The following is a 103,005-nucleotide window of genomic DNA, read 5'->3' as shown; positions in this document are numbered from 1 at the left end:
CCGGTGGAGGGTGGCTGGTGGCGGGGGCCGGTGGGGGCAGGTGTGGGGCGTGGGGGCGTGGTCGGGGGGCTCAGTGCGGTGAGTACGGCCACCGCCGAGTCGGCGGTGTCGCGCAGGAGTGCGCTGAGTTCGGCGGCGGCCGGGATGCGTGCGGCGAGGTCGTCCAGCGGCGCCGGGCCGGTGCCGGCGGACGGGGACGCGGCGGCAGGGCCGGTGCCGGCGGGCGGGGGCACGGCGGCCCCGACGGGCGTGGCGCCGCGCAGCTCGGTGCGGAGTGCGGTGAGGGCCGGGCCGGCCAGGGACACCAGCGCGCCGTCCAGGTCCAGCCGTACCGGGGGGCGGTGCCGTACGGACGCCGTCGCCGTCGTCGCGGCCGTGTGCTCCTGGGCGGGGGTCGCGGCCGTGTGCTCCTGGGCGGGGGCCGCGGCCGCCACCGGTGCTCCGGCCGCCCACAACGCGGTGGCTACTCGGCGTAGTTGGGCCATCCCCGAGCGGTGCGGGGAGTTGGCGGCGACCGCGAGGTGGTCGCGGTCGCCGAGGACGTCACCGATCAGGGAGGCCAGTTGGCCGGGCCCGGTCTGGACGAAGGCGCGGTGCCCGGCGGCGTACAGGCCCTCGACGAGCTGCCGGAAGCGGACGGGTTCCAGCAGGTGCCGGACGAACAGCTCCCGTACCTCCGACTCGGCGTCCGGGAAGGGGGCCGCGGTGGTGCCGGACCAGACCGGCACGGCCGGCCGGTGCAGCCGGAAGCCCTCGGCGGCCTCCCTGATCGGGGTCAGGTAGGGCTCCAGCATCGGCGTGTGGAAGCCGGACCGGAACGGCAGCACCTGGCACAGCACACCGTCGGCGCGGAAGGCTCGGACGAACTCCGCCACCGCCGGGTCCGGTCCGCAGACCATGGACTGGCCCGGCGCGTTGTCGTGGGAGAGGACGATCCCGGCGTCCGCCCAGTCCTCGCGGAGAGCTGTGACGACACGGTCGGCGGGGGCGCCGACCGCGGCGAACGCGAGACCGGGGACGGTGACCGCGTCCGGGTCGAAGTCCGCCATGAACGCGTCCACCTGGGCCCCCGAGTAGAGCCCGGCGACCACCATCGCGGTCCACTCGCCGACGCTGTGCCCGGCGACCGCGTCCGGCACCACGCCCATCCGGCGCAACGCCGAGTCGAGGAGCCGCCCCACGCCGACGACACCGAACCCATGACGGCCTACGTCGCCGACCCGCAGGTCCCCGGTGGCGGGTGCGGTGACGGTGGGGAGGCCGAAATGCGTCGCGATGTCGTCGACGCGAGGAGTGAACTCGCCTTCCAGGCCGGGGAAGACGAAGGCCAGCTTGCCGTGGGCGGCGTCGCCGAGCAGAGGGGCGGGCCGGAACCACACGTCGTTGCGGCCCTGCCAGGCGCGGCCCCGGGCGACCGCGCGGCGGGCCAGGGCGAGCCGCTTGGCGGTCGGGTCGACGACGCCCAGCCGCGCCGGTCCGGCATGCGCGTGCGTGCGGTCGGGGGCGAGACCGGCGGCCAGCACGGCGGAGTCGTCGGCGGCGAGAACGGCGGCCAGCCGCTCGGGAGTACCGGCGGCCAGGAGGAGGATGCGCTCGGGCTCGGTGACCCGGGCGGCGGCAACCCCGCCGGGGGCTCCGAGCGGGTCGGCGGCCTGGACGGGACGTCCGCCGGGGGCTCCGAGCGGGTCGGCGGCCGGGGTGGGACGTCCGCCCGGTGCCTCTTCGAGCACCACGTGGGCGTTGATGCCGCCGAACCCGAAGGCGTTCACCCCGGCCCGGCGCACCGGCTGCTCCGCGGTGGTCTCCCAGGGGCGGGCCCGGTCCAGGGTGCGGAACCGGGTGGCCGCGAGGGCCGGGTGCGGGTCGTCGCAGTGCAGGGTCGGCAGCAGGGTGGCGTGGTGCAGGGCGAGGGCCGCCTTCACCAGCCCCGCCACTCCGGCGGCCGGCATGGTGTGGCCGATCATCGACTTCACGGAGCCGAGCACCGCGGGTTCGTCGGCGGGCCCGAACACCTCGGCGAGCGTGGCGAGTTCGGCGGTGTCGCCGGCCGGGGTCGCGGTGCCGTGCGCCTCCAGGAGCCCGATGGAGTGCGGCGCGGCCGGGTCGAGTCCGGCGGTGCGCCAGGCCTGGCGTACCGCGTGGGCCTGGCCGGCGGGGTCGGGGTTGACGAGACCCGCGGTACGGCCGTCACTGGCCACGCCGGTGCCGCGGATCACGGCGTAGACCCGGTCGCCGTCCCGTTCGGCGTCGGCGAGGCGCTTGAGGACGACGACGCCGGTGCCCTCACCGATCAGGATGCCGTCGGCCTCCCGGTGGAAGGGGCGGATGCGCTGGCTCGGGGAGAGCGCGCGCAGCTGCGAGAACACGCTCCACAGGGTGATGTCGTGGCAGTGGTGCACTCCCCCGGCGAGCATCATGTCGCAGCGCCCGGCGGTCAGTTCGGTGACCGCCTGGTCGACGGCGACCAGCGAGGAGGCACAGGCCGCGTCCACGGTGTAGGCGGGGCCGCGCAGGTCGAGGCGGTTGGCGATCCGGGAGGCGGCGAGGTTGGGCACCAGGCCGATCGCGGACTCGGGGCTCGCGGGGCCCAGCCGCTCGGTGAACGCCGCCCGGACCCGGGCCAGTTGACCGGCAGTGAGGTCCGGCACCAACTCGCCGAGTGTCCGCACGAGTTGGCCGGCCGTCCGGACCCGTTGGTCGAGCCGGACCAGGCCGGGCGTGAGATAGCCGCCCCGGCCCAGCACCACACCGATCCGGTGCCGCTCGGGCAGCCGGTCCGCGCCGCCCGCGTCGGCGATCGCGGCGGCGGCCACGTCCAGGGCGATCAGCTGGTCGGGTTCGGTTCCGGCGACGGAGTTCGGCATGATCCCGTACCGGGTGACCTCCACCTCGGCCAGGCCGTCGACGAAACCGCCGCGCCGGCAGTACACCTCGTCGGGCACGGCCGGGCCGGCCGCCGAGCCGGGGCGGTAGTAGTCCGCGTCCCAGCGCCCGGCCGGCACCTCCGTGATGGCGTCCGTGCCGTTCACCAGGTTCCGCCAGTACGCGTCGAGGCCGGCGGCGCCCGGCAGCAGCACCGCCATCCCCACGATCGCGACCGGTGTCCGCCCGCCCGCACCTGTCCCCACCGGCCCACGACGGCCGTCGTCCGGCTTCCCGCTGTCGTCGGTCATCTCACCAGCCCGACACGGTGTAGACGACGGCCCGCGTGGACGGCTCGCCCCACGCGAGTTCGCGCAGCAGCGCGGCGGTGCCCTCCTCGGGGTCGATCAGCCGCACCCCGCGCCGCGCGTACTCCCGGCCCAGTTCGGGGCTGACCATGCCGGTGTGGCCGCCGACGGGCGCCCACGGACCCCAGTGCACGGTCAGCGCCCGGTTGCCGGTGCGTTCCGCCCAGCCGGCGCCGAGGCTCTCCAGTGCGTCGTTGGCGGCGGCGTAGTCGGCCTGGCCGCGGTTGCCGAGGACGGCGGAGACGCTGCCGAACAGGACCGCGAAGCCGGGCCCGGCGGGGAGTTCCGCCAGGGCGGCGAGGAGCGTGGCGGCGCCCGTGGTCTTCGTGCCGTACACCCGCTGGAAGGACTCCGGGGTCTTCTCCGCGATCAGCCGGTCCTCGATCACCCCGGCCGCGAAGACGACCCCGTCGAGGCGGCCGTGGTCGGCGTGGATCTCCTTGACGGCCTGGAGGGCGGCGTCCCGGTCCCGGAAGTCGACGGCGCGGTAGCGGGCCCCGCTGCCGAGCGCGGCGAGTTCGGCGAGGGTGGCGGTGATCTCCCGCTGGGCGAGCAGGAGTTCGGCCTCCCGGTTGACCTCGGCGGGTTTCGCACCGCCCCGGGCGGCGAGGGCCGCGCGCAGTTCGGCGGGGGTGCGGGCGGCGGCGGTGTCCGGGGCCTCGGGGCCGGTCGGCGCGGGTGTCCGGCCGAGCAGTTCGAGGCGGCAGCGGCAGGCGGTGGCGAGGGTGGCCGCGAACTTCGCGGTGATGCCCCGGGCCCCGCCGACCAGCAGCACCACGGAGTCCCGGTCGAGGCCGAGCGCGGCGGCCTCGGCGGCCCCTTCCCCGGCCGGTCCGGCCCCGGTGGTGCCGAGCGCGCCCAGCGGCGTCTCGACCGGTTCGAGTCCGTACCGGCCGGCGGCCGTGCGCAGGACGACGGGGGCCGGGCCGGGGGTGAGCAGTTCGGCGAGCAGCGCGTCGGCGACCGCGGCGGGCGCGGTGTCCTCCAGGGTCACGACCCGGGCGACGGTGTCCGGGTATTCCCGGGCGACGGTGCGGAACAGCCCGTGCAGTCCGGCCGAGCGTGCCGCGTCCTCGCCGTCGGCGGGCCGGGCGGCGAGCAGCCAGCGCGGGCCGCGGGCGAGGGCCGCGCGCAGCACGGGGAAGGCGTCCGGCAGGACGGGCGTGTCGCCGCCGGGCAGCGCGGCCAGGTACAGCACGCCGTCCAGGGGTCCGTCGGCGTCGTCGAGCAGGTGACCGGAGGCGAGGGAGATGGTCTCGGCACCGTACCCGGCGAGCCGTTGGGCCACCTGTCCGCCGTCACCGAGCACGGCGAACCGGCGGCCGGCCAGGACGGCGGCGGGATCGGCCACGTCGTCCGGTTCCGCGAGCGCGACCGGCCGCACCACGAACCGCTTCGGCGCCTCGCCGGCCGGGATGCCGTCAAGGACGGCGGCGGCGCCGGAGGCCCCGGCCCGTTCCGCCGACCGGCCCGAGGGGTCCGGCCCGAGAGCCACGGCCGTCGCCCCGCCGACGCCCGGGGCCGCCACAGCCATCGCCGTACCGGTACCGACACCGACGCTGCCCGTCCCGCCGACACCGGCGCTGTCCGTCCCGCCAAGGCCGACGCTGTCCGTCGCACCGACACCGGCGGTGTCCGCCCCGCCGACACCGACACTGTCCGGGCCGCCGACATCGGGGTCGTTCCTCGTCGTGCCGACCCTGGCCTTCAGCCATCCTGTCACCGCCGCCGCGGTGCGGGCCTTGGCCAGTTCCTCCAACTCGCTGTCGTCCAGGGCCCGGGCCGCGCCCGCGATCCCGAGCCGCTTCGCCAGCTCCCCGGCGATCTCGGCCCGTTTGATCGAGTCGATGCTCAGGTCCGCCTCCAGGTCGAGATCGGGCTCGATCATGTCGACGGGGTAGCCGGTGCGCTCGCTGATGATCTCCAGCACCACCCGCTCGACCTCGGCCGGTTCCCCGGCCGGCTCCTCGGGCGCGGCTTCGAGTTCAGCGGGGGCGGGCGCCGTCCGCGGTTCGGGGGCGACCGCCTCGGCGGGCGGCAGCAGCACCGGCCCGGGAGCCGCGGGCGCCTGCGCCGCCCCGAAGTAGGTGAGCAGCACATCGCGCTGGGCGGCGATCATCTCCCGGCTGGTGCGCAGGTATTCGGAGATCAGCGCGTCCCGGTCGGCCGGGGTGCCGTGCGGCTGGTTCGTCGTCACAGTCGTCGTCTCCACGACTCGTCGGGCCGGCGCCAGGGCACCGGGCAGCAGGTCTCCGTCGGCGGTGCGCACCAGCTGCCCGTCGACCGTCCAGCCGGGCCGCCGGGGCGCCGGGGTCCGCAGCGCGTCCACGGCGTCGCGGCCGCGCAGCAGCCAGGCGGTGCGCACCGGTACCCCGGCCACCGCCAGCCGGGCGAACGCGTCGAGCCAGCCGGGCAGTCCGCTGTCGGCGCGGGGCTCACACGCCACGGTGGTGTGCGGCCGGTCGCCGAGGATCTGTGCCACCAGCCGGGTCAGCACGGTCCCCGGCCCGGCCTCGACGAAGACGCGGGCCCCGGCCTCGTACATCGCCTCGATCTGGGTGGCGAAGGCGACGGGTGAGCCGATCTGGGCGGCGAGTCCGGCCCGTACGGCGCCGGCGTCCGGCGGGTAGGGGGCGGCCGTGCGGTTGGACCAGACGGGGAACTCGGGCGGCCGTACGGTCCGTTCGGCGAGGGCCTTGGCGAACCGCTCGCCGGCCGCCGCCACCACGGGGCTGTGGAAGGCGCAGGCGACGGGGATGCGCTTGGCCCCGAGGCCGTGCTCGCGCAACAGCCGCACGGCTTCGGTCACATCGGGTGTGGGGCCCGAAATCACCGTCTGCTGGGGCGAGTTGTGGTTGGCGAGGACGACCGAGTCCGGCGCCCCGGTGGTCCGCAGCGCCCGCTCGACGTCTCGTGCTCCGGCGGCGACGGCGGCCATGGTGCCCGGTTCGTCGCCCGCGGCGGCCAGGATCGCCGCCGCGCGTTCGGCGCTGAGTTCCAGGAGGGTCTCGGGGGTGAGGGCACCGGCCGCGCCGAGGGCGACGAGTTCGCCGTAGCTGTGCCCTGCGGCCATGTCGGGGCGGACGCCTGCCGCCGTGAGCAGGGCGTGGGCGACGAGCCCGGTGATGCCGAGGGCGGGCTGGGCGGCCCGGGTGTCGGTGAGGGCCGCCCGGTGGCGCTCACGGGCTTCGTCGTCGAAGGCGGCGGGCGGGTACAGGGCGTCGGCGTGGGCGCGGCCCAGCCGGAGGTAGTGCTGGAGTTCGGGGAAGGCGATGAGGACGTCGGCGAGCATCCCGGGGCGCTGGCTGCCCTGGCCCGGGAAGAGGAAGGCGACCTTCCCCCGGTCGTCGTCGGTCCGGTCGGCCAGGTGGACCCCGGCGCGCGGGTCGGGCTCGCCCGCCAGTACCTTCCGCAACTGTCGGGCGAGCCCCGGCACGTCGGTGGCGACCACCGCGGCCCGTACCGGCTCGTGCGCGGTGTCCGAGCGGCGGGCGGCCGCCAACGCCAGGTCCCGCAGCCGCCGGCCCCCGGTCTCGGCGGCCTTCAGGATCTCCTCGACGCCTCGCCTGGCGGCCCGCTCGTCCCGCCCCCGGAACAGGAACAGCTCGGCGGGCCAGGCGTCCAGGCCCTGCTCGGGCGGTACGGGGCTGTCGTACGCGCCGATCACCACGTGGAAGTTGGTGCCGCCGAAGCCGAAGGCGCTGACGCCGGCGACCCGTTCGGCGGCCGGGGCCGCCCAGGGCCGGGCCTCGGTGTGGAAGGCGAACGGGCTGGCGTCCTGCTGCCAGGCCGCGTTGGGCCGCTCCAGGTGCAGGGTGGGCGGTTTGACGCCGGTGTGCAGGGCCAGGGTGGTCTTGATCAGGCCCGCGAGTCCGGCGGCGCACTTGGTGTGCCCGATCCCCGACTTGACCGATCCCAGCGCACAGCCACCCGTCTTGGCGCCGGCCTCCGCGAACACCTCGCTGAGGACGGTCAGTTCGGTGCGGTCGCCGACCACGGTCCCGGTGCCGTGCGCCTCGACCAGGCCGACCCGCGCCGGGGAGATCCCGGCGTTGCGGTACGCGCGCAGCAGGGCGGTCCGCTGGCCCTCGGGGCGGGGTGCGGTCAGGCCGAGGGAGCGGCCGTCGCTGGACGAGCCGAGTCCCTTGATCACGCCGTAGATCCGGTCGCCGTCGCGTTCGGCGTCGGCCAGCCGCTTGAGGACGACGCATGCCACGCCCTCGCCGAGGGCGATGCCGTCGGCGGAGCCGTCGAAGGCGCGCGAGCGGCCGGTCGGGGACAGGGCGTGGACCGAGGAGAACAGCACGTAGTCGTTGATGCCGTTGTGCAGGTCCGCGCCGCCGCACAGCACGACGTCGCTGGTGCCGGCGGTGAGTTCCTTGCAGGCGACGTCGACGGCGGCCAGCGAGGAGGCGCAGGCGGCGTCGACGGTGTAGTTGGCGCCGCCGAGGTCGAGCCGGTTGGCGATCCGCCCCGAGATGACGTTGGCGAGCATGCCCGGGAAGGAGTCCTCGGTGAGCCCGGGCAGCTGGTCCGCCAGTCCCTCGGGCACCTTGCCGTAGTACGAGGGCAGGACGGCGCGCAGGGTGGCGGCGTTGGAGAGGTCGCTGCCCGCCTCGGCGCCGAACACGACGGAGGTCCGGGAGCGGTCGAACTCCCGCCCCCGCTCGCCGTACCCGGCGTCCTCGAGGGCCCGTCGGGCCGCCTCCAGGGCGAGCAACTGCACGGGTTCTATGTGGCCGAGGGAGGCGGGCGGGATGCCGTAGCCCAGCGGGTCGAACGGGATGGGCGGCAGGAAGCCGCCCCATTTCGAGGTGGTGCTGCCGTCGGCGTGGTGGACGGCCGGGTCCCAGCGCTCCGGTGGCACCTCGGTGACCGCGTCGTGTCCGGCGACCACGTTCGCCCAGAAGGCGGCGAGGTCGGGAGCCTGCGGGAACATGCAGGCCATGCCGACGACGGCGACGTCCAGCGGGGCGGGCGCGGGAGGTTCGGGTTCCCGTTCGGGCGCCGGCCGTCGGGCCAGGAGGCCGGCCGCGCCGTCGGTCACCGCGTGGTGCAGGGCCGCGAGCGTGGTCGTCTCCGAGCGCAGCACGGCGACCGCTCCTGCCATGAACATCCCGTCGTTGAGCTGACGTCGCTCGTCGACGGGTGTCAGCTCGCCGCTCTCGGCGCGGTCGACGCCTTTGCTGGCGATGCGCAGCCGGCCGACGTTCAGCCGCTCCAGTTCCTCCCACACCTGCCGGTCCGGGGCCCCGCCGGCCCGCAACTCGGCCTCTCTCTTGTGGTAGTTGAGGGTGAAGGGGCTGGGCACACAGCGGGTGGCGTGGCCGGGCGCGGTCTCCAGGAGGGCGGTCGAGGCGGCCGCCATGACCTGGCGCTGGAAGAGGGGCCGGATCGCGCCCCGGTGCACCGCCTCCTCGGTGAAGAGGTAGGCGGTGCCCATGAGGAGGCCGACGGCGGCGCCCCTGGCGGTCAGCGGCGCGGCGAGGGCGGCGACCATCGCGGCGGAGCGTTCGTCGTGGACGCCGCCCGCGAAGAACACCTCCAGTCCCTCGGCGTCCGGGAAGTCCTCCAGTACGGCGAGCTGCGCCTCCCAGAGCGGGAAGCTCGCGCGTGGGCCGACGTGGCCGCCGCACTCGGAGCCCTCGAACACGAACTTCCGGACCCCGGCCTCCAGGAACTGCCGCAGCAGCCCCGGCGAGGGCACGTGCAGGAAGGTGCTGATCCCGGCTCGTTCCAGCGCCTGCGCCTGGGCGGGCCGGCCGCCCGCGACGATCGCGTGGCTGGGCCGCAGCTCCCGTACGGCTTCGAGCTGGGCGTTCCTGAGTTCCTCGGGCGCGAACCCGAGCACGCCGACACCCCAGGGTCTCCCGTCGAGTGCCGCCCTGGCCTCGGTGAGCAGTTCCCGGGTGCGGGCGCCGTCCGCGAGGGCCAGCGCCAGGAAGGGCAGCGCCCCGTCGGCGGCGACGGCCGCGGCGAAGTCGGCCCGGTCGCTCACCCGGGTCATCGGGCCCTGGGCGACGGGCAGCCGGGTGCCGAGGGCGCGGCTCATCGCGGAGGTCCCGGGCCGCAGGGCCGCCGCCGCGGCGGTGCCGTCCCCGCGGATCGCCGCCCGCAACTCCCTGATCGTGCGCGGCACATCACCCCAGCGCTCGGCGAAGCGTGCGGCGAGGAAGCCGTCCTGGCCAACGGGCAGCAGCCGGCCGCGCGGGTCGTCGGCGCCGAGCAGCGCGGCAACGGCGGCCGGGTCGTCGGCGGGTGGGCGCACGGCGTCCGGGCCGCGCCGGTGCAGGACGCGGTGCCCGGCCACGAGCACGGTTTCGGAGCCGTCCAGGGAGCGCAGCGCGGCCGCGGTCGCCTCGGGCAGCCGGGATTCCGCCAGCAGGGCGAGTTGGCTGTCCAGGACGACCCCGGCCGCGCCGCCGGCCACCGCGGCCGCCGCGGTACGCGGTCCGATGCCCCCGCAGGCCCATACCGGCACGTCCAGGTCCGGTTGCCCGAGCAGTTGTTGGAGGAGGACGAAAGTGCTCAGCGTGCCGACCCGGCCGCCGCTCTCGCTGCCCCGGGCGATCAGTCCACGGGCGCCGGCCTCGACCGCCGCGCGTGCCGCGGCCAGGTCGGTGACCTCGGCCAGCACCCGGCTGTGCGGGGCGAGTTCGGCGACGCGCCAGGGAGCGTCGGCGGCCAGGACCACCGTGTCGGGGGCGGGGTCCAGGTCGTCCGGGGTGAGCGCGCAGCCCGCGGGCACCCGCACGCCGTACGGTCCCGGCGCGGCCCGGGTCAGCCGGGCCAGCGCCTCCCGGGTTCTTCGGTCACCGCGTCCGAGGTCGAGGACGCCGAGTGCGCCGGCGGCGCAGACCGCGGTGGCGAGCCGGGCGTCGGGTTCTCCGAAAGGGGTGACACAGATGATCAGGTCGACGGCACGCACAGGGGACGTCATGATGCTCCGAATAATCGGGAGGACAGCACGGTGGGGGACTTGTGCGGCAGAGAGGTCCGGGTGAGGCCACCGGAAACTAGCGAGTTCATTACTCGCGGGTCAATAACAGGGCGGCCCTATCCCGTCGGGTGGCATTGATTCGGCCAGCCGGGGAAATTCACCGCAAGAGCCGAAAATCCGAGCAATCCGATTCGGATCAGCGTCCGTCCGCCGCTGGAAGCACCGGCGCCACACCGCCACAAGCCCGTCAAAGCACCCTGGCCATTCACCCCGCACTCACCCTGGCGCAACACACCGTGCGAGGGCGCCGAGCTCTGTTAATTCGGGATGACTTCGGCCCGCTGGCTCGATCGTGGCACACCGGAATCCCGCACCGAACGGCCCTGCACGAACCCTGCACCAAGCCTGACAAAAACCTGTCGCCAACTGTATTACTTGAAATGAAACGCGCGGTGGGAAAAATTCTCGTAAACCCTTGAACCAAGCGGCCGGCGAGCAAGCGCTCGCCGGCCGCCTGTTGACGGGGATTCAGTGGTGGGCGGCCTCCACGCGGGCGCTGGTGCGCAACCGCAGGTCGCCCGAGGAGGCACCGACCCAGACGGTGCGCCGTCCGGTGCCGAGGGTCCAGCGGTGCCGCCGCGCGTCCCACGAGGACAGGGTGCGCGGAGCGACCCGCACGGTCACCCGCCGCCGCTCCCCCGCCCGCAGCACCAGCCGCCGGTAGCCGCCCAACACCCGTACGGCCTGGTCGAGTCGGAGGTCGGGCGAGCGTCCGACGTAGACCTGCGGGACGTCGATTCCGGTCCGGCGGCCGGTGTTGCGCACGGTGAACGTCACCTCCAGGCCGTCGCGCGTCCAGCGGGCCCTCGGGTCGGAATAGGCGAAGGAGGTGTACGACAGCCCGTGCCCGAAGGGGAACAGGGGCCGCACGCCCTGGGCGTCGTACCAGCGATAGCCGACGTGGATGCCCTCCGAGTACTCCTCCGTGCCGTCGACGCCGGGGTAGCGGCGCGGGTCGCCGGCGACCGGGTGGTGGTCGTCGTCGACCGGGAAGGACTGGGTGAGGCGCCCGCCGGGATCGCTGTCGCCGAACAGGACGGCGGCGGTGGCGGCGGCGCCCTCCTGGCCGGGGTAGTACATCTGGAGCACCGCGCCGGTGTCCGCGAGCCACGGCATCGACGTGGACGACGAGGTGTTGAGGACGACCGTGGTGCGCGGGTTGGCCGCGGCCACCGCGCGGATCAGCTGTTCCTGGTGGCCGGGCAGGGCGAGGGTGGTGCGGTCGAGGCCCTCGGTGGCGTCCTCGTAGGCGAACAGCACCACATGGCGGGCGGCACGGGCCGCGCGCACGGCCTCGGCGACGTCCTGGGCGCGGGTGGCACCGGTGATCCGGCGCAGCCGGAACAGCAGGCCCGCGTCGCCGCCGCTCGCCGAGATCCGCAAGGTATGGGCACCCCTGGCGAGTCGCAGCGTCCGGCGGCGGACGCCCAGGCCGTCGGGGGCCGTGGCGATCAGGCCACCGGAGAAGTACTCGCCGTACCCGGCCGCGAGCGGGAAGAGTTCCACGCCGTCCAGCAGGACGGTGGGGCGGGCGGTGGGCGCGGACGAGAAGTGCAGGACGAAGGTCCACTCGTCGTCCTCGGCGGCGGTGAGGGTGCCGTCGTACTCCCAGGTCTGTCCGGCGGCCACCCGCCGGCCCTCGCTCTCGAAGGCCGGGGTGAGCGCGGAGCCCGGGATCGCCTTGCCGAACAGGTCCTCGCCGAGGGCATGGGTGACGGTGCCGCGGGCCCGGGCCCGGATGGCGTCGAGGGGGCTGTCGGCGTGGTCGGGGACGACGTGGGCGCTGCCGCCGCCGCTGACGAAGGGGAGGCTGCCGGTCGGCCCGACCACCGCGACACCGCCGCCGTCGAGCGGGAGGGTGCCGTGCGCGTTCCGCAGCAGGGTCGCACCGGCCTTGGCGACCTCCAGGGCCACCGCCGCGCCCGCCGCCGCGTCACGGTCGGGCCGGGGCGGGGCGCTGCCGTCGAGGAGGCCGAAGCGGTCCATCACGGAGAGGATCCGCCGTACCGCCCGGTCGACGTACTCCTCGGCCACGCTCCCGTTCGCCACGGCCGACTTGAGGGCGGTGCCGAAGTAGGTGCCGTCGGGCATCTCCATGTCCAGACCGGCGGTGATCGCCGCGACGGTACTGTGCGCGGCGAACCAGTCGGTCATCACCCAGCCCTCGAAACCCCACCGGTCGCGCAGGACATCGGTGAGGAGGGTCCTGTTCTCGCAGGCGAAGGTGCCGTTGACCTTGTTGTAGGCACCCATGACGGCGCCGGTACCGGCGGCCACCGCCGCCTCGAACCCCCGCAGTTCGATCTCGTGCATGGTCTGCTCGCCGGCCCGCACGTCGATCGAGTTGCGGTCCTTCTCCTGGTTGTTGAGGGCGAAGTGCTTGACGGTCGCGATCAGGCCCTCGTCCTGGATGCCCCCGATCTCGGCGGCGACCACGTCGGAGGCGAGCAGCGGATCCTCGCTGAACGTCTCGAAGTTGCGGCCCGCGTACGGGGTGCGGATGACGTTGACCATCGGGGAGAGCAGCACGTCCTGGCCGAGGGCGCGCCCCTCACGGCCTATCACCCGGCCGTAGCGGCGGGCGAGTTCGGGGTCGAAGGCGGAGGCGAGCAGGACGGGGGCGGGCAGCGCGGTGGCGTGCCGGGTGACCCGGACGCCGGCCGGGCCGTCGGCGAGCCTGAGCGGCGGGATGCCCAGCCGGGGGACGCCGGGCACGTAGCCGGCCTGGCCGAGCGAGCCCGGGTCGGTCCCGCCGTGCAGCAGGGAGATCTTCTCGTCGAGGGTGAGCCGGGCGAGCAGCCCCTCGACACGGCGGCCGGCGCCCGCCCCGGGTCTGCCGGCCGCGACGGCGGACGTGAGGGGAGCGAGTCCTCCGGTGGCCGCGGCGGCGACCGCGACGGCGGACGCCACGAGGCGCAGGGTGGATCGTCGGGAGACGGTTTCGGACATGGGCCGTCACTCCTTCGGTGTGCGGGCACGACGATGTGGACCGCGGGCCGCGCCCGGGTGCCGCCCGGACCGTGTTCGGCCCCTGAACGCGGCACCCGCCGCGCGACCTTGACGACCCGTCGACCGCACCACCGGCGCGTCGGAAACGTAGATCCGGAGGTGACTCGTGTCAACGATCTGAACAAGAACCGCCCCGAAGCCGCCAAGACTCGAACCCGGACGACCAGTTGGCGGCACCGCCAAGCCGGCCGACCACCCGGCGGAGCACCCCCGGCGGGGGCACCGCCGGGCGGCCAGCCGTTACCGGACGGACGACGGACGACCGGAAGGAACAGGCGCAGCAGCGGAACTCACCGACCGGGCAGGCCGACTCACCGACATGGCAATCCCGGCCGGCCGACGAGGCAGACCACCTCACCCACCGCGCAAGCCTCGCCCGCCGACAAGGCAGACCAACTCGCCCGCCGGGCCAGCCCCGCCCGCCGGCCAGGCAGACCAACTCCCCCACTGCGCAACCCCCGCCCGCCGGCCGGGTGGGCCAACTCATCGACCAGGCGGGTCGGCTCGTCGGCGCAGGTGGGTGGGTGTGTCAGCCGAGCAAGCAGACCAACCCACCCACCGATCAAGCTCTGCCCGCCGGCCAGGCAGGCCGGCTCACCCGCCGGGCCGACCCTGCCCGCCGACTCGTAGGTCAACTCATCGGCCCAGGTGGGTCGGTGCGTCGGCAGAGCAAGCAGACCAACCCACCCACCGATCAAGCTCTGCCCGCCGGCCAGGCAGGCCGGCTCACCCGCCGGGCCGACCCTGCCCGCCGACTCGTAGGTCAACTCATCGGCCCAGGTGGGTCGGTGCGTCAGCAGAGCAAGCAGACCAACCCACCCACTGATCAAGCTCTGCCCGCCGGCCAGGCGGGCCGGCTCACCCGCCGGGCCGACCCTGCCCGCCGACTCGTAGGTCAACTCATCGGCCCAGGTGGGTGGGTGGGTCAGCCGAGGAGGGTTGTTGCTCCGGTCAGGGTGGCTGTGACGGTTTGTGGTACCGAGCGGAGGACGTCGTCGGTCGTCGTCGTGAGCGGGGTCGACGGGTCGGTGTGCTCCGTGGTGCCGACGGACGTGGGCGGGACGACGGTGACGGGGCGGTCGGGGGCCCCGGCCTGCGCGACCCGCGTGCTGTACGGCTGCTGCGACCCGCCGGGCGCCTCCTGTTCCGGAGCCGGGGCCTCGGGCGCCGCGGACGGCTCGTCCGGCTCCGCCGGGGGCGCCGCGGAGGGCGTGGCCCGGGGTGTCCCCGCCGGGCCGCCGCTCGCCGACTGGAGGTCCCAGCGCTGCGCGAACGAGCCGTCGCGCCGGGCCACCACCACCTGGGCTGCCTTCACGGCCAGCGCGAGGTCCTTGCGCCAGCGCAGCAGGAGTTCCCCGCGCACCGTCAGGTCGTACGACACCTCCCCCGCGTGCACCAGGCAGCCGGCGACCTCGACACCGCGCGCACCGGGGTCGGCGACCAGGCAGAGGGCGGGGTCGACCGCGCTGCGCAGCATGCCGTCGTCCTGGTACGACCACTGCTGGGAGCCGGCGTCGGAACACGTGCCGAGCCGCAGTCCGGCGCCCGCCCGCACCCGTCCGCCGCGCACGTCGACGCAGAGCCCGCTGTCCAGGCTGCGCAGTCTGCCGTGCGCGACCTCCACAGGCTCCCCGACGGAGGCCGGCGACGGGGAGGCCCCGGCGGACGGATCGGCGGCGGGGCCGGAGCGGGTGGCGCCGAAGCCGGGGGCACCCCAGGTGGTGGCACCGGGGTGCGGGACACCGTTGTCGTCGGACCAGCTCCTGGCCGCCAGCACGGTGGCGAGCAGCACGAGGGAGACCAGGCCGACACCGAGCGCCAGCGCCTTTCGCCGGCCGCCCTCGGACACGGTGCGGTGCCGTCCGCCGGACGCGGCCGGCTGCCCCGGTCCGACACCGGCACCGTCACCGGCGCTGACACCGGCACCCGCACCGGTCGGCCACGCCTCGACGGCGGCACCGCGGCCGGGCCGGGTGTCGAGGTAGCGGCGGGCGCCCCAGCCGAGCACGGTCTCGGCGAGCAGGTGTTCAAGGCCGCCGTCGAAATGGCTGAGCTGTTCGGCGGCGTACCGGCAGTACCGGCACTCCGTGAGATGCCGCTGCACATCGGGGAGCAGCGAGCCGCCCCGGCGTATGGGGACGTCGAGGAGGCGGTTGTAGAAGCGGCATTCCTTCGAGGGCGCGAGTTCCCGGTGGGCGCGCACCAGACCGGTCCTGAATTGCTCGCGGGCCTGGTCCAGAGCGACTGTCGCGGTACCGGTGTCGACACCCAGCAGACCAGCGGGTATGTTTATGGGTTCGGCTTCGACCTCGGTGTGCCACAGAAGGCATTGCGAGGCTCCCGGAAGTGCCTGGAAAGCACGCTCCGCGAGTTGCCGCCTTTCGGGGGTCCCGGGTCTCGCGGCACCGAGTCCACGGCCGCCGGTTGTTTTGCGCAGTTCCGGCACGACCACGGAAATGGCTTCGTCGGCGGCCCACGCGCGGACCGTCTCCCGTACGGCCACGAGCAGCTGCGGACGCAGGGCGCCGCCGACCGCGCCGCCGGCGAGCCGGCCGAGGACCCGCTCGAACGCGGCACTGGCGACCAGTTGCGCGGCGGGCGTGGCGGAGGCGAGACAGACGATGGCGTACTCGCAGGTGGCGCGCCAGTGCCGGGTCAGCAGCAGGGCGACGGCATGATGCCTCGCGGCGGGCTCCGTGGCGAGCTTGGCGACGAGATCGCGGTCGGACTCCCCCGGAGTCGGACCGGGGCGGGGCGGGTAAGGCGGGCGTGGGGGGTAGGGGGATTGCACTGAACCCTTTCCTTCCGAGCCGCAGGACGGCATGCGAAATGGCGCCCTGACGGAATGCAGTGCCTGATTGGTGCGTACCTTTTGAAGCCCATAAGGACCGGCGGTGCGACCCGTACCGGCCTCTGGACCCTCCCGCGCGGAGGCTCACCTTCGCACACGCCCCTCACAGGAAACAAGAAGTCAGGATGACCGAAGTTCAAAGTCGCGGGAATTCAGATAAGTTACCGGCGGTATCCGCGCTCTAAGGTCATTCAGCGGCCGCACAGGTTCAACTTGTGTGCGTCACGGACCCGATGAGACACGAAATCTTCAACTCTCGGCGCGCGTACCCGAAGTCGAGGGGCGCCGGCGTTCCACAGCCGCCTCCCATGTTTCTCTCGGCCCGCTCTCATCCCGGTGCACCACCATGTGCCGCATGATCGCCCCCCACTCCTCGTCCCCCTCCCCCGTCCCCGCGTCCGCCCGGCCGGTGCGCAAGGCCGTCGTCCCGGCCGCCGGACTCGGCACCCGGTTCCTGCCCGCCACCAAGGCGACACCGAAGGAGATGCTGCCGGTCGTCGACAAGCCGGCCATCCAGTACGTCGTCGAGGAGGCGGCCAAGGCCGGGCTCGACGACATCCTGATGGTGACCGGGCGGCACAAGCGGGCCATCGAGGACCACTTCGACCATGCCTTCGAGCTGGAGCAGGCGCTGGCCGCCAAGGGCGACACCGTGCGCCTGGACGCGGTGCGCGACCCGGCCCGGCTCGCCGACATCCACCACATCCGCCAGGGTGACCCGCTGGGCCTCGGCCACGCGGTGCTGTGCGCCAGGCACCACGTGGGCGACCAGCCCTTCGCGGTGCTCCTCGGCGACGACCTGATCGACGCCCGCGAGACCCTGCTCAGCAGGATGCTGGACGTCCGCGACCGCTACCAGGGCAGTGTCGTGGCATTGATGGAGGTCGACCCGTCACAGGTCCACCTCTACGGCTGCGCCGCCGTCGAGGCCACGGGCGAGGACGGGGTGGTCAGGGTGACCGGGCTGGTGGAGAAGCCGGCACCGGAGCACGCGCCGAGCAACTACGCGGTCATCGGCCGCTACGTCCTCGACCCGCGGGTCTTCGACGTCCTGGAGCGGACCGCGCCCGGCCGGGGCGGCGAGATCCAGCTGACCGACGCCCTTCAGGAGCTGGCCGCGGGCGGCACCGTGCACGGGGTGATCTTCGACGGACTGCGCTACGACACCGGCGACAAGGGCGACTACCTGCGCACGGTGGTCCGGCTGGCCTGTGAACGGCCGGACCTGGGGCCCGAGTTCACAGCCTGGCTCCGGGAGTTCGTGGCGGCCCTGCCGGAGGAGGAAGGGGCCGGACAGGAGGAGAGCCGCGCCGCCTGAACGGCCCGCACGAGGGACGGGGCGAGGATCCGGCGACCCTCACCCCACCCGAAGCCCGAAACCCGGCATCCGGCATCCAGCGCCCGAAGTCCCAAGCGGCGGCGCGCAAAGCCCGGCGTCCGACGCCCGAGGCCCCACGTCCGGCGCCCGAAAACCGGCGCTCGGGGCCCGAAGCCCCGAGTCCGGCGCGCGCAGCCCCGAGTCCGGGGCCCGCAGCCCAGCCCCAAGTTCGGGGCCCGGCGCTCAGCGTCCGGCGGGTCGCCTCAGTTGTTCGGGCGCAGGGTCCAGATGACGGTCATCTCGCCCGTCACCGCGCCGTCCTCGCGCGTGATGGCGACGGCGACCGGGAACTCGGGCCGCTTGCCCGCGTCGAGTTCGGCGACGACGTCGGCGATCGGGCGGCCCAGGGTCGCGGTGGCCGTGACCGGACCGAGGGCGACCTTCTTGTAGGCGATCTCGGCACTGACCGCGAGCGGCACGGCCCGGGAGAGCTGGTCGCCGAAGGCGGCGAGGACGATCGCCCCGCTCGCGGACTCGGCGAGGGTGAACATCGCCCCGGCGTGCGGGCCGCCGATGTGGTTGTGGAAGTCGCCCTGGTCCGGGAGCGCCAGCACGGCCCGCTCCGGAGTCGTCTCCAGGTACTCCAGGTTGAGGGTCCGCACCATCGGGACCGTGGCGGCGAGCATCTCGCCGATCGACATCTGGTCTGCGCTCATGACGGCCATGTTACTCACGGGTAGCCGGGCCTGACCAGAGCCGGGGCCCCGAAGAAGCCGTGCACCGGTCCGGCGAACCCGTACATCACCGCCGGGCCGGTGTTCCGGTACACCCCCGCCGAGGTCCGGTGACCGAACCGTGGCCTGGGCGGGACTAGGGTTACGAGCCATGTGGCCAGAACAGCAGCCGCCAGGGGGCGAGCAGAACCCGCAGCAGAACCCGTACCAGCAACCGGGTTACCAGCAGCCGAATCCGTACCAGCAGCCCGGCTACCAGCAGTATCCGCAGCCGGGCGGGTACGGGCAGCAGCCGCAGTGGGGTCCCCCGGGACCCGCCGGCACGCCGCAGGCACCGCAGGGCGGGGGCGGCGGCAACCGCACGAAGGTGGTCGCGATCGTGGCGGCCGCCGCCGTCGTGGTGGCGGCCGGCGTGACCGGTTTCCTGGTGCTCGGCGGCAAGAAGGACGACAAGGCGGACGGGCAGAAGAACCAGGGGACCAGTCAGTCGCCGACGCCTTCGGGCACCGCGTCCGCCTCGTCCTCCGCGTCGGCCGACGACAACCCGCGCGGTGACGACACCGGCGAGAAGCCGACGATCGCGGGCTGGAAGACCGTCGTGAACCCGAAGTGGGGCACGGCCTTCGACGTACCGGCCGACTGGGAGGTGCTCACCTCGGGCACGTCCGTCGGCTTCGAGGACAAGGCGGGCAAGCCGATCATCACGATGTCGGCGCCCGCCCAGTACAAGTCCCAGTGGTGCACGAGCGACGACGACAAGGACGGCAGAACCGAGGACACCGCCCTCGCGGCGGTCGGCACCAAGGGCGAGAGCGGCGCGAAGACCCCGGGCGACGCGGCCGTCCGTGAGGTGCCCTGGTGGGTGTACGGCGGCTACACGTATCCGGACAAGAAGAGCATCGGCTACGACAAGAAGGCCACCGCCTACACCACCGCCTCGGGCCTCAAGGGCGCCTACGCGTGGGCCCGTTCGACCAACACCCCGGACAAGGGCAAGTGCGCGAGCGACGGCAAGGCGATCACGTTCGGCTTCGAGAACTCGGCCGGGGACCTGGTGTCCTGGGACTTCTACGGCGCCAAGGGCGTGAACGGCGAGGTCCCGACCGCGACGATCATGAAGATACTCAGCACGGTCCGGCTGCACGGCACCCCGACCGGGAGCTGACCGGATCAGGGGCTTGACGGCCGGCACACGGTTTGGCAAGCCCGGTCCCGGCCGGGGATAGTCAGGCGGTGACCTCCACCTCCGACTCCCCCGGCAGCCCCGCCCGCCTGCGCAGACCCGCCTGGGCGGGCCGCAACTACAGTCTGCTGACCGCGGCGGCGATCGTGACGAGCCTGGGTGCCAACGGCTCGCTGATCGCCGCCGCGTTCGCGGTGCTGGACGCGGGCGGTGACGCCGGGGACGTCGGCCTGGTGGCCGCCGCCCGTACCCTCCCGCTGGTGCTGTTCCTGCTCGTCGGCGGCGCGGTGGCGGACCGTTTCCCCCGCCATCGGGTGATGGTCGCGGCCAACACCCTGAACTTCCTCTCCCAGGGCGCCTTCGCCGCTCTCGTGCTCGCCGGCCAGCCCCGGTTGTGGCAGATGATGCTGCTCACCGCGCTGGGCGGCACCGGCCAGGCGTTCTTCAGCCCGGCGGCGGAGGGCATGCTGCTGTCCTCGGTGAGCGGGGAGCAGGCGGGCCGGGCGTTCGCCGTGTTCCGGATGGCCATGCAGGGCGCGGCCCTGGGCGGTGCGGCGCTCGGCGGTGCGCTGGTGGCGGCGGTGGGTCCGGGCTGGGTGCTGGCGGTGGACGCGGCGGCGTTCGCGGTCGCCGGGACGCTGCGTTCGTTCCTCGACGTCAGCCATGTTCCGCCGCGCGCTCCGGGTGGCGGGATGCTGGCGGACCTGCGGGACGGCTGGCGGGAGTTCACGGGCCGCCCCTGGCTGTGGGGCATCGTCGTCCAGTTCTCGATCGCGAACGCCGTGCTGGGCGCCGCCGACGCGGTCTACGGGCCGCTCGTCGCCCGGAACAGCCTCGGCGGTCCTGGCCCCTGGGGCCTCGCCCTGGCCGCGTTCGGCGCGGGCACGGCGGCCGGTGCCCTCCTGATGACCCGCTGGAAACCCCGCCGGCTGCTGTTCGTCGGCACCCTGTGCGTCTTCCCGCTGGCCCTGCCCTCCGCGGCGCTGGCGGTACCGGTGCCGGTGGGCGTCCTCTACGCGGTGATGTTCGTGACCGGGGTCACGGTGGAGGTCTTCGGCGTCTCCTGGATGACCGCGCTGCACCAGGAGATACCCGAGGAGAAGCTCTCCCGCGTCTCGGCGTACGACTGGTTCGGCTCGGTCTCCCTGCTGCCGCTGGCGATGGCGCTCGCGGGCCCCGCGGAGCAGGCCTTCGGTCTCGGCCCCGCGCTGTGGGGCTGCGCCTGTGTGATCGTGGTCGTCACGGCCGCGGTGCTCCTCGTGCCGGACGTGCGCAACCTCACCCGGCGCACGGTCCCGGTGATCGAACGGCCGGCGTCCGCGTCACCCGATGCCGAACGCTCCGCCGGGGGGCTCGGGTGACGGCACCGCGTCCGCGTCCCCGACCGGCCGGGCGCCGCCGACGAACTCCCGCAGCGCGGAGCCGTGTTCGACCCGCGCCGGAAAGGCGTCGGCGGCCGTTCGACGGGCCAGCGCACCGGCGTCGATCGGCCGGTGCGAGGCGATGAGCACCGCGTTCCCGAACCGCCGGCCGCGCAGCACCGCCGGCTCGGCGATGACCGCCAGCTGATCGAACACGGCCCCGAACGTGGCGAGTTGCGAGCGCAGGAAGGCGAAGGGGGCGGAGTCCGCGAGGTTCGCCAGGTACATCCCGTCGCCGCGCAGCACCCGTTCGGCCTCCCTGGCGTAGCCCAGCGAGGTCAGGTGCGCGGGGATCCGAGAGCCGCCGAAGACATCGCCGATGATCACGTCGGCGGAGTCCCCGGGTGCCCCCTCCAGCCAGCTCCGGGCGTCGGCCGCGTGCAGCGCGATCCCGGCGCCGTCCGCCAGCGGCAGATGCTCGGTGACCAGGTCCAGCAGCCCCCGGTCGGCGTCCACGACGTCCTGCCGGGACCCGGCCCGGGTGGCCGCCACGTACCGCGGCAGGGTGAGCGCGCCACCGCCGAGATGCAGCACGTCGAGAGCGGCACCGGCCTCGGCCACGGCGTCCAGCACATACCCGAGCCGCCGCGTGTACTCGAACTCCAGGTACGTCGGTTCGTCGAGGTCGACGTACGACTGCGGCGCCCCGTCGACGGTCAGCAACCAGGCCCGCTCCCGATCGACGTCGGGCATCAGCCTGGCCGTGCCGTACTCGGTGGCACGGACGACGGGTATGGATTCGTTCACGCCCCCATTGTCGCCCCACGAACAACCCGCGGCGCACCGATACGAGGCCCACACGAACCCCCCAAAAGGAACGCGGGACCATGCCGGCACGCGGCCACTACAACACCCCGAAAGCAACGCGGAACCATGCCGGCACGCGGCCACTACAACACCCCGAAAGGGGCGCGGGACCATGCCGGCACGCGGCCGCTACAGCGCCCCGAAAGGGGCGCGGGGAACTGCGCGACAAGCCACGACGGCCCCGCAGTCCCCCACGCACCGCAACCCGCTACGAACCCTGGACGGCGGTCACGGTTCCCGCGCCCACGGTCCGGCCCCCTTCCCGGATCGCGAACCCCAGCCCCGCCTCCAGCGGCACGTCCCGGCCCAGCTCCACGGTCATCTCCACCGTGTCCCCGGGCCGGGCGACCGCCACCTCACCGAGGTCGACGTCCCCCACCACGTCCGCGGTCCGGATGTAGAACTGCGGCCGGTACCCCGTCGCGACCGGAGTCGTACGACCCCCCTCGCGCCCCGACAGCACGTACACCCGCGCCGAGAACCGCCGCGCCGGCACCACGCTCCCCGGCGCCGCGACCACGTGCCCGCGCCGGACCGCGTCCCGCGGCACCCCGCGCAGCAGCAGCGCCACGTTGTCCCCGGCCTGCGCCTCGTCCATCGGCTTCCCGAAGGTCTCCAGACCGGTGACGACCGTCTCGACGTCCGCGCCGAGCACCTCGACCCGGTCGCCGACCCGCACGGTCCCCCGCTCGACGGCACCGGTCACGACCGTGCCCCGGCCGGTGATGGTCAGCACGTTCTCCACCGGCAGCAGGAACGGCGCGTCCAGATACCGCTCCGGCATCGGCACATACGTGTCCACCGCGTCGAGCAGCGCCTCGATCGACGCCGTCCAACGCGGGTCCCCCTCCAGCGCCTTGAGCCCCGAGACCCGGACGACGGGCACCGAGTCGCCGCCGTAGCCGTGCGCGCTGAGCAGTTCGCGGACCTCCAGCTCGACGAGCTCGACCAGTTCCTCGTCGGCCGAGTCCGCCTTGTTCAGCGCCACCACCACGTGGTCGACGCCCACCTGCCGGGCGAGCAGCACGTGTTCGGCGGTCTGCGGCATGACCCCGTCGAGCGCGGAGACGACGAGGATCGCCCCGTCGAGCTGCGCGGCGCCGGTGACCATGTTCTTGACGTAGTCGGCATGACCCGGCATGTCCACGTGGGCGTAGTGCCGGGTGTCCGTCTCGTACTCGACGTGCGCGATGTTGATGGTGATGCCGCGGGCGGCCTCCTCGGGGGCCCGGTCGATGCGGTCGAACGGCACGAACGTGCCGGTGCCGCGCTCGGCGAGGACCTTGGTGATGGCGGCGGTCAGGGTGGTCTTGCCGTGGTCGACGTGACCCATCGTGCCGATGTTCAGATGCGGTTTGGTGCGGACGTACGCCGTCTTGGGCATGGCTGTGCCTCAAAGCCTCTTCGGTACGGAGAGACGCCTCGTCGGACGCGAGACGTGAGGACCCCGGGGAGCCGGCCGACCCTCCCCCTGCGGGGTCCGCCGGACGTTCCGGGGAGGGTCAGCTTCGGGCGCCGTCGGCAGCGGCCGGCGAGAGCGGGAAGGGAACGGCAGCCTTCGGCACATCCGCGACCGCGGATGCTGCGAGGAGGAAGGCGTACCGGAACATGACGCAGATCATTGCCGATGCGTCGCCCCACGTCGAACGGTTTTCCGCGCCGTGGTTCCGCCCGAAGGGCGGCGACCATACGGCGATCACACATCGGCTTCGGTTAGTGTCGCCGAATGCTCGATGCCAACCGCTCTGGCACCGCCACGGCCTCTCCCCGGGCCGCCGCCACGGAGTTCACCGTCGCCGCACCCGCCCCGGCAGGCTTCACCACGCGCTGCACGAGAGTGCTGCTGTCGCCGTGGTCACGGCTGTCCCTGCTGGGCGCCCTGCTCGCGGCGGCCGCGTCCTCGGTGCTGCTCTTCGAACCCCAGAGACTGCTGACGCAGGGCTGGCCGCCGCAGGTCGCGGGCGCCACCGCGGTGGTGGTCTTCGCCGCCGCGTACGGGCTGATCACGGTGGCGTTCGTACCGCGGCCGATCCTGAACCTCGCGGCCGGCGCGCTGTTCGGCTCGACACTGGGCATGGGCGCGGCGATGGCCGGCACGGTGCTCGGGGCGTGGATCTCCTTCGTGCTCGGCCGGATCCTCGGCCAGGAGGCGTTGCGGCCACTGCTGCGCGGGCGTTGGATGAAGGCGGCCGACAACCAGTTCAGCAGGCACGGCTTCCGCTCGATGCTGGCGGTGCGCCTGTTCCCCGGCGTCCCGTTCTGGGCCGCGAACTACGCGGCGGCCGTGTCCCGTATGCGCTGCGCCCCGTTCCTGCTGGCGACGGCCCTGGGCTCGATCCCGAACGTGGCCGCGTACGTGGTGGCGGGCGCCCGGGCCTCCACCCCCACGTCCCCGGTGTTCCTGATCTCGGTGGCGGCCATCGTCCTCCCGGCCCTGGCAGGAGCAGCAGTGGCCTGGAAGAAACGCCACCACCTGCGCACGAAATAAGCCTCGCCATCCAAGCGCCGCGCAGAGCGCCCCGTAGGGGCGCGGGGAACTGCGCGAACAGCCCCCACCGCCCCGCACCCGCCCCCCGACGCACCCAGGCACCCCACTAGGCGCACAGCCCCCGCCTCCTACCGAACCGCCTCCTACCGAACCGCCTCCAGAATCATCGCGTTGGCCAGCCCACCCGCCTCACACATCGTCTGAAGGCCGAAGCGGGCGCCGCGTTCCCGCATGGCGTGCACCAGCGTCGTGGTCAGCCGGGTCCCGCTCGCCCCCAGCGGATGCCCCAGCGCGATGGCCCCGCCGTGCACGTTCACCTTCTCCAGGTCGGCCCCGGTCTCCTGCCGCCAGGCCAGCACCACGCTGGCGAACGCCTCGTTCACCTCGAACAGGTCGATGTCCCCGAGCCGCAGCCCGGCCCTGCGCAGCACCTTCTCGGTCGCCGGGATGACGCCGGTCAGCATCAGCACGGGGTCGGAGCCGGTCACGGCGAACGCGTGCAACCGGGCCAGCGGCCGCAGCCCGAGCCGTTCCGCGGTCTCCCCCGCCATGATCAGCACGGCCGACGCCCCGTCGTTGATGGGACTCGCGTTGCCCGCGGTGACGTTCCACTCGATCCCCGGGAAGCGCTCGGCGAAGCCGGGGTCGTAGTAGGCGGGCTTGAGCCCGGCGAGGACCTCCGCGGTGGTGCCGGGCCGTACGGACTCGTCACGGCCCACCCCCTCCAGCGGGGCCACCTCGGCGTCGAACCGCCCCGCGGCCCAGGCCGCCGCCGCCTTCGCGTGCGAGGAGACCGCGAACTCGTCCATCTCCGCCCGCCCGATCGACCACTTCGCGGCGATGAGTTCGGCGCTGATGCCCTGCGGGACCAGCCCCTCCGGGTAGCGGGCGGCGACCCCGGGCCCGAAGGGGTCCTTGCCGGGCGGCACGTTGGACCACATCGGCACGCGGCTCATCGACTCCACACCGCAGGCCACCACGATGTCGTAGGCACCGGACATGACGCCCTGCGCGGCGAAGTGCACGGCCTGCTGGGAGGAGCCGCACTGCCGGTCGACGGTGGTCGCGGGGACGGTCTCCGGCAGGCCCGCCGAGAGCACGGCGTACCGGGTGGTGTTCATGGCCTGCTCGCCGACCTGGTCGACGGTGCCGCCGATCACGTCGTCGATGAGGGCGGGGTCGACCCCGGAGCGCTCGACGAGGGTGCGCAGGGTGTGCGCGAGGAGTTCCACGGGGTGGACGTGGGCCAGGGAGCCGTTCGGCTTGCCCTTGCCGACGGGGGTGCGTACGGCTTCGACGATGACTGCGTCGCGCATCTCGGGGACCTCGATTGCCAGTCTCGATTACCGGTGAGTAGGAAATCCGAACTCACCATAACGCGCAGAGTTGGAAAATCAAACCCTCACACGGAATGCCTCTACACTGGCGTGCATGGCCGCCCCCAAGGACCCCCGCCCCTGCTCGATCGCCGACACCCTGGCGCTCGTCGGCGAGAAGTACTCCCTGCTGGTCCTGCGCGAGGTGATGCTGGGCAACGGCCGTTTCGACCAGCTGGTGCGCAACATCGGCGCCCCGCGCGACATTTTGGCCACCCGGCTGCGCCGTCTCGTCGACGCCGGGATCCTCAGCAAACACGTCTACAGCGAGCGCCCGCAGCGCTTCGAGTATCGGGCCACCCCGGCCGGCCGGGAGCTGCACCCGGTGCTGATGACCCTGATGGACTGGGGCGACCGCCATCTGCACGCCGACGGCGACCGGCCCATGGTGCTGGAGCACAGCTGCGGCAAGGACCTGACCCCGGTCGTCACCTGCGCGGCCTGCGGCGACCCGGTGCGCCAGGAACACCTCACGGCGCACCCGCAGGCCCCGGGCTGGACGATCGCCGGACCGGCGGCCGGCTGAGCCTGCGCTACTGCCCCTGCCGGTACACGTCGAGCCGTCCGCACATCCCGAACCTGCCCTGCTCAAAGGGCTGTTCGGCCTGTACGACGGCATCGGCCAGGTGCGTGGCATCGCCCCGGGCCAGCCGGTCGAGCTGGTCCCCGGTGGCCGTGGCCGCGGCCCGTGCCCCGCGCCGCCAGCGCTCGCGCCACTCGGCGATCCGGGGCCGCACCAGCGCGGCGGCGGCCCGGTGGAAGGCGGCCAGCGGCTCCGGGCCGGTGGCCGCGCGCAGTCCGCGGTAGCCCTCCAGGGCCAGGTCACGGCGGGCGCGCGCGATCCGCTCCCGCTCGGCCTCGGGCGCGTCGGCCGGGACGGCGGTCACCGCCGCGTAGGTCTCCGGGTCGGTCAGGTACTCCGGCGGCAGCGTCAGCACCGCGTCCCCGGCCTCCGGGAGGCCGCTGTTCTGCATCAGGACGGTGATGCGCAGCTCGTCCTCGTTGACCAGGCGATGGATCGTGCCGGGCGTGAACCAGGCGACCGTGCCGGGCACGAGGGGCGTGACCCGGTACCCGGAGGTGGTGAGCGTCTGTACCGCGCCCCGGCCGCCGGTGACGACGTACGCCTCCGAACAGGCCAGGTGCAGATGGGGTGTCCCACCGCGCACACCGTCGGCGGCGGGCCAGTCGTACACGCACAGCCGGGAGACCGCGACGCCGCCCGGCAGCCCGGTGAACGCGGTCTCCCCGTCGCTCACCACGGATGCGCCGCCAGGTACTTGGCGATGTCCGCCCGCTCCCAGGCACCGTCCGCGACGACGACCCGGTAGCGGCGCCGCAGGGTGTCGCCGGGGGCGAGTTCGAGTTCGTCGTGGAAGGCCCAGGAGGGGGCGATGCCGGCGAACGGGTCGTTGCGTACGAACCAGTGCGCGGGGTGGGCGCCGTCCGCACCCGACTGGTCGTTCTCCGGGGCGTGTTCGAAGACCACGGTGGCGTGGCCGTCGACGCCGTCGTGCTCCCCGGAGAGGGCCAGCCAGGGGGACTGGGAGCCCATCAGGCCGGGGCCCTCGCCGTCCGGCCCGATGATCCGGCCGTCCCGGAAGGCGCGCGGGCCGCGCCAGAACAGGCCGGTGTACCCCGCCTGTTCGCGCCCCGCCGTGGTCGGGCTGCCGAACAGCAGGGGTTCCGGGCGCCGGTTGGTGATGTCGCTGCTCCAGGTGAGCGCCCAGGAACCGGAGCCGGGGTCGACGTCATGGACCTCGATCCGCCGCCGCTCGTCCGCCCACAGCGAGCCGTCGTACGGATGCCAGGTGAGCCGTTCGGCGATGACGAGCCGGCCGTCCCCGGACGACAGTTCGTCGAAGCCGACGTGCGCCATCGAGCCGACCCGCTCCGGAAGGGCGAGGTAACCCTGCCCGTGGACATAGGAGTTGCCGCCCCACAGGTTCGCGCCGGACAGGTGCGAGGAGGTCAGCGAGAGGCCCTTGTGCCAGCGGTGGTCGTTGGGCCGGTAGTCGGTGACGACGTCCCCGGCGAGGGTGCGCAGCGGGTGCAGATAGGGCCGCGGCGCCTCCCAGGCGGCCTCCGGCCGGTAGACGTACGCGAACAGCTGCACCCCGGTGACCGGCTCGGTCACGGTGACCCGGTCGCCGTGGGTGTGCGTGATCCGCAGCTCCCCGCTCACGCGGACACCTCCTCGCGCTCGACCGGCGCCCAGCCCGGTGCGCCCCCGTGCAGGGCCGTGTAATAAGGATCTCCAGGACCGATCTCGCCCGCACGTACGGTCGTGTCAGTGAACGCCGACTTGTACAGCGCGGTGATCAGCTCCAGGCTGGTGCGCCCGTCGGCGCCGCTGCTGCGCGGCCGCTCCCCGGCGCGCATGCTCGCGACCAGTTCGCGCAGCTGGGCCAGGTGCGAGCTGGGCACGTCGGGGCCGAAGTCCTGCCAGGCCGCCGCCTCGTCGGCGGGGACGTCCGGAGCCGGGGTGATCCGCCAGTTCGCGTTGCGGTGGCCGTACAGGTGGGTCAGCTCGACGGTGGCGCGTTCGCAGTCGATACGGATGCGACTCGTCTCGTCGGGGCTGAGCACGCTGTTCACCACGGTGGCCAGGGCGCCGTTCCCGAACCGGACCAGCGCGGTGGAGACGTCCTCGGTCTCCACGTCGTGCACCAGCCGCGCGGCCATCCCGCGCACCTCCTGCCACGGCCCCAGCAGGTCGAGCAGCAGGTCCATCTGGTGGATGCCGTGGCCCATCGCCGGGCCGCCGCCCTCGGTCGCCCAGCGGCCCCGCCAGGGCACGGCGTAGTAAGCGGTGTCCCGGTACCAGGTGGTCTGGCAGTGGGCCACCAGCGGGCGGCCCAGCGCCCCCTCGGCCAGCAGCCGGCGCACCTTGGCGGCGCCGGAGCCGAAGCGGTGCTGGAAGACGATCGAGGCGTACGGTCCGCCGTCGCTGCCCTCCTCCGCCTCGACCGCGTCGAAGTCCGCGAGGCTCGGCACGGGCGGCTTCTCGCACCACACCCAGGCCCCGGCCCGCAGCGCGGCCACCGTCTGCGCCTTGTGCAGGGTCGGCGGAGTGCCGATGGTCACCAGGTCGGGCCGCTGCTCGGCGAGCATCCGGTCCAGGTCGGTGTAGGCGTGCGGGATGCCGGCCTCCGCGCACATCGCCTCGACGGCGGTGGCATCGATGTCGACGGCGGCGACGACCTCGGTCTCGCCCTCCGCGGCCAGCCGCGCGAGCGCGGGCAGATGGGAGCCGCGCCCGATGGCACCGGCGCCGACGACGGCGGCCCGGATGCGCCGGCCGGTGAAGGGGGCTGGGGGGCGGGGCGAGCGGGGCATGGACGTGATCAGCACTCCTCGGGGTGTCTGCCGACGACGGGCGCGAAGCTCCGCCCGAATGCGCCGCACACGCACCCCGATGTGCGGGAGCAAGCGCTTTCTCCTGGGGAAACGTAAGCGGCGGTGCCATGACCGGTCAACACCCCCGCACCGCCGCCGTACCCCGGTCCGCCCGCCCAACCCCTGTGTCAGGGCTGTCGTCCGGGCCCGCTACGCTGCCGTTGCACACGCATGATCACGCGCGCCGCCGCGACCTCCAGCCGCCCCCTCACCCCTGGGACGCCGTACCTTCATGTCTTGGTTTGAATCGCTGATCCTCGGACTCGTCCAGGGGCTGACCGAGTTCCTGCCCGTCTCGTCCAGCGCGCATCTGCGGCTGACCGCGGCCTTCTCCGGCTGGGAGGACCCGGGCGCGGCCTTCACCGCCATCACCCAGATCGGCACCGAGACCGCGGTGCTGATCTACTTCCGCAAGGACATCGGGCGGATCCTCTCGGCCTGGTTCCGGTCGCTGTTCGACAAGGCGATGCGGCGCGACCACGACGCCCAGATGGGCTGGCTGGTGATCGTCGGCTCGATACCCATCGGGTTGCTGGGCGTGACGCTCAAGGACCAGATCGAGGGCCCGTTCCGCGATCTGCGCATCACCGCGACGATGCTGATCGTCGTGGGTGTCGTGATCGGCATCGCCGACCGGCTCGCGGCCCGCGACGAGACCGGCGGCAAGCACCGCGCGCCGAAGCAGCGCAAGACGCTGGAGAACCTCGGGATCAAGGACGGCCTGATCTTCGGTCTGTGCCAGGCGTGCGCCCTGATCCCGGGCGTCTCCCGCTCCGGCGCCACCATCAGCGGCGGCCTGTTCATGGGCTACCGGCGGGAGGCGGCGGCCCGCTACTCCTTCCTGCTCGCCATCCCGGCGGTGCTGGCCTCCGGCGCCTTCGAGGTCAAGGACTCGGTGAGCGAGGGCCATGTGGCCTGGGGCCCGACCCTGTTCGCGACGGTGATCGCGTTCGCGTCCGGATACGCGGTGATCGCCTGGTTCATGAAGTGGATCTCCAACAAGAGCTTCATGCCGTTCGTCTGGTACCGCGTCGCCCTCGGCGTCGTCATCATCGCGCTGGTCTCGGCGGACGTCCTCAGCCCGCACGCGGCGGAGTCGTCGAGCTGAGGCAGGCGCCTCAGCGAGCCGGCGCCTCGGGGGCGGCCGGGGTGCCCTGGTGGTAGTACAGCCGCCAGCCCGTCGCCGTCAGCCGCCACACGGAGCTGCGCCAGACGCGCCGCCCCTGGTTGTCGCCGAAGTACTTCAGCAGCACGACACCCGGGGCCAGCACCGTCCCCGACATCTCGCTGACCTTGACCGGCGAGTCAGGGGACACCGAGCCGCCGCTGGTCACGGTCAGGATGGAGGTCGCGTCCCAGCGCCGCCCGGACGCCCCGACCTCGGTGAACTCCGGGTCGAGCAGCTCCAGGACGAGGGCCGGCTCGGCCCGCACCGCCGGGTCGAGCAGTCGTAGCTCCCCGTCGATCGCCGCCCGCACCGCCCGCTCGTCCTCGTCCGTCATGCCCGGAGCCTACAAACTGCCGCTGTCCTGCCCCAACGAATTACCGTCGGGGTCAGGCCAGCTGGAGCAGCAGCGCGGTGAGCTCGGCCGGCATGGTGATCATGCAGTCGTGGCCGGTGGGGAGTTCCCACACCCGCCGGTCCGCCGGGACCGGACGGCGTACGATGCCCGGCGGTACGGCACCGACGCAGTGGACGTGGGTGCGGGGGACGCCGTGCAGCGCCGGGTTGTCCAGCCGTACCGGCTGCTGGAGGCAGCGCACCGGCATGTCGGACAGCATCGAACGCAACCAGGCCAGGTCCGCCGCCTCGGTGACCCCGAACAGCCCGTACGGCGGTGGCAGTTCGGGCAGCGGCGGGACACGCCAGCCGCTTTCGGAGGCCAGCGCGCGGTCGATCATGCCCTGGGTCGCGGGCTGCACGTCGGCCGCGGTCTCGCCGTCCTCCGGGTCCATCGCGTCGAGGTGGACCAGGTGCCCGATCCGCTCCGGGACCCGGTTGGCGACGGACGAGACGACCAGCCCCGCGTAGCTGTGCCCCACCAGGACGACCTCGGTCAGGTCCTCGTCCTTGATCAGCCGGACGACGTCGTCGACGTGGGTGTCGAGGCCGACCTCCGGGCCCAGCAGCCGCGCCTTGTCCCCGAAGCCGGTCAGGGAGGGGGCGTACACCCGGTGCCCGGCCGCCGTCAGCAACGGCACCACCCGCTCCCAGCACTCCCCGCTGTGCCAGGCACCGTGCACCAGCAGATACGTCGACATGTCGTCCTCCTCGGTTCGCTCCGCGCTGTCACCGAGCACGTTCGCGCCGGGGCGCCGGCCGCGGCAGAGCCCCGCCGGTCCTGGGGGTGACAGGGCCAGGCACGGGCAGGGCGGCCCGTACTACGGTGGCGGGATGACCGACGAACCGAACCTGCTGGGCGCGTACGTGCGGGCCCGCCGTGAGCTCGTCACGCCCGAGCAGGTCGGCATCCCGGTGCTCGGGGTACGGCGGGTGCCGGGGCTGCGCCGGGAGGAGGTCGCGATGCTGGCCGGGATCAGCGCCGACTACTACCTGCGCCTCGAACAGGGACGTGACCGCAACCCCTCCGCGCAGGTCCTGGAGTCCATCGCCCGGGTGCTCAGGCTCGACGAGGAGGCGACGGCGTATCTGCTGGGCCTCGGCTCGGCGGCGCCCCGCCGGCGTCGGCGCCGGGCCCGGAAGGAGACCGTTCCGCCCGGCGTCGTCCAGCTCGTCACCGCCCTGCCGCTGCCCGCGCTCGTCGAGGGCCGCCGCTTCGACGTGCTCGCCGTCAACTCCCTCGCCACCGCGCTGTCTCCGCGTTTCACGGTCGGCGCCAACCGGCTCCGGGACACCTTCCTCGACCCGGCCGAACAGGCCCTCCACCCGGACTGGGAGAACGCCGGGGCCGGCATGGTCGCCGGTTTCCGCCGGTCCGTCGGAACCGACACGGACGACCCCGGCGTGATCGACCTCGTCGGCGAACTCTCCCTCGCCAGCCCGCACTTCAGCAGGCTCTGGGCCCGCCACGACGTGGCCGGCTGCACGGGCGCGGCCAAGGACCTCGACCACCCCCGGGTCGGGCGGCTCCGGCTGCACCGGGAACGGCTGGACATCAGCGGCACGACGGGCCAGACGCTCGTCGTCTACCACCCGGAACCGGGCAGCGACAGCGCCGAGAAGCTCGCGCTCCTCGCCGCCGCGCTGCCCACGCCGTGAGGCCGGGAGCGCGGACGGCGCCGTGCGCCCCGCCGGGCGACTCATCTCGGCCAACTGCCGACAGCCGCCCGCCGCACCGCACTTCGGGACCGGCACACCGGCTCCGGCGAGGGCGAAGGCCGCGAACGGTGATCAGGGAGGGCCCTGTCTCGCGCCCACTCGTCCGGCAAATGCCAAGGCTTGCCCGTCTGTTGACCGTTTCGCCCGTGACCAACCCCATACGGTCCCTGTAGTGGCCCGGTAGCGCACGGTCAGTTCTTGCCCCTACGCTGTTCCGTATGTCCCCCGATTCCCGAACCCCTGGTTCCGCGCGCTCTGCTGCCGAGGTCAACGAGCACATCCGGGCGCTGTGGCTGCGTACGGGCGGAACGCTGTCGGCCCAGGAGCGGTCGGAGTACGAGCTGTTGGTGGTCGAGTGGGCCGAGGCGATCCGCGGGCGGATCATCGAGGCGGCCTGACCGCCGGGGCTCAGCGGCCGCCGGCCACCCGCAGGACGGCCCCGGTGGTGTAGGAGGCCTCCGGCGACAGCAGCCAGGCGATCGCGGCGGCGATCTCCTCCGGCCGGCCCACCCGTCCCAACGGGACGCCGGCACCGATCCGCAGGGCCCGGCCGGGGTCGCCCATCGCCGCGTGCATCTCGGTGTCGACGGCGCCGGGCGCGACCGCGTTGACCCGCACCCCGTCCGGGCCGAGTTCCTTGGCGAGGCCCACGGTCAGGGCGTCGACGGCCGCCTTCGTCGCCGCGTAGTGGACGAACTCACCCGGGCTGCCGAGGGTCGCGGCCCCCGAGGACACGTTCACGATGGCTCCGCCGCCCCGCCCGGCCAGCAGCCGCGCCGCGCGCCGCGAACACAGCAGCGTCCCCAGCAGGTTGACCTCGACGACCCTGCGCAGATCGGCGGTGTCGGTGTCCGCGAGCCGCCCCAACGGCCCGGTCACGGCAGCGTTGTTGACCAGGCCGGTGACGGCCCCCAGCTCCCGTTCCGCCGTGTCGAACAGCCGCTCCACGTCCGCTTCCACCGCCGTGTCCACCTGCACGACGGCGGCCCGCGCCCCGGCCTCCGCCACCCCGCGCGCGACCGCGGCGGCGGCGTCCGCGTCGCGGACGTAACCGATCACGACATCGTGCCCGTCCGCCGCGAGCCGCAGACAGGTCGCGGCCCCGATTCCCCGACTGCCACCGGTGACCACCGTGACGGGACGTGCCATACAAGCCTCCTGAGAACGACCGGACGGTGATCCTACGGTGATCCAAAACCGGGTTCGCTTCCCGGGCGCGCGAACTACGCTGCTGCCCGAGGCTTCGAGCCGGGGCAGGGGGCCCGGGTTCAAGGACACACGGGTGGGGAAACAGTGGATCGCCGATCACGTACCGTCAGCACGATTGCCATGCTCATGACCTCGTTGACGCTCGCGGCCTGCGGAGCCGGGGCGACCGGGACGTCCGGTGCCGACGCCGAGCCGCTGAGCAAGGCGGACCTGGAGCGGGCCACGGTCACGGGCACCGATCTCGACGGCTACGAGGTGCAGCGGGACCTGGCGTCCACCTCCGCGTCCCGCAAGACGGCGGAGCCCTCCGCGTGCGCGCCCGCCATGCAGGCGGTCGGGGGCAGCAGTGGTTTCGCGGCGACCGCGCGCACCGCCCGGATCATCTCCCCGAAGGAGCACGGACCCAGCGCGCACCTGACCCTCTCGTCGCACGGCTCCGGGGACGCCGAGCGGGTGATCGACGCGCTGCGGACGGCCGCCGAACAGTGCGAAACCTTCAAGGACGTCCTGGTGGACTTCGACTACGACGGGGTCGAGGTCCGGTCCGACCCCGGCTACGGCGACGAGTCCGTGTCCCTGCGCCTCACCCAGCTGGCGGGCGGCGCCGGCGAGGAGCCCGTACGGGTGCCCTACGCGGTGGTGGCGGTCCGTCAGGGAGCGACGGTCGCCATGTTCACCACCTTCAACCGTCCCGAGGGACAGGCGGCCGCGGAGCCGGCCGTCGTGCCGGAGGCGGTCATCAGGGCCCAGCTGGCCAAGCTGGGCAAGGTGACGGACTCCGAGTGACCGGTACGAACATCGCCGAAAATCCGCGTACCCCTTGGCTGTGCCGGTCGGGTGCCCAACACTGAGCCGATGACGCAGCGTGTGGAGCTCGCGACCGTGATGGACCGGCTTGCCCTCGACGAGTTGGTCACCGAGTACGCGGTGGCCGTCGACGACGGGGACTGGGCCGCGTACCGGGGACTGTTCACCACGGACGGGCGGGCCGACTACCGTTCCGCCGGCGGCATCGAGGGGGGCGCGGGACAGGTGGCCGGATGGCTCGCGGAGAACCTGGCCCTCTTCTCGATGCGGCAGCATCTGATCGTCAACCGCCGGATCCGCTTCGGCCTGCTGGAGCACGACACCGGCGACACCGCCCACGTCCAGGCCGACTACGTCAACCCGATGCGGTTCGCCGGCGCCGGCGCCGACGGCGACGGTGCCGGTGCCTCCACCGCCCCGGACTTCGTGTGCGGCGGCCGGTACTCGTTCGCGTCGCTGCGCACCGAGGAGGGCTGGCGGCTGCGGACAGTGGTCGTCGAGGAGCGCTGGCGCAGGCTGCCCGACCCGCGCGCGGCGGCCGTGCCCGGCTGAGCCCGCGCCCGTGCCCCCTGTCGGAGATCCCGGCGGGTCCCGCACACTGGAAGGACCCGCAGGCAGGAGGCGACGCATGAGGACCGTAGAACGCTGGCTCACCTCCCCGTGGCGGCGTTCCTGCGTCGGAGCGCTCGCGGGCGCCCTGCCCGTGCTGGCCTTCCCGGCGCCGGCACTGTGGTGGTTCGCCTATGTCGCGCTGGTCCCGTGGCTGCTGCTGGCCCGCTCGGCGCCGACCGCACGGCGGGCGGCGTACGACGGCTGGTGCGGCGGCTTCGGGTTCATGGTGGCCGTGCACCACTGGCTGCTGCCGAGTCTGCACGTCTTCATCTTCCTGATAGCCGGCCTGCTGAGCGTTTTCTGGGCGCCCTGGGGCTGGCTGACGCGCCGGCTGCTGGGCGGGGTGCCGTCACCGGGGCGGGCCGCGGCCGCGGTGCTGGTCCTGCCGTCGGGCTGGCTGATGGTGGAGCTGGTGCGCTCCTGGCAGGGGCTGGGCGGGCCGTGGGGCATGCTCGGGGCGACCCAGTGGCAGGTGACACCGGCGCTGCGGCTGGCCTCCGTGGGCGGGGTGTGGCTGCTGAGCTTCCTGGTGGTGGCCGTGAACGTGGCCGTCGCGGTGCTCGTCTCGGTCCGCGAGGCCCGGATGCCCGCGGTCGCCTCGCTGGTGGCCACGGCCGCCGCGACCTCCGCCGCCTGGGTGTGGTCACCACGCCCGGACGTCGACGGGCACGTCCGGATCGCCGTCGTCCAACCGGGCGTCGTCGACGGCTCCGACAGCGGCGACCGGCGCTTCGACCGCGAGGAGCAGCTGACCCGGCAGCTGGCGGGGCGGCACCCCGACCTGATCGTGTGGGGCGAGAGCAGCGTCGGTTTCGACCTCGGCGACCGGCCCGACCTGGCACGCCGGATCGCCGCCCTGTCCCGGGGGACCGGCGCGGACATCCTGGTGAACGTGGACGCCCGGCGCTCCGACCGGCCCGGCATCTACAAGAGCTCCCTCCTGGTGGGCGCCGACGGCCCGACGGGCGAGCGGTACGACAAGATGCGGCTGGTCCCCTTCGGCGAGTACATACCGGCCCGTTCGCTGCTCGGCTGGGCCACGTCGGTGGGCAAGGCCGCCGGCGAGGACCGGCGGCGCGGCACCGAGCAGGTGGTGATGAACGTCGGCCACGGACTGCGGGTCGGCCCGATGGTCTGCTTCGAGACGGCGTTCCCCGACATGAGCCGGCATCTCGCACGGGACGGCGCCGAGGTGCTGATCGGCCAGTCCTCGACCTCCTCGTTCCAGCACAGCTGGGCGCCCGAGCAGCACGCCTCGCTGGGTGCCCTGCGCGCCGCCGAGACCGGCCGCACGATGATCCACGCCACGCTGACCGGCGTGTCCGCCGTGTACGGGCCGGACGGCGCGCGGCTGGGCCCCTGGCTGGGCACGGACGCGAGCGAGGCCCGGGTCTACGAGGTGCCGGTCGCCCATGGCGTCACGCCGTTCGTGCGGTTCGGCGACTGGGCCGTGGACGGCGCGCTGCTGGTGCTGGCCGGGTTCTGCCTGGGCGAGGGGGCGCGGACGGTCAGGCTGCGCCGGGGCGCCGCCGAACCTCTCGTACCACCTGCTCGCAGAGTTCGTGAGTCGCCAGTGCGTCCCGGGCGCTGAGCACCTTCCCGGCGCGGACGGCGTCGAGGAAGGCGAACACGGCCTGCTCGATGCCGCGCTGCCGGGCGACCGGCACCCAGTCGCCGCGCCGCCGGACCGTCGGCTGTCCCTTGTGGTCGATCACCTCGGCGAGGTTGACGACCTGGCGCTTGGTGTCCTGCCCCGAGACCTCCAGGACCTCCTCCGCCGATCCGCTGAGCCGGTTCATCACCCCGAGCGCGGTGAAGCCGTCCCCGGCGAGCTGGAGGACGACGTGGTGCAGCAGTCCCTCGACGACCCGCGCGCGGACGGTGACGTCGTCGACGGGTCCGGGGGCGAGGAAGCGCAGGGTGTCCACGACGTGGATGAAGTCGTCGAGGATCATCGTGCGGGGTTCCTCGGGCAGCCCGATGCGGTTCTTCTGCATCAGGATCAGCTCGCGCGGGTGGTCGGAGCACTGGACGTAGCCCGGCGCGTACCGCCGGTTGAAGCCGACGAACAGCGACACGTCCCGTTCCTCGGCGAGCGTCACGAGCCGTTCGGAGTCGGCGAGCCGGTACGCCAGCGGCTTGTCGACGTATGTCGGTACGCCCGCTTCCAGGAGCCGGGTGACGATCTCGGGGTGGGCGCCCGTCGGCGCGTGCACGAAGGCGGCGTCGAGATCCTGGGCGAGGAGGTCGTCGAGGGTCGTGTGCCGGTGGCCGGCGGGCAGGCGGAGGGTGTCGGCGACCCGGTCGAGGGTCGCGGGGGTGCGGGTCTGGAGGTGGAGTTCGAGCCCCGGCCGCGTGCCCAGCACCGGCAGATACGCCTTCTGCGCGATGTCGCCCAGTCCGATGCAGCCGACCTTCACTGACGCTCCCCTGGCGGTTGCCTACGCATGTCCGCACCCGTGTCCGTCCGGATGCCTGTGCGGAAGCATACGGGCCGATAATCCGTGGTGGGACAGGGCGGTGCTCGGCGAGGATGCCGGGTATGACGACCGAACGCCGTTTGCCCGAGACCGACGCCGACGAACGCACCATGCTGGAGGACTGGCTGGAGTTCCACCGGGGCACCCTCGCGGTGAAGTGCGAGGGGCTGACCGACGCCCAGCTCAGGACCGCCTCCGTGGAGCCGTCCCCGCTGTCCCTGCTGGGGCTGGTGCGGCACATGGCCGATGTGGAGCGGTCCTGGTACAGCCGGGTGCTCGCCGGGGCGGAGGCACCGCCGCTGTACTGGAGCGACGAGGACCCGGACGGCGAGTTCCACGTCACCGAGGCGGACACCTGGCAGGAGACGTACGCGATCTGGCAGGCCGAGATCGAGGCCGCGCGTGCCATCGCGGCCGACTTCGGCCTGGACGACCTCTCCAAGGGCGTGCACCGCCGCACCGGGAAGCGGATCAGCCTGCGCTGGATCCACACCCACATGATCGAGGAGTACGCCCGGCACAACGGTCACGCCGACCTGATCCGGGAGCGGATCGACGGCGCGACCGGCGACTGACGTCAGCCTCGCGGTCACCCGTCCCCCGTACGGGGCACGAGATCACCCGTGCGGGGCACCGAACTCCCGTCGGCGGTGTCAACGCCCGCGCCGAGCCAGCAGAGTTGCGCGGGTGCATCGAACGACGACGACCGCAGCGCTCCTGGTCACCGTGACCGTCTCGGCGCTGTCCGGCTGTGTGACGGTCCAGCGTCCGGCGGCGCCCGGCCCGCCGCCGGGTACGGCGCCCTCGCAGCCGTCGGCGCCCCGCCCGGACGGCAGCGCCGACCCCAAGGTGGTGCAGGCACCGGCCAAGGAGGCGCTGGAGATGGTCGGTCCGGCCCGGCCCCCCGACCGCCGCACGTCCGGCGCCCCGCACACCCCGCCCGCGCCACCCACGCACCTGCCACCGCCCCCGCGCACCGCCGGCTCCGCGCATCCGCAACCCCGTGCCCATCCGCTCCCGCACCGGACGCGGAGTTCAGGGGCCGACGTGCCCGACGCCCCACCCGTGCCGAAGGCCCCGGACGTATGCGCCCTCGGCAAGCAGTACGGCGGCTGGCGCGCGGACAGCCCGCAGGCGCGGATCTGCGAGCAGACGTACGGCCACTGAGGCGGCGGGCTTCCGGCCGGGCCGTCAGCTGGGCCGTTGTCTCGGTGGTCCCCAGCGTTCGCCGTCCGGGCCGTCGTCCCCCTCTTCGCCGAGTCGCAGGGCCAGCCGGCTGATCGCGGCCCGGACCCCGTTGCCGTAACCGTCGTCACCGAGGGCGGTGGCGGCGCCGCGGGCCCGGCGCAGATGGGTGCGGGCGGCTTCGGTACGGCCGAGCTTGACGTAGTCGGCGGCGAGGTTGAGGTGCAGGGACGGGTAGAAACCGCGGACCCCCGCGGGCCGGCCCCCGTCCCCGGCGCCGTCCCCCTCCTGCGCCGCCCCCGTGGGCCCCGCCGCCTCTGACTCGCCCGGCCCCCTGACCTGCCTGTCCTCGCTCGCGTCCCTCGCCTCGTCCGCCGCGGACAACGCCCGCAGGTCCCAGGCGAGTTCGTCGGCCGGATCGTCCTGGGTGTCAGCCAGGTAGTGGGCCAGGGTGCAGCGGTGCAGCGGGTCGCCGTGTTCGCCGACCTCCGCCCACAGGTCGAGCAGGCGCCCGCGGGCCTCCTCACGGTCACCGGCGTGGTGCAGCATCACGACCTGCCCGATCCGCGTGAGCACGGCGTCCGGTGCCGTCTGCTCCTGTCGGTCCGTCACCGCGGCCTCCGCACGTCTCGATCGTCTGCGTCGACGCTAACCGCCCCTGGCGGCTTCCCCCGGCTCATCGGCACGCGGCCCGCCGTGTCCCCCACCGGCGCCGTCAGCCCAGGTTCGGGATGTGCCAGTCGATCGCCTCGTGGCCCTGGGCCGCGACCGCCTCGTTGATCTGGGTGAACGGGCGGGAGCCGAAGAACTTCTTCGCGGACAGCGGGGACGGGTGCGCGCCCTGGATCACGACGTGGCGGCTCTCGTCGATCAGCCGGAGCTTCTTCTGGGCGTAGCCGCCCCAGAGGACGAAGACCGCCGGGTCGGGCCGGTCGGCGACCGCGCGGATCACCGCGTCCGTGAACTTCTCCCAGCCCTTGTTCTTGTGCGAGTTGGCCTCACCGGCACGGACCGTGAGCACCGCGTTGAGCAGCAGGACGCCCTGCCGGGCCCACGGCATCAGGTAGCCGTTGTCCGGTGTCGCCTCCCAGCCCAGCTCCTCCTTCATCTCCTTGTAGATGTTCCGCAGCGACGGCGGGGTGCGCACGCCGGGGCGGACGGAGAAGCACAGGCCGTGGCCCTGGCCCTCGCCGTGGTAGGGGTCCTGGCCGAGGATCAGCACCTTGACCTGGTCGTACGGCGTCGCGTCCAGCGCGGCGAAGACCTCCTCGCGCGGCGGGTAGACGGGGCCCTTCGCCCGCTCCTCCTCGACGAACTCGGTCAGCTCCTTGAAGTAGGGCTGCTGCAGCTCGTCACCCAGAACCCCGTGCCAGGACTGGGGCAGCATGGCGATGTCGGTCACGTCGACGTCCTCACGAATTGCGGTCACTTGCGGTTCCTGCCGATGCCCAAGAACCTACAGGCGACCACTGACAACCGGTGCCGCCCGGGGAATTCACCAGCTGGTCTTGCGGTGCAGCTCCCACATCATCATGATCGTCGACGGGTCGAGCGCGCGTTCGCCACCGGAGATGTCGTCGCTCGCCGCCACGTACTGCCGGCCCTGCCACAGCGGGATCAGCCGGGCGTCGTTGACGAGGATCTGCTGGGCCTCCTCGAAGTCCTTGACCCCCTCCGCCCGGTCGCTCTCCCCGCGCGTCCGGGGCAGCAGCCTGCCGGTGATCACCGGGGACGGGTAAGGCGTGCCGAGGGCGTTCTGCTGTCCGACGAATGGGGCGATGAAGTTGTCGGCGTCCGGGAAGTCCGGGAACCAGCCGCGCCCGAACACCGGGTACTCGCCCTTCTGGTAGCCGACGACATAGGTCTTCCACGGACGGCTCCTGAGCGTGATGGTGAACAGTCCGGAGTCGTCCAGCTGCTGCTTGAGCTCCTGGAACATGCTGGCGGTCTCGGAGCCGTAGCGGTCGGTGGTGTACCAGAGGGTGAGCGGGACCTTCTGGGTGATCCCGGCGTCGGCGAGGATCTTGCGCGCCTTGGAGGTGCTGGGGTCGCCGAAGTCGTCGAAGAAGCCGGTGGTGTGGCCGGTCAGCCCGGCGGGGACCATGGAGTACAGCGGGTCGACGGTGTCCTTGTAGACGGTGTGCGCGATCGCGGCGCGGTCCACGACCTGGGCGACGGCCTTGCGCACGGCCGGTATCTTCGCCCACGGGTCCTTGGGGTTGAAGACCAGGTAGCTGATGTCCATGCCGGTGCCGTCGACCAGTTGCAGGTCGGTGGAGCGGTGCGCCTGGAGGGCGACGATGTCGGAGGCGGCGAGACCGCGGTAGGTGACGTCGATGTCCCCGGCCCGCAGGGCCTTGACCATGGTGGCCGAGTCCTGGAAGTAGCGGATGGTCACGGCGTCGTTCTGGCGGTCGGCGAAGCCCTGGTAGTTGTCGTTGCGGACCAGCTCGGCCCGCTTGCCCTCCTCGTACGACTCGAGGGCGTACGGCCCGGAGCCGTGCACCGTCTTCTCCTTGCGCAGGGAGTGCGCGGGGTAGTCGTCGGGGTCGACGATGGACATGGCGGGGGTGGCGAGCACGAACGGGAAGGTGGCGTCGGGCTTGTTGAGGTGGAAGACCACCTCGCGGTCGCCGACCGTCTGCACCCGGTCGAGGCTGCCGAGCAGTCCGGCCGGACCGCTGGGCGCGTTGATGGTCCGGATCCGGTCGATGGAGTACTTGACGGCGTCGGCGTCGAGGGTGTCGCCGTCCGCGAACTTCATGCCCGAGCGCAGCTCACAGCGGTAGGTACGGCTGCCGGAGTCCGTGAAGCCGCAGCTCCGGGCGGCGTCGGGCTGCGGGGTGGTGGCGCCGTCGGGGTAGGCGAGCAGCGTCTGGTAGACGTTCCTGAAGAGCTCCCAGGAACCGTCCCACGATCCGGCCGGGTCGAGCGTGCTGGGAGCGCTGGTCGTACCGACGACGATCGGCCCGCCGCCGCCCGCGCCGCTGCTGGAGAAGACACCGCACCCGGCGACCAGGGACAGGGACGCGGCCGCGGCGACTCTTCGCAGCCCTCGGTTCCGGTTGAACACGCGCTCGCTCCTCGATCCGCCGTACCAGGGGTCGGCGGCAGACCATACCGCAGCGTTGCGCGCCCTGAACCACCCCGGAAACACGGGCGTTGATCGAGTGTGCTATGACGACGTTGTCATTCCGACGTACGGATCCCGTACGGCTGTCCGGGCGTCACATCGGTCGTTCCCGTGACGAAATGTCTGTGACGAAGACGACGCCCGGCGGTCCGGGCGGACCGGAGGGTCCGCCCGGACCGCCGGGCTGAGAAGGCGTCAGGTGTCAGGCCATGCCGGCGTTGAGGAAGATGCCGCCGTCGACGACGAGCGTCTGGCCGGTGATCCAGTCCGACTGCTCCGAGGTGAGGAACGCGGCGGCGCCGCCGATGTCGGAGGGCACGCCGAGCCGCTTGAGCGGGTAGCCCGCGGCGGCCTCGGCCTCCCGGCCCTCGTACAGGGCCTGCGCGAACTTGGTCTTGACGACCGCGGGGGCGATCGCGTTGACCCTGACGCCCGGCGCGAACTCGTGCGCCAGCTGCTGGGTCAGGTTGATCATCGCGGCCTTGCTGATGCCGTACGCCCCGATGAACGGCGAGGCCGAGAGCCCGGCGACGGACGCGATGTTGACGATGGCACCGCCGTTGTCCTTCTGCCAGGCGTGCCAGGTCTTCTGGGCGAAGCCGAGGGCCGAGACCACGTTGGTCTCGAACACCTTGCGGGCGACGTCCAGGTCGACGTCGGCGATCGGGCCGAACACCGGGTTGGTACCGGCGTTGTTGACCAGGTGGTCGACGCGGCCGAAGGCCTCCATGGTGCGGTCGACGACCTCGCTCTGGTGGGCCAGGTCGTGTGCCTTGCCGGCGATGCCGATGACCCGCTCGGAGCCGAGGGTCTCGACGGCCTCCTTGAGGGCGTCCTCGTTGCGGCCGGTGATGGCGACGCGGTCGCCGCGGGCGAGCAGCGCCTCGGCGACGCCGTAGCCGATGCCACGGCTCGCGCCGGTGACGATCGCCACCTTGCCGGAGAGTTCAGGCAGTTCAGTCATGTCAGTGTTCCCCAGGTTCCCCGGTGTGCTTCTAGTCGAGCGGTCCGCCGGCCACGTACAGCACCTGGCCGGAGACGAAGCCGGCCGCCTCGTTCGTGAAGAAGGCGATGGCGTTGGCGATGTCCTCGGGCTCGCCGACGCGCTGCACCGGGATCTGGGTGGCGGCGGCCGCCTTGAACTCCTCGAAGCCCATCTTCACGCGGTCGGCGGTGGCCTTGGTCATCTCGGTGGCGATGAACCCGGGGGCGACGGCGTTCGCGGTGATGCCGAACTTGCCGAGCTCGATGGCGAGGGTCTTGGTGAAGCCCTGGAGACCGGCCTTGGCGGCGGAGTAGTTGGCCTGGCCGCGGTTGCCGAGCGCCGAGGAGGAGGACAGGTTGACGATCCGGCCCCAGCCGGCCTCGACCATGTGCTGCTGGACGGCCTTGGCCATCAGGAAGGAGCCGCGCAGGTGCACGTTCAGGACGGTGTCCCAGTCGGACGCGGACATCTTGAACAGCAGGTTGTCGCGGAGCACACCGGCGTTGTTGACCAGGATGGTCGGGGCGCCGAGCTCCTCGGCGACCCGGGCGATCGCCGCGGCGACCTGGGCCTCGTCGGAGACGTCGGCGCCGACCGCGATCGCCCTGCCGCCAGCGGCGGTGATCTTCTCGACGGTGTCCTTGCAGGCGGCCTCGTCGAGGTCGATCACGGCGACCGCGCGACCTTCGGCGGCCAGTCGTACGGCGGTGGCGGCGCCGATCCCGCGTGCGGCACCGGTGACGACGGCCACCCGCTGCTCAGTGCTGGACATTGCTGTTTCTCCTCGCCCTTGAGAGAACCTGGTCGCGGAGCCCGCTGGTGGCGCCCCGCCGCGGTGAGCGACCGCTTAGTACCTTCGACAGACGTGACGCTAGAAGCCCTGGCACGCGGTGTCAACGTCACACCGCGCGGTGTGATCCATTACCTCACCAGGAGGTCCAGCAACCGGTCCGGCTCGGCGGCGGCGTCCAGGGTCAGCCCGGTGTGCACCGGGCCGGGCTGGACGATCGTCGAACGGGGTGCGACGAGCCAGCGGAACCGGCGCCCGGGGTCGTCGCCGGCCGCGTGTCCCGCCGCGTCGCCGCCCGCGCAGACACCCTCCACCGCCCCGAGCGCGGCCCGCACCCCGGCCACGTCCGCGGCCGGGTCGAGGGCCAGCAGCCGGGCCTCGTCGAGGTGGGTACGGGCACCGACGTAGGCCTTGGCCCGGCAGTACACGATCACCCCGGCGTTGATGCACTCGCCGCGCTCCACGCGGGGGACGACCCGCAGCAGCGCGTACTCGAAGACATCCCGGCCACCGCCCTGGCCGGCCCGGGTGATGTGACGCTCGGCCACGTGTCCGGCCATGTGGATGTGGGTCTCGCTCACTTGGCCCCCTCGATGCCAGTGATGCGCTCGTGGATGCCGGCGGCCCGGGCGAGCAGCGGCCGGGCGTAGGTGCGCCGCAGGTCGTCGGGCGTCTCGAAGCCGGGTTCGGCGGTCAGCCAGACGTCCGGGACCTCGGCGGTGACCTCGGCGAGCAGTTCCTCGGTGACGAGCGGCGCCAAGTCCGCCGCGGCGGCGCGGACATCGGGGGCGAAGCCGCCGAGGGCGTGGTCCGAGGCGTCGTACGGGCGGGCCGCGGAGGTCTCGGCCGACGGCCAGTTGTGCTGCCAGATCATGGTGGCGCCGTGGTCGATGAGCCACAGATCGCCGTGGTGCACCAGGAGGTTGGGGTTGCGCCAGGAGCGGTCGACGTTGTTGACCAGCGCGTCGAACCAGACGATCCGGCCGGCCTCCTCGGGGCTCACCGCGAAGGCGAGCGGGTCGAAACCGAGGGCACCGGAGAGGAAGTCCATGCCGAGGTTGCTGCCGCCGCTGCCCCGCAGCAGGTCCTGCACCTGCTGCTCGGGTTCGCCGAGCCCCAGCACGGGGTCGAGTTCGACGGTGACGAGCCGGGGCATCCGGAACCCGAGCCGGCGGGCGAGTTCCCCGCAGACGACCTCGGCGACCAGCGTCTTGCGCCCCTGCCCGGCACCGGTGAACTTCATGACGTACGTCCCGAAGTCGTCGGCCTCGACGAGTCCTGGCAGCGAACCGCCCTCGCGCAGGGGTGTGATGTAGCGGGTCGCGGTGACCGCTTTCAGCATTTTCCCAGGCCACCCGTCTCTTCAGGCGTGCAATCCGTGGCCGGCCCGCGAAGGGCGCGCCTCCGGCTCGAAGTGAGCATAGTAACCGAGGGTGATCATGCCGGGGAACGCCCGAGTGCGGGAGCGAGGCCTTTCGGTCCCTCAGAACCCGGTGAGGGTGGTCTTGCCGATCGCGGATCCGCTCTCCTGGAGCCGGTGGGCCTCGCGGAGGTTGGCCGCGTCGATCCGGCCGAGGTCCCGGGTGGCCGTGGTGGCGAGGACACCGGCGTCGACGAGGCGGGCGACCTGCGTGAGGATGTGGTGCTGCATGGCCTGGTCGGCGGTGCGGAACATCGACCGCGTGTACATGAACTCCCAGTGGAAGGAGATGCTCTTGGCCTTGAGCACCCCGATGGGCAGGGCCTCGAAGTCGTCGATGGCGACGATGTGGCCGAACGGGTTGAGGGCCTCGGCGTACGCGCCCAGGTTCCGGTCGGTGCCCGTGGTGCTGAAGACGAAGTCGACGCCGTTCGGCGCCACCGCCGCCAACTGCGGGCCCAGCGGGCTGCGGTGGTCGACCACGTGGTGCACTCCCATCCGGCGCGCGTACGCGGTGGTCTCGGGCCGCGACGCGGTACCGATGACGGTGAGGCTGGTCAGGTTGCGGGCCAGCTGCGAGGCGATGGCGCCGACCCCGCCCGCGGCCGCGGTGATCAGCAGGGCGCCGGTCTGCTCCAGCGCCCCCGTGCGCAGGCCGAGCCGCTCGAACAGCCCCTCCCAGGCGGTGAGGGCGGTCAGCGGCAGCGCGGCGGCCTCGGTGAAGGAGAGCGTGGCCGGCTTGCGGCCGACGATCCGCTCGTCGACCGCGTGGAAGCGGGAGTTGGCGCCGGGGCGGTCGAGCGCACCGGCGTAGTACACCTCGTCGCCCACCTGGAACAGCTCCACCTCGTCGCCGACGGCGACGACGGTTCCGGCGGCGTCCCAGCCGAGCACCTTCGCCTCGCCGCCCGGGTCGACGTTCTGCCGGATCTTGTAGTCCACCGGGTTGAGCGCGATCGCCTCGACGCGGACCAGCAGGTCGCGGGGGCCCGGCTCGGGGGTGGGCAGCGTGACGTCCTCCAGGCTGTCGGCGTGGTCGACGGGCAGCGACTTGCGGTAGGCGACTGCCGGCATCGTCCCGGGGATGTCGTGCGTGGCGGTCATGGCGGTACGGCCTTTCGACGGAGGTGGATGATCAGGGCGCGCGACGGCGGTCGGCGGTGCGGGCGCGCGTCGGACCAAGGGTCCCGGCACCCGGACCTAATCACCGGGCCGACGCGCCCTGGTGGCTCGCCCGAACGGCTTCGGCCACGTCAGGGACAGTACGCAACGGGTAGTGGTTACCCGCAAGGGAGATTGGTTCCCGATGGGTACTATTGGGCCATGCCGACGACTGCCGACACCTGCGACGACCCGAAGAGCGTCTATCTGGCGGCCTGCCCGTGCCGGGACATGCTCGACCTGCTCGCCAACAAGTGGAGCGCGCTCGCCCTGGGCGCCCTGGAGGACGGGCCGGAGCGCTTCGGCGCGCTGCGTGCGCGTCTCCAGGGCGTCAGCCCCAAGGTTCTCACTCAGACGCTGCGCCGCCTGGAGGACCACGGTCTGGTCCACCGCGAGATCTACCCGGAGGTCCCGCCGCGCGTCGAGTACAGCCTGACGCCCCTCGGTGAGGACGCCTGCCGCCCCCTGGCCCACCTGCGCACCTGGGTGGAGCAGAACATCGACCGGTTCCCCGCGGCTGACTGACCACCCCTCAGAGGGTGAGCAGTTCCTCGTGGAAGCCGCCGAAGCCCCGTTCCCGGTCGACGAGATGGATCTCCAGGATCCAGTGGCAGGTGCGGCCCGCCTTGTCGGTGCGGCGCAGCGGGGTGTCGTTGGCGGGGGCGATGTACGACTCGACGTCCGCGCCGTCGATCTTCTCGTGCGGGAACTCCCCGACCAGGTGTCCGGCGTGCCAGCCGCCCAGCTCCCAGCCCGCCTCGGTGGCGAGCCGGGCGACCTCGGCGTACAGCGCGGCACCGGTGATGCCGGGGTCGGCCTCGAAGGAACGCCGGCCGGCGGCGAACACCTCGGGCAGGTCGGCGCGCAGCCGCTGCTTGACCGGGTCGTCACCGAGGACGAAGGTGCGGCCGAAGTCGGCCTCGTACTCCTCGAAGATCGGCCCGAAGTCGGCGAAGACGATGTCGTCCGCGCCGATCACCCGGTCCGGCGGGTTCTCCTTGTACGGCAGCAGGGTGTTCGGGCCCGAGCGCACGATCCGCTTGTGCCAGTGCCGGGTCGTGCCGAACATCTCGTTCGCCAGGTCACGGACCCGGTCGCTGACCGCCCGCTCCTGCTCTCCGGCCGCGACGAGTCCGCGCGCCTCGATCTCCGCGAACAGCCGTGCGGCCTTGGCCTGGGCGTCGAGCAGGCGCGCCGCGCGCGTGGGTTCATCGTCAGCCATGGAAGCCATGGACCGAACCTAACGGAAGCCGTGCCGGGGCTCACGAAGAGCTGCCGGTGAACCGGCTAACTTGAGGAGTCACGAAAGCGACAAAGGCAAAGAAATACCAGGAAATCCCCCTTCTCCGTGTCTGTGAGGCTGTCCGTCATGAGCCTGAGCATCCGCAACCAGCTCCCCGGCACCGTCCTGGCCGTCACCCCGGGCGAGGTGATGGCGACCGTCAAGGTGCGCCTCGACGGCGGCCAGGACCTCACCGCCGCGATCACCCGGGAGGCGGTCGAGGACCTGGGGATCGCCGAGGGCTCGGCGGTACACGCCTTGGTGAAGTCCACCGAGGTCGCGCTCGCCACCGGTCCCGTGGTGGGCGTGTCCATCCGCAACCAGCTGCCGGGCACGGTCCGCGAGGTCGCCTCGGGCGGGGCGATGGCCACGGTCCGGGTCGGTGTCGACGGCGGCCAGGACGTCACCGCGGCGATCACCAGGGAAGCGGTCGCCGATCTCGGCCTGACGGCCGGCGTCCCGGTGGTGGCGCTGATCAAGTCGACCGAGGTGTCCCTGGCGACGGCATGACCGTGGACCGGGAGGTGTGAGCCCGTCCCCCGGGAAGGCAGACGGTCAGGCGACGGGCCGGAACCGGTCCGCTAGCGGACCGGCGCATCGCACGAGTGCGTCGAGCGGAGTTCACGAACATGTTCGTCACGACCTTGTTCGCGACGAACATGTTCGTTACAGTCGTGCCTGTCCTCGGAAACCCCCAGCCACCCCGGGAAGCAGGCACACCCATGAGCTCCACCCACTACCCGATCGTGATCATCGGCGGCGGCCTCGGCGGGCTGACACTGGCCCGCGTCCTGCACGTGGCCGGCGTCGGAAGCGTCGTCCTCGACCTGGAGGCGGGCCCGCACGTGCGCTCCCAGGGCGGCATGCTCGACCTGCACCGGGAGAGCGGCCAGGAGGCGCTGCACGCAGCCGGACTCCACGAGCAGTTCCGCGCCAGGGTGCACCCGGGCGGCGAGGCCGTGCGGGTCCTCGACAGGGCCGCCACCGTCCTGCTCGACCGGGAGGATCCCGGTACGTTCGAGCGGCCGGAGATCGACCGCGGCGACCTCCGCGACATCCTGCTCCGGTCCCTGCCCGAGGGCACCGTCCGCTGGCACAGCAAGGTCACCGAGGTCCGTCCGCTGGGCTCCGGCCGGCACCGTGTGACGCTCGACGACGGCACCGCCCTCACCACCGACCTGCTCGTGGGCGCGGACGGCGCCTGGTCCCGGGTCCGCCCGCTGCTCTCCGCCGCCCGGCCCTCCTACACCGGCATCTCCTTCGTCGAACTCGATCTCCTCGACGCGGACGCGCGCCACCCGGAGGCGGCCGCGCTGATCGGCGGCGGGATGTTCTTCGCGCTCGGCGGCCACAAGGGCTTCCTCGCCCACCGCGAGACCGACGGGAGCCTGCACGTCTACACCGCGCTGCGGGTGGCGGAGGAATGGCCGGCCGCCCTCGACGTCACCGACCCCGACTCCGTCAAGGCCGCCCTGCTGGCGGAGTTCGCCGACTGGGCGCCAGCCCTGCGCGCCCTGATCACCGAGGCCGACGGTCCCGCGGTCCCCCGGCCGATCCACGCGCTGCCCGTCGGGCACCGCTGGCCGCGCACCCCCGGTGTCACGCTCCTCGGCGACGCGGCCCACCTGATGTCGCCGTTCGCCGGCGAGGGCGCCAACCTCGCGATGATCGACGCCGCGGACCTCGGGAGGGCCCTCGTCGCGCACCCCGGGGACACCGAGGCGGCGCTCGCCGCCTACGAGGCGGTCCTCTTCCCGCGCGCCGAGAGCACCGCCCGCGACTCGGCACGGGGTCTCGACGTCCTCTTCCACGACCGGGCCCCGGGGACCCTGATCGAGATGTTCGCCGCCTTTGCCGAGGAATGACCCCGGGGGCGCCCAGGCTGACAGTGAACCGACAGCGCCCTTTCACCGGAAGCTCATGTCCAGGGTGGTCACTATCTGGATGCCGTCTGAACAGGTGGTGCTCGAAGGCCGTACCCCTGGACGGATCAACGAGAAGCTCCGCGGAAGGGAACCCCTCACATGACCAGCGCACCGCTCAACCCCTCAGCCGCACCGGGCCGTCGCACCGTCATGGCGGCGGCCGGAGCCGCGGGGCTCGCCGCCGCGCTGACCGCCTGCGGGTCGTCCGACGACAACTCGGGTTCGACCACCACGAACAACACGGGCGCCGGCTCCACCACCCAGGACAGCAACGGCACGGGCGGGGGCTCGACCGCGGCGGCCGGCGGCACCGCGCTCGCCAAGACCTCGGACATCCCCGAGGGCGGCGGCACGATCTACAAGGACCAGGCCGTGGTCGTCACCCAGCCGACGTCGGGCACCTACAAGGCGTTCTCGACGAAGTGCCCGCACGCGGGCTGCGCGGTGTCCAGCGTGGCCGACGGCGAGATCGTCTGCCCGTGTCACGGCAGCAAGTTCGCCATCGCGGACGGCAGCGTGAAGCAGGGTCCGGCGACGACCGGCCTGACCGCCGCGAACATCACGGTCGCCGGCGACCAGATCTCGCTGGCCTGACGCTCAGACCCGCCGGCGCGGGCGCTTGAGGCAGCCGAGCACCTCGTCCGTGGTCGCGACCGTGGCGACCAGAGCGAGCGTGTTGCGGACCATCGCGGGGGTGTACTCGGAGGGAACTCCCGCGATGGCGTCGGCCGGTACGACCGCCGTGTAGCCCAGGTTCACCGCGTCGAACACGGCATTGGGCACGGCCACGTTGGCCGAGACACCGGTGACGACCAGGGTGCGGCAGCCGAGGTTGCGCAGCAGCGGATCGACGTCGGTGCCCTGGATCGGTGACAGGCCGTGCAGCCGTCGTACGACGAGATCCTGCTCCGCGACCTCGATGGGGGGCGCCACGCGCACCGCCGCCGTACCGGAGAGCTGCTGGACCGGCAGCCGTTCGGCGGCGCGGAAGAGCCGGGCGTTGCGGTTCGCGCCCCGGCCGTCGGGACGGCGTTCGGCGATCGCGTGGATCACCTGGACGCCGGTGTCGTGCGCGGCGGCGACCAGCCGGGCGATGTTGGCGAGCGCGCCCGACGCGCGCGCCTCGTGGGCGAGTTCGGGCAGCGCGCTGTCCGGTCCCACCACGCCCTGCTGGCATTCGACGGTGAGCAGGACCGTGCTCACGGGATCGAGGATCTCCGCGAGTCGTTCGTACGACGACGGCATGACGCCCCCTTCCGCCTTGGTGCGGGGCGGGCGACACTAACCGCCATCGCGCGGGAACGGAAGAAGAGAAGAAGAGGGGGGCCGCATGACCGTCACGCAGCGCCGTGGCCGGAAGATCATGATGACGCCCGGTGAGCTGGACGAGTTCCTCACCAGCCAGCGCACCTGCCGGGTGGCGACCGTCTCGGCGTCCGGTGCGCCGCACGTGAGCGCCCTGTGGTTCGCGTGGGACGGCACGTCACTGTGGCTGTACTCGGTGGTGCGCAGCCAGCGCTGGAAGGACCTGACGCGTGACCCGCGGGTGGCGGTGGTCGTCGACTCCGGTGAGGAGTACGACAGTCTGCGTGGTGTCGAGCTCAGAGGGTCCGTCGAGTTCGTGGGCGAGGTCCCGCGCACCGGCGAACTCGTCGCCGAACTCGACTACGTGGAGACGCTGTTCGCCCGCAAGAACTTCGGCCTGGACGAGATGCCGCACGACGGCAGGCACGCCTGGGCCCGGCTGACGCCGACGAAGACCGCCTCCTGGGACTTCCGCAAGCTCGGCTCGGCGTAGGGCTGTCGGCGGAGCGGCGCGGTCAGGAGATCGCCTCGGCCGCGCCGCGCAGGGCCTGTACCGCCGCCCGGATCGACGGGCGGCGGTCGGCGTCCGCCCGCCAGACGACGTACACGTGGCGGCGTACCCGCTGCTTGAGCGGCACGGTCACGATGCCCTCGGGCACCGGGTGACGACCCAGCAGCGGGGCGATGCAGACTCCCAACCCGGCCGCCACCAGGTTGAGTTGGGTGTGCGTCTCGGCGGCTCGGTGCCCGACGATCGGTTCGACCCCGCGCGAGCGCAGCGTGAACATCAGCCACTCGTGGCAGAACTCGCCCTCGCCCCAGGTGATCCACTCGTCCTCGGCGAACTCCCCCAGGTCCACCTCGTCCCGGCCGGCGAGCCGGTGGCCGACCGGGAGGGCCACGTCGGCGGGGTCGTCGAGCAGGGGCGCCTTGACCAGCCCGTCGGGCAGCGGCATCGGCTTGTTGTACCAGTCCAGGACGACAGCGAGGTCGAGGTCGCCGCGGACCACCCCGGCGATGCCGCTCTCCGGTTCCAGTTCGCTGGAGCGGACGCGCAGGGCCGGGTGCCGGGTGCGCAGCGCGGCCAGCGCGGCCGGGAAGAGGCCGCGGGCGGCCGTCGGGAACGCCGACAACCGGAGTTCGCCGACGACCTGGCCCCGGTGCGCCTCCAGGTCGGACTGGGCCAGCTCCACCTGGGAGAGGATGCGGGCGGCGTGCTCGGCGAGCAGCCGCCCGGCGTCGGTGAGCCGGATGCCCCTGCCGTTCTTGGCGAGCAGCTGCTGGTCCACCTCGCGCTCCAGTTTGCCCATCTGCTGCGAGACGGCCGACGTCGTGACGTGCAGGGCGTCGGCGGCCCCGCTGACCGAGCCGTGCCGGGCGAGGGCGTCGAGGGTGCGCAGGCGCTCCAGGTTCAACATGTAAGTGATCCTACGAGGTACTGCGCGGGAAATCTCGATTGTGCTACGACGTCAGCTCCAGCAAGGTGGACGGTATGAGCACCGTGACCACCGCCGCGACCGGCGAGCCGACGCTTGCCGGCGATCGTCCCCGCCCCCGCCTCGACTGGCGTCTGCGCTTCGGCGTCCTGTCCCTGATCTGGGGCTTCAGCTTCCTCCTGATCAAGGTGGGGACGCAGGGGTACGCCCCGTTCCAGGTCACCCTTGGCAGGCTGGTGTTCGGCACGGCGGTGCTGGCGGCGGCGATGGCCTGGAAGCGGGAGCGGCTGCCGCGCGGGGCCCGCACCTGGGGCCGGCTGGCGGTCGCCGCGTTCCTGCTGAACGCGCTGCCGTTCTCCCTGTTCGCGTACTCCGAGCTGACGATCCCGTCCACCCTGGCCGGCATCTGCAACGCGACCTCGCCGCTGTGGGGGATGGCGCTGTCCCTGGTGGCCCTGTCGGAGGACCGGCCGACCCGGATCCGGTTCGCCGGGCTCGGCCTGGGCTTCCTCGGGGTGCTGACGGTGCTGGGGGCCTGGCAGGGCTTCCACGGGCTGGACGTCACGGGCACCGCGATGGCACTGCTGGCGTCGCTCAGCTATCCGATCGGCTGGATCTACGTCCGGCGGACCCTGGCGGGCACGGGGAACTCGCATCTGTCCATGACCGGGGCGCAGCTGCTCCTCGCGACAGTGCAACTGGCGGTCGTGACACCCCTGTTCACGTCCTTCCCGGGGCATGTCTCCTGGCTGCCCCTGCTGGCGATCGCCGCGCTGGGCGCGCTGGGCACCGGGCTCGCGGTGCTGATCCAGTACGGACTGGTCGCCGAGGTCGGCCCGACCACCGCCCAGATGGTCACGTACTTCATCCCGGTCATCGCCACGGCGGCGGGCGTCGCCGTGCTGGGCGAGTCGCTGCACTGGAGCACGCCGGTGGGGGCGGTGGTGGTGCTGGCGGGGGCGGCGCTCACCCAGATGCGACCCAGGACGAGCGCCTCCTGAGGCGCCCGGCTCCCGGGTCACACGCGTGGGTCCCGCCCCCCCCGACGAGCCTGTCCCCCTCGGGACACAGGCAAAGAACCCGGCCACCGGGCTACGCGAGTACCCGGCCCCTCCCCGGTCCCACCGCCGCCGCCACCGCCGCCGCCAGGCGGCCGGTCTCCTCGGGGGTCAGCGTCGAGACGGTGATCCGGATGCCCGGCGGGGTCGCCAGGCGGTAGCGCGCCCCCGGGGACACGCCCCACCCGGCGTGCAGCAGGCGGGACACCGCACCCGTCTCGTCCGGGACCGGGACCCAGACGTTCATGCCGCTGCGGCCGTGGGCCTGGACGCCCTGGTCGGCCAGCGCGTCGATGAGCAGGTCGCGGCGGGCCCGGTAGGCCGCGGCGACCGCCTGCCCGTCCACCGCGCCGTCCGCCCACATCCGGACCACCGTGCGCTGGAGCAGCCGGCTCACCCACCCCGGCCCCAGGCGCTGACGCCCCCGCACCCGGTCGACGGTGACCTCGTCGCCGGTCATGACGGCCAGGCGCAGGTCGGGGCCGTAGGCCTTGGCGACCGAGCGGAGGAAGGCCCAGTGGTGGGTCACGCCCACCAGGGGGTGCAGGGGAAGGTCGACGATGCCGTGCCCGTGGTCGTCCTCGATCAGCACGGTGTGCGGGTGGGCGCGCAGGACGGCCCGCAGGGCTCGGGCGCGCGGGGCGCTCACCGCGGCGCCGGTGGGGTTGTGCGCCCGCGCCGTGACGATCAGGGCACGCGCCCCCGACTCGAGCGCGCGGCGCAGTCCGTCGGGGCGCGGTCCCTCGTCGTCCACCGGCACCGGCACGGTACGCAGGCCGAGCGCGGGGACGAGATCCAGGGTGCGGCCCCAGCCGGGATCCTCGACGGCGACCGGGTCCCCGGGGCGGTGGTGGGCCAGCAGGACGCGTTCGACGGCGTCGAGGGAGCCCGAGGTGACCGTGACCGGACCGGCGGGCACGCCGTCGGTGGCGAAACCCGCACGTGAGACGCGCTCCAGTTCCGGCTCGACCGGATCGGCGCCGTAGAGGACCGGGGCGCGGTCTCCCTCCGCCGCCACGGCCGCCAGCACCGGCGCGAGGGCGGGCAGCAGCGCGGGGTCGGGGTTGCCCGAGGACAGGTCGCGCACCCCGGCCGGTACGTCCACCCTGATCCCGTCACGTCCGGTGGTGGCCGGCTTGGACCGGACCCGGCTGCCCCGGCGGCCGGCGGTCTCGATGACCCCACGGTCGCGCAGGGTGCGGTACGCGGCCGCGACCGTATTGGGATTCACCCCGAGCCGGGTCGCCAACTCCCGCATCGGAGGCAGCAGTTGCCCTGGTTCCAGCTCTCCGGAACCCACCGCGCGCTCGACGCTGGCGGCAATCTCCGCTGCGCCACGCCCTTCGATCCGATATTCTCCTAGCACAAAGCAGATTATGCACTAGTGCAATGGAGTTCCGCAATGGAGACAGCCCAGCCGGCGACCGTACCGGCCCAGCCCGCCGCCTACGAGCCGACCGACCGCACCGTCCCCACGCGCGCGGCGCACAAGGCGTCGTACGACAAGGAAGTGGTGCACGCGATCCTCGACGAGGGCTACGTCTGCCATCTCGGCTTCGTGCGCGACGGCGCGCCGGTGGTCCTGCCGACGCTGTACGGCCGGGTCGGCGAGGTGCTCTACCTGCACGGTTCGACGGGCTCCCGCCCGCTGCGGATGACCGGGCAGACCGACCCCGGGCTCCCGGTGTGCGTGACGGTCACCCATGTCGACGGCCTGGTGCTGGCCCGCTCCGCCTTCCACCACTCGGTCAACTACCGCTCGGTCGTGGTGCACGGCGTCGCCCACCAGGTCACCGACCCCGAGGAGAAGCGCCTCGCCCTGGACGCGCTGGTCGACCATGTGGTGACGGGCCGCTCCGCGGACTCCCGCCCGGCCGACAAGAAGGAACTGGCCGCGACCGCGGTGATCCGCCTCGACCTGGACGAGGTCTCCGCGAAGACCCGCACGGGCGGCGCGCTCGACGAGCCGGAGGACATGGACCTCCCGTACTGGGCGGGCGTGCTGCCGCTGCGCAAGGGCTACGAAGCCCCGGTCCCGAACGACGACCTGGCCGTGGACATAGCGGTCCCGGGATATCTGACGGCCCGCTGAGGTCGCGGCACACCGAGGGGCGCTGGGCACCCCCGGCCGGAGGCCGGGGGAGGAACCGCGCGGCCGGAGAGCGGGGGTGGAACCGCGCGGCCGGAGAGCGGGGGTGGAACCGCGCGGCCGGAGAGCGGGCAGGGAACCGCGGAACCGCGCGGCCGGAGACCGGGGGAGGGAGGGCGTGGCTGGAGGCCGAGGAGGGAACGGCGGGGCCGGCCGCCGTCCACCGGCAGCCGGTGACGCTCAGACAGCCGGGCCGGTGACGCTCAGACAGCCGGCTCCCGCGCGACGGCCTCACCACGCGCCCGGGGTTCGGCGGAGCCCTTCGCGGGCGTGGCGGACTGCGCGATGAACGCCCCGGCCAGCACCACGACCCCGCCCAGCACCTGCGGCGCGCCCAGCCGCTCCCCCAGCAGCACCCACGCCAGCACGGTCGCCACCACCGCCTCCAGGCAGGCCACCACCCCCGCCACCTGCGGCGAGAGCCGCCGCACCGACAGCACCCCCGTGACGTACGCGACGACCGTCGCGACCAGCACGATCCACCCCAGCAGGGCCACCGCCGGCACGGCCACCCCGTGCATCCGCGCGGAGCCGCCGAGCACCGACCAGTCCATCTCCCACGGCCGGGCCACCACGGTGAGCAGCCCCGCACCCACCAGCAGGCCGTACGCGATCACGCCCAGCGGGTCCACGCCCTCGCCGCCCCCGTGGTCGGCCAGCACGAAGTACCCCACCTGGCAGCAGGCCGCGGCCAGCGCCAGCGCCAGCCCCAGGGCGTCGAAGCGCAGCCCCGACCACACCTCCACGACGCAGGCGAGGCCGCCCGCCGCGAGGACCACTCCGAGCGCGGCGGCCCGACTCACCGGCCGTCGCTGCACGAAGCGGACCCAGCCGAGCACCAGCGCGGGAGCGAGGTACTCCACGAGCAGCGCCACCCCGACGGGTATCCGGGATATCGCGGCGAAGTAGCAGGCCTGGACACCCGCGACGGCGAGCAGGCCGAACCCGGCGAGCAGCGCGGGCCGGCGGCGCGGCAGGTCACGGTGGCGGACGGCGAGCGGAAGCATCACCAGGGCGGCACCGGCCACCCGCAGCCACACCACGTGCAGCGGCGCGAGCCCCGCCTCGATCAGGGGCTTGGCGGCGACACCGGAGCCGCCGAAGGCGAGCGCCGAGCCGAGGGCGAGCAGGAGCCCGAGGCTCTTTCCATGGCTGCTGTCAGTGGTGTGCACCGGCACATGATGGCAGGGGACGACATGACCGTCACCCCCCATGACACCTGTCTCAACGGCTGGACGTGCGGTTTTCCACGCCGGGGTCCGACAGCCCGCCGTCCGCGTCGATCCGCGCGGCCAGGTCGCGAGCGGCCACACCCGCCCGTTCCAGCACCTGCACGGCCCGCGACTCCGGGTCGACGACCAGCCCCGCGAGGAGGTCGACGCCCTGGGCGCGGGTGCCGCCGCGGCGCCGAGCGCGGCTGCGGGCGTACTCCACGGCGGCCGTCGCCACCGGAGACCAGGCACCCTCGGTCCTCCCGTCGCGCCTTCCCTCACCTGGCCCGACGGACGGCAACGCGCCGGAGTCCTCGACCCCGCTCTGCCAGCGCAGGCCGTAGCCGATGCTGCGCTGCACGAGGTAGCCGAGCAGCCGGGCGAGTTGCGGAGCGTCGCCGACGAGGTCGCGGACCTCCGGGTCGTACTCGATCAGGGAGTGCAGCAGATGGGCGGTGTCGACCTGGCGGTCCCCGTCCCGCACGGCCCGGCGGCGGGCACCGGCGACCACCGCTGCCAGCTCGGCACCGAGCCCGGCATCGTCGTCCGCGTGGATACCGCCCTGGTCCTGGGCGGGCTGGCGGGGAATACGGGGTTGCACACCTCTACCCCATCAACCCGGGGCGGCCGAGTCATCCGCGAGGGGGAGCATTTCCGCGTCCCACACAGAGTGGACCCCGGTGGCGCCGATCTCCTCCTTACGGATGAGATCAGGCCGGTTCCGGCAGAAAGGCGCGCGCCTCCTTGCCGTGCGCCCCGTACGCAACCGTCGCGCACCCGCCGTACGTCCTCCTCCGATGTGGAAAGCGGGTGCTGTTGCTGGCTGGTCGTCCTGCCGGCGGTCGACGGGAGGCAGTACGCGTACCGGGTGCACGCCCCGGCGGACGCACTGCTCGCGGACCTGTTCTGGGACGCCTGGCACTGTCACGACGAGGGCCCGCACCCGCGCGCGTGGGACCTGTTCGACGCGGCGGTGATACGGCGGGTGGGTCCGCACATTTCCTGACGGTTCATCAGTATTGAATGTTCGAGGCCCTGCGGCTACGTTCCGCGACACCGTAGCCCGACACGAAGGGGTGGCCCGATGGCGGAAGTCAGCGCGGAGGCACGCATCCAGGCACCGGCCGAGAAGGTGTGGGCGCAGCTCACCGACTGGCCGGCGTACGGGGAGTGGAACGCGACCCACACCAACTTCCCGAAGGGCGGTCCGGAGACCCTGGCGGTGGGCGGGACCTTCCAGGAGAACATGAAGCTGATGGGTTTCCCGGCGGAGGTCGAGTGGACCATCGAGGAGCTGGAGCCGGCCCGGGTGCTCGCGATCCGCGGCAAGGGGCCGATGGCGGTGACCGTCGCGACGCGGTACACGCTGACGCCGGACGGGGACGCCACGGGGGTGCGGATCGACGGCGAGTTCACGGGCGCGGCCGTGTCGCTGATGGCGGGCAAGCTCAAGGACTCGGCGACGGCGGCGCTGAACGAGTCGCTGCGCAAGCTGGGCGGCCTGGTGGCCTGAGCCCGGCCGCGCACCCCTCCCCGCATACGCGAAGGCGCCCCGCGGAGTGGTCCGCGGGACGCCCGGTGCGCCGTCGATCAGCTCTCGCCGGCAAGCCCTTGTCAGCCAGCCCTCGCCGGTCAGTCCTCGTCGGCGAGGATGAGGTACAGCTTCTTGCGGGTCTCGTTGATGACGGCCAGCGCCTTCTCACGCTGTTCCTTCGTGCCGGTCTTCCAGACCTGCCCGAAGGCCTCCATCAGGCCGAAGCCGGCCTGGCGGATCTCGCCGAGCGCCTCGAAGTCGACCCCGCGGGAAGCCTCCTCCCAGGGGGCGTCCGGGCCCTCGTCGGCGGCGGTGCGGCCGCTGTCGGTGAGGGAGAACAGCTTCTTGCCGCCCTCGCTCTCACTGGCGATCAGGCCCTCGTCCTCCAGCAGCTGCAGGGTGGGGTAGACCGAGCCGGGGCTGGGCTTCCACGCGCCGCCGCTGCGCTCGGCGATCTCCTGGATCATCTCGTATCCGTGCATCGGGCGGTCCTTCAGCAGGGCCAGGATCGAGGCCCGTACGTCACCGCGCCGTGCCCTTCCCCTCGGGCCGCCGCGTCCTCGCGGTCCCCAGTGCCCCGGTCCGAAACCGGGCCCACCGGGGCCGAAGCCGGGGCCACCCGGACCGAAGGGCCCGAACGCCGCACGGCGACCCTCACGTCCGCCGGAACCACCACGGCCACCCTTCGCGCGGGGGCCGTCCTGTCCATGTCCACGCTCGAATCCGTGGGAACGCATGGCAATCACTCCATTCCATCGTTGATCTGTCGCGTATCGTTCGCGATGTCTCAACGATATATCGGAACAGTTCGCCTGACAACCCCCTCCCGATTCCCGCGGGCGGATTCAACTGGGACGTTGCATGACCATGCGGTCTGATGCATAATCTTCCTATGTCCAAGGTCCTCACCTCCCTTCCCGCCGGCGAGCGCGTCGGCATCGCCTTCTCCGGCGGGCTCGACACCTCGGTCGCGGTCGCGTGGATGCGCGACAAGGGCGCCGTCCCGTGCACCTACACCGCCGACATCGGCCAGTACGACGAGCCCGACATCGCGTCGGTGCCCGGCCGTGCGCACACCTACGGCGCCGAGATCGCGCGCCTGGTCGACTGCCGGGCCGCGCTGGTCGAGGAGGGCCTGGCCGCGCTGACCTGCGGCGCGTTCCACATCCGCTCGGGCGGGCGGGCGTACTTCAACACCACGCCGCTCGGCCGGGCGGTCACCGGCACGCTGCTGGTGCGGGCCATGCTGGAGGACGACGTCCAGATCTGGGGCGACGGCTCGACCTTCAAGGGCAACGACATCGAGCGGTTCTACCGCTACGGGCTGCTCGCCAACCCGCACCTGCGGATCTACAAGCCCTGGCTGGACGCGGACTTCGTGACCGAGCTCGGCGGCCGCAAGGAGATGTCCGAATGGCTGGTGGCCCACGGGCTGCCGTACCGGGACAGCACGGAGAAGGCGTACTCCACGGACGCCAACATCTGGGGCGCCACGCACGAGGCGAAGACCCTGGAGCACCTGGACAACGGCATCGAGACCGTCGAGCCGATCATGGGCGTGCGGTTCTGGGACCCCGAGGTCGAGATCCTGCCCGAGGACGTGACGATCGGCTTCGACCAGGGCCGGCCGGTGACGATCAACGGCAAGGAGTTCGGGACCGCCGTCGAGCTGGTCATGGAGGCCAACGCGATCGGCGGCCGGCATGGGCTCGGCATGTCGGACCAGATCGAGAATCGGATCATCGAGGCGAAGAGCCGGGGCATCTACGAGGCGCCGGGCATGGCGCTGCTGCACGCGGCCTACGAGCGGCTGGTCAACGCGATCCACAACGAGGACACGGTCGCGCAGTACCACAACGAGGGTCGGCGTCTCGGCCGCCTCATGTACGAGGGCCGGTGGCTGGACCCGCAGGCGCTGATGATCCGGGAGTCGCTGCAGCGGTGGGTCGGGGCGGCGGTCACCGGTGAGGTGACGCTGCGGCTGCGGCGCGGCGAGGACTACTCGATCCTCGACACGACCGGGCCCGCCTTCAGCTACCACCCCGACAAGCTGTCGATGGAGCGCACCGAGGACGCCGCGTTCGGTCCGGTGGACCGGATCGGCCAGCTGACGATGCGGAACCTCGACATCGCCGACTCACGCGCGAAGCTGGAGCAGTACGCCGGGCTGGGTCTGATCGGCTCCGCGAACCCGGCGATCGGGGCGGCGCAGGCGGCGGCGACCGGGCTCATCGGCAGCATGCCGGAGGGGGGCGCCGAGGCGATCGCGTCTCGTGGCGAGGCCGCGTCGGACGCCGACGAGCTGCTGGACCGGGCCGCGATGGAACTGGGCACGGACTGAGCGACACGCTCAGAGGGGGCCGACTCGTCAAGGGTCGGCCCCTTTTCGTTGCCATGGGGTGGATTGCCGGACGGGGAGCGGGAGCCTGGGCCGGCGGCGGGGGCGACAGGTGGTGGGCGGGTGCGGCGCCGTCGTGCGTACTCGCGCAGTTCCCCGCGCCCCTGCCGGGCGCCATCGTGGCGGGGGTCGCGGGGGTGCGGCGCCGTCGTGTGTTCTCGCGCAGTTCCCCGCGCCCCTAGCGGGCGCCATCGTGGCGGGGGTCGTGGGGGCGGTGCGGCGCCGTCGTGCGTACTCGCGCAGTTCCCCGCGCCCCTAGCGGGCGCCATCGTGGCGAGGGTCGCGGGGGCGGTGCCGCGCCGTCGGGCGTACTCGCGCAGTTCCCCGCGCCCCTAGCGGGCGCCGTCGGGGGTTCTTGCGTGGTTTCCCGTGGGCCTGTCTTGGGGGGCTGGGGGAAATCGGGCCAGGGGTTTTGGATTGGCCTTGGGGGGCTTGGGTTGGGGGGCCTAGCTTCTGGGGTATGCGGATTCGAATCGTGGACGCCTTTGCCGAGCGGGCCTTCGCCGGGAACCCGGCCGGTGTCGTGTTGCTCGACGCCTTTCCCGAGGACGACTGGATGCAGAACGTCGCCATGGAGGTGAACCACGCCGAGACCGCCTTCGCGCACCCGCTGCCCGAAGGCGGGGACGCGGACTGGGCGCTGCGCTGGTTCACCCCGGTCACGGAGGTCGCGATGTGCGGGCACGCCACGCTCGCCACCGCCCATGTGCTGGGGACGACCGGGGCCCACCCGGGCCCCGTACGGTTCGCCACCCGCAGCGGTGTGCTGATCGCGACGCCCGGTACCGACGGGACGGTCACCCTCGACTTCCCGACCGCCCCCCTCACCCGCCTCGACGCACCCGACGGGGTCGCCGAGGCGCTCGGCGCCGAGCCCGTCGCCGTGTTCGACACCGGCCCCGACGTCGGCGACCTCCTCGTGGAACTCGCCGACGAGAAGACGGTGCTGGGCCTCTCCCCCGATCACCGTGCCCTCGGCGCCTACTCCGAGCGCGGGATCATCGCCACCGCGCGGGCCGAGGACCCGGCCAGGGGCTACGACTACGTCTCCCGCTGCTTCTTCCCGAACGTCGGCATCGACGAGGACCCGGTGACCGGAAGCGCGCACACGGCGCTGGCGCCGCACTGGTCCGCCCGGCTCGGCGCCGACGACCTGACGGGGTTGCAGGCCTCCCGCCGTACCGGGCTGGTCCGCACCGGCCTGCGTGGTGACCGCGTGCTGCTGACCGGGCGCGCGGTCACCGTCATCGACGGCGAACTGTTCACGCCGTAGGCAGCCAGCCCACCTTGCCGGCGAGGAGCGCGTAACCGACGAACGCGCCGATGTCGAGCAGCGAGTGCGCCACCACCAGGGGTCCGACCCGGCCCCACCGCCGGTACAGGTAGACGAAGACGACGCCCATCACCATGTTGCCGACGAAGCCGCCGATCCCCTGGTAGAGGTGGTACGAGCCGCGCAGCACGGCGCTGGCCACCAGTGCCGTGCCAGCGCTCCACCCCAGCTGGTCCAGGCGGCGCAGCAGGTAGCCGACGACGATGACCTCTTCCAGGATCGCGTTCTGCATCGCGGAGAGGATCAGCACGGGGTATTTCCACCACACGTCGGGCAGTGCCTCCGGCACCACCGTCAGGTTGAAGCCCAGTCCGCGCGCGGCCAGGTAGAAGGCGATCCCGGTGCTGCCGATCACCGCCGCGATCCCTGCTCCGCGGCCGAGGTCGGGCCAGGGGCGGGTGCGGTCGAAGCCGAGCGTGCGCAGGCTCGCGCCCTCGCGGAGCAGCAGGTGGGCCACCAGCAGGACGGGGACCAGCGCGCTGGCGATGCCGAACAGCTGCCAGGCGAGGTCCAGCCAGGGCCGGCCCGGCGCGGCGGACGCGTTGAGGGTCGCCGCCTGGTCCTTGAGGCCGCCCGGTCTGGTGACCGACCCGACAAAGCTGATCAGCGCCGACACTCCGCTCGCCCCGAGCGACAACCCCAGAACCAGTAGCGTCTCGTCCCTGAACATCCGCTGCGAGGGCTGTTCCAGCGGGTACTCCACCTGCGCTCCTGACTCCGGTCGGGCAAACCCCACGCCGTGGGTCGTCACAGCTTGCCCGATCAAGGCCAGGGAGACACAGGCGGCCCCTGGTGAAGGAGCGCCGACCACAGCGCCCCGTCAGGGGCCCGGGGAACAGCGCCCCGTCAGGGGCGCGGGGAACTGCGCGACAAGCCCCCACCGCGCCGCACCCCACCACCCACCGCACCGACCACGGCGCTCACGCCCCCACACCCGCACCGCTCACCTCATCAGCGCCGGCTCCAATAACCCCACCGGCCACGTGTGCACGGGCTCTCCCGCGTTCATCAGTTCCGCGTAGCGCCGTGTCATCCCGGCCAGCGCCACATCCCTCGGCAGCCCCTGCTCCAGCGCCCGGTGGAAGGTGGCCGCCTGCCAGGACGCCCCGTTCACCCGCCGGCGGCAACGCTCGTCGATCACACCCAGGTAGAAGTCCCGGTCGGCGGGTTCCACACCCCACGCGTCCAGCCCCGCCGCCGCCAGCGGCAGGAGTTCCTCGCGGACCAGGGTGACCGCGTCCACCTCGGCCGTGCCGCCGCCGTACCGCGCCCGCCTCGGCCAGACGAGGCGCGCGTCGATCCCGTCCCGGCAGGCCGCGTCGAAGTTCGCCTCGGCCACGGCGAACGGCATCCGTGTCCACACCGGCCGGGACTCCTCGGCGAGGGCCCGGACCAGCCCGTAGTAGAAGGCCGCGTTGGCGATGACGTCGGTGATGGTGGGCCCGGCCGGCAGCACCCGGTTCTCCACGCGCAGGTGCGGGACGCCGTCGGCGATGCCGTAGACGGGCCGGTTCCAGCGGTACACCGTGCCGTTGTGCAGGACGAGTTCGGCCAGCTTCGGCACACCGCCCGCGTCGAGCACGGCCAGCGGGTCCTCCTCGTCGCAGATCGGCAGCAGCGCCGGGAAGAAGCGCAGGTTCTCCTCGAACAGCTCGTACGCGGAGCTGATCCAGCGTTCGCCGAACCAGGTGCGCGGCCGCACGCCCTGGGCCTGGAGCTCGGGCGGGCGGGTGTCGGTGGCCTGGAGGAACAGCGGGGGCCGGGACTCCCGCCACAGTTCACGGCCGAAGAGGAAGGGGGAATTGGCGCCCACGGCGATCTGCGGGGCGACGGCCGCCTGCGCGGCGTTCCACACGTCGGCGAAACGGCCCGGGGTGACCTGGAGGTGCAGTTGGACGGAGGTGCAGGCGGCCTCCGGGACGATGGACTTGGACGTGCACACGAGATGCTCGACGCCTTCGATGTCGAGCCGGAAGTCCTCGCCGCGGGCGGCCACGATCTGGTCGTTGAGCAGGGTGTAGCGGTCGACCTCGGAGAGGTTCGCGGAGACCAGGTCGTCCCGCTCCAGCGTCGGGAGGATGCCGATCATCACGATGCCGGCGTCCACCTCGCCTGCCTTGCGGTCGGCGTACGCCAGCGAGGTCCTCAGTTCCTCCGCGAGCCGGTCGAAAACGCGGCCGCCGAGCCGATGTGGAGCTATGTTGACTTCCAGATTGAACATGGCGAGTTCTGTTTGGAAATCACGGCTCGCGATGCGTTCGAGCACCTGCCCGTTCAGCATTCTCGGCATACCGTCCGCGCCGGCGAGATTCAATTCGATCTCGACGCCCATGAGGTTCTTGGGGCGGTCGAACCGCTTCTCCACCAGCAGCCGCTCCAGCCCCGACAGACAGTCGCGGAGCTTTTCGCGGTAGCGCTGGCGATCGGACAGGTCGAACCGGCCCGCCACGACCTTCTCCCCCATCGAAGCGTCCCTCCTCGAATGGGCGGACCGAGGTTCCGGCCGCCGGTGTCCCGGGTCCAGGTGGGATGATGCCCAGCCGGGACGATCGATAACGTCGCGCGCAGGACGGACACCCGCTACTCTGTTGGAATGTGTCCTGCGGCACATTCACGGGGCATGAAGCACTGTGCAACTGCGGGTTCCCCGTACTCCTCGTGAAAAACGCCGACGACATTCGGCCGACCGCGAGAGCCTCGTATTCCGAGGTCAGCAGGGTGCCGCCGGGCGGGAAACCGGGAGGATTCCCCACGAATCAGCGGCCGAATTGCGCCTTGTTCTGCTCTGTGAAACGACTCGGTGAAACACCACCTGAACACGTGTCGTATAAACTCCGCGGAACAAGGCAGAAGGCCGGCGCCCACGGTCCTGGTCCTGCCGTCCGGTGCGCGCGGACACCGTCCGCACCTCTTTTCACCGAACCGGGCCGCCGCCTCTCTGACCCCCTGTGAGCTGACAGCGCCGTCCGCCCCCGCCCTCGCGCCACCGCGCCTGTCGAATGAGAGGCGACCCACCATGCCGCTGCAAGTCCCTCCTGCCCCCGCGCCCGCACTGCGTTCCGTCCTCACCGCCCTCGGTTCCCCCACCGCGGTCAGCGAGGCCCGGACCCCTTCCCTGCGCACCGCGCAGGGTCCCGCGGTCCCCGAACTCCCGCTGCCCGTGCACGTCCTGGACCGGATCACCCCGGAGGGCGTGTCCGCCACCCGGCTGGCCGGCTGGCGCTTCCTGATCCGCTGCGGCGACCGGGCGGTGGCCGCGGCCGACACGATGCTCACCCCGGACGGCTGGGCCTTCTCGCACTTCTTCGAAGGGCCCTACATCACGTCCACCGAGCGGGCCCTGCACCAGGCCGAGGCCCTGCCGCAGACGTACCAGCCGCGTCTGCTGTCCGTGCCGGGCCTCTACATGCTCACCCTGTGGCTGCACGGGGACCGCACGGCGGACGGTGCCGAGGGGCACCCGGCCGCCACCGACCTGCTCGTCCCACTGGCGCCCGCTCCGCCCGGTATCGCGGCGCACCGGCCGCACCTGGTCGCCGAACTGCTCCCGGTCCTCACCGACCGGGTCACCCCGGCGCCCCTCCTCATCACACCCGCCCGAACGCCCGCCTGAGACCGACGGAGACCTTCGCTCTCTGGGGAGCGGTGAACTGCTCGCTTGAGCAGTTCACCGCTCCCCAGAGAGGAACTAGCCCCATCCGGCCATGAGAAACCACCCGAATTGACAACCCGGCGTGGCTGAACCGTCCGGGCGGGTGACGCGTCTCCAACCTGTGAGAAGCGGTGCCGCGAAATCCCTGCGGAACAGCGCCCGGAGGGCAACACTGGGTTCCGAACGACTCATCACCACGGGGGCCGACATGACCACAACAAAGCGAGAGACCCTACCCATGTGCCAGCACCAACCGCCGTGTCCGACCGCCGAATCCGCCGACCGGGAGTCCGCCCGTCTCACGGCGCACCACCCGGAGCAGGGCTGGAGCCTGCTGTGCAACGGCGTGCTGCTCTTCGAGGACACCGGCGAGCTCCTGCCCGACGGTCAGATCATCGCCCCGCACCGCCCGCTCGGTGCCGGCAGCGTGATGACCGCCGCCTGAGCGGACACCGCACCACCCCCGGGCGGCCCCGCCGCTCCGCCCGGTGACAATCAAGGGGCCGGACGCACACCTGGTGCGCACCGGCCCCGACGTGCGTCCGGGGTTCGTCACCCCTTGTAGCCGAGGGCTGTGCGCAGCGCGAAGTAGGCCGGTTTGGGAGCGAGTTGCTCGTCCCAGGGCAGGGCCGCGCCCTCGCCCGGGAAGAACGCCGGGATCCACGAGTACTTGTCCGTCCAGTCCCAGATGGTGATGCCCACGCACCGCCGTACCGCGAGGCACGCCCTGGTGAGATCCGCGTACCAGGTCGCCTGCTCGGCCAGTTTCCCGTCCGTCGCGGGCAGTTGCATCCGGATGTCCACCTCGGTGAGCGCGGTGTCCAGGCCGAGGCGGGAGAAGCGGCGGAGGTTCTCCTCCAGGGTCGCGGGATAGCCGTACTGGAGGGCGAGATGGGCCTGGAGGCCGATGCCGTCCAGCGGTACGTGCTCGGCCCTCAGCTGCCGGGCGAGCGCGTAGTAGGCGTCGCTCTTCGCTCCGGTGGCCTCGATGTTGTAGTCGTTGAGGTACAGCTTGGCGTGCGGGTCGGCCTGGTGCGCCCAGCGCAGCGCGTCGGCGATGTAGCCGGGGCCGAGCGTCTTGTACCAGATGGTCTCGCGGTAGCTGCCGTCCTCGTTGAACGCCTCGTTGACGACGTCCCAGGAGTAGACGCGGCCCCGGTACTGCCGGACCTCGGTCTGGATGTGGTTCTTGAGAACCGCGCGCAGTTCGGGGGCCGTCCAGGTGCGGGAGGTGAGCCAGTCGGGGAGCTGGCTGTGCCAGACCAGGGTGTGGGCGCGGACCCGCTGGTGGTTCTTCCGGGCGAGGTCCACGATCTGGTCGCCTGCGGTCCAGTCGAAGACGCCCTGCTGGGGCTCGGTGGCGTACCACTTCATGCCGTTGCCGGGCGTGATCATGTCGAACTCGGTGCCGAGCAGCTTCGTGTAGGCGCTGTCGGTGAGTTCGGGGTTGTCGGTGGCGCTGCCGAAGTAGCGGCCGTGCCGCTCGGCCAGTGCGGCGAGGGTGGGTTGCCGGTCGTGGGCCTGGGCGGCGGGGCCGGTGGCGACTCCGGCCGCCACGAGCACGGCCGCGAGGGCGCCGGCGAGTCTGAGACGGGTGCGTGCCATCGTGCGACTCCTGTTCGTGGAAGGGGTGTTCAGCCTTTGGTGGCGCCTGCGGTGAGGCCGCCGACCAGCTGGCGTTCGGCGACCGAGTAGAAGGCCAGGGCGGGAACCATGGCGAGTACCAGGTACGCGAAGACCCGGGCGGTGTCGGAGGCGTACTGGCCCTGGAACTGCTGCACGCCGATGGGGATGGTCCACCAGGTGGAGTCGGTGAAGACCAGCAGCGGCAGGAAGAAGTTGTTCCAGCTGGTGACGACGGCGAGCACGGAGACCGTGCCGAGCGCCGGCCGGGCCATGGGCAGCAGGATCCGCCAGAAGAAGCCGAACGGCCCGCAGCCGTCGAGGGTGGCCGCCTCCTCCAGTTCCCCCGGGATCTCGCGGAAGAAGCCGCGCAGGATGATGATGGTCATCGGCAGCCCGAACGCGGCCTGCGGCAGGATCACCCCGAGCGGGTTGTCCAGCAGGTTCATCGAGCGCAGCAGCAGGAAGAGGGGCAGCGCGGCCACCGCGAACGGGAACATCAGGCCCATCGTGAACACGGTGAACAGAACCTCCCGCCCGCGGAACGCGAACCGCGCGAAGGAGAAGGCGGCCAGCGCCGACACCGCGACCACGAGCACGGTGGTGGCGATCGCGATCAGCGTGCTGTTGCCGAGCAGCCGCCAGAACGCGCCGGAGCCGAGGATGCCGGTGTAGTTGGAGGTGACCCAGGACTCGGGCAGCCCGACCGGGTTACGGGACAGCTCACTCGTCGTCTTGAACCCGGACAGCAGGGCGTACAGCAGGGGTACGACCATCAGGGCGCCGACCACGACGAGGACCAGGTGCAGCGGAAGTGTCCGTACGGTCTTGCGGTTGTCGTTCATGCGCCGTCCCCCCGCATGTTCGTGGTGGCGCCCTCCAGGTCACGGCGGAGCACGAACCGCTGGTAGGCCAGGGCGAAAACGAGGCTCACCGCGAACATGGCGACGCTGATCGCGCTGGCGTACCCGACCTGGTAGCGCTTGAAGCCGTACTGGAACATGGTCACGGCCATGGTCTCCGAGTGGTGGTCGGGGCCGCCCGCGGTGACCACCCACACCAGGTCGAAGAGCTGGATGGAGCCGATCACCGACAGGAAGACGCTGATCCGCAGGGTGGGCGCGAGCAGTGGCAGGGTGACGTGCCGGAAGCGCTGCCAGGGCGAGGCGCCGTCGACGGTCGCGGCCTCCGTCAACTCGGCCGGGATGGACTGGAGTCCGGCCAGGTAGAGCATCATGTGGAAGCCGAAGTACTTCCAGGTCATGACCAGGAAGAGGGTGGCCATGACGGTGGAGGGGTCGGAGAACCACTTACCGCCGAGCGCGCCGAGGCCGATGTCGCTCAGGAGGTGGTCGGCGAGGCCGTCGCCCGGGGCGAAGATCATGCCGAACAACACGCCGGTGATCGCCTCGGAGAGCACGTACGGCGCGAAGAACAGCATCCGGTAGACGGCCCGGCCGCGGATCCGCTGGTTGAGCAGGACCGCCATGGCCAGTGCGAACGGCAGTTGCAGGGCCAGCGAGAACACGACCAGGACCAGACAGCGCCAGAGGTCGCCGAGGAAGACGTCGTCCTGGAAGAGGCGGGTGAAGTTGTCGGTGCCGGTGTAGTCGGAGGGCATGCCGAAGCCGCCCCAGCGGAAGAACGAGGCGTAGAGCGCGAACAGGATCGGCAGCAGGACGAGGACGCCGAACAGCGCGAGGGCGGGCAGCTGGAAGCCCATCGCGGTGAGCCAGTGCAGCAGCCGGCGCCGGGACCGCGCCCGGTCGGGGGCCGGACGCGGCTGGGACACGGAGTCCGGTCCCGACCGGGTGCCGGGCAGGTAGGTCGAGGTCATCGGGCGGCCTACTGCTCTTCCTTCGCGGTCTTGGTGATCTCCTGCGTCACCTGTTCCGGCGACTTGGAGCCGGCGATCAGCCCGGCCACGCTGTCGTTGATCTGCTGGCCGACGGCGGGCGCGTACGCCTGGTCGAGGTAGAGCTGGAATCCGGTGGCACCCTTCAACTGCGCCTGTACGGCCTTGGTGTTGGGGTCGCTCAGCGCCTTCTCCGCGCCGGGGACCACGGGGAGCGTGTTGGTCTTCTCGACGAGCACCAGGTCGGTGGTCTCGGAGGCGAAGAACTTCAGGAAGTCGACGGCTTCCTTCGGGGCACCCTTGCGCAGGGCATGCCCGCCGCCACCACCGAAGACCTCGGTGATGGCGCCCTTGCCGCCGTCGACGGCGGGGAAGGGGAAGAAGCCGAGGTCCGAGCCGAGGCCCTTGCCCGCGTCCGCCTCCACCACGGGGGCCCACTGGCCCATCAGCTCCATGGCCGCCTTGCCGTTGCCGACGGCGGCCGCCTGGCCGGTGGGCGCGGAGTAGGCGGCGCCGAGGAAGCCCTTCTGGAACGGCTGGAGTTCGACGAGTTCCTTCAGGTGCTGGCCGGCCTGGACGAACCCGGTGCCGGTGAAGTCCTTGTCCTCGTCGGCCTTCTGGAGGGCGTCGAGGCCGGCCGTGCGCATCGCCAGGTACGCCCAGTAGTACATACCCGTCCAGCTCTCCTTGCCCGCGAGGGCGAGCGGAGTGATGCCGGCGGCCTTCAGCTTCCGCACGGCGTCGAGGAATCCGCTCCATGTGGTGGGAGGTTCGCTGATCCCCGCCTTCTTGAAGTGCGCCTTGTTGTACCAGAAGCCGATCATGCCGATGTCGAACGGAATGCCGTACAGCTTCTGGTCGATGAGGTACGGCTGCTTGGCGACCGACAGCATGCCCTCCGCCCAGGGCTTGGTGCCGTCGGTGAGGTCCTCGACGAGGCCGGCGTCGACCTGCTGCTTGAGGACCCCGCCGCCCCAGGTGTGGAAGATGTCCGGGAGTTTGCCGGAGGCTATGAGCGCCGTCATCTTGGATTTGTAGGCGTCGTTCTCCAACTGCACGATCTTCAGCTTCACGTGCGGGTTCTGGGCCTCGAACTTCCTGGCCAGGCCCGCCCAGACGTTCTTGGTCGGCTGGGTGGTGGAGATGTTCCACCACTCGACCGTGGCCTTCCCCGACGACGAGGAGCCGCCGTCGCCCGAACCGCAGCCGCTGAGGGCGGTCATGCCCAGACCGGCGGCCGCGGTGGCCGCCAGGAAACCGCGACGGGACAGTGCCGGGTCGCCCATGATGCGCTCCTCGGGTTACGGGACGACCGACGCCGTCCTGGTTCGATGGTTCTCGGAACTTCGAAACTTGCGGGTCCGCCTCCGCCCTGCGGGGCTTCGAAACATTCGGTGTTTTCACCGAACGTTCCGAACGGCGACTCTAGAAAGGCGGATCAGGAGCGTCAAGGTGTCGCGCAGCAGCTGATGGCAAGTACTCGAACCAGTCGAAGGCCGCCCGGCCCTCGGTGACGTACATGCCGACGACCCGGCCGGTGAAGCCACCCGCCACCTGTGTGGACAGGTACCGCCCGTCCAGTTCGGCCAGCCGGACCGAACCTTCGGGGGTCTCGACGGCGAGAAGCACGGCGTCCGGTCCGGCGCGGCGGGCACCGGGCGGCACCCGCTCGCCGGGCGCGACGCCGGTGGGCGGCGGCACCCGGTCCGTGCGCGTCTCCACGACGAGCGTCAACGGCCCGGGCGGTACGGGGTGTTCGGCGAGCCGCTGCCGGAGCGGCCCGATCCGCGCGACGACGCTCGCCACTCCCCCGCTCACCTCCAGGTCGTAGTGGTGGGCCTCGTCGACGCGCACCGAGAGGCCGGCGCGTCCCGCGCTCGCGCCCGGGTCGAGCAGCGCGGCGGCACGGCAGTCGAAGTGCTGCTGGCGCCGGCCGACGAAGGTGTGTCCGGGGCGGTCCAGGCTGTCCCCGGTGGCGGTGAGCGTCAGCCATCCCGGCCGTTCGGTCAGCGACCAGGAACCGGCGGGCCGGGCGCGCGGGGAGATCCAGTGCGGCGCGAGCCCGGGAGCGGTGAAGTCGTCGCGGGCCAGCGGCTGTTCGACCGGGTGCCAGGCGGCCGGAGCCGTCTCGCGCTCGCGCACCCGTCCCATCCGCGGCCAGCCGTCCGCCCACTCCACCAGGGCCAGGAAGGTCTCCCGGCCGAGCACGTGGAACTCGGGGAACCAGCCGCGCGGCCGGGTGCCGAGCAGCACCGCCCACCAGTTGCCGTCGACGGCCTGGACGAGGTCGGCGTGGCCGGTGCACTGGACCGGTTCCGAGGTGCCCCGGTGGGAGAGGAGCGGATTGCCGGGCGCCGGTTCCCAGGGTCCGCGCGGCGAGCGGGCGCGGGCCACGGACACCCCGTGCCCGAGCGCCGTGCCGCCCTCGGCGACCAGCAGGTACCACCACTCGCCGATCCGGTGGAGGTGCGGTGCCTCGGGGTCGCACAGCCCGGTCCCCGACCACGTCGGCAGCGGCCCTTCGAGCACCTTCCCGGTCCGGGTGTCGATCCGGGCCACCGCCACCCCGGCCACCGCGCACCAGCAGTCGCCGTTCTCGTCCCAGGCGAGGTCGGGGTCGATGCCGGGGACGTCCACCCACACCGGGTCGGACCAGGGACCTTCGGGGCGCTCGGCGGTGACGAGGAAGGTGCCGCGACCGCCGACGTCGGTGGTGATGACGTGGAAGAGCCCGTCGTGGTGCCGGATGGTCGGCGCGTACACCCCGGCGGAGGCCGGCGTGCCGTCGGGCAGCGGCCGGTCCAGGACGTTGCCGAGCTGCCGCCAGTGCACCAGGTCCCGGCTGTGGAAGAGCGGGACGCCTGGGACGTACTCGAAGCTGGAACAGACGAGGTAGAAGTCCTCCCCGACCCGGCACACGCTCGGGTCGGGGTGGAAGCCGGGGATGACCGGGTTGTCGTACGTCCGCATGCGCCTGCGCCCCTCCCGGACCGCCGAAAGTTTCGGCGAGATCGGCGAACTTTACGAGGCGCACTGTAGAAGGGCGCTCCGGACCCGACAAGAAGTCCGGTCACGGCGCCGACCACTGGGGGGTCGACCGTGACGACGTGGACGCCGGGCGGTGCCGTAGCGGAGGAAGAGGGGGGCCCGTACCCGCCACGGCAGCGGCGGTCACGGTGACCGTCAGGGGCGTGTCAGGAAGCCCTCCACGCCTGGTCACGCCGCGTCACGGGACGTGTGATGGACACCGGTCGGGGTACTCGAACTCCTCTGGGGGAAGGCCCCGGAGACAGCGACGGACGAACGGTGGAGCCCATGTCGGGTGACGACGCCTGCGGGCCTGGTCGGGTGATGGTGGGCGTGAGCGGTTCGCTGGGCAGCGTCACGGCCCTGTGCCGGGCGGCGGCGGAGGCCCGGCGGCGCGGTGCCGCGCTGTGGCCGGTGCTGGCCTGGGAGCCGCCGGGCGGTGAACTCGCCGCGCGGCGCTCGGCTGCCACGTTCCTGCTCGTGGACGAGTGGGAGCGGCTGGCCCGGCAACGGCTGTGCGAGGTACTGGCGGAGGTCTTCGGCGACGCCGGGCCCGGCGTACCGGTGCACGGCCTCGTCGTACGCGGGAACCCGGGCCGGGCGCTGGTCGAGCTCGCGGTCCGGGACGACGACGTACTGGTCGTCGGCACCGGCCGGCGCGGCTGGCACCGGGTTTTCTCGGGCCGGGTGGCCGGCTACTGCGTCCGTCACGCGCGCTGCTGCGTGCTGGCCGTGCCGCCCTCCCCGCTGGAGGGTGTGCTGGCGGCCGCCCACCGTCGCAACAGCTGGCATCTGCCGCTGGACTCGAAGCAGTTGTCGTAGGCGGCCTTGTCCCGCGCGACGACGAGGGCGGCCGGTCCGGCCGCCCTCGTCGTCGGTCCGTCAGCGGCCCTCGACCAGTTGCCTGAGGGCGGTGTTGAGTTGGAGGACGTTCACCCGGGGCTCGCCGATGAAGCCGAGGGTGCGGCCGTCCGTGTGGTTCTTCACCAGCTTCTCCACCGTGGTGACCGGCAGGTGGTTGCGCTCGGCCACCCGGTGCGCCTGGAGTTCCGCGTACGCCGGGGAGATGTCCGGGTCCAGGCCGGAGCCCGAGGAGGTGACGGCGTCGGCGGGCACCTGGGAAGGCAGCACCTTGTAGCCGGCCGTGGAGTTGTCCTTGACGACCTTGGCCTTGGCCTCCTCGACCGACGCGATGAGCTTCTTGTTGTCGGCGGCGAGGTTGGTCGCACCTGAAAGGATCAGCTTGTACTGGGTGTTGACCGAGTTGGTGCCGAGGCCGTTCGCCGGACGCGACTGGAAGTAGTCGAGGCTGTAGCCCTGTTGGCCGATCAGGGACGAGCCGACGACCTTGCCGTCCGCCTTGATCTCGGAGCCGTTCGCCTTGCCGTGGAACGCGGCCTGGGCGATGCCGGTGACGACCAACGGGTAGCCGACGCCCGTCACCAGGGTCAGCACGAGCAGCGCCCGCAGCGCCGCGCCCAACAACCGGGCAGTGTTCGTAACGGAGTTGTTCATGGCCGTCAACCGATTCCGGGGATGAGGGAGAGGAGCAGGTCGATGATCTTGATCCCGATGAACGGGGCGATCAGGCCGCCGATGCCGTAGACCGTCAGGTTCCGGCGCAGCATCCGGTCGGCGCTCACCGGCCGGTACTGCACCCCCTTCAGGGACAGCGGCACCAGCGCGACGATGATCAGCGCGTTGAAGATGACGGCCGACAGGATCGCGGAGTCCGGCGAGGACAGGCCCATGATGTTGAGCTTGTCCAGGCCCGGGTAGACGGCCGCGAACAGCGCCGGGATGATCGCGAAGTACTTCGCGACGTCGTTGGCGATGGAGAACGTCGTCAACGCGCCCCGGGTGATCAGGAGTTGCTTGCCGATCTCGACGATCTCGATGAGCTTGGTCGGGTTGGAGTCGAGGTCGACCATGTTGCCGGCCTCCTTGGCGGCCGACGTACCCGTGTTCATCGCGACGCCGACGTCGGCCTGGGCGAGGGCCGGCGCGTCGTTGGTGCCGTCGCCGGTCATCGCGACCAGCTTGCCGCCCGCCTGCTCCCGCTTGATGAGGGCCATCTTGTCCTCGGGGGTGGCCTCGGCGAGGAAGTCGTCGACACCCGCCTCCTCGGCGATGGCCTTGGCGGTCAGCGGGTTGTCACCCGTGATCATGACCGTCCTGATGCCCATCCGGCGTAGTTCCTCGAACCGCTCCCGCATGCCTTCCTTGACGACGTCCTTGAGGTGGACGAGGCCCAGGATCCGGGCGCCCCCGGCGTCCTCGACCGCGACGAGCAGCGGTGTCCCGCCGGCCTGCGAGACGGCCGCCGCGAGGGTGTCCGCGTCCTCGGCGACGGTACCGCCCTGTTCCCGGACCCAGGCGATGACCGAACCGGCCGCGCCCTTGCGGATCCTGCGGCCGTCGACGTCCACGCCCGACATCCGGGTCTGGGCGGTGAAGGCGATCCACTCCGCGTGCGCCAGCTCCCCCTGGTGCCGCTCGCGCAGCCCGTACCTCTCCTTCGCCAGGACGACGACCGAGCGGCCCTCGGGGGTCTCGTCGGCCAGCGACGACAGCTGGGCCGCGTCGGCCACCTCGGCCTCGGTGACCCCGCGCACCGGCACGAACTCGGCGGCCTGGCGGTTGCCGAGGGTGATGGTGCCGGTCTTGTCCAGCAGCAGCGTGGAGACGTCACCGGCGGCCTCGACCGCGCGCCCCGACATGGCGAGGACGTTGCGCTGCACCAGCCGGTCCATTCCCGCGATGCCGATCGCCGACAGCAGCGCGCCGATGGTGGTCGGGATCAGGCACACCAGCAGGGCGACCAGCACGACCATCGTCAGGTGTGTGCCCGCGTAGTCCGCGAACGGCGGCAGCGTGGCGCAGGCCAGCAGGAAGACGATGGTCAGCGAGGCGAGCAGGATGTTCAGCGCGATCTCGTTCGGCGTCTTCTGCCGGGCCGCGCCCTCGACGAGACCGATCATCCGGTCGATGAAGGTCTCGCCCGGCTTCGTTGTGATCTTGATGACGATCCGGTCGGACAGCACCTTCGTCCCGCCGGTCACGGCGCTGCGGTCGCCGCCGGACTCCCGGATGACCGGGGCCGACTCACCGGTGATCGCCGACTCGTCGACCGAGGCGACGCCCTCGACCACGTCACCGTCACCGGGTATGACGTCACCGGCCTCGCAGACGACCAGGTCACCGATCCTCAGCTCGGTGCCCGCGACCACGGTCCCGTCGGCCTTGCGGGCCACGGTGTCGGTCTTGGCCTTGCGCAGGGTGTCGGCCTGGGCCTTGCCACGGCCCTCGGCGACGGCCTCCGCGAGGTTCGCGAAGACCACGGTCAGCCACAGCCAGGCGCTGATGGTCCAGCCGAACCAGTCGCCCGGGTCCTTGAAGGAGAAGACCGTGGTCAGGACCGAGCCGATCCACACCACGAACATCACGGGCGACTTGACCATCACGCGCGGGTCGAGCTTGCGGCAGGCCTCGGGGAGCGACCTGACGAGCTGCTTGGGGTCGAAGAGGCCCGCGCCGACGCGGCCGTCGGCCGGCGTGTGTCCGGTCGGCGCGTCCTGGTGGGGCGCAAGGGTGGGAGTGGACATCGTGTCCTCGTGGGCTTCCGTTCGGGTGGTCATGACGCCAGCCCCTCGGCCAGCGGACCCAGCGCCAGGGCCGGGAAGTAGGTCAGACCGGTGATGATCAGGATCGCGCCGACGAGCAGGCCGGTGAACAGCGGCTTCTCGGTGCGCAGGGTGCCCGCCGTGGCCGGCACGGGCCGCTGCTCGGCGAGCGAGCCGGCCAGCGCCAGCACGAACACCATCGGCAGGAAACGGCCCAGCAGCATCGCGAGTCCGGTCATGGTGTTGAACCAGTCGGTGTTCGCGTTGAGACCGGCGAAGGCCGAGCCGTTGTTGTTGGCCGCCGAGGTGAAGGCGTACAGCATCTCGGAGAAGCCGTGCGCCCCGGAGTTGAGCATGGAGTGCGGCGGGGTCGGCAGGGCCATGGAGGCGGCGGCGAGGACGAGCGCGAGCGCCGGGGTGATCAGGATGTAGACCGCCGACAGCTTGATCTCCCGCGGGCCGATCTTCTTGCCCAGGTACTCGGGCGTACGGCCGACCATCAGACCGGCGATGAACACCGCGATGACCGCCATGATGAGGATGCCGTAGAGGCCGGAGCCGGTGCCGCCGGGCGCGATCTCGCCCAGCATCATGCTCAGCAGGGTGATCCCGCCGCCCAGTCCGGTGAAGGACGAGTGGAAGGAGTCCACCGCGCCCGTGGAGGTGAGGGTGGTCGACACCGCGAAGATCGACGAACCGCCGACGCCGAAGCGGACCTCCTTGCCCTCCATCGCACCGCCCGCGAGCTGGAGCGCCGGGCCGTGGTGGGCGAACTCGGTCCACATCATCAGGGCGACGAAACCCACCCAGATGGTGAACATCGTCGCGAGGATCGCGTAGCCCTGCTTCACCGAGCCGACCATGACACCGAAGGTCCGGGTCAGCGCGAACGGGATCAGCAGAATCAGGAAGATCTCGAAGAGGTTGGTGAAGGGCGTCGGGTTCTCGAAGGGGTGCGCGGAGTTGGCGTTGAAGTACCCACCGCCGTTGGTGCCGAGTTCCTTGATGGCCTCCTGGGAGGCGACCGCGCCGCCGTTCCACTGCTGCGAGCCGCCCATGAACTGGCCGACCTCGTGGATGCCGGAGAAGTTCTGGATCGCCCCGCACGCCACCAGGACCAGCGCCGCGACGGCGGCGATCGGCACCAGGATGCGCACGGTGCCCCGCACCAGGTCGGCCCAGAAGTTGCCGATCTCACCGGTGCGCGAGCGCGCGAACCCGCGCACCAGGGCCACCGCCACCGCCATGCCGACGGCCGCGGACACGAAGTTCTGCACGGCCAGACCGGCGGTCTGCACGACGTGCCCCATGGTCTGCTCGCCGTAGTACGACTGCCAGTTCGTGTTGGTCACGAACGAGACCGCCGTGTTGAACGACTGCGCCGGGTTCACCGAGGAGAAGCCGAGCGAGCCGGGCAGAACGCCCTGGAGCCGCTGGAGCAGGTAGAGGAAGAGCACACCGATGAGCGAGAAGGCGAGGACCGCACGGAGATAGGCGGGCCAGCGCATCTCGGTGTCGGGGTCGGCGCCGACGCCCCGGTAGATCCACCTCTCGACCCGCCAGTGCCGGTCGGCGGAGTAGACCTTGGCCATGTGGTTGCCGAGGGGGATGTAGGCGAGCGCCAGCGCTCCTACGAGGGCGAGCAGCTGGAGCACGCCTGCGAGTACGGGACCCATGGCTGTCTCAGAACCTCTCCGGGAAGATCAGGGCGAGGACGAGGTAGCCCAGCAGGGCGACCGCCACGACGAGGCCGACGATGTTCTCGACGGTCACAGCTTCGTCACCCCCTTGGCGACGAGGGCCACCAGCGCGAAGGCCGCGAGGACGGTGACGACGAAGGCCAGATCGGCCATCGTGAGCTCCTGGAGTGAGGTGCGAAAGGGAGGTGGACGGTTAGAGCAAACCGCCTGCGTGGCCGGATCCGACCGGCGTTGACGTCTCCCTTACGGGCGCGGACACCCCTTTGACGGGACTCTTACGGTGGGACGAGTCCCTGGTCAGCCCCTCCCCGCGACTCCTGTCATCAGTACGTCCAGCCCCCGCCGGGTGGTCGCCATCACCACGCGGTCCCCGGCCGCCAGCACCCGCCCCTGCGCCGGTCGCCAGTCGAAGGCGTCCAGGTCCGGTACACGCGGTGTCCCGGAGTCCCCGGTGCCCCCGCCGACCGGTCCCACGGCCAGCACCCGCCACTCGCGCCGCCGGAACGCCTGGTGCACGGACCGTCCCTCCAGCTCCGGATGCCCGGCCACGTCCACGCACGTGAAGAGCAGCGACCCGCGCTCCACCGGCATCACGCCCAGCACATGGCGTCCCATCATGGCGGCGGCGAAGGAGGGCGCGGCCAGGGCGGACACGCTCCTGCTACGGGTCAGCGCGTCCGGGTAAGAGGCCCGCAGGGTGCGCTGGACGGTCGCGGCGAAGTCGTCGTCGTAGAGCCGGGCCACCACCCGGACGCCGGGGTGGTACTCCCTGACGGCCATGAGGATGTCGAGGTTCTGACCGTCATCGCGGGTGAGGACGAGCAGGGAGCGGCACTGCCGGACCCGGGCGAGTTCGAGTACGCCGGGGGCGGTCGCGTCCTCCAGGATCAGCGGGACGCCGAGTGCGCGGGCCAGGGCGACGCCCCGGGCGCGGGGATCGCGCTCGATGGCCACGACCCGGTGCCCGGTGGTGCGCAGCCGGTCCAGTGCGCGGGTGCCGACCATGCCCAGGCCCACCAGGACGATGTGGCCGCTGACGTCCTCCCCGGGCGGGTGGTTCGCGGAGGCGGTCCGGAAGGCGTCGGTGGCGTTCATGGTCGCGGCGACGACGAGGGGCAGCACGGCGAGTCCGACGAAGCCGGCGACGAGCTGGAGTATCCGGCGGGCGGGTGACTCCTCGGTGGCCGGGTCGCCCATGGTGAAGATGTCCAGGAGGGGCAGGTAGAAGTTCTTCCACCAGGGGTGCTCGTCGGCGAAGAGCGCGGTGGCGGTGGCCAGCGCGCCCACCACGGCCGCCAGCGAGCCGTAGACGGCGGCGAGCTGGCGGGAGAGGAAGACCCGCCACGGCAGGTGGGCCAGCCGCGCCCGTACCCAGCGCACCGGTCTGAAGTGCCGGGTGCGGCGGGCCGGTTCGGCCGTGTGGTGCTGGACGACCTCCTCCAGCATCAGCCGGCCGTGGGTGAACTGCCGGTGGTACGCCGTCCGGTCGTCCGGCAGCAGCTGGGTGCCGTCCTCGCCGGCCGTCTCGGGGCTGTCCTGGCTGGCCGGGTCGTCCTCGTGGGCGCCGGAGAGCACGGCGAGGGTGGCGAGGTCGGTGGCGTGCTGCGGGGTGCCCGCCGGGCGTACCACCCCGCGGAACACCCTGCCGTCGACCTGGAGGGTGTGGCCGTGGCCGACGGCGGCGGCCGCGACGAGCTCCGGTACCGCGGTGTCGGCGTCGGAGAGCACGGTGGTGGAGGTGTCCGCGGCAGGGGCGTCGCACAGGCCCGCCGCCCGGTCCAGGAGCCGTTCCAGATGGCTGCCGCGCTCGCGGTTGAACATCCGCACGACCAGCCGTACGGAGGGGTTGACGGCGCGGGCGAGCAGGGCGGCGGTCACGTTGACCTGGTCGTCGCGGTAGGTGAGGGCGAGCGCGGCGGCCCGTTCGACGCCGGCCGCGCGGAGGGTGGCCTCGTCGGGGCGGGCGGCGACGTGGAGCCGGACGGCGGAGTCCGGGTCGCGGTGCAGGGCGGCGACCTGGGCTCCGTGCACGTCGGCGGCGGACGGCATGACGACGGTGACGACCTCCCCGCACACGGCGTCGAGTTCGACGGCCAGCCGGTGGGCGAGCCCGTCGTCGCCGCAGATCACCATGTGCCCGGTGCGCTCTCCGGAGGCCGCTGGTACGGGGAGGGTTGACGTCACATCAGCCAGAACGGCACCGGTCCGGACACCGGTTCCTGCCGGGCCCCTCCCGGGCGTTCAAATGTGCGTCAAGAACATGTCAACAAGGTCCCCCGCCGCCCGCCCCGGGCCCTCGGGTTCATGACGCTCCGCCCACGCGCTCCGGCGCCCGCAGGGCAGGGGGCAGGTCGGCCAGGGGCAGCGAGACGACCATGGTCAGACCGCCGCCCGGGGTGTCCTCGGGGGTCAGGGTGCCGTCCATCGCCTCGGTGAGGCCGCGGGCGAGCGCGAGCCCGAGGCCGAGACCGGTGGTGTTGTCCGTGTCGCCGAGCCGCTGGAAGGGCTCGAAGAGGCGGTCGCGGCCGTCCGCCGGAAGCCCCGGACCGCGGTCGATGACCCTCAGCTCCGCGCGGCCGGCCAGCGCGCTCGCCGTCACCGACACCCGGGCGCCGGGCGGGCTGTGCCGGGCCGCGTTGCCGACCAGGTTGGCGATCACGCGCTCCAGCAGCGGCGGGTCGGCCAGCAGCGGGGGCAGGTGTTCCACGGCACCGTGCACGTCCACCGCCGGGGTGTCCGCCAGGGCCGCCGGCAGCACCTCCTCCAACGCCGTCGCCCGCAGGTTGAGGGTGAGGGCACCGGCTTCCAGCCGGCTGAGGTCGAGGAGGTTGTCGACCAGGCGGCTCAGCCGGGCCATGGACTCGTCGGCGGTGGCGAGGAGTTCGTCACGGTCCTCGGCGGTGAACTCCACCTCGTGGCTGCGCAGCGAGGTGACCGCCGCCCAGCCGGCCGCGAGCGGGGTGCGCAGGTCGTGGCCGACGGCCCGGAGCAGCGCCGTGCGCATCCGGTCGGCGGCGCGGACCGGTTCGACCTCGGCGGCGGCCTGGGCCAGCCGGGCGCGCTCCACGGCCGAGCCGACGTGCGCGGCGAACGCGGCGAGGACCCGTCGTTCGGAGGCGGAGGGGGTACGGCCGCGCAGCACCAGGTGGTTGCCCGGGCCGGCCGGCACGACGGTGGCATCGGCACCGTCGGGCGGGGTGTCGACCAGTTCGGCGGAGTCCGCCCCGAAGGTCTCCCGGGTGCGTTCCAGCAGGGCCGGGATGGTCTGGCCGCCGCGCACGATGCTGCCGGCCAGCGACGACATGGTCTCCGCCTCGGCCGTGGCCCGGGCCGCGCGTCTCGACAGCCGCAGGGAGCGGTCCACGACCCCGGCGACGGTGGCGGCGACGACCGCGAACACCCCCAGCGCGAGCAGGGCGTTGGGGTCGTCCAGGGTGAACTGGCCGACGGGCGGGATGAACCAGTAGTTGAGCAGCAGGGACGCGGTGACGGAGGCGATCACGGCGGAGGTGACCCCGCCTATGCAGGCCACCCCCACCACCGCGAGCAGGAACAGCAGGGCCTCACTGGTGAGGTTGACGGTGCCGCGGACCTGGGCGAGGGCCGCGGTGAGCAGGAGCGGCAGCACCAGCCCCGCGACCGGTCCGGCGACGAGCCGCCGGGTGGAGAGGGTACGGCGGCGGGAGGGCAGCAGGGTGCCGCGCCCCTCGCGCTCGTGGGTGACCCGGTGGACGTCGATGTCGCCGGAGAGCGCGGTCACGGTCTCCCCCGTGCCCGGCCCGGTCAGGAAGCGTTCGAGGCGGCCGCGGCGGCTGGTGCCGAGGACGAGCTGGGTGGCGTTCGCGGCGCGCGCGAACTCGACCAGCGCGGTGGCCACGTCGTCGCCGACCACGGAGTGGTAGCTGCCGCCGAGGTCCTCGGCCAGCCGGCGCTGCCGGGCCAGCGAGGCGTGCGAGACACCCGCCGCGAGCCCGTCGCTGCGGGCCACGTGCACGGCGAGCAGGTCGCCGCCCGCCGACCGGTCGGCGATCCGAGCGGCCCGTCGGACCAGCGTGTCGCCCTCCGGGCCGCCGGTCAGCGCGACCACCACCCGCTCCCGGGTCTCCCAGACCCCGCCGATCGCGTGCTCGGCGCGGTACGACCGCAGCGCCTCGTCGGCCCGGTCGGCGACCCAGAGCAGGGCCAACTGGCGCAGGGCGGTCAGGTTGCCGGGACGGAAGTAGTTGGCGAGGGCCGCGTCGATCTTCTCGGGGGCGTAGATGTCGCCGTGCGCCATCCGGCGGCGCAGGGCCTCCGGCGGGATGTCCACCAGCTCGATCTGCTCGGCACGCCGGACCACCTCGTCGGGCACCGTCTCGTGCTGCGGCATCCCGGTGATCTTCTCCACGACGTCCTTGAGGGACTCCAGGTGCTGGACGTTGACGGTGGTGATCACGTCGATGCCGGCCGCGAGCAGGTCCTCGACGTCCTGCCGGCGCCTGGGGTGCCGGCCGTCACCGGGGATGTTCGTGTGCGCGAGCTCGTCGACGACCGCCACCTCCGGGCGGCGCGCCAGCACCGCCGCGAGGTCCATCTCCTCGAACTCGCCGCCCCGGTAGCCGCAGCGCAGTCGCGGCGTGACCACCAGGCCCTCGGTCATGGCCTCGGTCCGGGGGCGCCCGTGGCACTCCACGAACCCCACGACCACGTCCGCGCCCCGGGACGCGCGGCGCCGTGCCTCGTCGAGCATGCGGTAGGTCTTGCCGACCCCTGGGGCCGCCCCGAGGTAGACCTTCAGCCGTCCGCGTGGTGCATCGTTCATCACCTCGAAGAAGACCCCGCGACCGGTCCTGGACACGACCGTCTTGACGCGTCTCTGGCGCCGCCGACGGCGATGTTGACACCGTCTTGACGGCCGTCGGGCCGGCGGTGCCTGTCCGGGCCGGCCGGTCCGGCCGTACTCGAACGGCCGGGGGCCCGGGCGTCGTACGGGATAACGCTCGGTGTCCGATGCGGGGTTCCGGCCCGCCGATCCCCGTACGGCCGAACGCCCCGGCGCGGTCTCCGTCGGACCATCACCTGCTGCGCGAACCCCGCCCGCCAGGCCATTCTTAACGCAAGCTTGACGCCCTGGGTCCACCGATCCGTGGGCCCACGCGTCACTCTCTGCATACGCTGGTGCCGCCGTCCGCGTGATGGCCGGAATCGAACTGCGCCGCACCTCACCGCGCCGGACACCAGGAGCCCTCCGCATGGCCACGACCGAGCACCCCCCTCCCAGTCGCCTGCGCGCCTGGATGCTGGAGGGGCTGTCCGACATGGGCAAGGGCGGCGGTCACACGGGCCCTCACGCGCAGCCCGCGCCCGCGCACCAGGGCCAGCGCTGGTGGCGGGTGATGTGCCTGACCGGCGTGGACTACTTCTCGACCCTCGGCTACCAGCCGGGCATCGCCGCCCTCGCGGCCGGCCTGCTCTCCCCCATCGCGACCATCGTGCTCGTGATCGTCACCCTGGCCGGCGCCCTGCCGGTGTACCGCCGCGTCGCCGAGGAGAGCCCGCACGGCGAGGGCTCCATCGCCATGCTGGAGCGGCTGCTCTCCTTCTGGCAGGGCAAGCTGTTCGTGCTCACCCTGCTCGGCTTCGCCGCCACCGACTTCCTGATCACGATCACGCTGTCGGCCGCCGACGCCTCCACCCACCTGGTCGAGAACCCGCATCTGACCAGCACCCTGCACGGCCATCAGATGGTCATCACGCTGTTCCTGGTGGCCCTGCTCGGCGCGGTCTTCCTCAAGGGCTTCCTGGAAGCGATCGGTGTCGCGGTCGCCCTGGTCGGCATCTACCTCGCCCTCAACGTCGTCGTCGTGATCGTCGGCTTCTGGCACGTCATCACCGCCGAACACGTCATCACCGACTGGAGCAGCGCCCTCACCGCGGAACACGGCAACGTCTTCGTCATGATCGGCGTCGCCCTGATCGTCTTCCCCAAACTCGCGCTCGGCCTGTCCGGCTTCGAGACCGGCGTCGCCGTCATGCCGCACGTCAAGGGCGACCCGGGCGACACCGAGCAGCGGCCCACCGGCCGGATCCGGGACGCCAGGAAGCTGCTCACCACCGCCGCCCTGATCATGAGCTGCTTCCTCATCGCGACCAGCTTCATCACCACGCTGCTGATCCCGGAGAACGAGTTCAAGCCCGGCGGCGCCGCCAACGGCCGCGCCCTCGCCTACCTGTCCCACGAGTACCTCGGCAACGCCTTCGGCACGGTCTACGACGTCTCGACCATCTGCATCCTGTGGTTCGCCGGCGCCTCCGCCATGGCCGGCCTGCTCAACCTGATGCCCCGCTACCTGCCCCGCTACGGCATGGCCCCGCACTGGGCCCGCGCCGTCCGCCCCATGGTCATCGTCTTCACCCTGATCGCCTTCCTGGTCACCTGGATCTTCGACGCCAGCGTGGACGCCCAGGGCGGCGCCTACGCCACCGGCGTCCTGGTCCTGATCAGCTCCGCGGCCATCGCGGTGACCATCGCCGCCCGCAAGGCCGGACAGCGCAAGTGGACCGTCGCCTTCGCGGTGATCTCGGCGGTGTTCCTCTACACGACCGTCGTGAACGTCATCGAGCGCCCCGACGGTGTGAAGATCGGCGCCTGCTTCATCGTCGGCATCATCCTGGTGTCACTGCTGTCCCGGCTGGCCCGCGCCTTCGAACTGCGGGTGACGAGCGTGACCCTCGACGACATGGCCGAGCGGTTCATCAGGGACATGGCCAGCCGCAGGATCCGGTTCATCGCCAACGAGCCGGACGCCCGCGACAAGGCCGAATACCGCGACAAGGTCGAACAGATCCGGGCCGACAACGACATGCCCGAGCAGGAGGACTTCGTCTTCGTCGAGGTCACCGTGACCGACCCGTCCGAGTTCGAGGCCGGCCTGACCGTCCGCGGCGAGGTCCTGCACGGCCGCTACCGCGTGCTGACCCTGGAGTCCGCGTCCATCCCCAACGCCCTGGCCGCGCTCCTGCTCCACGTCCGCGACGAGACCGGCTGCATCCCGCACATCTACTTCGAGTGGACCGAGGGCAGCCCGTTCGCCAACTTCCTGCGCTTCTTCCTCTTCGGCCAGGGCGAGGTCGCCCCGGTCACCCGCGAGGTGCTGCGCGAGGCCGAACCGGACCGCAACCGACGACCCCGCGTGCACACGGGCTGAGCGCCGGCCCCGCCGACCGCCGACCGCCGACCGCCGACCGCCGACCGCCGACCGCCGGGGCACGCGTATCGTAAGAATCCCGTCAATAACCGCTCAGTCCGCATAAGAACCCCGTCAGCGGCCGCTCGCCCGCGCCCACCGGCCCCTACCGTCGGCCTCATGGCGGACAGCAGACCCTCGGGCCGGGCGACCGGCGACCGCACCTGGCGCGGCGGCGCCCGGCTGGCCGTCGGCTGCGCCCTCGGCTTCGGCGCCCTCACCCTCGGGGTGGACTGGGACGCCGGCAGCCTCACCCCGGCCCGAGCCCTGCTCTGGGTGGCCCTCTCGGCGACCGTCCTCGGCCTGCTGCTGCCGGCCCGCGTCACGGCGGGCCCCGGCTGGCTCGCGGTGCGCGGTCCGCTGCGCCGCCGTACGGTCCGTACCGACTCCCTCGTCCACGTCGGCCGGTACGGCGACGTCGCCGCGCATCTGGTCCTCTGCGACACCCTGGGCAACCGGCTGGAACTCGACCCCGGCGTGCTGCACGCCAACCCCCTGCTCTGGCACGAGCTGGACACCGGCATCCGCCGCTCCCTGGAACGCGGCACCCTGCGCCGCGGGTCCGAGGTGCTCGCCCGGCTCGGTCACGAGATCGACGACACGAACGCCCGCGCGGTCCTGGAGGTGTCCGGGCTCAGCTGACCACCGGCCCCTGTCCATGAGCCCCGCCACCTGCCCCTATGGTGAGCGCATGCCTTCCTACACGATCGGCCGGGCGGCACGGCTGCTCGGCGTCAGCCCGGACACCGCCCGCCGCTGGGCCGACGCGGGCCGGATGGCCACCCATCGCGACGAGGGCGGCCGAAGGCTCATCGACGGCGCGGATCTCGCCGCGTTCTCCGTGGAGCTGGCCAAGGCGGGAACCGGCGAGGAGGACGCCTCCTACACGTCGGTCCGCAACGCCTTCCCCGGCATCGTCACCGCGATCAAGCTCGGCGACGTCGCCGCCCAGGTCGAGATCCAGGCCGGTCCGCACCGCCTGGTCTCCCTGCTGACCCGGGAGGCCGTGGAGGAACTCGGCCTGGAGGTGGGCATGGAGGCCACGGCCCGGGTGAAGTCCACGAACGTACACATCGACCGCACCTGACCCATCCCCGGCCGCGTCCGACCCACTACCTCCGACCCACTACCCACCCCCCGTCCAGCCGGATCTCCCTGATGCCGCTGATGTGCCGGGCCCCGCAGCGGTCCTGCGGCAGGACCAGTTGCGGGCCCGCCCGGTCCAGCGGGGTGCCGTCGATGCTCACACCGAGCAGGACGGCCAGGACGTCGTACAGCCGGGGGCCCGTGAAGCCGTGGTGCTGGACGCCGCTGCTGGCGCACTCGAAGCTGACCCGGACCTGGTGCTGGGGCCAGCGCAGGAGGTCCGGCACGGTCAGCCGGGCGGGGCGGGCCAGATCTCCGGTGAGGTCGAGTTCGGCGAGCGTCATGTGCGGCCACCTCCCGGATGACGGTACCCGCGACGCCCTGCCGTACAAACGCACATGCCAGGTTCCCGTCCAAAGCATGCAGCTCATGCGATGCGACAGGAGACTTACGTCTCGCAAATGCGGCAGTATCATCACCTCGCGGCCGTTGCCGGTCGCGGCAGGGCGCGACAGTTTTCTCCCAAGACAGAGGAGTTCACCCGTGATGACCCGTTCCGCGCGCCGGACCCGGCGGACGATGCAGGTGGCCGGTGTCTCGGTCGCGGCCCTGCTGGCCCTGAGCGCCTGCTCGTCCTCCGGCTCGTCCGACAGCGACTCGTCGCCGAAGACCAAGTCGGACACCTCGTCGTCGGCGTCGCCCAAGCTGTCGGGCTCGATCACCGTGTTCGCGGCGGCCTCCCTCAAGGAGAGCTTCACGACGCTGAAGGCCGACTTCGAGAAGGCCCACCCGGGCACCACGGTCAACTTCAGCTTCGGTGGCAGCGACACGCTCGCCGCCCAGATCACCAGCGGTGCGCCGGCCGACGTCTTCGCCGCCGCCAGCCCCAAGACCATGGCGCTCGTGACCGACAAGAAGGACACCGCCACCACCCCGGCCACCTTCGTCCGCAACCAGCTGGAGATCGCCACCCTGCCGGGCAACCCCGACAAGGTCTCCTCCCTGAAGGACCTCACCAAGTCCTCGCTGAAGGTCGTGCTGTGCGACAAGACGGTGCCGTGCGGCGCCGCCGCCCAGAAGGCGCTGGACGCCGCCAAGCTCAAGCTCACACCGGTCTCCTACGAGGAGGACGTGAAGTCCGCCCTCAACAAGGTGGTCCTCAAGGAGGCCGACGCGGCCGTCGTCTACAAGACCGATGTGAAGGCCGCGGGCAGCAAGGTGGAGGGCGTGGAGTTCCCCGAGTCCGCGAACGCCATCAACGACTACCCGATCGCCCTGCTCAAGAACGCCCCCAACCCGTCGGTGGCCAAGGCGTTCATCGCACTGGTGCAGTCCGCCGAGGGTCAGCAGGTCCTGAACCAGGCCGGGTTCCTCAAGCCGTGACGAAGGCCGACGAGTCCGGTGCCGCGGCCGGCGCCCGCACGGGCCGCCCGCGTCGCCGGCGCGTCCGGATCGCCGTACCGCTGCCGCTCCTCCTCCCCGGAGCGGTGGCTCTGGCGTTCCTCCTGCTGCCCCTCGTCGCACTCCTCCTGCGCGCCCCCTGGAGCAGTCTCCCGTCCCTCCTGACCAGCCCCGACGTCTGGCAGGCCCTCCAGCTCTCGCTGTTCAGCGCGACGGCCGCGACGGCGGTGAGCCTCGTCCTCGGGGTACCACTGGCCTGGCTGCTGGCCCGTACGGAGTTCCCCGGCCGGGGTCTCGTACGAGCGCTGGTCACCCTCCCCCTGGTCCTCCCGCCGGTCGTCGGCGGTGTGGCCCTCCTCCTCGCGCTCGGCCGCAACGGCGTCGTCGGCCAGTGGCTGGACGCCTGGTTCGGCATCACGCTCCCGTTCACGACGACGGCGGTGGTGATCGCCGAGACCTTCGTGGCCATGCCGTTCCTGGTGATCAGCGTGGAGGGCACCCTGCGCGCCGCCGACCCGCGCTACGAGGAGGCGGCGACGACCCTGGGCGCCACCCGCTTCACCGCCTTCCGCCGCGTCACCCTCCCGCTCATCGCCCCCGGGATCGCGGCCGGCGCGGTCCTGGCGTGGGCCCGCGCGCTGGGCGAGTTCGGAGCGACGATCACCTTCGCCGGCAACTTCCCCGGCCGCACCCAGACCATGCCCCTCGCCGTGTACCTGGCCCTCCAGAACGACCCCGAGGCGGCGATCGCGCTCAGCCTGGTGCTGCTCGCGGTGTCGATCGCGGTGCTGGCCGGGCTGCGGGACCGTTGGATGACAGCGCCATGACCACTGTGCCCCCGTCCGGCAGCCACGGCCCGACCGGCCTCGACGCGCACCTGGTGGTCACCCGCGCCGCCTTCCACCTGGACATCACCCTCACCGCCGCCCCCGGCGAGGTCGTCGCCCTCCTCGGCCCCAACGGCGCGGGCAAGACCACGGCCCTGCGCGCCCTGGCAGGCCTCACCCCGCTCTCCGCCGGCCGGCTCCGCCTGGACGGCGAACAGCTGGACGGCACACCGCCCGAGTCCCGCCCGGTCGGCGTCGTCTTCCAGGACTACCTCCTCTTCCCCCACCTCACGGCCCTGGACAACGTCGCCTTCGGCCCCCGCTGCCAGGGCGCGACGAAGGCCGAGTCCCGTGCCGTGGCGGCCGGCTGGCTGGACCGCATGGGTCTCACCGCACACGCCGGCGCCAAACCCCGCCGGCTCTCCGGCGGCCAGGCCCAGCGCGTCGCCCTGGCCCGCGCCCTGGCCACCCGCCCCCGGCTCCTCCTCCTCGACGAACCCCTCGCCGCCCTCGACGCCCGCACCCGCCTGGACGTACGCTCCCAGCTCCGCCGCCACCTGGCCGAGTTCGAGGCCGTGGCGGTACTGGTGACCCACGACCCGCTCGACGCGATGGTGCTGGCCGACCGCCTGATCGTGATCGAACACGGCAGGATCGTCCAGCAGGGCACCCCCGCCGACATCGCCCGTCACCCGCGCACCGACTACATCGCCCACCTGGTCGGCCTCAACCTCTACCGGGGCCGGGCCGAGGGCCACACGGTCAAGCTGGAGACGGGACCCGCGATCACCGTCACCGAGGAGTTGACCGGTGACGTCTTCGTCGCGTTCCCGCCGAGCGCGGTCACCCTCTTCCGGGACCGCCCCACAGGCGTCAGCGCCCGCAACCTCTGGCGGTGCGAGGTCGCCGGCCTGGAGACCCACGGCGACCGGATCCGCGCCGACCTGACCGGCGAACTCTCCCTGGCGGCCGACCTGACCACGGTCGGGGCGGCCGAGCTGGACCTGCGTCCGGGCGCCACGGTCTGGGCGACCCTGAAGGCGACCCAGACCCACGCGTACCCGGCGTGAACGCGGAAGGCCCCGCCGAAGCGGGGCCTCCTGCGCGTGCGCGGGTACTACGGGTCAGTCCTCGTACGCGTCCAGCGGCGGGCACGAGCACACCAGGTTCCGGTCGCCGAAGGCCTGGTCGATCCGGCGCACCGGCGGCCAGTACTTGTCGGCGGCGGACACCCCGGCCGGGAAGACGGCCTCCACGCGACTGTACGCGTGCTCCCACTCCCCGCCGAGCGCGGCGGCCGTGTGCGGAGCGCCCCGCAGCGGGTTGTCCTCGGCGGGCCACTGTCCTGCCCCCACCTTGTCGATCTCCGCGCGGATGGCGATCATCGCGTCGCAGAACCGGTCCAGCTCACCCAGGTCCTCGGACTCGGTCGGCTCGATCATCAGCGTGCCGGCGACCGGGAAGGACATCGTCGGCGCGTGGAAGCCGTAGTCGATGAGCCGCTTGGCGACGTCGTCGACGCTGACCCCGGTCGCCTTGGTGAGCGGCCGCAGGTCGATGATGCACTCGTGCGCGACCAGCCCGCCGGGCCCGGTGTAGAGCACGGGGAAGTGCGGCTCGAGCCGCTTGGCGACGTAGTTGGCGCTGAGCACGGCCACCTGGGTGGCCCGCTTCAGCCCCTCGCCGCCCATGAGCCGGACGTACGCCCACGAGATCGGCAGGATCCCGGCCGAGCCCCAGGGCGCCGCGGAGATCGGCCCGACCCCGGTCTCCGGCCCGGCGGCCGGCTGGAGCGGGTGGTTCGGCAGGTACGGCGCCAGGTGGGCCCGTACGGCCACCGGACCGACGCCCGGTCCGCCGCCGCCGTGCGGGATGCAGAAGGTCTTGTGCAGGTTGAGGTGGGACACGTCACCGCCGAAGTGCCCCGGCTTGGCGAGCCCGACCAGGGCGTTCAGGTTGGCACCGTCGACGTAGACCTGGCCGCCGGCCTCGTGGACCTGGGCGCAGATGTCGGCGACGTGCTCCTCGAACACGCCGTGGGTGGACGGGTAGGTGATCATCAGTACCGCGAGTTCGTCGCGGTGCTGCTCGATCTTCGCCCGCAGGTCCTCGACGTCGATCTCGCCGTCCTCGGCGGTCTTCACGACGACGACCTTCATGCCCGCCATCACCGCGCTGGCCGCATTGGTCCCGTGGGCGGACGACGGGATCAGGCACACGGTCCGCTGCGCGTCGCCGTTGGCCCGGTGGTAGGCGCGCACGGCGAGCAGGCCGGCCAGCTCGCCCTGGGATCCGGCGTTGGGCTGCAACGACACCTTGTCGTAGCCGGTGACCTCGGCGAGCCGCTCCTCCAGTTCCCGGATGAGCGTCAGGTAGCCCTGTGCCTGCTCGGCGGGCGCGAAGGGGTGCAGCTGACCGAACTCGGGCCAGGTGACCGGCTCCATCTCGGTGGTGGCGTTCAGCTTCATGGTGCACGAGCCCAGCGGGATCATGCCCCGGTCCAGCGCGTAGTCGCGGTCGGCGAGCTTGCGCAGGTAGCGCAGCATCGCGGTCTCGGAGCGGTGCTGCTGGAAGACGGGGTGGGTGAGGTAGCCGTCGGTGCGCAGCAGCGCCTCGGGCAGCGTGTCCTCGGTGACGGCGTCCAGCGCCTCGACGTCGCCGTCGACCCCGAAGGCGCCCCACACGGCGCTCAGCTGGGCGCGCGTGGTCGTCTCGTCGCAGGCCATGGAGACGTGGTCGGCGTCGACGAGCCGCAGGTTGACACCGCCCTGCCGGGCGGCGGAGACGACCTCGGCGGCCTTGCCGGGCACCCGCGCGGTGAGGGTGTCGAAGTAGGCGCCGTGCACGATCTCGACGCCGCCGGCCCGCAGGCCCGCGGCGAGGACCGTGGCGTACCGGTGGGTGCGCCGGGCGATGGCCTGGAGCCCCTCGGGGCCGTGGTAGACGGCGTACATGCCGGCCATCACGGCGAGCAGCACCTGCGCGGTGCAGATGTTGCTGGTGGCCTTCTCCCGGCGGATGTGCTGCTCGCGGGTCTGCAGCGCGAGCCGGTAGGCCTTGTTCCCGTCGGCGTCCACGGACACGCCCACGAGCCGGCCGGGCAGGCTGCGCGCGAACTTCTCACGGACGGCCATGTAGCCGGCGTGCGGCCCGCCGAAGCCCATCGGCACGCCGAACCGCTGGGTGGTGCCGACCGCGATGTCGGCCCCCAGCTCGCCCGGGGAGGTCAGCAGGGTCAGGGCGAGCAGATCGGCGGCCACGGTGACGAGCGCGCCGAGCTCGTGCGCCTGCTCGATGACGGGCTTGATGTCGCGTACGGCACCGGAGGCACCGGGGTACTGGACGAGCACGCCGCTGATCTCACGTCCGGCGAGGTCCGCCGGGATGCCCTCGGAGAGGTCGGCGACCACGACCTCCACGCCCGTCGGCTCGGTGCGCGTGCGGATCACCGCGATGGTCTGCGGCAGCGCGTCCGCGTCGACGACGTAGACGCCCTTCTTGTTCTTGCCCATGCGCAGTGACAGGGCCACGGCCTCGGCGGCGGCCGTGCCCTCGTCGAGCAGCGAGGCGCCGGAGGTGGGCAGCCCGGTGAGGTCGGCGACCACGGTCTGGAAGTTCAGCAGCGCTTCCAGCCGGCCCTGGGAGATCTCCGGCTGGTACGGCGTGTAGGCCGTGTACCAGGCGGGGTTCTCCATCACGTTGCGCAGGATGACGGGCGGGGTGAAGGTCCCGTAGTAGCCGAGGCCGATCATCGAGCCGAGCACCTGGTTGCGGTCGGCGAGCGAGCGCAGTTCGGCGAGGACCTCGGCCTCGGTCCGGGCACCCGGCAGCTCCAGGCGGTCGGCGTTCTTGATCACGTCCGGCACGGCCGCGGCCGTCAGTTCGTCCAGCGAGCCGTAGCCGACCTGCGCGAGCATCTTGGCCCGCGCCTCCTGGTCGGGCCCGATGTGGCGCTGCTCGAAGGGGATTGCCTGTTCGAGCTCGGAGAGCGAAGGGCGGTGGGCGGTCATTGCGGAGGCCTCCTGGTCTGACGCGACCTTCGAGGGGTACCCCGGCACGGGTACCCCGACGGCCTCCCCCTCTGTCATCTCAACCTGAGAGCTTCGCCGGACGCCCGTGGGCACCGGCTTTCACCGTCGGTGAGGGCGGACACCGTCGACGTCCGCCCTGCTTTCCAGAGTGACCTCGTCCGTGCGGTACGTGGGCCTGAGAGATTCCGGGGAGGATTTGCTCCTTCGGCGCCTCCGGATTGCCCGGAGGACTCTCCCGCACGGGGTCAGCAGCCGCTGCCAGCGTACCAGCGGGGGCAACGCACGGACCTTCGAGTGGCCGCCTCCTTGAATGTGCTCTTTTGTAGTGCTTACGGATGAGTTGCGACCAAGTGGAGGGCCCGTGCAGACCGACATCGATCCGCGCAACCTGATCGGCCGCAAGGCGTTCGACCGCAACGGCACGAAGATCGGCACGATCGACGAGGTGTACCTCGACGACGCGACGGGCGTGCCGGAGTGGGCGGCCATACGCACCGGCCTGTTCTCCCGGGACGCGTTCGTGCCCCTGGAGCCCAGCGAGCTGGTCGAGGGCACCCTGCACATCCCCTTCGACCGCGCCCTGATCAAGGACGCCCCCGACTTCGGAGTGGGCCGCCACCTCTCTCCGGAGCAGGAGCTCCAGCTCTACCACCACTACGGTCTGGACACGGCGGTTCCGCCCCCGCCCCGCCCGGACCACGAGTTCGGCAAGCTGGCGGGCACGGAGGACACGGGGGCCTGAGGGCCGAGGGCGTCCCGTCGCGGGCCGTCCGGCGCGGCCCCCGTCACGTCCTCCACCAACGGCAACGGATCCGCGGGCTCCAGCTCCGGATCGTCGACCCGGAACGTCCGCACCCGGCCCGGCACCAGCGACGCCGGTGTCTCGAAGCGCACCGTCACCCGCCCCAGCCCGCTGCCCTGCACCCATCCGGGTCCGTACTGCGCGTGCCGCACGTCGTGCCCCGCGGGCCAGCGCCGTCCGGCCGCCGCGTCCTGCTCGGCCACGGCGACGGGCTCCACGGTGTCCTCCTCCGCCGTGACGTCCGTCACCTCCCCCGCGGCCTGCGCGAAGAGGTCCTCCTGGGTGTAGTCGGCCAGGCCCGTCACCCCCACCCCCAGCAGTCGCACGCCCCCCGTCGTGTCCACCGAGTCGAGCAGCCGCGCGGCCGCCTCCCGCACCACCGCCGGGTCGTCGGTCGGCCCCCGCAGCGTCTCCGACCGGGTCAGCGTCGAGAAGTCGTACCGCCGCACCTTCAGCACGATCGTCCGCCCCGACAGCCCGGCCTCCCGCAGCCGCCGCACGCACCGGTCCGCCAGCCGCCGCACCTCCATGCCCACTCTCAGCCGGTCGTGGATGTCCACGTCGTAGGTGTCCTCCACGGACACCGACTTGGCCTCCCGCTCGGCCACCACGGGCCGCTCGTCGTGCGCGAGCGCCATCGCGTACAGCGCGTGCCCGTGGGCCTTGCCCAGCAGCCGTACCAGCTCGTCCTCACCGGCCTCGGCGATCTCGGCGACCGTGGTGATCCCGGCCCGCCGCAGATGGTCCCCCGTCGCCGGCCCCACCCCCGGCAGGATCCGCACCGGCATCGGCCCGAGCAGCGTCCGCTCGGTGCCCGGCTCGATCAGCACCAGGCCGTCCGGCTTGGCCTGCTCGGAGGCGATCTTCGCGAGCATCTTGGACGCGGCGAGCCCGACGGACCCGGAGAGCCCCGTGACGGCCCGTATGTCCGCGCGCAGCCGCTCCCCGACCGACCGGGCCGACGCCTCGTCCGAGGCCCTCTCACCGGCCTCCAGGTCCACGAACGCCTCATCCAGGCTCAACGGCTCCACCAGCGGCGACAGCTCGTGCAACAGGGTCATCACCTGCTCGCTGATCGAGCGGTACAGCGTGAAGCGCGGCACCAGGTACGCGGCGTTCGGCGCCAGCCTGCGCGCCTGCGCCATCGGCATCGCGGAGTGCACCCCGAACACCCGGGCCTCGTACGACGCGGTGGCCACCACACCACGCGGTCCGAGCCCGCCCACGACCACGGCCTTCCCGCGCAGGCTCGGCTTGGACGCCTGCTCCACCGAGGCGTAGAAGGCATCCATGTCGAGATGCAGGATCGTGGGCGCGTTTCTCACATCTCCGATGCTGCACCACGCCACTGACAACGCGCCGGACGCGCCGGGAGGTCAGACCGCCTTGTTGCGCCGCCGGGCCAGTTCGTCGGCCGGGTTGTGCCCGACGAGGGTCTCACCGGTGTCGACGCGCTCGCCGTGCAGCTGGGAGAGCGCGTTCTCCACGTCCCGCCAGACCACGCCGACCGCGATCCCGAAGATGCCCTGACCGCCCTGGAGCAGGGCGTGCACCTCGTCCGGCGAGGTGCACTCGTAGACCGTGGCACCGTCGCTCATGAGGGTCATCCGCTCCAGGTCGCGGAAACCGCGTTCTCTGAGGTGCTGAACCGCGCTGCGGATGTTCTGGAGGGAGACCCCGGTGTCCAGGAACCGCTTGACGATCTTCAGGACAACGACGTCCCGGAAGCTGTACAGACGCTGCGTGCCCGACCCGTAGGCGGGCCGCACGCTGGGCTCGACCAGGCCGGTGCGGGCCCAGTAGTCGAGTTGCCGGTAGGTGATGCCGGCCGCCGCGCAGGCCGTGGGCCCGCGGTAGCCGATCTCCTCGGTGGCCATGGACGCCGCCCCTCCGCCGCTCGGCACTGCCGTCGGCCGCTGCGGGGCGTGACCGGCTGTGCTGCTGTGAAGCGGGTATGGACCGCTCTCCCCGAAACCGTGTCCGGGGGCACCCCCAGCCGTACCGTCGCCGCTGCTTCTCACGCCGACCTCCGTCCTTGACCTGCCTTCTCGACGGTAGGCAGTCACCAGGGGCGCGTCAACGATCGCCACGCTCGGCACGCCGAGTGATAATCACCCTAGGAGTGGTTTCCCGTGCCCCACCGCGGGGAAAGGCTAGCCGAATGCTCTGGCGGCAGGCCGTAGGACGCTCTCAGTGGCCGCTGGCAATTGCCCATGAGTTTCGGCCGGCCCCGGCCCGCGAACCGGCCCGTCACCGACCTTCCGGTGGGTAACGGGCCGCTCGGCGCTCTCACTGGCTGCTGCTGCCGAAGTCCTCGGGCGAGATCTGGTCGAGGAACTCGCGGAACTTCTCCACCTCGTCCTCCTGCTCGTCCGGAATCGCGATCCCCGCGTCGTCCAGCACCGTGTCGCTGCCGTAGATCGGCGTACCGGTGCGCAGCGCAAGCGCTATCGCGTCGGACGGACGGGCGCTCACCTCGACGCCGCTGGCGAACACCAGCTCCGCGTAGAAGACGCCCTCACGCAGGTCCGTGATGCGTACTTCGGTGAGCTCCTGACCGACGGCCTCCAGCACGTCCTTGAACAGGTCGTGGGTCAGCGGTCGCGCGGGGGCCATGCCCTGCTGGGCGAAGGCGATCGCCGTCGCTTCCCCCGGCCCGATCCAGATGGGGAGGTAACGGTCGCCTCCCACTTCGCGCAGGAGCACGATCGGTTGGTTGGAGGGCATTTCCACCCGGACACCTACGACATCGAGCTCGTTCACACAGCAACCCTAGGCCGTGCCCGGGACGTTTGGGTAGTCGGGCCGACAACGCGCGCCCGATCCGGCCTCAGCCCGGGTCCTGTCACTTCGGTCACGGCAGCCGCACCCCGAGTGCGATCTGCACCAGCGCGGCGTGCAGCTTCACCGTGAGCGCCGCCAGCTCCTTCGTACGGGCCTCGGCATGGGCCCTGGTCTGCGGGTTGCGGTGCCGCTTCAGCGGAGCCACCACCTGCTCCACCAGGCCGGCCTCCCGGTCGGCGGCGGCCTTCATCGCCCGCAGATGGCGCGGCTCGATCCCGAACCGCCCCAGCTCGGTCACGAGCGACGCCACCGTGACCGACTCGGCGTCGTAGACGCCGTCCTCCAGCGGGGCGATCAGCCCGTACGACTCCCACTCCGCGAGGCAGCCCTCGTCGATCTCGGCGGCCGCCAGCAGCTCCTGGCGCCCGATCCGCGCCACCGGGGGCGCCTCCGGCACCATCGGCACCGCCTCCCCGTCGCGCTGCCGCCCCAGCACGGGAAGTTGCACGGCCTCACCGCGCTCCACGGCGTCCAGGTGCTCCCGGATGACCTTGAGCGGCAGATAGTGGTCCCGCTGCATCCGCAGGACGTGTCCGAGACGCTGCACGTCCTCGGCGCTGAACTTGCGGTACCCGGAAGGGGTCCGGCGCGGCTCGATGAGCCCCTCCGACTCCAGGAAGCGGATCTTGGAGATGGTGACTTCGGGGAACTCGTCGCGCAGCACGTTCAGCACCGTGCCGATGCTCATCAGCCCGGTTTCCGTGGCGGCGGTGCCATGACCGGCACCGCCGCTCGGTGTGTGCGGCATGGACCTTCTTCCCTGGGGCCCCCGGACGAGGTCCGGCGGGTCAGATGCCCTGCCGGCTCGCGTAGAAGACCAGCCGGTACTTGCCGATCTGGACCTCGTCACCGTTCGACAGGGCGACCTGGTCGATGCGCTCCCGGTTGACGTACGTGCCGTTGAGGCTGCCCACGTCGGCCACCGTGAAGGAGCCGTCCGGCTGGCGGCGGAACTCCACATGGCGGCGCGAGACCGTCACGTCGTCCAGGAAGATGTCACTCTGCGGGTGCCGGCCTGCCGTGGTCAGGTCGCTGTCCAGGAGGAAACGGCTGCCGGAGTTCGGCCCACGGCGCACCACCAGCAGCGCGGAGCCGAGCGGCAGCGCGTCGACGGCCGCCTGCGCCTCGGGCGAGAGCGCCGGCACCTGGGTCTGACCGGTGACCTCGGCGTCGTACGCCTCCAGCCCGGAGATCGAGATCGTGGACGTCGTCTCCGACGCCCGCTCGGGAACGGCGCCTGCGCGCAGCGGGGCACCGCAGTTGGAACAGAAGCGGGCGTTCTCCGCGTTGCGGTTACCGCACCTCGTACATACCAGGGCCGACATGGACGGATCCTCCTGCCGCGGCTGCCCCGCCGGGGCGTTGGACGCGTACGGGCCGGAGGAGAACCCTCCACCCGCACCTGAGGTTGACGGTTGCCCGAAACCTATGCCGCCGGACTGGGACGGGTCAACTGACGGCGCGCCCTGACCTCCCGAAATGTCACCCCCCGGACCAGCCACCTGATCCCGGAACAGCGGGCGCTGGCCCTCTGCGTCGGGCTGTGCGCGATGGCGAGCGGTCGCGTTGTCGCTGCCCTCTCGCGCGCTCTTGCCGAACAACTTCGCAAACAACTTCACGGGCGATTCCCCTTGACCGAAACAGACCCGCCCGTGGGGCAGGACGAACCCTGACTGAATAAACCGGCCGACCCGGACAACCTCACAACGTCCGTATCCACCAAACAGTTTCCACCACGCACCAGGTCCCCGGTGCGCCGACCCCCCGCATCCTCATGCCCTCGCCGGACGTCCCCCATGCACCACCGGTTCACTGTGAGGACGACCGAGCGTAGTCAGGCTCCTTCGCCGGTCGCAAGGCATCCACGACGATCCCGGCCGACCGCTCGACGCTCACGGTCGCCTGCTCCTTCTCGAGGGTCTGCACCACGCCTCCGGGAATGTTGAGAGCCGGCTCCAGGTCCTGCGGCTTGCCGATCACCTTGAAAACGAAGGGCTGGGTGATCTTGTTCCCGTCGACGCTGACACTCTTGCCGGAGTCGGTGAGATAGGTGCCGGCGACCACCCGGACACCGTTGACCTGGATCGCCTCCGCCCCGGCCGCGCGCAGCTCCTGGATCGCGTCGAGCAGCATGTCCGCCTGCACCGTCCCCTTCGGGTCGTCGACCGTCATCGTGATACCAGGACCCTGAGCCGCCACGGTGCCCGCGAGAATGCCGAGTTGCCTCTCCTTCTCGGCCGTCTGCTTGCGGGCCTCCGCGGCCTGGTCGGAACTGCTCTGCAACTCCTGCCGCTGCTTCTCGAGTCCTGTCTTCTCGTCCTCAAGACGCTGAGTACGGTCGTCCAGTTCATCGAGGATGCGAACAAGATCTTCCTGCCGGGCCCCGCGCAGCGCGCTGTCGTTGTCGCTGTTCGACGCCACCTGTACGGCGAGCCCGAACCCGAGCCCGAACAGCAGCACGGCGACGATCAGTTGGGCCCGGCTGGCGCGTGGCGGCCACAGCCCCTGGACCAGCCGCTGCCGGCCGGTCAGCCCGGGCTCCGCTGCCGGCTCGTCGGCCGCGTCGGCCGCCGGCACCGCCGGGGGCACCTCGGCGGGAAGTTCTCTGCGCAGCCGGTGCTCCGGCTCCTTGTCGTGTTCGCTCATGCCACTCACGCCCGGAAGACGTGCCGCCGGATCGCCGCGGCGTTGGAGAAGATACGGATACCGAGCACCACCACGACCCCGGTGGACAGCTGCGAGCCGACGCCCAGCTTGTCACCCAGGAAGACGATCAGCGCGGCCACCACCACGTTCGACAGGAACGACACCACGAAGACCTTGTCGTCGAAGATCCCGTCGAGCATGGCCCGCAGACCGCCGAAGACGGCGTCGAGCGCCGCGACGACGGCGATCGGCAGATACGGCTCGACGACCGCCGGAACCTCAGGACGGACCAACAGTCCGGCCACGACGCCCACGACGAGGCCAAGTACGGCGATCACGATGTGCCCTTCTCAGTCTTCTCGGTGTACGGCTGTGCAGTACGTACGATCACGCTCGGCGCGGCGGGCAGCCGGACGTCACTCTCCGTCGCGATGGTCGCCCGGATGTCGAAGTTGTCCTCCAGGGCGTGCAGATACAGCCCGTCGGGGCTGTCCTGGAACCTGGAGGCGAGGCTTTTCCCGTCCCCCACCGCCAGCACCGTGTACGGCGGCACCAGCGGCCTGTTGTCGACCAGTATCGCCTCTCCGGCGGCCCTGATCGCGGACAGGGCGGTCAGCCGCTGGCCGTTGATGGAGACCGCCTCGGCGCCGGAGGCCCACAACCCGTTCACGACGCGCTGCATGTCGTGGTCACGGACCCGGCCGGTGTCGGAGAACCCGGAGGTCTCCCGCGGATTCTCGGCGTCACCACCGGAGGAGGCCTCCTTGGCGTCGTCCACCACCAGCTTCACACCGGGGCCGTGCACCGCCGTGGCCCCCGACAGGACGCCCACCAGGTCGGCCTGCCCGCTGCCACCGCTCTCCCTCAGCGCCGCCCGCTGCCGGTCGCTGACGTCGTCCCGCAGCTTGTCGACATCGGTCTCCAGCCGGTCGGCGGACGTCGTCTCACGGTCGATGCGGTCGATGAGCTCTTGGCGCTCCTTGGCCACCACGGGCGCCGTCACACGTGCCTGCGCGGCTCCCACGGTCACCACGAGCGCCGCGAGCACCAGACCGCCGGCGAAACCCAGCCTGGCCCGGAGGGTCTTCGGCATGCCGCCGCCCTCCCCCAGGGCCCGCTTCCGGGCGGCCGCCTCGGCGTACCCGTCGTCGAGGCTGTGATCCATGACGTTGGTGATCAACGACATGGAGGCGTCCGGGCGCTGCGGCCGGGGGACGCTGCTCCGAACGGGGGGTTGCTGCGGCATGCCGCACATCGTCGCACGTCGCGACCAGTACCTCCGAACGGGCCCTCCGGCGTGCCGGACAGGCCCCCTTGGGGACACTTGTCCGGCACGCGCGCGTGCGGCGCGGCTACCGTCCGGCGCTGTCCACGATCGCCGCCCACTCGTCCAACAGGGCCTGCGCGGAGGCGTCGTCGGGACCCTCCGCCCACAGGTGGGTGACCGCCTCGGCCGGGTCGGGCAGCACCATGACCCAGCGCCCGTCGGTCTCGACGACCCGCACACCGTCGGTCGTGTCCACGAAGCGATCACCGGCCGCCTCGACGACACGCCGCATGACCAGGCCCTTGACAGCCCACGGGGTCGCCAGGTCGCGCTTGAGGACGTGCGCCCGCGGAATCCGGGCGTCGATCTGGCTGAGCGTGAGCTGCGTCCGCGCCACCAGACCGATCAGCCGTACGAAGGCCGCGGTGCCGTCGTAGACACTGCTGAACTCGGGGACGATGAACCCGCCCTTGCCGTCACCACCGAAGATGGTGCCTTCCTCACCGCCCACGCGTGTGAGGTCGTCGGGCGAGGTCGTGGTCCACTCGACCTGGGTGCCGTGGTAGGCGGCCACCTGCTCGGCGATCCGGGTCGTGGTGACCGGGAGCGCCACCCGGCCGCTGCGCCGCTCCGCCGCGACCAGGTCCAGCATGACCAGCAGCGCCCGGTCGTCCTCGATGATGCGGCCCTTCTCGTCCACCAGGGACAGCCGCTCGCCGACCGGGTCGAACCGCACGCCGAACGCGGCTCCCGAGGACGCCACGATCTCGCCGAGGCGCACCATTCCGGACCGCCGCTGGTCGGCCGTCTCGGTGGGCCGCGCCTCGTTGAGGCCGGGGTTGATGGTCAGCGAGTCCACGCCCAGCTTGCCGAGCAGGCTGGGCAGCACGAGCCCGGCACTGCCGTTGGACGCGTCCACGACGACCTTGAGCCCGGACTCGAGGATCCCGGTCGTGTCGACGTTGCGCAGCAGCGAGCCCGTGTACGAGTCGAAGACGCTGGCCGGGAAGTACAGGTCGCCGATCTCGCCGGGGAACGCGCGCCGGTACTCCTGCCGTGCGAAGATCCGGTCCAGTTTGCGCTGGCTGGCCTGCGAGAGGTCCGCGCCGTCCCCGTCGAAGAACATGATGTCGACGGAGTCCGGCACCCCCGGCGAGGTCCGGATCATGATGCCGCCGGCACTGCCCCGCGCGGTCTGCTGCCGCGCCACGGGCAGCGGTACGTTCTCCAGGTCCCGTACGTCGATGGCACTGGCCTGGAGCGCCGAGATGACCGCACGCTTGAGCGCACGGGCGCCGCGGGAGTGGTCGCGGGCCGTCGTGACGGTGGAGCCCTTCTTCAGGGTCGTCGCGTACGCGCCCGCCAGCCGGACGGCCAGCTCGGGCGTGATCTCGACGTTCAGGATCCCGGACACACCGCGGGCGCCGAACAGATGCGCCTGCCCCCGGGACTCCCAGATCACCGACGTGTTGACGAACGCGCCGGCCTCGATGGTCTTGAATGGATAGACCCGGACGTTGCCCTGAACGATCGATTCTTCACCGATCAGGCACTCGTCACCGATGACCGCCCCGTCCTCGATCCGCGCGGCCCGCATGATGTCCGTGTTCTTCCCGACGACACAGCCCCGCAGGTTGCTGTGCTGTCCGACGTACACGTTGTCGTGCACGACGGCCCGGTGCAGGAAGGCCCCGCTCTTCACGACGACGTTGGAACCCACGACGGTGTGTTCCCGGATTTCCGCGCCGGCCTCGACCTTCGCGTAGTCACCGATGTAGAGCGGCCCGCGCAGTTCGGCGTCGGCGTGCACTTCGGCACCCTCGGCGACCCAGACGCCGGGAGATATCTCGAAGCCGTCGATGTCGACGTCGACCTTGCCCTCCAGGACGTCGGCCTGCGCCTTCACGTACGACTCGTGCGTGCCGACGTCCTCCCAGTAGCCCTCGGCGACGTAGCCGTAGACGGGCTTGCCTTCCTTCATCAACTGCGGGAAGACGTCGCCGGACCAGTCGACGGGAACATCGGCCTCGACGTAGTCGAATACCTCGGGCTCCATCACGTAGATGCCCGTGTTCACCGTGTCGGAGAAGACCTGACCCCAGGTCGGCTTCTCCAGGAAGCGCTCGACCTTGCCTTCCTCGTCGACGATGGTGATGCCGAATTCCAGCGGATTGGGCACACGCGTGAGGCACACCGTGACGAGCGCGCCCTTTGCCTTGTGGAAGTTGATCAGTTCGGTGAGGTCGAAGTCGGTCAGCGCATCGCCGGAGATGACAAGGAAGGCATCGTCCTTCAACGCCTCTTCGGCGTTCTTGACGCTTCCGGCGGTACCGAGTGGCTTCTCCTCGTTGGCATAGGTGAGCTCCATGCCGAGCTCTTCGCCGTCACCGAAGTAGTTCTTGACCAGTGATGCCAGGAACTGCACGGTAACAACGGTCTCGGTGAGCCCATGCCTTTTGAGCAGCCGTAGCACATGCTCCATGATCGGTCGGTTCACGACCGGAAGGAGTGGCTTGGGCATGCTGGAGGTCATGGGGCGAAGGCGTGTGCCTTCACCACCGGCCATCACGACGGCCTTCATGTCGGAAGCGTCCTCCTCTAAGAGATGACTGTCTAGCCGACTTCACCCGTCAAGATTGTCCCGCACTTTTGCGCTGCGAGCCATCGAGAGGAATCGAGAGCCACTACGTCCGGACAATCGCCGAGCTCAATCGGCTGTGGCGTCCGCACGGACCAGGCGGCGGACCTGCACCACGTAGAGCACTCCTGCCCACCAATAGAGCGTTGTACCCCATCCGGCGAACGCCCATCCGAAAATAGCAGCGAGTGACGAGATCCAGCCGCTTCCGTCACTGAGGAGCAGCAGGGGGAACGCGTACATCAGATTGAAGGTGGCGGCCTTCCCCAGGAAGTTCACCTGCGGGGGCGGATAGCCGTGCCGCCGGAGGATCCACACCATCACCAGCAGCATCAGTTCACGCAGCAGCAGTGCGCCGGTGAGCCAGAGCGGCAGGATCTCGCGCCAGGTGAGTCCGACCAGTGTCGACAGGACGTAGAGCCGGTCCGCGGCCGGGTCGAGGAGCCGGCCGAGGCTGCTGATCTGGTTCCAGCGCCGGGCCAGCTTCCCGTCCAGGTAGTCGCTGACGCCGCTGAAGAGGAGCACCAGCAGGGCCCAGCCGTCGCTCTTGGGCCCGCCGAACTCGGGCCACAGGATCAGCCACAGGAAGACGGGTACGCCGACGAGGCGCGCCATGCTGAGGATGTTCGGGATGGTGAGTACCCGATCCGTCTGGACGCGGGTCTCCTGGACCTCCACCCGGGGGCCTCCTGTGGTGGGAAACGAGCCAACTTTGCCCCCTGACCTTACCTCAACGCAAAAAAGCTCTGGCTCCTGGGCCAGATGCCCAAGAGCCAGAGCTCTAAAAGGAGTTCGGCGGCGTCCTACTCTCCCACAGGGTCCCCCCTGCAGTACCATCGGCGCTGTGAGGCTTAGCTTCCGGGTTCGGAATGTAACCGGGCGTTTCCCTCACGCTATGACCACCGAAACACTATGAAACTGTTCAGCCGCACCATGCCGTGACCTGGCATGGGGCTGTTCGTGGTTTCAGAACCAACACAGTGGACGCGAGCAACTGAGGACAAGCCCTCGGCCTATTAGTACCGGTCACCTCCACCAGTTACCTGGCTTCCAGATCCGGCCTATCAACCCAGTCGTCTACTGGGAGCCTTACCCTCTTATAGAGGTGGGAGTCCTCATCTCGAAGCAGGCTTCCCGCTTAGATGCTTTCAGCGGTTATCCCTCCCGAACGTAGCCAACCAGCCATGCCCTTGGCAGAACAACTGGCACACCAGAGGTTCGTCCGTCCCGGTCCTCTCGTACTAGGGA

General features: G+C 72.1%; 89 protein-coding genes, 2 rRNA genes and 1 riboswitch. Of the genes, 34 read left to right on the top strand and 57 right to left on the bottom strand.

Translation table 11 applies throughout. The features are described from left to right. The 4 genes from MB828_RS37150 to MB828_RS37135 all read right to left on the bottom strand — a co-directional run. Positions 1-3,083: beta-ketoacyl synthase N-terminal-like domain-containing protein (locus MB828_RS37150; RefSeq protein WP_301652017.1), on the bottom strand; the 3,083-nt coding region annotated here is incomplete at its 3' end. A 91-nt stretch (positions 3,084-3,174) separates the two neighbouring features. Next, positions 3,175-10,170: a type I polyketide synthase gene (locus tag MB828_RS37145; RefSeq protein ID WP_301652014.1), complete on the bottom strand. Its 6,996-nt coding sequence runs from the start codon at positions 10,168-10,170 to the stop codon at positions 3,175-3,177. A gap of 528 nt (positions 10,171-10,698) precedes the next feature. Next, positions 10,699-13,179 (bottom strand): beta-glucosidase family protein, encoded by a 2,481-nt coding sequence (locus MB828_RS37140; protein ID WP_301652013.1) that lies wholly within the window; start codon positions 13,177-13,179, stop codon positions 10,699-10,701. 985 nt (positions 13,180-14,164) lie between these two features. Beyond that, positions 14,165-16,030 carry a ricin-type beta-trefoil lectin domain protein gene (locus MB828_RS37135; RefSeq protein ID WP_301652012.1) on the bottom strand — a complete coding sequence of 622 codons (1,866 nt, stop codon included), beginning with the start codon at positions 16,028-16,030 and terminating at the stop codon, positions 14,165-14,167. Between the two features lie 415 nt (positions 16,031-16,445). Between MB828_RS37135 and galU the strand changes: the two genes are divergently transcribed. Beyond that, positions 16,446-17,408, top strand: coding sequence for a UTP--glucose-1-phosphate uridylyltransferase GalU (gene galU / locus MB828_RS37130; RefSeq protein ID WP_301652011.1), 963 nt, complete (start codon positions 16,446-16,448; stop codon positions 17,406-17,408). 263 nt (positions 17,409-17,671) lie between these two features. Here galU and MB828_RS37125 read toward each other — a convergent pair whose 3' ends face one another. Further along, the gene (locus MB828_RS37125) at positions 17,672-18,109 is read right to left on the bottom strand and encodes a DUF4442 domain-containing protein (RefSeq protein ID WP_133025183.1); all 438 of its coding nucleotides are present in this window, start codon (positions 18,107-18,109) and stop codon (positions 17,672-17,674) included. A gap of 184 nt (positions 18,110-18,293) precedes the next feature. On the opposite strand from MB828_RS37125, the gene MB828_RS37120 reads away from it, so the two are divergent. Both MB828_RS37120 and MB828_RS37115 read left to right on the top strand, forming a co-directional pair. Then, the gene (locus MB828_RS37120; RefSeq protein ID WP_301652010.1) at positions 18,294-19,307 is read left to right on the top strand and encodes a hypothetical protein; all 1,014 of its coding nucleotides are present in this window, start codon (positions 18,294-18,296) and stop codon (positions 19,305-19,307) included. A 68-nt stretch (positions 19,308-19,375) separates the two neighbouring features. Further along, the gene (locus tag MB828_RS37115) at positions 19,376-20,686 is read left to right on the top strand and encodes an MFS transporter (RefSeq protein WP_133024730.1); all 1,311 of its coding nucleotides are present in this window, start codon (positions 19,376-19,378) and stop codon (positions 20,684-20,686) included. Here MB828_RS37115 and MB828_RS37110 read toward each other — a convergent pair. Together MB828_RS37110 and tuf are read right to left on the bottom strand one after the other, a co-directional pair. After that, positions 20,648-21,493 carry a spermidine synthase gene (locus tag MB828_RS37110; protein WP_301652009.1) on the bottom strand — a complete coding sequence of 282 codons (846 nt, stop codon included), beginning with the start codon at positions 21,491-21,493 and terminating at the stop codon, positions 20,648-20,650. The genes MB828_RS37115 and MB828_RS37110 overlap by 39 nt on opposite strands. A 268-nt stretch (positions 21,494-21,761) precedes the next feature. Then, on the bottom strand, positions 21,762-22,937 hold the full coding sequence (tuf, locus tag MB828_RS37105) for an elongation factor Tu (RefSeq protein ID WP_046727181.1): 1,176 nt from the start codon (positions 22,935-22,937) through the stop codon (positions 21,762-21,764). Positions 22,938-23,279: 342 nt separating this feature from the next. Between tuf and MB828_RS37100 the strand changes: the two genes are divergently transcribed. Next, positions 23,280-24,041, top strand: a complete 762-nt coding sequence (locus MB828_RS37100; protein WP_301652008.1) for a TVP38/TMEM64 family protein — start codon at positions 23,280-23,282, stop codon at positions 24,039-24,041. Positions 24,042-24,184: 143 nt separating this feature from the next. Here MB828_RS37100 and MB828_RS37095 read toward each other — a convergent pair whose 3' ends face one another. Beyond that, entirely contained in the window at positions 24,185-25,357 is a 1,173-nt protein-coding gene (locus tag MB828_RS37095) for a thiolase family protein (protein WP_301652007.1), read from the bottom strand. A gap of 115 nt (positions 25,358-25,472) precedes the next feature. On the opposite strand from MB828_RS37095, the gene MB828_RS37090 reads away from it, so the two are divergent. After that, a complete protein-coding gene (locus tag MB828_RS37090) occupies positions 25,473-25,943 on the top strand; it encodes a winged helix-turn-helix transcriptional regulator (protein WP_301652006.1) in 471 nt (156 codons plus the stop codon). Positions 25,944-25,950: 7 nt separating this feature from the next. On the opposite strand, the gene MB828_RS37085 is transcribed toward MB828_RS37090, so the two are convergent. The 3 genes from MB828_RS37085 to MB828_RS37075 are packed head-to-tail and all read right to left on the bottom strand — an operon-like array spanning position 25,951 to position 28,756. After that, entirely contained in the window at positions 25,951-26,676 is a 726-nt protein-coding gene (locus MB828_RS37085; RefSeq protein WP_430381488.1) for a cupin domain-containing protein, read from the bottom strand. Next, positions 26,673-27,602 (bottom strand): PmoA family protein, encoded by a 930-nt coding sequence (locus tag MB828_RS37080; RefSeq protein ID WP_301652004.1) that lies wholly within the window; start codon positions 27,600-27,602, stop codon positions 26,673-26,675. The genes MB828_RS37085 and MB828_RS37080 overlap by 4 nt, the downstream gene beginning before the upstream one ends. After that, the gene (locus MB828_RS37075) at positions 27,599-28,756 is read right to left on the bottom strand and encodes a Gfo/Idh/MocA family protein (protein WP_301652003.1); all 1,158 of its coding nucleotides are present in this window, start codon (positions 28,754-28,756) and stop codon (positions 27,599-27,601) included. Before MB828_RS37075 ends, MB828_RS37080 begins: the two co-directional genes overlap by 4 nt. A 292-nt stretch (positions 28,757-29,048) precedes the next feature. On the opposite strand from MB828_RS37075, the gene MB828_RS37070 reads away from it, so the two are divergent. After that, entirely contained in the window at positions 29,049-29,924 is an 876-nt protein-coding gene (locus tag MB828_RS37070) for an undecaprenyl-diphosphate phosphatase (RefSeq protein ID WP_301652002.1), read from the top strand. A 10-nt stretch (positions 29,925-29,934) separates the two neighbouring features. On the opposite strand, the gene MB828_RS37065 is transcribed toward MB828_RS37070, so the two are convergent. Together MB828_RS37065 and MB828_RS37060 are read right to left on the bottom strand one after the other, a co-directional pair. Beyond that, positions 29,935-30,318 carry a DUF4440 domain-containing protein gene (locus MB828_RS37065; RefSeq protein ID WP_301652001.1) on the bottom strand — a complete coding sequence of 128 codons (384 nt, stop codon included), beginning with the start codon at positions 30,316-30,318 and terminating at the stop codon, positions 29,935-29,937. A 52-nt stretch (positions 30,319-30,370) separates the two neighbouring features. Continuing rightward, positions 30,371-31,078, bottom strand: a complete 708-nt coding sequence (locus MB828_RS37060) for an alpha/beta fold hydrolase (RefSeq protein ID WP_301652000.1) — start codon at positions 31,076-31,078, stop codon at positions 30,371-30,373. Positions 31,079-31,211: 133 nt separating this feature from the next. On the opposite strand from MB828_RS37060, the gene MB828_RS37055 reads away from it, so the two are divergent. Together MB828_RS37055 and MB828_RS37050 are read left to right on the top strand one after the other, a co-directional pair. After that, complete coding sequence (locus MB828_RS37055) at positions 31,212-32,036, top strand: helix-turn-helix domain-containing protein (protein ID WP_301651999.1); 825 nt, start codon at positions 31,212-31,214, stop codon at positions 32,034-32,036. Between the two features lie 278 nt (positions 32,037-32,314). After that, positions 32,315-32,494 carry a hypothetical protein gene (locus tag MB828_RS37050; protein WP_133024717.1) on the top strand — a complete coding sequence of 60 codons (180 nt, stop codon included), beginning with the start codon at positions 32,315-32,317 and terminating at the stop codon, positions 32,492-32,494. Between the two features lie 10 nt (positions 32,495-32,504). On the opposite strand, the gene MB828_RS37045 is transcribed toward MB828_RS37050, so the two are convergent. After that, positions 32,505-33,245, bottom strand: coding sequence for an SDR family oxidoreductase (locus tag MB828_RS37045; RefSeq protein WP_301651998.1), 741 nt, complete (start codon positions 33,243-33,245; stop codon positions 32,505-32,507). Positions 33,246-33,431: 186 nt separating this feature from the next. Between MB828_RS37045 and MB828_RS37040 the strand changes: the two genes are divergently transcribed. The 3 genes from MB828_RS37040 to lnt all read left to right on the top strand — a co-directional run bounded on the left by MB828_RS37040 (position 33,432) and on the right by lnt (position 36,315). Then, positions 33,432-34,091: a hypothetical protein gene (locus MB828_RS37040; RefSeq protein WP_301651997.1), complete on the top strand. Its 660-nt coding sequence runs from the start codon at positions 33,432-33,434 to the stop codon at positions 34,089-34,091. Between the two features lie 69 nt (positions 34,092-34,160). Further along, complete coding sequence (locus MB828_RS37035) at positions 34,161-34,664, top strand: nuclear transport factor 2 family protein (protein WP_301651996.1); 504 nt, start codon at positions 34,161-34,163, stop codon at positions 34,662-34,664. A gap of 76 nt (positions 34,665-34,740) precedes the next feature. Next, a complete protein-coding gene (gene lnt, locus MB828_RS37030) occupies positions 34,741-36,315 on the top strand; it encodes an apolipoprotein N-acyltransferase (protein ID WP_301651995.1) in 1,575 nt (524 codons plus the stop codon). Here the strand turns inward: lnt and MB828_RS37025 are convergent. Next, a complete protein-coding gene (locus tag MB828_RS37025) occupies positions 36,233-37,144 on the bottom strand; it encodes a Gfo/Idh/MocA family protein (RefSeq protein WP_301651994.1) in 912 nt (303 codons plus the stop codon). The two genes, lnt and MB828_RS37025, sit on opposite strands and share 83 nt — an antisense overlap. 122 nt (positions 37,145-37,266) lie before the next feature. Between MB828_RS37025 and MB828_RS37020 the strand changes: the two genes are divergently transcribed. After that, complete coding sequence (locus MB828_RS37020; RefSeq protein ID WP_301651993.1) at positions 37,267-37,779, top strand: DinB family protein; 513 nt, start codon at positions 37,267-37,269, stop codon at positions 37,777-37,779. 112 nt (positions 37,780-37,891) lie between these two features. Next, positions 37,892-38,371: a hypothetical protein gene (locus tag MB828_RS37015; RefSeq protein ID WP_301651992.1), complete on the top strand. Its 480-nt coding sequence runs from the start codon at positions 37,892-37,894 to the stop codon at positions 38,369-38,371. Positions 38,372-38,395: 24 nt separating this feature from the next. On the opposite strand, the gene MB828_RS37010 is transcribed toward MB828_RS37015, so the two are convergent. The 8 genes from MB828_RS37010 to MB828_RS36975 form a co-directional block, all read right to left on the bottom strand. Continuing rightward, a complete protein-coding gene (locus MB828_RS37010) occupies positions 38,396-39,001 on the bottom strand; it encodes a hypothetical protein (RefSeq protein WP_301651991.1) in 606 nt (201 codons plus the stop codon). A gap of 103 nt (positions 39,002-39,104) precedes the next feature. Beyond that, on the bottom strand, positions 39,105-39,791 hold the full coding sequence (ung, locus tag MB828_RS37005; RefSeq protein ID WP_046727200.1) for a uracil-DNA glycosylase: 687 nt from the start codon (positions 39,789-39,791) through the stop codon (positions 39,105-39,107). A 93-nt stretch (positions 39,792-39,884) separates the two neighbouring features. After that, positions 39,885-41,462 (bottom strand): ABC transporter substrate-binding protein, encoded by a 1,578-nt coding sequence (locus MB828_RS37000; RefSeq protein WP_301651990.1) that lies wholly within the window; start codon positions 41,460-41,462, stop codon positions 39,885-39,887. Positions 41,463-41,724: 262 nt separating this feature from the next. Continuing rightward, positions 41,725-42,486 carry an SDR family oxidoreductase gene (locus MB828_RS36995; protein ID WP_046727202.1) on the bottom strand — a complete coding sequence of 254 codons (762 nt, stop codon included), beginning with the start codon at positions 42,484-42,486 and terminating at the stop codon, positions 41,725-41,727. A gap of 31 nt (positions 42,487-42,517) precedes the next feature. Then, positions 42,518-43,279 carry a 3-oxoacyl-ACP reductase FabG gene (gene fabG, locus MB828_RS36990; protein ID WP_133024707.1) on the bottom strand — a complete coding sequence of 254 codons (762 nt, stop codon included), beginning with the start codon at positions 43,277-43,279 and terminating at the stop codon, positions 42,518-42,520. 149 nt (positions 43,280-43,428) lie between these two features. Beyond that, entirely contained in the window at positions 43,429-43,857 is a 429-nt protein-coding gene (locus tag MB828_RS36985) for a DUF3037 domain-containing protein (protein WP_133025182.1), read from the bottom strand. A 17-nt stretch (positions 43,858-43,874) separates the two neighbouring features. After that, positions 43,875-44,639: a HipA family kinase gene (locus MB828_RS36980; RefSeq protein WP_301651989.1), complete on the bottom strand. Its 765-nt coding sequence runs from the start codon at positions 44,637-44,639 to the stop codon at positions 43,875-43,877. Between the two features lie 141 nt (positions 44,640-44,780). Next, a complete protein-coding gene (locus MB828_RS36975) occupies positions 44,781-45,821 on the bottom strand; it encodes a zinc-binding alcohol dehydrogenase family protein (RefSeq protein WP_301651988.1) in 1,041 nt (346 codons plus the stop codon). A gap of 219 nt (positions 45,822-46,040) precedes the next feature. Here MB828_RS36975 and MB828_RS36970 point away from each other — a divergent pair, with 219 nt between their 5' ends. Continuing rightward, positions 46,041-46,403: a winged helix-turn-helix transcriptional regulator gene (locus MB828_RS36970; protein ID WP_430381487.1), complete on the top strand. Its 363-nt coding sequence runs from the start codon at positions 46,041-46,043 to the stop codon at positions 46,401-46,403. A 7-nt stretch (positions 46,404-46,410) separates the two neighbouring features. Here the strand turns inward: MB828_RS36970 and MB828_RS36965 are convergent, their stop codons facing one another. After that, positions 46,411-47,100, bottom strand: coding sequence for a M24 family metallopeptidase (locus tag MB828_RS36965; protein WP_133024704.1), 690 nt, complete (start codon positions 47,098-47,100; stop codon positions 46,411-46,413). Positions 47,101-47,247: 147 nt separating this feature from the next. Between MB828_RS36965 and MB828_RS36960 the strand changes: the two genes are divergently transcribed. From MB828_RS36960 to MB828_RS36950, 3 genes are all read left to right on the top strand, one after another. Further along, positions 47,248-47,670, top strand: coding sequence for a TOBE domain-containing protein (locus tag MB828_RS36960; protein ID WP_301651987.1), 423 nt, complete (start codon positions 47,248-47,250; stop codon positions 47,668-47,670). A 212-nt stretch (positions 47,671-47,882) separates the two neighbouring features. Then, positions 47,883-49,025 carry an FAD-dependent oxidoreductase gene (locus tag MB828_RS36955; RefSeq protein ID WP_301651986.1) on the top strand — a complete coding sequence of 381 codons (1,143 nt, stop codon included), beginning with the start codon at positions 47,883-47,885 and terminating at the stop codon, positions 49,023-49,025. Positions 49,026-49,184: 159 nt separating this feature from the next. Further along, a complete protein-coding gene (locus MB828_RS36950) occupies positions 49,185-49,679 on the top strand; it encodes a Rieske (2Fe-2S) protein (RefSeq protein WP_301651985.1) in 495 nt (164 codons plus the stop codon). 3 nt (positions 49,680-49,682) lie between these two features. Here MB828_RS36950 and MB828_RS36945 read toward each other — a convergent pair whose 3' ends face one another. After that, positions 49,683-50,330: a cysteine hydrolase gene (locus MB828_RS36945; RefSeq protein WP_301651984.1), complete on the bottom strand. Its 648-nt coding sequence runs from the start codon at positions 50,328-50,330 to the stop codon at positions 49,683-49,685. 85 nt (positions 50,331-50,415) lie between these two features. On the opposite strand from MB828_RS36945, the gene MB828_RS36940 reads away from it, so the two are divergent. Then, positions 50,416-50,883 (top strand): pyridoxamine 5'-phosphate oxidase family protein, encoded by a 468-nt coding sequence (locus MB828_RS36940; RefSeq protein ID WP_046727211.1) that lies wholly within the window; start codon positions 50,416-50,418, stop codon positions 50,881-50,883. Between the two features lie 22 nt (positions 50,884-50,905). On the opposite strand, the gene MB828_RS36935 is transcribed toward MB828_RS36940, so the two are convergent. Then, positions 50,906-51,808, bottom strand: coding sequence for a LysR family transcriptional regulator (locus MB828_RS36935; RefSeq protein ID WP_133024699.1), 903 nt, complete (start codon positions 51,806-51,808; stop codon positions 50,906-50,908). Positions 51,809-51,882: 74 nt separating this feature from the next. On the opposite strand from MB828_RS36935, the gene MB828_RS36930 reads away from it, so the two are divergent. Next, positions 51,883-52,827, top strand: coding sequence for a DMT family transporter (locus tag MB828_RS36930; protein WP_301651983.1), 945 nt, complete (start codon positions 51,883-51,885; stop codon positions 52,825-52,827). A 91-nt stretch (positions 52,828-52,918) separates the two neighbouring features. Here the strand turns inward: MB828_RS36930 and MB828_RS36925 are convergent, their stop codons facing one another. Further along, complete coding sequence (locus MB828_RS36925; RefSeq protein ID WP_301651982.1) at positions 52,919-54,250, bottom strand: aminotransferase class I/II-fold pyridoxal phosphate-dependent enzyme; 1,332 nt, start codon at positions 54,248-54,250, stop codon at positions 52,919-52,921. Positions 54,251-54,286: 36 nt separating this feature from the next. Here MB828_RS36925 and MB828_RS36920 point away from each other — a divergent pair, with 36 nt between their 5' ends. After that, positions 54,287-54,976: a pyridoxamine 5'-phosphate oxidase family protein gene (locus MB828_RS36920; protein WP_133024696.1), complete on the top strand. Its 690-nt coding sequence runs from the start codon at positions 54,287-54,289 to the stop codon at positions 54,974-54,976. A gap of 260 nt (positions 54,977-55,236) precedes the next feature. On the opposite strand, the gene MB828_RS36915 is transcribed toward MB828_RS36920, so the two are convergent. Both MB828_RS36915 and MB828_RS36910 read right to left on the bottom strand, forming a co-directional pair. Next, positions 55,237-56,211 carry an EamA family transporter gene (locus tag MB828_RS36915; RefSeq protein WP_301652015.1) on the bottom strand — a complete coding sequence of 325 codons (975 nt, stop codon included), beginning with the start codon at positions 56,209-56,211 and terminating at the stop codon, positions 55,237-55,239. A gap of 46 nt (positions 56,212-56,257) precedes the next feature. Continuing rightward, positions 56,258-56,845: a Clp protease N-terminal domain-containing protein gene (locus tag MB828_RS36910; RefSeq protein ID WP_301651981.1), complete on the bottom strand. Its 588-nt coding sequence runs from the start codon at positions 56,843-56,845 to the stop codon at positions 56,258-56,260. Between the two features lie 198 nt (positions 56,846-57,043). On the opposite strand from MB828_RS36910, the gene MB828_RS36905 reads away from it, so the two are divergent. Both MB828_RS36905 and MB828_RS36900 read left to right on the top strand, forming a co-directional pair. After that, on the top strand, positions 57,044-57,250 hold the full coding sequence (locus tag MB828_RS36905) for a hypothetical protein (RefSeq protein ID WP_301651980.1): 207 nt from the start codon (positions 57,044-57,046) through the stop codon (positions 57,248-57,250). A gap of 78 nt (positions 57,251-57,328) precedes the next feature. Continuing rightward, entirely contained in the window at positions 57,329-57,757 is a 429-nt protein-coding gene (locus tag MB828_RS36900) for a type II toxin-antitoxin system Rv0910 family toxin (protein WP_046727218.1), read from the top strand. Positions 57,758-57,876: 119 nt separating this feature from the next. Here the strand turns inward: MB828_RS36900 and MB828_RS36895 are convergent, their stop codons facing one another. Then, positions 57,877-58,515, bottom strand: a complete 639-nt coding sequence (locus MB828_RS36895) for a PadR family transcriptional regulator (protein WP_301651979.1) — start codon at positions 58,513-58,515, stop codon at positions 57,877-57,879. A gap of 155 nt (positions 58,516-58,670) precedes the next feature. On the opposite strand from MB828_RS36895, the gene argG reads away from it, so the two are divergent. After that, positions 58,671-60,119, top strand: coding sequence for an argininosuccinate synthase (gene argG, locus MB828_RS36890; protein ID WP_301651978.1), 1,449 nt, complete (start codon positions 58,671-58,673; stop codon positions 60,117-60,119). A 517-nt stretch (positions 60,120-60,636) separates the two neighbouring features. After that, positions 60,637-61,449, top strand: a complete 813-nt coding sequence (locus MB828_RS36885; RefSeq protein WP_301651977.1) for a PhzF family phenazine biosynthesis protein — start codon at positions 60,637-60,639, stop codon at positions 61,447-61,449. Here MB828_RS36885 and MB828_RS36880 read toward each other — a convergent pair. Further along, positions 61,439-62,179 carry a CPBP family intramembrane glutamic endopeptidase gene (locus MB828_RS36880; RefSeq protein WP_046727258.1) on the bottom strand — a complete coding sequence of 247 codons (741 nt, stop codon included), beginning with the start codon at positions 62,177-62,179 and terminating at the stop codon, positions 61,439-61,441. The two genes, MB828_RS36885 and MB828_RS36880, sit on opposite strands and share 11 nt — an antisense overlap. 273 nt (positions 62,180-62,452) lie before the next feature. After that, on the bottom strand, positions 62,453-63,973 hold the full coding sequence (locus tag MB828_RS36875) for a glutamate--cysteine ligase (RefSeq protein WP_301651976.1): 1,521 nt from the start codon (positions 63,971-63,973) through the stop codon (positions 62,453-62,455). A 552-nt stretch (positions 63,974-64,525) separates the two neighbouring features. On the opposite strand from MB828_RS36875, the gene MB828_RS36870 reads away from it, so the two are divergent. Together MB828_RS36870 and MB828_RS36865 are read left to right on the top strand one after the other, a co-directional pair. Further along, entirely contained in the window at positions 64,526-65,122 is a 597-nt protein-coding gene (locus MB828_RS36870; RefSeq protein WP_133024690.1) for a hypothetical protein, read from the top strand. Between the two features lie 277 nt (positions 65,123-65,399). Then, complete coding sequence (locus tag MB828_RS36865) at positions 65,400-65,606, top strand: DUF5999 family protein (RefSeq protein WP_046727224.1); 207 nt, start codon at positions 65,400-65,402, stop codon at positions 65,604-65,606. 107 nt (positions 65,607-65,713) lie between these two features. Here the strand turns inward: MB828_RS36865 and MB828_RS36860 are convergent, their stop codons facing one another. The 5 genes from MB828_RS36860 to MB828_RS36840 all read right to left on the bottom strand — a co-directional run bounded on the left by MB828_RS36860 (position 65,714) and on the right by MB828_RS36840 (position 71,609). After that, positions 65,714-66,766, bottom strand: coding sequence for an endo-1,4-beta-xylanase (locus tag MB828_RS36860; protein WP_301651975.1), 1,053 nt, complete (start codon positions 66,764-66,766; stop codon positions 65,714-65,716). A gap of 29 nt (positions 66,767-66,795) precedes the next feature. Further along, positions 66,796-67,629 carry a carbohydrate ABC transporter permease gene (locus tag MB828_RS36855; protein WP_301651974.1) on the bottom strand — a complete coding sequence of 278 codons (834 nt, stop codon included), beginning with the start codon at positions 67,627-67,629 and terminating at the stop codon, positions 66,796-66,798. Next, a complete protein-coding gene (locus MB828_RS36850) occupies positions 67,626-68,621 on the bottom strand; it encodes a carbohydrate ABC transporter permease (protein WP_133024687.1) in 996 nt (331 codons plus the stop codon). The genes MB828_RS36855 and MB828_RS36850 overlap by 4 nt, the downstream gene beginning before the upstream one ends. Positions 68,622-68,629: 8 nt before the next feature. Next, positions 68,630-69,925 (bottom strand): extracellular solute-binding protein, encoded by a 1,296-nt coding sequence (locus MB828_RS36845; protein ID WP_301651973.1) that lies wholly within the window; start codon positions 69,923-69,925, stop codon positions 68,630-68,632. A 139-nt stretch (positions 69,926-70,064) separates the two neighbouring features. Continuing rightward, positions 70,065-71,609, bottom strand: a complete 1,545-nt coding sequence (locus MB828_RS36840; protein ID WP_301651972.1) for a glycoside hydrolase family 43 protein — start codon at positions 71,607-71,609, stop codon at positions 70,065-70,067. 345 nt (positions 71,610-71,954) lie between these two features. Between MB828_RS36840 and MB828_RS36835 the strand changes: the two genes are divergently transcribed. Then, complete coding sequence (locus tag MB828_RS36835) at positions 71,955-72,488, top strand: universal stress protein (protein WP_301651971.1); 534 nt, start codon at positions 71,955-71,957, stop codon at positions 72,486-72,488. Positions 72,489-72,548: 60 nt separating this feature from the next. On the opposite strand, the gene MB828_RS36830 is transcribed toward MB828_RS36835, so the two are convergent. From MB828_RS36830 to MB828_RS36805, 6 genes are all read right to left on the bottom strand, one after another. After that, the gene (locus MB828_RS36830; RefSeq protein ID WP_301651970.1) at positions 72,549-73,181 is read right to left on the bottom strand and encodes a potassium-transporting ATPase subunit C; all 633 of its coding nucleotides are present in this window, start codon (positions 73,179-73,181) and stop codon (positions 72,549-72,551) included. A gap of 5 nt (positions 73,182-73,186) precedes the next feature. Further along, a complete protein-coding gene (gene kdpB, locus MB828_RS36825) occupies positions 73,187-75,304 on the bottom strand; it encodes a potassium-transporting ATPase subunit KdpB (protein WP_301651969.1) in 2,118 nt (705 codons plus the stop codon). Beyond that, complete coding sequence (gene kdpA / locus MB828_RS36820; RefSeq protein WP_301651968.1) at positions 75,301-76,965, bottom strand: potassium-transporting ATPase subunit KdpA; 1,665 nt, start codon at positions 76,963-76,965, stop codon at positions 75,301-75,303. Before kdpA ends, kdpB begins: the two co-directional genes overlap by 4 nt. A gap of 7 nt (positions 76,966-76,972) precedes the next feature. Further along, on the bottom strand, positions 76,973-77,062 hold the full coding sequence (kdpF, locus tag MB828_RS36815; RefSeq protein ID WP_067057375.1) for a K(+)-transporting ATPase subunit F: 90 nt from the start codon (positions 77,060-77,062) through the stop codon (positions 76,973-76,975). Between the two features lie 224 nt (positions 77,063-77,286). Next, positions 77,287-79,173 carry an NAD-binding protein gene (locus MB828_RS36810; protein WP_301651967.1) on the bottom strand — a complete coding sequence of 629 codons (1,887 nt, stop codon included), beginning with the start codon at positions 79,171-79,173 and terminating at the stop codon, positions 77,287-77,289. A gap of 118 nt (positions 79,174-79,291) precedes the next feature. Continuing rightward, complete coding sequence (locus MB828_RS36805; RefSeq protein ID WP_301651966.1) at positions 79,292-81,790, bottom strand: ATP-binding protein; 2,499 nt, start codon at positions 81,788-81,790, stop codon at positions 79,292-79,294. A gap of 430 nt (positions 81,791-82,220) precedes the next feature. Between MB828_RS36805 and MB828_RS36800 the strand changes: the two genes are divergently transcribed. From MB828_RS36800 to MB828_RS36790, 3 genes are all read left to right on the top strand, one after another. Then, entirely contained in the window at positions 82,221-84,176 is a 1,956-nt protein-coding gene (locus tag MB828_RS36800) for an APC family permease (protein WP_301651965.1), read from the top strand. A 159-nt stretch (positions 84,177-84,335) separates the two neighbouring features. Next, positions 84,336-84,857, top strand: coding sequence for a hypothetical protein (locus MB828_RS36795; RefSeq protein WP_301651964.1), 522 nt, complete (start codon positions 84,336-84,338; stop codon positions 84,855-84,857). Between the two features lie 49 nt (positions 84,858-84,906). Then, positions 84,907-85,302 (top strand): TOBE domain-containing protein, encoded by a 396-nt coding sequence (locus tag MB828_RS36790; RefSeq protein ID WP_133024677.1) that lies wholly within the window; start codon positions 84,907-84,909, stop codon positions 85,300-85,302. A gap of 25 nt (positions 85,303-85,327) precedes the next feature. On the opposite strand, the gene MB828_RS36785 is transcribed toward MB828_RS36790, so the two are convergent. Continuing rightward, a complete protein-coding gene (locus MB828_RS36785) occupies positions 85,328-85,645 on the bottom strand; it encodes a hypothetical protein (protein WP_301651963.1) in 318 nt (105 codons plus the stop codon). 202 nt (positions 85,646-85,847) lie between these two features. On the opposite strand from MB828_RS36785, the gene modA reads away from it, so the two are divergent. Genes modA through MB828_RS36770 form a run of 3 tightly spaced genes read left to right on the top strand, consistent with a single transcriptional unit; the run spans position 85,848 to position 88,599 of the window. Then, positions 85,848-86,684, top strand: coding sequence for a molybdate ABC transporter substrate-binding protein (gene modA / locus MB828_RS36780; protein WP_301651962.1), 837 nt, complete (start codon positions 85,848-85,850; stop codon positions 86,682-86,684). Next, the gene (locus tag MB828_RS36775) at positions 86,681-87,529 is read left to right on the top strand and encodes an ABC transporter permease (protein WP_301651961.1); all 849 of its coding nucleotides are present in this window, start codon (positions 86,681-86,683) and stop codon (positions 87,527-87,529) included. The genes modA and MB828_RS36775 overlap by 4 nt, the downstream gene beginning before the upstream one ends. Next, entirely contained in the window at positions 87,526-88,599 is a 1,074-nt protein-coding gene (locus tag MB828_RS36770; protein WP_301651960.1) for an ABC transporter ATP-binding protein, read from the top strand. The genes MB828_RS36775 and MB828_RS36770 overlap by 4 nt, the downstream gene beginning before the upstream one ends. 54 nt (positions 88,600-88,653) lie before the next feature. On the opposite strand, the gene gcvP is transcribed toward MB828_RS36770, so the two are convergent. Beyond that, entirely contained in the window at positions 88,654-91,539 is a 2,886-nt protein-coding gene (gcvP, locus tag MB828_RS36765) for an aminomethyl-transferring glycine dehydrogenase (protein WP_301651959.1), read from the bottom strand. Positions 91,540-91,713: 174 nt separating this feature from the next. Continuing rightward, positions 91,714-91,808: riboswitch (glycine riboswitch) on the bottom strand. 113 nt (positions 91,809-91,921) lie between these two features. Here gcvP and MB828_RS36760 point away from each other — a divergent pair. Then, positions 91,922-92,302 (top strand): PRC-barrel domain-containing protein, encoded by a 381-nt coding sequence (locus MB828_RS36760; RefSeq protein ID WP_207920714.1) that lies wholly within the window; start codon positions 91,922-91,924, stop codon positions 92,300-92,302. On the opposite strand, the gene MB828_RS36755 is transcribed toward MB828_RS36760, so the two are convergent. From MB828_RS36755 to MB828_RS36700, 12 genes are all read right to left on the bottom strand, one after another. After that, positions 92,215-93,687 (bottom strand): DNA polymerase IV, encoded by a 1,473-nt coding sequence (locus MB828_RS36755; RefSeq protein WP_301651958.1) that lies wholly within the window; start codon positions 93,685-93,687, stop codon positions 92,215-92,217. The genes MB828_RS36760 and MB828_RS36755 overlap by 88 nt on opposite strands. A 51-nt stretch (positions 93,688-93,738) precedes the next feature. Continuing rightward, positions 93,739-94,383: a MerR family transcriptional regulator gene (locus MB828_RS36750; RefSeq protein ID WP_071659766.1), complete on the bottom strand. Its 645-nt coding sequence runs from the start codon at positions 94,381-94,383 to the stop codon at positions 93,739-93,741. A 268-nt stretch (positions 94,384-94,651) separates the two neighbouring features. Next, positions 94,652-95,125, bottom strand: coding sequence for a bifunctional nuclease family protein (locus MB828_RS36745; protein ID WP_003988851.1), 474 nt, complete (start codon positions 95,123-95,125; stop codon positions 94,652-94,654). Between the two features lie 91 nt (positions 95,126-95,216). Then, on the bottom strand, positions 95,217-95,954 hold the full coding sequence (locus MB828_RS36740) for a MerR family transcriptional regulator (protein ID WP_301651957.1): 738 nt from the start codon (positions 95,952-95,954) through the stop codon (positions 95,217-95,219). Between the two features lie 40 nt (positions 95,955-95,994). Then, on the bottom strand, positions 95,995-96,825 hold the full coding sequence (locus tag MB828_RS36735; RefSeq protein ID WP_207920712.1) for an FHA domain-containing protein: 831 nt from the start codon (positions 96,823-96,825) through the stop codon (positions 95,995-95,997). Positions 96,826-97,015: 190 nt separating this feature from the next. Further along, positions 97,016-97,852: a DUF881 domain-containing protein gene (locus MB828_RS36730; RefSeq protein ID WP_133024667.1), complete on the bottom strand. Its 837-nt coding sequence runs from the start codon at positions 97,850-97,852 to the stop codon at positions 97,016-97,018. A 5-nt stretch (positions 97,853-97,857) separates the two neighbouring features. Further along, positions 97,858-98,190, bottom strand: a complete 333-nt coding sequence (locus MB828_RS36725; protein WP_046727248.1) for a small basic family protein — start codon at positions 98,188-98,190, stop codon at positions 97,858-97,860. Further along, positions 98,187-99,098 (bottom strand): DUF881 domain-containing protein, encoded by a 912-nt coding sequence (locus MB828_RS36720; protein WP_301651956.1) that lies wholly within the window; start codon positions 99,096-99,098, stop codon positions 98,187-98,189. The genes MB828_RS36725 and MB828_RS36720 overlap by 4 nt, the downstream gene beginning before the upstream one ends. A gap of 106 nt (positions 99,099-99,204) precedes the next feature. Continuing rightward, complete coding sequence (locus MB828_RS36715; protein ID WP_133024665.1) at positions 99,205-101,700, bottom strand: mannose-1-phosphate guanyltransferase; 2,496 nt, start codon at positions 101,698-101,700, stop codon at positions 99,205-99,207. Positions 101,701-101,826: 126 nt separating this feature from the next. After that, positions 101,827-102,435, bottom strand: a complete 609-nt coding sequence (locus MB828_RS36710; RefSeq protein WP_046727251.1) for a CDP-alcohol phosphatidyltransferase family protein — start codon at positions 102,433-102,435, stop codon at positions 101,827-101,829. Positions 102,436-102,547: 112 nt separating this feature from the next. Next, positions 102,548-102,664 (bottom strand): 5S ribosomal RNA (gene rrf / locus MB828_RS36705). Between the two features lie 89 nt (positions 102,665-102,753). Continuing rightward, positions 102,754-103,005 (bottom strand): 23S ribosomal RNA (locus MB828_RS36700); the annotation flags it as partial.

Source organism: Streptomyces arenae (genome assembly GCF_022343545.1).
GTDB lineage: Bacteria > Actinomycetota > Actinomycetes > Streptomycetales > Streptomycetaceae > Streptomyces > Streptomyces humi.
Note: the sequence above shows the minus strand (reverse complement) of the source record. Positions and strands in the feature narration are given on the sequence as shown.

Excerpts from the sequence above, each read along its gene's own strand:
- argG (WP_301651978.1), top strand. The coding sequence starts at position 58,671 with ATGTCCAAGGTCCTCACCTCCCTTCCCGCCGGCGAGCGCGTCGGCATC.
- MB828_RS36980 (WP_301651989.1), bottom strand. The coding sequence starts at position 44,639 with ATGCTGAAAGCGGTCACCGCGACCCGCTACATCACACCCCTGCGCGAG.
- modA (WP_301651962.1), top strand. The coding sequence starts at position 85,848 with ATGACCCGTTCCGCGCGCCGGACCCGGCGGACGATGCAGGTGGCCGGT.
- MB828_RS36900 (WP_046727218.1), top strand. The coding sequence starts at position 57,329 with ATGGCGGAAGTCAGCGCGGAGGCACGCATCCAGGCACCGGCCGAGAAG.
- MB828_RS37035 (WP_301651996.1), top strand. The coding sequence starts at position 34,161 with ATGACGCAGCGTGTGGAGCTCGCGACCGTGATGGACCGGCTTGCCCTC.
- MB828_RS37100 (WP_301652008.1), top strand. The coding sequence starts at position 23,280 with ATGCTCGATGCCAACCGCTCTGGCACCGCCACGGCCTCTCCCCGGGCC.
- MB828_RS36795 (WP_301651964.1), top strand. The coding sequence starts at position 84,336 with ATGGCGGACAGCAGACCCTCGGGCCGGGCGACCGGCGACCGCACCTGG.
- MB828_RS37090 (WP_301652006.1), top strand. The coding sequence starts at position 25,473 with ATGGCCGCCCCCAAGGACCCCCGCCCCTGCTCGATCGCCGACACCCTG.
- galU (WP_301652011.1), top strand. The coding sequence starts at position 16,446 with ATGATCGCCCCCCACTCCTCGTCCCCCTCCCCCGTCCCCGCGTCCGCC.
- MB828_RS36835 (WP_301651971.1), top strand. The coding sequence starts at position 71,955 with ATGTCGGGTGACGACGCCTGCGGGCCTGGTCGGGTGATGGTGGGCGTG.
- MB828_RS37095 (WP_301652007.1), bottom strand. The coding sequence starts at position 25,357 with ATGCGCGACGCAGTCATCGTCGAAGCCGTACGCACCCCCGTCGGCAAG.
- MB828_RS36965 (WP_133024704.1), bottom strand. The coding sequence starts at position 47,100 with ATGGCTGACGATGAACCCACGCGCGCGGCGCGCCTGCTCGACGCCCAG.
- MB828_RS36800 (WP_301651965.1), top strand. The coding sequence starts at position 82,221 with ATGGCCACGACCGAGCACCCCCCTCCCAGTCGCCTGCGCGCCTGGATG.
- MB828_RS36920 (WP_133024696.1), top strand. The coding sequence starts at position 54,287 with ATGGAGACAGCCCAGCCGGCGACCGTACCGGCCCAGCCCGCCGCCTAC.
- MB828_RS37140 (WP_301652013.1), bottom strand. The coding sequence starts at position 13,179 with ATGTCCGAAACCGTCTCCCGACGATCCACCCTGCGCCTCGTGGCGTCC.
- MB828_RS36875 (WP_301651976.1), bottom strand. The coding sequence starts at position 63,973 with ATGGGGGAGAAGGTCGTGGCGGGCCGGTTCGACCTGTCCGATCGCCAG.
- MB828_RS36805 (WP_301651966.1), bottom strand. The coding sequence starts at position 81,790 with ATGAACGATGCACCACGCGGACGGCTGAAGGTCTACCTCGGGGCGGCC.
- MB828_RS36970 (WP_430381487.1), top strand. The coding sequence starts at position 46,041 with ATGCCGACGACTGCCGACACCTGCGACGACCCGAAGAGCGTCTATCTG.
- MB828_RS36940 (WP_046727211.1), top strand. The coding sequence starts at position 50,416 with ATGACCGTCACGCAGCGCCGTGGCCGGAAGATCATGATGACGCCCGGT.
- MB828_RS37075 (WP_301652003.1), bottom strand. The coding sequence starts at position 28,756 with ATGCCCCGCTCGCCCCGCCCCCCAGCCCCCTTCACCGGCCGGCGCATC.
- MB828_RS37045 (WP_301651998.1), bottom strand. The coding sequence starts at position 33,245 with ATGGCACGTCCCGTCACGGTGGTCACCGGTGGCAGTCGGGGAATCGGG.
- MB828_RS37040 (WP_301651997.1), top strand. The coding sequence starts at position 33,432 with ATGACCTCGTTGACGCTCGCGGCCTGCGGAGCCGGGGCGACCGGGACG.
- MB828_RS36960 (WP_301651987.1), top strand. The coding sequence starts at position 47,248 with ATGAGCCTGAGCATCCGCAACCAGCTCCCCGGCACCGTCCTGGCCGTC.
- MB828_RS36850 (WP_133024687.1), bottom strand. The coding sequence starts at position 68,621 with ATGACCTCGACCTACCTGCCCGGCACCCGGTCGGGACCGGACTCCGTG.
- MB828_RS36715 (WP_133024665.1), bottom strand. The coding sequence starts at position 101,700 with ATGAAGGCCGTCGTGATGGCCGGTGGTGAAGGCACACGCCTTCGCCCC.
- kdpB (WP_301651969.1), bottom strand. The coding sequence starts at position 75,304 with ATGACCACCCGAACGGAAGCCCACGAGGACACGATGTCCACTCCCACC.
- MB828_RS36880 (WP_046727258.1), bottom strand. The coding sequence starts at position 62,179 with ATGTTCAGGGACGAGACGCTACTGGTTCTGGGGTTGTCGCTCGGGGCG.
- MB828_RS36895 (WP_301651979.1), bottom strand. The coding sequence starts at position 58,515 with ATGCGTTCCCACGGATTCGAGCGTGGACATGGACAGGACGGCCCCCGC.
- MB828_RS36855 (WP_301651974.1), bottom strand. The coding sequence starts at position 67,629 with ATGAACGACAACCGCAAGACCGTACGGACACTTCCGCTGCACCTGGTC.
- MB828_RS36840 (WP_301651972.1), bottom strand. The coding sequence starts at position 71,609 with ATGCGGACGTACGACAACCCGGTCATCCCCGGCTTCCACCCCGACCCG.
- MB828_RS37065 (WP_301652001.1), bottom strand. The coding sequence starts at position 30,318 with ATGACGGACGAGGACGAGCGGGCGGTGCGGGCGGCGATCGACGGGGAG.
- MB828_RS37145 (WP_301652014.1), bottom strand. The coding sequence starts at position 10,170 with ATGACGTCCCCTGTGCGTGCCGTCGACCTGATCATCTGTGTCACCCCT.
- MB828_RS36985 (WP_133025182.1), bottom strand. The coding sequence starts at position 43,857 with ATGGCCGGACACGTGGCCGAGCGTCACATCACCCGGGCCGGCCAGGGC.
- MB828_RS37055 (WP_301651999.1), top strand. The coding sequence starts at position 31,212 with ATGACCGACGAACCGAACCTGCTGGGCGCGTACGTGCGGGCCCGCCGT.
- MB828_RS36930 (WP_301651983.1), top strand. The coding sequence starts at position 51,883 with ATGAGCACCGTGACCACCGCCGCGACCGGCGAGCCGACGCTTGCCGGC.
- tuf (WP_046727181.1), bottom strand. The coding sequence starts at position 22,937 with ATGCCCAAGACGGCGTACGTCCGCACCAAACCGCATCTGAACATCGGC.
- MB828_RS36945 (WP_301651984.1), bottom strand. The coding sequence starts at position 50,330 with ATGCCGTCGTCGTACGAACGACTCGCGGAGATCCTCGATCCCGTGAGC.
- MB828_RS36950 (WP_301651985.1), top strand. The coding sequence starts at position 49,185 with ATGACCAGCGCACCGCTCAACCCCTCAGCCGCACCGGGCCGTCGCACC.
- MB828_RS36975 (WP_301651988.1), bottom strand. The coding sequence starts at position 45,821 with ATGACCGCCACGCACGACATCCCCGGGACGATGCCGGCAGTCGCCTAC.
- MB828_RS36865 (WP_046727224.1), top strand. The coding sequence starts at position 65,400 with ATGTGCCAGCACCAACCGCCGTGTCCGACCGCCGAATCCGCCGACCGG.
- MB828_RS36785 (WP_301651963.1), bottom strand. The coding sequence starts at position 85,645 with ATGACGCTCGCCGAACTCGACCTCACCGGAGATCTGGCCCGCCCCGCC.
- kdpA (WP_301651968.1), bottom strand. The coding sequence starts at position 76,965 with ATGGGTCCCGTACTCGCAGGCGTGCTCCAGCTGCTCGCCCTCGTAGGA.
- MB828_RS36830 (WP_301651970.1), bottom strand. The coding sequence starts at position 73,181 with ATGAACAACTCCGTTACGAACACTGCCCGGTTGTTGGGCGCGGCGCTG.
- MB828_RS37125 (WP_133025183.1), bottom strand. The coding sequence starts at position 18,109 with ATGTCGATCGGCGAGATGCTCGCCGCCACGGTCCCGATGGTGCGGACC.
- MB828_RS36935 (WP_133024699.1), bottom strand. The coding sequence starts at position 51,808 with ATGTTGAACCTGGAGCGCCTGCGCACCCTCGACGCCCTCGCCCGGCAC.
- MB828_RS37020 (WP_301651993.1), top strand. The coding sequence starts at position 37,267 with ATGACGACCGAACGCCGTTTGCCCGAGACCGACGCCGACGAACGCACC.
- MB828_RS36740 (WP_301651957.1), bottom strand. The coding sequence starts at position 95,954 with ATGCCGCACACACCGAGCGGCGGTGCCGGTCATGGCACCGCCGCCACG.
- MB828_RS36870 (WP_133024690.1), top strand. The coding sequence starts at position 64,526 with ATGCCGCTGCAAGTCCCTCCTGCCCCCGCGCCCGCACTGCGTTCCGTC.
- MB828_RS36860 (WP_301651975.1), bottom strand. The coding sequence starts at position 66,766 with ATGGCACGCACCCGTCTCAGACTCGCCGGCGCCCTCGCGGCCGTGCTC.
- MB828_RS37060 (WP_301652000.1), bottom strand. The coding sequence starts at position 31,078 with ATGTCGACGTATCTGCTGGTGCACGGTGCCTGGCACAGCGGGGAGTGC.
- MB828_RS36730 (WP_133024667.1), bottom strand. The coding sequence starts at position 97,852 with ATGAGCGAACACGACAAGGAGCCGGAGCACCGGCTGCGCAGAGAACTT.
- MB828_RS36790 (WP_133024677.1), top strand. The coding sequence starts at position 84,907 with ATGCCTTCCTACACGATCGGCCGGGCGGCACGGCTGCTCGGCGTCAGC.
- MB828_RS36885 (WP_301651977.1), top strand. The coding sequence starts at position 60,637 with ATGCGGATTCGAATCGTGGACGCCTTTGCCGAGCGGGCCTTCGCCGGG.
- lnt (WP_301651995.1), top strand. The coding sequence starts at position 34,741 with ATGAGGACCGTAGAACGCTGGCTCACCTCCCCGTGGCGGCGTTCCTGC.
- MB828_RS36720 (WP_301651956.1), bottom strand. The coding sequence starts at position 99,098 with ATGCCGCAGCAACCCCCCGTTCGGAGCAGCGTCCCCCGGCCGCAGCGC.
- gcvP (WP_301651959.1), bottom strand. The coding sequence starts at position 91,539 with ATGACCGCCCACCGCCCTTCGCTCTCCGAGCTCGAACAGGCAATCCCC.
- MB828_RS36845 (WP_301651973.1), bottom strand. The coding sequence starts at position 69,925 with ATGGGCGACCCGGCACTGTCCCGTCGCGGTTTCCTGGCGGCCACCGCG.
- MB828_RS36995 (WP_046727202.1), bottom strand. The coding sequence starts at position 42,486 with ATGACTGAACTGCCTGAACTCTCCGGCAAGGTGGCGATCGTCACCGGC.
- MB828_RS37050 (WP_133024717.1), top strand. The coding sequence starts at position 32,315 with ATGTCCCCCGATTCCCGAACCCCTGGTTCCGCGCGCTCTGCTGCCGAG.
- MB828_RS37070 (WP_301652002.1), top strand. The coding sequence starts at position 29,049 with ATGTCTTGGTTTGAATCGCTGATCCTCGGACTCGTCCAGGGGCTGACC.
- MB828_RS36955 (WP_301651986.1), top strand. The coding sequence starts at position 47,883 with ATGAGCTCCACCCACTACCCGATCGTGATCATCGGCGGCGGCCTCGGC.
- MB828_RS36770 (WP_301651960.1), top strand. The coding sequence starts at position 87,526 with ATGACCACTGTGCCCCCGTCCGGCAGCCACGGCCCGACCGGCCTCGAC.
- MB828_RS37120 (WP_301652010.1), top strand. The coding sequence starts at position 18,294 with ATGTGGCCAGAACAGCAGCCGCCAGGGGGCGAGCAGAACCCGCAGCAG.
- fabG (WP_133024707.1), bottom strand. The coding sequence starts at position 43,279 with ATGTCCAGCACTGAGCAGCGGGTGGCCGTCGTCACCGGTGCCGCACGC.